Below are 85,173 nucleotides of genomic sequence, written 5' to 3'. Positions count from 1 at the left end.
CCTCGTCGGCTCGGCCCAGACCTTTCTCAACCTCTGAGCCGTTCCCGACCGACAAGATCTCACACCGACCCGCCCGGCCTCCGCCGTGGCGGGTCGCGTCGTGGGTTCGGGAAGCTCCCGCCGGGCGGCGCTCGCCACCCGGTCTCCCGGAGGCTATAGCCGTGTGGCGTGCGTCAGCGCGTCCCCGCTCGCGGAGGGGCGCCTCCGGCCGATCGCGAGGCTGCCCGTGTCCGCCCGTTCCTCTCATCGCCCGAGCTGATGCCGCCTCAACTTCTCCTTGCCATCGCGGCGATCCTTCCTTTTCTCGGCAGCGCGGCCGTGATCAGCCTGCCCGGACATGCGCGCAATGCCGCCGCGATCCTGGCCGGGTCGACCCTGGTGGCGTGCCTCGCCTGCATCGGGCTTCTCTACCCAATGGTGTCCGCGCCCGGCGGCAGCTTGGTCTGGGCGGTGGACTGGCTTCCGACGCTCGGCGTCCAGTTCGTCCTGCGGCTCGATGGCCTGGCCTGGCTGTTCGCAGTCCTCGTGCTCGGGATCGGCGCGCTCGTCGTCCTGTACGCGCGCTACTACATGGCCGCCGAAGATCCGGTCCCGCGCCTGTTCAGCTATCTCCTCGCTTTCGTCGGCGCGATGCTGGGGATCGTGCTCTCGGGCAACCTGATCCAGCTAGTCGTGTTCTGGGAACTGACGAGCATCGTGTCCTTCCTGCTGATCGGCTACTGGACCGACAATGCGTCCGCCCGCGACGGGGCCCGGATGGCCCTCACCATCACGGCGGCCGGCGGTCTCTGCCTGTTCGTCGGCATGGTGCTGATCGGGCAGATCGTCGGGAGCTACGACCTGGCGGTAGTCCTGGCCTCGGGTGACACGATCCGCTCCAGCCCGCTCTACCTCCCGGCCCTGGTGCTCGTGCTCGCGGGTGCCCTCACCAAGTCGGCGCAGTTCCCCTTCCATATCTGGCTGCCGCGCGCGATGGCGGCCCCGACGCCGATCAGCGCGTACCTGCATTCCGCCACCATGGTGAAGGCCGGCATCTTCCTGATGATCCGGTTCTGGCCCGTGCTGGCCGGCACCGAGACCTGGTACTGGATCGTCGGCACCGCCGGCATGGCGACGATGCTGGTGGGCGCCTGGAGCGCGATCTTCCAGCACGACCTCAAGGGCCTGCTTGCCTACTCCACGATCAGCCATCTCGGGCTGATCACCCTCCTGCTCGGTCTCGACTCGCCCCTCGCCGTCGTGGCGGCGATCTTCCACACCGTGAACCACGCGACCTTCAAGGCCTCGCTCTTCATGGCGGCCGGGATCATCGACCACGAGACGGGCACGCGGGACATGCGCCGCCTCAGCGGGCTGTGGCGGGCGATGCCCTACACGGCGACGCTGGCGATGGTGGCCGCCGCCGCGATGGCGGGCGTGCCCCTCCTCAACGGCTTCCTCTCGAAGGAGATGTTCCTGGCCGAGGCGGTCGACAATGCGGGCGAGCACGGGCTGAACCTCGCCCTGCCGATCCTGGCGACGCTCGCGAGCGCCTTCACCATGCTCTACTCGGTGCGCTTCATCCGCCAGACCTTCTTCGGGCCCGCCCCCCACGACCTGCCGCAGGTGCCCCATGAGCCGGTCCGCTGGATGCGCATCCCGATCGAACTGCTCGTCCTGGTCTGCATCGCCATCGGCCTCGTGCCGAATCTCACCATCGGGCCCGCCCTCGCGGGCGCGGTCCGGTCGGTCCTCGGGGCGCGGACGCCGGACTACGACCTCGCGATCTGGCACGGCTTCAACGCGCCGCTGGCCCTGAGCGTCGTGGCGCTGGTAGGGGGCGTCGCGCTCTACGGCGTGTTCGGGCGGCGGATCAACGCCAATCCCCGCGGCGGCCCCTGGCTGATGGACCGGCTCGACGGCGGCCGGCTGTTCGAACGGGCGATGACCGGGCTCGTGACCGGTGCCCGCCGGTTGGAGGGGCACCTGGGCAGCGAGCGCCTCCAGGTGCAGTTGCGCATCCTCTTCCTGACCGTGCTCCTGGCCGCCATGCTGGCCGGAGCCGTGCGGGGGCTCGACCTCTTCGCACCGGGACGCGCCACGACGTTCGACCCCGCCTTCGCCCTGATGTGGCTGGTCGGTGCGGCCTGCGCCGTGGGGGCGGCCGAACGGGCGAAGTATCATCGCCTCTCGGCCGCCATCTTCGTCGGCGGAGCCGGACTCGTCAGCAGCCTGACCTTCCTCTGGCTCTCGGCGCCCGACCTCGCGGTCACGCAGATCCTCGTGGAGATCGTCACCACGGTGATGCTACTGCTGGGCTTGCGCTGGCTGCCCAAGCGCGACGCCGCGATTCCGGCTCCGGCCTCCGAGGCGGCGCGGGCCCGGCGGCGGCGCATCGTCGACCTCTGCATCGCGGCCTTCGCGGGCCTCGGCCTCGCCGGCCTGGCCTACGCGGTGATGACGCGGCCGGCGGTCGACGGCATCGCGCGCTGGTTCGTCGAGGAGGCCTACCCGCAGGCGGGCGGGCGCAACGTGGTCAACGTCCTGCTGGTCGATTTCCGTGCGTTCGACACCCTGGGCGAGATCTGCGTGCTCGGCATCGTCGGGCTCACGGTGTTCGCGCTGCTGCGCCGCTTCCGCCCGGCCTCGGACAGTCTCGGACGTCCCAAGCAGCAGGTCAGCCACGATGCCTACGACGCGGCACGGGCCGGCCGCAGCCCCGGCGACACCGCCGCCGATGCCCTGCTGGTTCCCCGCGTGGTGATGACGTGGCTGTTCCCCTTCATCGTCCTGCTCGCCCTGCACCTGTTCCTGCGGGGACACGACCTGCCCGGCGGGGGCTTCGCGGGCGGCATCGCGCTGACCATCGCCTTCGTGCTGCAATACATGGCCCAGGGGGCCGAGTGGGTGGAGGAGCGCCTGCGCATCCGGCCGATCGCCTGGATCGGCGTCGGCCTGCTGGTCGCCGTCCTGGCGGGCGCGGGATCCTGGCTGTTCGGGCGCCCGTTCCTCACCGCCTCCTTCGCCTACTGGGAGCCGCCGCTGCTCGGAAAGGTGCCGGTCGCGAGCGCACTGGTGTTCGATCTCGGGATCATGGTCCTGGTGGTGGGCGCGAGCGCGCTGATGCTCGTCGCCCTGGCGCACCAGTCCGTGCGCCGGACGCGGGCGGCCGAAGCCGAGGCGGAGCGCGCCGCCGAGAGGGAGCCGGCCTGATGGAACTCGTCCTGTCGCTGGGCATCGGCGTCTTCGCCGCCTCGGGCATCTGGCTGATGCTGCGCCCGCGCACCTTCCAGGTCGCCCTCGGCATCTCGCTGCTGAGCTACGCCGTGAACCTCTTCATCTTCGCCATGGGGCGTCTGACGGTCGGGGCGCCGCCGGTGCTCGGGGCCGGCGCCGAGGTGGTCTCCGTCGACGATCCGGTCCCGCAGGCCCTGGTCCTCACCGCCCTGGTGATCGGCTTCGCGCTGACGGCGCTCTTCCTCGTCGTCCTGCTGGCCGCCCGCGGCATCACCGGCAGCGATCACGTGGATGGCCGCGAGCCTGGCCAGGGCGAACCGCAGCCCGGGAATCCGCACCCATGAGACGCTTCCTCAGCGTGACGCCCTTCCCCGGCCGGACGCGCTCCCCCAGCATGAGGCGTTCCTCCGCGATGACCCGTTGCCGATGACCCCATCCGTCCTGACTGCCACCGCCGAGACCACCTGGTCGGACCACCTCGTGGTGCTGCCGATCGTGCTGCCGATCGCCGTGGCCGGGGTGATGTTCCTGTTGGACGAGCGGCGGCGCCGGCTGAAATCGGGGCTCAGCCTCGTCACCGTGCTTCTCCTCCTCGGCATCGCCCTGGTGCTGGCCCTGCGCGCCGAGGCGGCGGCCCAGGTCTATCGCCTCGGAAATTGGGACGCGCCCTACGGCATCGTCCTGGTGGCCGACCGGCTCTCGGCGCTGATGCTGGTGCTGGCGAGCGTGCTCGGCCTGTGCGCCCTCGTCTTCTCCTTCGCCCGCTGGGGCCGGGCGGGACCCCGCTTCCACGGCCTGTTCCTACTGCTCCTGATGGGCGTGAACGGGGCCTTCCTCACCGGCGACCTGTTCAACCTGTTCGTCTTCTTCGAGGTGATGCTGGCCGCCTCCTACGGCCTCGTCCTGCACGGCTCGGGCGAGATGCGGATCCGGGCCGGCCTCGGCTACATCGCCGTGAACCTGGTCGCCTCGCTGTTCTTCCTCGTCGGCGTCAGCCTGATCTACGGAACCATGGGGACGCTCAACATGGCGGACCTCGCGCGGCGGCTCGCGGCACCGGCGGCCGCCGAACCGGCCCTGTTCGAGATCGGCTGCGCCGTGCTCGGCATCGCCTTCCTGATCAAGTGCAGTGCCTGGCCCCTCGGCTTCTGGCTGCCGACGACCTACGCGGCGGCGAGCGCGCCCGCGGCGGCGATCCTCGCCATTCTGAGCAAGGTCGGCATCTACGTGGTGATCCGCCTCAGTCAGCTCCTGTTCGGTTCGGGCCTGTCCGCCGGCTTCGGCCAGACCTGGATCCTCGCGGCCGGGCTCGCGACCATGGCCTACGGCACCATCGGGATCCTGGCCGCGCGCGAGCTCACCCGGGCGGCGGGCTACGCCGTGATGATCTCGTCCGGCACGATGCTGGCGGTCCTGGGCACCGGCAGCGCCGCAGCGCTCGCGGGCGCCCTGTACTACCTCGTGGGATCGACGCTGGCCGCCGGCGCCCTGTTCCTCCTCGCCGAGATCCTGCAGCGGGGCCGCGCTCCGGGGCAGACCCAGCAGGCGGTCTTCGCCGACGAGTACCGCGACCCCTTCGACGACGCCGACGCGATCGAGATCGGCCGGACGTTTCCGGCGGCGGTCGCGCTCCTGGGAAGCGGCTTTCTCCTCTGCACGCTGATGCTCGCCGGCATTCCGCCGCTGGCCGGGTTCGTCGGCAAGCTCGCGATGTTCACCGGATTGGCCACGGGCCCGATCCCGGCCTCGGCCTGGTGGCTGATCGCCGCCCTGACGCTCTCCAGCTTCGGCACCCTGGCGCCGCTGGTCCGTCTCGGCATCCAGAACCTCTGGGTTCCGAGCGACGACCCGCCCCCGGTGCTCCGCCCGCCCGAGTTCCTGGCTCTGGCCGGATTGCTCGCGGCCTGCCTGGCCCTCGCCCTCTGGGGCGGCCCGGCCCTCGCCTACGCGGACGCCACCGTCCAGTGGCTGGCGCAACCGCAGGATTACGTCCGGGCCGTCCTCGGCGCCGCCCATGGAGGGGCGGGCGCATGAGCCGGTTCCTGCCCTACCCGCTGCTGACGGTCGCCCTCGCCCTGACCTGGCTCCTGCTGAACGCCCCGATCACACCGGGAAGCGCCGCGCTGGCGCTCCTCGTCGGGGTGTCGGTTCCCGCCGTGATGCGGGCGCTGCAGCCCCGCGCCGTCCTCGTGCGCGCGCCGGGCACCCTCGCGCGCCTCGCCGTCGTCGTGCTCTACGACATGGTCCGGTCGAACGTCGACGTCGCCCGGATCATCCTGGGCCTGCGCCGCGGGGAGCGGCGCACCGGGTTCGTGACGATCCCCCTCGACCTGCGCGAGCCCTTCGGCATCACGGTCCTGTCGATCATCCTCACCGGCACCCCCGGCACGCTCTGGGTGCAGTACGATTCGCAGACCGGCTGCCTGCTCCTGCACGTGCTCGACTATACGGGCGGGGACGAATGGGTGCGGCGGGTGAAGGACCGCTACGAGCGCCCCCTGATGGAGGTCTTCGCATGAGCGCCACCGCCGTTCTCGACTGGGGGCTCGGCCTGGCCCAGGGCATGCTCGTGCTGGCGATGGCGCTCGCCGCGTGGCGGATGTTGCGCGGTCCGCGCGCGCAGGACCGCATCCTCGGCCTCGACACCCTCTACCTCAACGGCATGCTGGCGATCGTGGTCCACGGCATGCGCACCGGCAGCGGCCTCTACTTCGAGGCGGCGCTGATCCTCGGCATGATCGGCTTCACCGCCACCGTGGCGCTGGCCAAGTTCCTGATGCAGGGCGAGGTGATCCAATGAGCGGCGCGGAGCTGCCGCTCTGGGCCGCCTGGCTGGTGGTCGCGCTGGCGGTCGTCGGAGCCGCCTTCTCGCTGACCGGAGCCCTCGGCCTCATCCGCCTGCGGACCTTCTACGAGCGCGTCCACGCGCCGACCCTCGGGGCGACGCTGGGCATGGCCCTGATCCTCATCAGTTCCATGCTGCTCCTTTCGCTGCTCGAGGGCCGGCTCGTCCTGCGCGACGCCCTGATCGGCGTGTTCCTTACCGTGTCGACGCCCGTCACGCTCCTGCTCCTCGCGCGGGCCGCGGCACATCGCGACCGCCACGAGGGCACGCCCGAAGCGCCGCCGGAGATCTGACGCTCGCGCCGGCCAGCGCCCGGCCGGGACGAACCGAACCGGCCCGGACGGACTTGGCTCGACAGGCTCACGCGCCCCGCCGGAATGCGGGTCGCACCGCCCAGCGGATCGGTGTTCCCGAGGATGCGTCCCGGGTTCGGGCGTCAATCCTGCCGCCCAGGGGCGGGGCGCGTCGACGAGGATCGGCGGCCCCAGCTCAGAGCTCCGGCACGGCGTGAGGGTCGAGGACCGCCCCGTAGGTCAGGACGGCCCGTGCGAGGCGCGTCATGTTCTGCGCGGCCGCGTTGAGCCGGGGGACCATCGGATCGTCGGCCGGTAGCGCGGCGACCAGCAGGACGAGTGCGTCCTGAAGGCCCTGCAGCGAGCGCGTGATCGACGCGGAGGTGCCGGCGAGCCGATGGCGGCACCCGCCGGCCTCGAGACCCGCCAGGCCGGCGCGGTTCTCCGCCGGGCCGAAGCGGTTGGCGGACCGGTCGAACGGAAGGCCGGAGGTTTCGCGCATGGCCGCCTCACGCCGTCCGGATCTTGGCGAGGAAGCGGGAGACCTCGCCGTCGAGATGCTCGGACTGGCGCGAGAGGTCCGAGGCGGCGGTGAGGACCTGGGTCGCCGCGCTTCCGGTCTCCTCGGCCGCCCGGGCGACACCGGACATGTTGCTGGTGACCTCGCCGGTCCCGGTGGCGGCCTCGGTCACGTTGCGCACGATCTCCTGGGTCGCCGCCCCCTGCTGCTGCACGGCGGCCGCGATGGACCCCGCGACCGCGTCGATCTCCTTGATGCGCCGACGGATGCCATCGATGGCGCTCACGGCGCCTCCCGTCGCCCCCTGGATCCGCCCGATCTGCCCGGTGATCTCATCGGTCGCCCGGGCCGTCTGGTTGGCGAGTTCCTTGACCTCGGCCGCGACCACCGCGAAGCCGCGTCCGGCCTCGCCGGCCCGGGCCGCCTCGATGGTCGCGTTCAGGGCCAGGAGGTTGGTCTGGCTCGCGATGGCCGAGATCATGGCGACGACGTCGCCGATCCTGCGCACGGCCTCGCTGAGTTCCTGGACCAGGGTCGCCGTCTGTTCCGCCTCGGCGACCGCCTGGCCCGCCAGGTCCTCCGAGCCCGCGACCTGCCGGCTGATCTCGTCGACCGAGGCCCCGAGCTCCTCCGCGGCCGCCGCGACGGTGCCGACATTGGCGGCCGCCTGGCTCGCGGCGGCAGCTACGGCGGTCGATTGCTGTGCGGTCTCCGCCGCGATGCCCGACATGCCGGAGGCGGTCGCCTGCAGCTCGGTCGCCGCGGAGGCGACGGAGGCCAGGACGGCTCCCACCGTCTGCTCGAAGGCGTCGGCCAGTTGCACGCGCTCGGCCCGGTGGCGGGCCTCAGCCTCGACCCGCTCGCGCGCGGAGGCCTCCTCGAGGCGCCGGACCTGTTCCCGCTGCTCGACCTGGGCCGTCACGTCGATGGCGAACTTGGTGATCTGTATGGGTCGTCCGTCGGCGTCGAGCACCGGGTTGTAGCTGGCCTCGATCCAGACCTCGCGCCCCGCCTTGCCGATGCGGCGGAACTGCCCGGCCTGGGACTCGCCGCGGCGCAGGGCTTCCCAGAACCGGGCGTACTCGGCACTCGCGCGGTGGGCAGCGTCGACGAACAGGCCGTGATGCTGGCCGACGACCTCGGCCGCCGTATAGCCGACGGCGGCGAGGAAGTTGGCATTCGCCTCGAGGACGCGGCCGTCGAGGTCGAAGCTGATCACGGCCTGCGACCTGCGGATGGCGTCGACCTGCCCGCGAAGCGCGTTGGTCTCGACGGTCTGCGCCGTGATGTCGGTGGCGTACTTCACCACCCGCGCGACCTGGCCGGCGCCGTCGCGGATCGGATTGTACGAGCCCTTGATCCACACGGCCTTGCCGTCCTTGGCGACCCGCTTGAATTCGGCGACCTCCGCGTGGCCCGCCCGGAGGCCGTCCCAGAAGGCGACGTAGGCGCGGCTGTCCCGGTAGGCCGCCTCCACGAACAGGCTGTGATGGCGTCCCCGAACCTCGTCGAGGGTGTAGCCCATGACCGCGAGGAAGGCCGCGTTGGCCGACACGATGGTGCCATCCGGGGTGAACTCGATGACGGCCTGGGACGCCTCGATCGCGGCGAGGCGGCGCGCCTGGTCCTCCCGCTCCAGGCGGGGGGTGGCGTCGGTCCATTCCAGGACGTAGCCCGAGATCCTGTGGCCCTCCATCAGCGGCGTGACGGCGACGTCGAAGGGTCGGCCGCCCAGGCGGGCCAGGGCGTCGTGCCGATGGCGCAGCCCGAGGGCGACGATGGACTGGCCGGACAGGTCGCGGCAGAGGTCGTCGAGGCGGCGACCCTTATGGTCGGCTCCGCCCGGCCCGAGCAAGTCTTCCATAGCAGGATTCATCGTCGTGACGACCGACAATGCGTCGAGCCCAAGAACCGGCATACGCAAGCCGCCAAACACTGCGGCGCCGGACCTCGACTTACGTGACGCTCCCATGAAATCGAACATCGGATATTTCTCCCCTTATGCTGACTTGCTGTTCGAATCTTCGCGATGACCGCTCCAGAACATCACATCATTGTGAGACCGCACCACTTGACGATATCTGAATCAGATATTCAGCCCTGCACTGGAAAACTGTCTTTCCGCGGCTCGGACGCCCAAAAAAACCATTCTTTCGTCGTGATACCGACGATCGTGACAGATTTTCTGCCACACCCGTGTCTTCTTGGCTCTCGGATCAGGCCTGTGCGAAGGGCGTCTGCGAACCGCCGTTACCCCGGCAGAAGGGCCGTCCGACCCGCTCCGGCCCGGCCTGGCTGGGTCCGGCGGGACGACCGAAGGAGGTTCGGGACCGAAGCATCCCTCATCCGCACCAGGTCAGGTCGCTCAGGGCGCGCAGCGGCCGCGTTCCGGGTCGGTCGGCGCCCACCCATCATGGGCGGCCCACGGGGCGACCGCGGTGATCCGCCGCGAGCCTCAGACGATTGCCAGCGCGGTCCGCATCCGTGCCTGATCCGGCACCGGTGAGGACGTCGCCTCGATGCGATCGATCAGGGCCATCACCTCGGAAGCGGGCCGCGCGGGGCTGTAGAGGAAGCCCTGTGCGACGTCGCAGCGCTTGGCGCGGAGGACGTCGAGCTGCGCCTGGGTCTCCACGCCCTCCACCGTCACGTTCATCGAGAGGGCGCGCGCCATCCGGGCGATCGCCTCGACGACGGCGACCTTCTCGGGCCGCCCCTGAAGGTCGCGCACGAAGGAGCGGTCGACCTTCACCTTGTCGAAGGGAAAGGCGATGCGCGCCTGCGCCTCCCGGCTGGCCGTCACGTCCGATCCCACGCCGCGATATCCGACGAAGGTCCCGAGGGCATCGAAGACGGGCCGGCCGTTTAGGGTCAGCCAGCGCCTGCCGTCCCGCGTCCGGAGCCGCACAGTGTGATCGCGGAACGGACTCCGCGCCGCGATGGCGGTCAGGACGGCATCGATCCCGGTCGCGCCCCCGGCCTCGTCGGCGAAGTCCCTTAGGACAGCCTGGAGCGTGCGGTGGCGAAGGGCAACCGGATCGACGCCCAGCAGGCCGGCGATCGGCTCGAGGGAGGGCCTTAGGCGGCCGACGGTGTCGATCTCCCACAGCCAGTCGCTCGTCCCCTCGGCGAAGTCCTTGAGCAGGAGCTCGATCGTCTCGCTCTGTGCCTGCACCACGACGCGGTTCCGGATGCGCTGGTAGGCGTGCCCGCACAAGCGACGCGCGCTGACGAAGACGAAGGTCGCGTAGAGGGTCAGCAGCAGGGCAACGGAGTGGCCGACCGGTCCCTCGCACCCCGCCAGGCCGATGAAGATGCCGGCGACCACCGGGACCACCGCCAGAAGGGCGAGGGAGAAGACGGGGCCGGCGACGTAGGCGTGCGAGATCAGGGCGGCGCAGACGGCGCCGACGACGACCCGATAGGCATTGTCGAGGGTCGGGAGCAGGACGGCCGGCATCGTCGCCCAGGCGAGGCCGCGCCCGAACGCGAGCAGGTGCAGGACCCGGAAGGCCCCGCGGGTGGAGGGGCAGGACGCGCCCCCGCCGATGACACCCCGGTAACGGGGCGTGGCGACGATGGCGGCACCGCAGAGCGTCGTCACCGCCGCGGCCAGCACGGCGAGGTAGGTCTTCGCGGCGATGTCCCAGAAGATGGCGGCGAGCGAAAGCGCCACGGTCGCCTGGGTGAAAGCGGAATAGCGGCCGAGTTGCAGCGTCTCGCCGAGCATCGCCGCGCGGACCGCCGCACCCAGCCGTGCTTCGTCTTGGGAGGGGGAGGCCGGGGTATCGGCCTGCTCCGGAGCGGTCTCGACCCCTTCCGGGCCGGCATCGCCGATCGCACCGGTGGTGCGCCCATCGTCCAGGACCGCAAAGCGATCCCGGGATCCGTCCGGGGATCCGTCCCGTCGACCGGATAGGCCAGGGTGTGCGGAGACGGGCGGCATCAGGCGGCCATGCTGCGAGAGGCCGCGCGGCCTTGCCGGGTCGAGGCGTCGACCTCGCGGGTGGAGACCTTGATCAGACCCCCGTTCTGGCTGAACTCGGTGACGGCGACCGTCATCACCTGCATGCTGGCCGACATCTCCTGGGCCACCGCAGCCTGCTGCTGGACGGCGGTCGAGGAGGCCGCGATGTCGTTCGTCGGCCCGATGGTCTCCCCGATGCGGGCGATGGCGGTGGCGGCCCCCCGGGCGGCGGATTGGGTGCCGGTGATCTGGCTTTCGACGCTCGGGGTCGCCTTCGCCGTCTGGGCGGCCAGGCTCTTCACCTCAGCGGCGCCGATGGCGAAGTGCTGCCCCGGCTCCCGGACCGGCGCCGCCTCGATGGTGGCGTTCCGTGCCAGGAGGCTGGTCCGGCGGGCGATCTCGCCGACGGAGGCAGCGATGCCGTCGAGGTCGAACTCGATCGACTTTTGGGAAGCATCGAGCGCACTGAGCTTCGATTTCAGTTCATCGCCACCCCAGAACATCGCCATCCCCATGCAACGGACAGGCTGCCGTTACTGGTGCAAACTAGGCATGCGGACATAACGCAAACACAGGCAAATCCCCGAAACTCGGGGGTATCTCCAAATTTTCGCGTCGCATTTTCTGTCATCCGCGATGCAACATCCAAGGCTCGCACCCGGCTGAAACGAAATCTGTCATGCCTATCCTCGCATGTGGCCAACGAGCCGAAACTGATGACCGAGGCGTTGAAGCCGGTCTTCGGGTGGGAAGGCGGGCTCTTCACCGTGGAGGCGCGTTTCAATCGTTTGATTTCGCGCCTGTTTTCGTCCGCGCGGAGACGAAGACGCGCATGCCGTCGGATGAGCCGTGCGCCCCTCCCCGCAGCGCATCCCGGGGGGCATCACGGTACGAATGCGAAGCCAGGTGTCTTTTCACCCATTGGCAAGTCGCTTCGGAACTATAAGGACAGCAGGCAGATCGAATCGCTGGAGCCGAAGGGGAAGCCTGTGCCCACGAGAGTTCTCATGCGCCCCCAGACGGCATCCGATGGCAATGGAACCCTGCGGGCGTTCTCCTCCCGGCACTTCCTCAAGCTCATCGAAGACACCGGCAAGGTGGGCTTCTGGTCCGCGGACCTTCGCAGAGAAGAGGTCGACGCGTCGCCGGGACTCTACCGTATTCTCGGCCTGGACCCGGCCTCCCGCGTAACCTTCGGGTTCGGCCTGGACATGATCCACCCCGACGACAAGGCCGCCCACGCGGATCAGATCGCGGTGCTGCGGAATGGCCAGCCGATCAGCCGCGAGTTCCGGATCATCCGCCCGGACCGCACCCAGCGCTGGCTGTTGCACCATGCCGAGGTGATCCTGGGGCAGGACGGCAAGCCGAACCAGGGCATGGGCGTGGTGTTCGACGTGACGGCGCGTCACGATGCCATGAATGCGGTCATGCAGCGCCACGACCGCCTCAACGCCCTGATCGCCGCGACCGCCGCGGTCTTCTGGCTCAACAAGGCGAACGGCGAACCCAGCGAGATGCCGCAATGGATGGCCCTGACCGGTCAGAGCCACGCGGAAATGGAGGGCATGGGCTGGCTGAACGCCGTCCATCCCGATGATCGCGCCCGGACCCAGGCGGCCTGGATGACGGCGGTCGAGCACACGGCGCCCTACAACACCGACTACCGGGTGCTGTGCGCGGACGGCATCTACCGCTGGTTCAACGCCCGCGGCGCTCCGGTCCTGAACCGCGACGGCTCGGTGCGGGAGTGGGTCGGCGTCTGCCTCAACGTCCCGGGCCGGAATCGATACGGCGCCTCCGGCACCGAGGCGTCGCCGCCGCCCTCCCCGCAGGCGACGGCCACGGCTTCGGCCGAGGCCGGACTGACCTCGGGACAGGTGCGGGCCGCCCGCGGCCTGACCGGCCTGTCGAAGGAGGAACTGGCCAAGCTGGCCAACGTCTCCGTCTCGACCTTGAACCGCCTGGAGGATTCCAACTCCGCCATCCAGCCGCGACACGACACGATCCTGGCCGTGCGCCGGGCTCTCGAGGGGGTCGGCGTCGAGTTCATCTTCGAGGCGGGGAAGAAGCCGGGCGTTCGCGAGGCGTGAGCATCGCGGGGCGACGGGATCGGGCCGCCCCGGACGGATCGCTCAGTTGGCCGTCCGATGCGACGCGGCCGGCGCGAAGGTCCACCCGTTCAGGGAGCGGGGGATCGGCAAGCGCGCCAGGTCCAGCCCGCACGCGGCTTTGTAGGCGTGCTCCTCGGTCAGCATCCGGAGCCCCTGCTCCGCCGTCTCGCAGGTTCCGAGAACGTCGTGGTCCAGCAGAACCACATAACAATCCTTCTGCCCCAGGAGCGTTCGCTGGATGCGGAATGCTCCCTGAGGCGTATCACAGAGCCAACAACCACCCATGGCGCGCACCTCCGCCTGAGATCCGGGAGCGAGATCATGCGGCGCGCACCCGATCCCTGTCCAGAACCTTAATGCATACCTTTTGATCTGACATGCAAAATTCCGCTTCCGCTCCCGGCGAGGCCTGCCCGTCGCGACGCTGTGCCGGCGGAGACCCGAAAGGGGATGACGGAATCGGGTGAGCGGTCCTACACTCCGCGCTGCCGACGACGGCCCCGACCTGGTGAAGGAGACGCAGCGTGAGCGGACCAGAATCCGACGAAGACCGCGTCCGGAATACCACGGAGGTCGCGTCGAGGTCGCGCCGGTCCTTCCTCGCGCGGGGCACTGCCCTCGTCGGCGGCGGCCTCGTCGCCGCACGCGCGGCGGAACCGGCCGCGGCGGCGTCCCCGGCCGGCGGTCCGCCGGGCGTGCCGCCCTGGATGACGACCCCCGGCGCGGAGACCGGGGCGCAGCCCTACGGGACGCCGTCGCCGTTCGAGAAGACCGTCGTCAAGAACATTCCGAAGACCCTCAAGCAATACACCTCAGCATCGGTGCGCACGCCGCTGCAGGAGCTCGACGGGATCATCACGCCCAACGGGCTGTTCTACGAGCGCCACCATGGCGGCGTCCCCGCGATCGACCCGGCCCAGCACCGCCTGATGATCCACGGCCTGGTGGAGCGGCCCCTGGTCCTGACCATGGACGACGTCCGGCGCTTCCCGAGCGTGTCGCAGATCCACTTCATCGAGTGCTCGGGCAACCCCGACTTCAAGGCGATCCGGGCGGGCCGCACCGCCTCCGACCTGGTGGGGCTGGTGAGCTGCGCCGAATGGACGGGCGTGCGCCTCAGGACGGTGCTGGAGGAGGCCGGCCTCCAGCCGGGCGCCAAGTGGGTGATCGCCGAGGGCGCGGATGCGGCCGCGCTGACCCGCAGCCTCCCGATCGGGAAGTGTCTCGACGACGCGCTGCTCGTCTACAGCCAGAACGGCGAGCGCCTGCGCCCGCAGCAGGGCTACCCCCTGCGCGTGCTCCTGCCCGGCTACGAGGGCAACATGAGCGTGAAGTGGCTGCGCCGGCTCAACGTGACGGACGCGCCGGCCTATTCCCGCGAGGAGACGGCCAAGTACACCGACCTGATGCCGGACGGGACCGCGCGGCAGTTCACCTTCACCATGGAGGCGAAGTCGGTGATCACGCGGCCGTCGGGGACGCAGCGGATCGTGCCCGGCTTCAACGAGATCACCGGGATCGCCTGGAGCGGGCGGGGCACGATCGCCCGGGTCGAGGTCTCGGTGGACGACGGCCGGAGCTGGCAGGAAGCGCAGCTCCAGGCGCCCGTCCTCGACAAGGCGCTGACCCGGTTCCGCCTGGCCTGGACCTGGAACGGAGAGCCCGCCGTGATCCAGAGCCGGGCCATCGACGAGACCGGCTACGTGCAGCCGCTCCTCGCCGAACTGGCCGGGGCCCGGGGCCTGAACTCGTTCTACCACAACAACGCCGTCATCCCCTGGCGCATCGCGGAGAGCGGAGAGGTGTCGAATGGCTATCCCAAGGCGTGACGGCACCGCCCTCCGAATGGGCCCCAGGGCCGCGATCGGCTTGGCCGCGACCGCCCTGGCCGCCATCGCCATAGCGGCGACAGGGTTGGCCGCGATCGCTTCGGCCGGCCCGGCCTCGGCCGAGACCCGCTACGGGATCGGGCGCCCCGCCACCGCGGCGGAGGTCGCCGCCTGGAACATCGACATCGACCGGGACGGCCGGAAGCTTCCCGCCGGCCGAGGCAGCGTCGCCCAGGGCGGCGCGCTCTTCGCCGAGCGCTGCGCGTCCTGCCACGGCGCGAAGGGCGAGGGCGGCCTCGGCGACCGGCTCGTGGGCGGCCAGGGCACCCTCGCCTCGGCCCAGCCGGTGAAGACGGTGGGCAGCTTCTGGCCCTATGCCCCGACGCTGTTCGACTACGTTCGCCGGGCCATGCCGATGGACGCGCCGCAATCGCTCACGGACGACGAGGTCTACGCCGTCGTCGGCTACCTGCTGAACCTGAACGGCCTCCTGCCGGACGACGCCGTCCTGGAGGCGAGGAGCCTCGCCGCCGTGCGGATGCCCAACCGCGACGGCTTCGTGCCGGATCCGCGCCCCGACGTGCCCTGAGGCGCGGTGGACGAGGCCTCGGCTGCCAAGCTGGACTCAGCTGCCGGGTTTGGCGTGGACGTTGGCGAAGAACAGCTCCCGCCAGTCCCGGGCGCCGCGGCGGATCGTTTTCGTGCGGGCCATGAAGGTGACGACGGGCAGGATCGCCTGGGGCGTGGTCGTGAAGCTGACCTGGGGCGAGGCCAGGATCGACGCGATGAGGCCGACGTCGGAGCCGTCGCGGGCGAGGCGCACATAGGCCTGGGCGGCGGCCCGGGGGTCGCCCGCGATAGAGGCGACCGCCTCCTCCAGGGCCGCCGTGAACGCGGCGTGGAGGGTGGGATTGGCCTCCACGAAGGCGGCGGAGGCCCAGACCACGTTGAAGGTCGAGGGTCCGCCGAGCACGTCGAAGGAGTTGAGGATCGTCCGGATGCCGGGCCTGCGCAGCTCCAGCTCCTGGATCGGCGCGGCGGTGAAATGCGCGGTCACCTCCTGGCCGGCCAGGAGGGCGGCCATGCCGTCCGGGTGCGACAGGGTCACGGTCAGGCGGTCGAGGTCGTTGCGCCGCGCCTCCCCGAGCGCCTTCTCGGCCGCCATCTGCAGGAACATGGCCTGAACCGAGACCTTCACGGCCGGCAGGGCGATCTTGTCCCGGTCGGTGAAGTCGGCGAGCGAGCGGATGCGCTCCGCATTGGTGTTCATGAGGAGCGGCATGGCGTTCATCGCCGCCACGCCCTTCACCGCCATGGCGGTGCCCTCGGTCTTGGACCAGAGCAGGACGAGGGGCGGCACGCCGCCGGCCACGAACTGGATCGAGCCGGACAGGAGCGCGTCGTTCATCGCGGCTCCGCCCGCCAGGGTGACGTAGCGGACGCCGAGCCCCGACAGGCCCCGGGCCGCGGCGTGGGTCTGGAGCAGCCCCTGCTCCTCCATGAGCATCAGCGGCAGGTGTCCCAGGCTCGGCTGGCGCGCGATGGTGACCGCCTGCACCTCGGCCCGGGCCGGGCGCAGGCCCCCGAGGAGGGGCAGTCCCGCGCCGAGCAGTCCCCGGGCCAGTACGTCGCGTCGGCGCATGTGAACCTCCCTGGACCGGACTCGCGATGGGGGATGCGGTCGGCCCGCCTTACGGAACGGAAATTTTCGGCCTGCGGATCACCGGGGCGGGCACGCTCTCGATCAGCACGTTGAGGCAGGCCGGCAGGCCGCTGGCCTGCGCCTCCTCCAGGGCCCCGGGCAGGTCCTCGGCCCGGGTGACGAGGGCCCCGTGGCCGCCCAGAGCCGTCACGACGCGGTCGTAGCGGGAACTCAGGAGGTCGCAGTGGCGCGCCCGCGCCGCGCCGTACTGGCGCAGCTGGATCTGGTACTCGGCGTTCCAGCGGGCATCGTTGCCCACCACGGCGATGAAGGGCAGGCCGTAGCGCACGGCGGTGTCGAACTCGGCCATGTGGAAGCCGAAGGTGCCGTCCCCCAGGACCGCCACCACGGGCCCCGCCGGGTCGTGGAGGCGGGCCGCCAGGGCGAAGGGCAGCGACGCGCCGATGGTGCCCGAGACCCCGTTGATGAGGCGCCGGGGGGCCTGCACCAGGGCCTGGGGCCATTGCCCGATCTCGCCCCCGTCGCAGATCAGGGTGCCGCCGGGATGCAGGTCGAGGAAGGCGGCAACGCCGCGGCACAGCTCCACCGGATGGAGGCGGCCCTCGGGGCCGCGCCGGTCTTTCCAGTCCGGGGGCCGGTACGCCACAGCCGCCCGCACGGTGGCCGGCCAGTCCGTCCCCGCGCGCGGGCGCCCCCCGGCGCAGGAGCCGGCCAGGGCCGCGAGGGTCGGCAGCGCATCGGCCGTGCCCGAGACGGCGAGGCGGGCCGGATCGACCCGCGCGACGAGGGCGGGGTCGGGGTCGACGACGACGAAGCGGCAGGCCGGCGCCACCGCGGGCGCCTCGCCGAACTTCAGGGTGAAGTCGAGGGGCTTGCCCACGAGCACGAGGCAGTCGGCCTGGGCCAGCACCTCGGCGAAGGCGCCCAGACTCGGATCGTTGAGGCCGCGCGGGCTCTCCATCCCGAGGACGGGCACGCCCGAGGCCGCCTCCAGCGCCGCCATCCGGGCGCGCCCCTCGGCGCCGCAGGCGACCGGGCCGCACAGGATCAGGGGGCGCTGCGCCCGGCCGAGCTCCGCCGCCACCGCCGCGACGAGGTCGGCGCCGGGCGCGCCGACCCGGATCGCGGTCTCGGCGGGTGCCGGGGGAGCGACCGAGGAAGCGGCCGGGGCCTGCGCTTCCAGGAGGTCGACCGGCAGGCTGAGATGCACGGGCCCTGGCCGGCCCGCGCGGGCGATCCGCAGGGCCCGGGCGACGTCGTCGGCCAGGGTGTCGACGGCAGCCGCCGTCCACGAGGCCTTGGTCATCGGCCGGGCGATGTCGGCCTGGGCGAGTTCCTGGAAGGCGCCGCGCCCGAGCTCCGACAGGCCGGCATGGCCCGAGAGCAGGAGGACGGGGCTCTCCGCCGCCAGCGCCGTGAACAGGGCGGCGGCGCCGTTGGTCTGCCCCTGGCCGCCGGTGACCAGGGCGACCCCGACCTCCCCGGTCAGGCGGCCCCAGGCATCGGCCATGTGCACGCAGGCGGCCTCCTGGCGGACATGCACCACCGCGATGTCCGTGCCCAGCAGGGCATCGAAGATCGGCATGATGTGGTTGCCCGACAGGGTGAAGATGCGGCGGACGCCGAGGCGCTCCAGCGTCTCGACGACGATGTCGGCTCCGCGCGGCCGGCCCCGGGACTGGTCCATGGCGTCTCTCTCGGCGATCCGTCGGGTGGGGGCGCGGCCTCAGGCCGCCGCGTCGAGGAGGGAGGCGCCCGGGCGCACATGGGTGAAGGCGACGGGCTCCAGGGTGACGTCGAGCCCCTCCCCGGCCTGGCGCACCACGGTGTAGTGCGAGGTGGCGAGATCGGAGGCGTCGGGGAAGTCCTCGCGAAAGTGCGCCCCGCGGCTGTCGGTGCGGGCCAGGGCCGCGGCCCGGATCGCCTGACTGACGCGGACGAGGTTCTCGAGGTTGAGCCGGTCCATCCAGGTCAGGTTGTAGCGGCGGTCGCCGTCGGGGATGCCGGCCTCCGCCACCGCGGCCGCGAGGGCGTCGAGGCGCTCCCCGGCCCGGGCCAGCCCGGCCGCGTCGCGCAGGATGCCGACATCGTCCCACATGGTGGCGTAGAGGGCCTCCCGGATCGCCTCCAGGTCGCCGGCCGGGCGCCCGAGAGGGCCGTAGGCGCGGGCGAGCCCCGCCTCGATCGCGTGAGGATCGGGCTCGGCGAGGCGTCGCACGCCCCGGACGTCACGAGCCATGGCGGCGCCGGCCAGGCCCCCGAACACCGTCGAGTTGGCGACGCCGTTGCCGCCGAGGCGGTTGGCCCCGTGCACCCCGCCGGTATCCTCCCCGGCCGCGTAGAGGCGCGGCAGCTCGGTGCCGCAGCCGGGGCGGAAGGCGACCCCGCCCATCATGTAGTGGGCGGTGGGGATGACCTCGACCAGGCCCCCGGCGAGGTCGAAGCCGCAATCGGCGCAGCGCTCCACCATGCCCTTGAACTTGGCGGCCACGTCCGCGGGCCCGAGATGGCTCATCTGGAGGTAGACGCCGCCATGGGGGGTGGCGTAGCCGTCGCGGATGCGCCGCATGATCGAGCGGCTGACGACGTCGCGGGTCGCCCGCTCCGCCCGCGGGTCGTAGTGCTGCATGAAGCGCTCGCGGGAGGCGTCGAGCAGGTAGCCGCCCGCGCCCCGCAGCCCCTCCTCCAGCACCGTGCCGGTCATCCGCGTGCCCGCGCCCGCCAGCAGGCCGGTGGGATGGAACTGGACCATCTCCATGTCGCGTAAGGGCAGGCCGGCGCGGAGCGCCATGGCGAGGCCGTCGCAGGTCTTGTCGCCGGAGGGCGTGTGGAACTTGTACATGGTCGGGCCGCCGCCCGTGGCGAGCAGGGTCGCCCGGGCGCGGACCAGGACCGGGATTCCGGTCCGCATGTCGAGCATCAGCACGCCGGCGAGGCCGGAGCCGTCGGCGGCCGGGATCAGCTCGAGGGCGCGGTGATCCTCCAGGCGCCGGACGTCCCGGCGCCAGACCTGCTCGGACAGGCGGTTGATGATCTCGATGCCGGTGAGGTCGCCCTTGTGCACGGTGCGGTCGAAGGTCTGACCGGCGAAGGCCTTCTGGTGGACGCTGCCGTCGGGGTTGCGGTCGAAGAAGCAGCCGAGCTCGGTCTCCAGTTCGCGGATGCGGACCTGCGCCTCCGTGACCAGGGTCCAGGCCAGCTCCTGGTTGTTGAGCCACTTGCCGCCCTCGATCGTGTCCATGAAGTGGCGCTCGACCGAATCGCCCGGGGCGAGGGCGACGTTGTAGCCGCCCTGGACCATGCGGGTGCAGCCGCACTTGCCGAGCAGGCCCTTCACCGCGACGGTGACCTGGAGGTCGGGGGCGGCCTTCTTGGCGTGGAGGGCGGCGAACAGGCCGGCGCCCCCCGAGCCCAGGATGAGGATGTCGGTCTCGACGGTGGTCGGCACGGCGCGCATCAGGCGGCTCCCAGGCTCTCGATGACGGCATCCCGCCGGCTGGCGACGTCGCGCTGGACGTCGGCGAAGAGCGAGCCGCCGTGGGAATCCATGCCGACCAGGAGGGGGCCGAAGTCGCGGATCGCGAACTTCCACAGGCTCTCGGGGTGGAGGTCGTCGAGGTCGATGTCGTCGATCCGCTCGATCCAGGTCGTCTCCAGGGCGGCGGCGCCCCCGACGATGGCGAGGTAGGCGCCGCCGTGTTCGGCGAAGGCCGCGAGGGTCTGGGGGCCCATGCCGCCCTTGCCGACGATGAGGCGCACGCCCTCGCGCCGCATCAGGGCGTCGGTGAAGCGCTCCATCCGCATGGAGGTGGTGGTGCCGATGCAGAACGGCGCGTAGCCCACCGGCGCCTCGGGGGAGACCGGTACGCGGTGTACGTTGGGCGCGGTGTGGATCACCGCGTGGCCGGTGAGATCGAGATGGGTCCGGCGCCCCCGGTCGAACATGTGGATCAGGGTGGCATCCCGGATGCCGAACAGGATCTTTCGCAGGGTGACGGTGTCGCCGACCTTCAGGGCGCGGACCTGGGCCGCGTCGACCGGCATGTCGAGAACGTGGTGCATGGCGCAGGCCCTCCCGGAGGCGGCGATTTCAGTCGAAGGCGATGCCGCCCGGCGTGAAGGTCACCCTCGCCCGGCGGGCCGAGTGGCACTGGATGTTCACCGCCACCGGGTTCTGGGTGATGTGGGTGGCGGCGATTTCCACATGCACGGCGAAGCTGGTGGAGCGCCCGCCGAGCCCCTGGGGGCCGATGCCAAGCTCGTTGACGGCGCGCGACAGCTCCGCCTCGATCCGGGCGCCGTCGGGATCGGAACAGGCGGTCCGCAGCTTGCGGGTGGCCGCCACCTTGGCCAGATGCATGCACAGGTCCGAGGTGCCGCCGATGCCGACGCCCACGATGGTGGGCGGGCAGACGCGGCCGCCGAGCTCGATCACGCGGTCGATGACGAAGCGCTTGACCGCGTTGATGCCGTCCGAGGGCAGCAGCATCTGCAGGAACGAGCCGTTCTCCGAGCCCGAGCCCTTCGGGATCATCTCCACCGAGACGGTCTCGGGCCGATCGTCGAAATCCACGTGGATGATCGGCACGCGGATGCCGCAGGAGGTCTGCTCGTTCACGCGGGTGATCGGGTGGACCACGGAGGAGCGCAGGGAATGCTCGGTGGTCGCGCGTTCGCAGCCGCGCCGGATCGCGGCCTTGAGGTCGGCGCCCTCGACGCGCACGTCGCGCCCGATCACCACGTTGTAGATCGGGATGCCGGTGTCCTGGCAGAGGATGTTCTTGGTGCGCTCGGCCACCGCGATGTTCTCCACCATGGTGCCGAGGATCGCCCGGCCGGTGGCGCTGGTCTCCTCGCGGGCGAGATCCGCGAAGCCCGCCTTGATGTCCGGCGGCAGCAGCTTCAGGGCGCGGACGTAGAGGTCCTTGCACACCGCTTCGACTTCGGTGAGGTCGAGATCCATGCCGGTCTCCTTCGAAGGGTTGGCTCAGGCGCCGCCGAGCAGGAACAGGAGCCCCACCGCGAGCCCCGCCGCCACGCAGGCGGAGACGACGAGGGCCGTCCGCTCCCGGGTGACGAACCACTCGAGGGCCAGCACGCGCAGGCCCAGGACCATGTGCAGGGCCAGCGCGCTGACGAGGCCCCATTCGGCCGCGCGCACGAAGCCGTTGTGGGTCAGCCCGAGGAAGCTCTCGAGGCGGTCGGCCCCCTGCAGGGCGGTGCCGAGGGCGATGAAGTGCATCGGCAGGAACAGCGCCAGGGCGATCCCCGAGAGGCGGTGCAGCAGGGCGGCGGCGAAGCCCGCGCGCGGACGGGCGGCGCGGAGGCTCCTTGGCCGCGGGGCGGCGGTCTGCGTCCCGGCGCTCATGCGACGTAGACCGCGAGCGCCGCGCGCAGGCCGAGGACGACGAGGAGCGCCGCGACGGCGAGCATCGCCCCGTCGAGGGAGCGTCCGCGCCAGGGCGTCCACTCCCGCAGGATGCTGCGCAGGCCGATGGGCGCGTGGATCGCCGCCGCCACCACGAAGACGCCGTAGAACACGAGGAAGGCCAGGTTGCCCTGCGTCCGGCCCAGGATCTCCCCGGCGGTGAGCCCGCCGCGCACGGCGTACAGGATCGTGCCGAGATGGACCGCCACCGCCACCGCCAGGATCCCGGCGGTGCCGCGCTGCGCCACGTAGAGGAGCGGGCTCATGCCGACCTCCGGAAATGCCGGGCGCTGAGCCGCTTCAGGGCCGACCGGGCGGTGGCGCGCTTCAGCCCCGCGATGGCGAAGGTCGGCGCCAGGGCCTTGGGGCAGTGCTCGGTGCAGCTCATGTGGGTGTGGCAGGACTGGCAGCCGGCATCCCCGGATACGGCCTCCAGCCGCGCCGCCTGGCCCCGGTCGCGCACGTCGTTCACCAGGGTCCAGGCCCGGTTGAGGGCGGCCGGGCCGAGATAGTCCGGGTTCCACGTGACCACGTCGCAGGCGGCGTAGCAGACGCCGCAATTGATGCACTCGATGCCGGCATCCACCGCCCGGCGCGCGGGCGAATCCGGCGCCACCACGGCGAAGTCCGCGGGCGGCGCGTCGCCGGGCTCGAAGGCCCCGTGGGCGGCCGTCCACTTCTCGAAGAACGGCTCCATGTCGACGGCCAGGTCCTTGACCACCGGCAGGTTGCGCAGGGGCTCGAGGGTCAGGCCGTCGTCCTCCGCCACCGCCGCGACCCGCGTGCGGCAGGTCCAGCGCGGGCGCCCGTTCACCGTCATGGCGCAGGAGCCGCACATGCCAACCCGGCAGGCGAAGCGGTAGGCGAGCGTCGGGTCCTGCTCGCGCTGGATCTCGGTGACCACGTCGAGGATGGTCTGGGCCGGGCGCCGCGCCACGGTGAAGGCCTGGAAGCCGCCGTCCCGCCGGATGCGCACTCTCAGCGTCGCGCCGGGCACGGCCTCGACCGTGGGATCGGCCGGGGCGGGGACGGGAACGGACACGGTCATGCCTCAGCGCTCCGCCGTGGCGGCGGCGCCGGGAAAGAACAGCTCGCTCTGGTCGGCGGCCTTGGCGGCCACGAGGCCGGCGCGGTTCATGTAATCGAGATAGGCCAGCATGTTCAGGGGCGCGCTGGTCCACTGGGTCTGCGGCGCGCGGATGATCTCCACCGCCTCCGCCTCGGTGAGCCGGGCGTTCTCGGCCTTGATCCAGAGCGCGGCGACCCGGGCGGGCTCGGCCTTGATCAGCGCCAGGCTCTCCTCCAGGGCGGCCCGGAAGGCGGCCACGATCTTCGGGTTGGCGGTGACGAAGCGGCTGCTCGCCCAGACGAGGTTGAAGGTGTGCGGCCCGCCGAGGACGTCGTAGCTGTCCAGCACCTTGCGGGCCTTGGGGTCCTTCAGCTCCACCTCCTGGAACGGCGGGGCGCCGAAATGCGCCGTGATCTCGGAGCGGCCGCCGAGCATCGCCGTCTGGGCGTCGGGATGGCCCATCGAGACCGTGAGGGGGTCGAGCTTGCCCTGCTGGCCCGGCCCGAAGGCCTTCTCGGCGGCCATCTGCAGGGTGATCGCCTGGATCGAGCTCTTCACCGTGGGCAGGGCGATCTTGTCCTTCTCGGTGAAGTCCTTGATCGAGGAAACGGCCGGGTTCACGGTCACCAGCCAGAGCGGCATCGCGTTGAGGGCCGCCACGCCCTTGATCATCAGGTTGCCGCGGGTGCGGCCCCAGATCGTCAGCATCGGCCCGACGCCGCCGGCGGCGAAGTCGAGGTTCCCCGAGAGCAGGGCCTCGTTCATGCCCGAGCCGCCGGTGAAGCGCAGCCACTCCGTCTTGAGCTCCAGGCCCTGCTGACGGGCCTGCTTCTCGAGGAGGTGCTCCTCCTCCATCACCGTGAGGGGCAGGTAGGAGATGCCGAACTGCTTGGCGAGGCGCACCACGGAGGCCTCCGCCCGGGCGGACCCCGCGCCGGCCAGAAGGCTCGCCGAGAGCCCCACCGAGATCAGGGCCGCGGCGCCGCAGAGCCGGATGAGACGGCCGAGTGCCATGTGTTCCTCCTGCCTTGAGCCCGAATTCTCTGGTCCGGTGCCGAGGGCCACGATAGCCTCGTGCCGACCGCTGTCAACGGTCATATGTCATATACATGAGTTGCCGATGTCGAACCGCATGCGCGGCGCCCCCACCCCCCAGGCGCATCCCGAAGTCCCGTCGCCGGCCGCGCCCGAGACCGCGCCCGTGACCGGACCCACGAGCGCGCCCACGACCGCCCCCATGACCGGGCCTTTGGCGAGCCGTCCGCTCTACCTGCAGGCCCGCGACCTGCTGCTGCGCCGGATCGTGGACGGCACCTGGAAGCCGGGCGGCTACCTGCCGAGCGAGCCGCAGCTGGCCCTCGACCTCGGCGTCTCCATCGGGACGATCCGCAAGGCCATGGAGGACCTCGTCGGGCAGGGCCTGCTGGAGCGCCAGCACGGGCGCGGCACGCAGGTGGTGCCCCATTCGAGCGACCGGTCGCGCTTCCGCTTCCTGCGCTTCGTCCACGGCGACGGGCGGCCGTTCCGCCCGGTGGCCCGCGTCCTCGCCGCCGGGACCGCGCGGGCCGACGCGCAGGACCGGGCCGCCCTCGGGCTGGGGGCGGGCGCCAAGGTGCTGGTCCTGCTGCGGACCCGCAGCGAGGACGGCGTGCCGCTGATCTACGAGCGCATCGCGCTGCCGGCCGAGCCCTTCGCCGCGCTGAAGCCGGAGCCCGGCGCCGAGATGCTGGAGGAGATCTACGTGCTCTACCAGGCGCGCTGCGGCCAGACCGTGGCGCGGGCCCGGGACACGATCGCCACCGACCGGGCGAGCCCGGCCATGGCGGACGCCCTCGGCTGTGCGCCGGGGGCGCCCCTGCTGCTGGTGCGCCGGGTCGCCGTCGCCCTCACGGGCGACCCCATCGAGTATCGCCAGAGCTGGACGGCCATGCTCCACTACCGCTCCGACCTCGACTGACGGAGCGGAGGTCCTTCGGGCTGACCCGCCTCAGGCCTGCATGCCCCAGCGCTGCAGGGTGTGCCGCTCGATGGTCTGGAAGATCAGGTTCTCGACGCAGAGGCCGATGAGGATCACCGTCAAGAGCCCCGCGAAGACGTTGGGGATGTCGAGCATGTTCTTGTTCTCGAAGATGAACCAGCCCAGCCCCCCCGAGCCCGAGCTGACGCCGAAGACGAGCTCCGCCGCGATCAGGGTGCGCCAGGCGAAGGCCCAGCCGACCTTGAGGCCGGTGAGGATGCTGGGGAAGGCCGCCGGGATCAGGATCTTGGTGATCAGCCGGCTGCCGCGCAGGCCGTAGTTGCGCCCGACCATCTTCAGGGTCCGGCTGACCGAGAGGAAGCCCGAATGGGTGTTGAGGGCGATGGCCCAGGTCACCGAATGGACCAGCACGAAGATCAGGCTGCCGTTGCCCAGCCCGAACCAGATCAGCGCCAGGGGCAGAAGCGCGATGGCCGGCAGGGGATTGAACATCGACGTCATCGTCTCGAGGAAGTCGGTGCCGATGCGCGAGCTGATCGCGATGCCGGTGAGCAGGGTCGCCAGCAGGATCCCGAGGCCGTAGCCGATCAGCAGGACCTTGATCGAGCCCCAGGCCCGCAGCACCAGGGTGCCGTCCGCCACGCCCCGGGCGAAGGCCGTCACGGTGGCGGAGAAGGTCGGGAACAGGAGGTCGTTGTCGAGGTAGCGCCCGTAGGCCTCCCAGATCAGGGCCAGCACCGCCAGGATCACGAGCTTGCGCAGCCAGCCCTGGTTGTAGAGGCGCTCGACGGCCGAGAGCGGCTTCTCGACGACGGCGCCCCCATAGGCGCCGCCGGTCTCGCGGACGATCTCGGGACGGGCGGGCCGGAGGAGGACGGGTGACACGAGCGCCTTCGCGGTCCTAGACATTCTCCGCCTCCTTGATCTCTTCGGAAAACAGCATCCGATGGATGCGCTGCTCCAGGAGCAGGGTCTCCTGCGGCGAGCCGGCCGTGTTGAGCTCGGCCTTGACCTCGCCGGGATGCGGCGAGAGCAGCAGGATGCGCGAGCCGATCTTGATCGCCTCCGGAATCGAGTGCGTGACGAACAGCACCGTGAAGCGCGTCTCCTCCCACAGGGCCAGGAGTTCGTCCTGCATCCGCCGGCGGGTGAGCGCGTCCAGGGCCGCGAAGGGCTCGTCCATGAGCAGGATGTCGGGCTCCATCGCCATGCCGCGGGCGATGGCCACCCGCTGCTTCATGCCGCCCGACAGCATGTGCGGATAGCTGTCGGCGAAAGCCGAGAGGTTGACCTTGTCGATATAGTGCATGGCCCGTTCGTCGGCGGCCCGGCCCGACAGGCGCCCCGAGGCCTCGAGGGCGAAGGCGACGTTCTGGCGGACGGTCTTCCAGGGCAGCAGCTGGTCGAATTCCTGGAACACCATCATCCGGTCCGGGCCGGGCTCGGTGATGGCCTGGCCCTTCAGGCGGATCTGGCCCTCCGTCGGCGCCATGTAGCCGCCCACCGACTTCAGGAGGGTGGATTTCCCGCAGCCCGAGGGTCCGAGCAGGACGAACCGGTCGCTCGGGAAGACCTGGAAGCCGACCCGGTAGGTCGCCGTGACGAGGTGGTCGGGGGTCTTGTACTGCAGCGTGACGCCGTCGACCTCGAGCAGCGGCCCCGTGACGTTCGAGGGCAAGCCTGTCGCCAAGCTCATCGCATCCTCCCTTTGGCCACGCGCATGGCGGCACTGCTGGTTTTCAGGGGCGGTCTGGAGCCGCTTTGCCTTCGGACGACCGGTCGCCCGAGCCCCGATCCGTCGGCCCTGGCACAATCGTTCGTCCGACCCCTGGATACCAAGCACGATCCTTCCTGTAAATATAATAGCTATCTATTATAAGACAGGTTTTTATTCTTGTTTAGCGGGCCTGTTCGGCTTGGGCCGGGAGTGGCCCGGGGGCGGCCTCGGTCCCGGTCCGACCCATTGGGGCGCTCTTAGCGGGCGGCGCGTCACCGGCCCGATCCTCATGCCGGAACGCGGTCGCCCCGCAGCACAGCGCGCCCGGACAGGATCCGTCATCGGCGAAGGATTAAAAGGAGGCCGGCAACGTAATCAGGTCTCATGCGACGAGACCTTCGAATCGGTTGATGACGCCGTCACGGGCTCTTGTGGAGACTTGGATTTACGGCATAGGTTTTTATCAGAACCATCTCGGGCGACCCCGCTCCTTCAGGGCGGAGCGTCCAGCGTCAGGGGACGCGCCGACCGCCGCGGGCGTCCTCCCGGCCACGGCCCGGGGGACGAACGGACATCCGACGATCGCCGTGCCACCCGCCCGAGACACGAAGGCGGGGCTCGTAGGGGAGAAACGATGAGCGACGCATCCGACGGTGCGCGGCGGGCGGGGTCCGTGGTCCGCGCGCCGCAGAGCTTCGTGGCCGGCCTCGTGCTGGTCCTGCTCGGGATGTTCGGCGTCTGGGCCGCGAGCGACCTGCCGCGGGGCACCCTCGGCGCCATGGGACCGGGCATGCTGCCGCACTGGGTGGCGATCGGCGTCGCCCTCTGCGGCGGCGTGCTCGCCGCGACGGGCCTGGTCCGCGCGGGGGCGGGCCTCCAGACCTTCGGCCTGCGCGGCCCCCTCGTCGTCGTGCTGGCCATCCTCGCCTTCGCGGTCACGATCCGGCCCTTCGCCCTCGGCCCCGTCGCCGGCCCGGGCCTCGGCCTCATCGTCGCGGGCCCGCTGGCGGTGATCGTCGGGGGCTACGCCACACCGGAGGCGCGCTTCCGCGAACTCCTGATCCTGGCCCTGCTCCTCACCGCCGGCTGCATGCTGCTGTTCGGGGACCTCCTGAACCTGCCCATCCCCATCTTCCCCACCGCCGTCATCGAGGCGGCGAGCGGCCGGATTCCGTCGCGGGTGCTGCTGCGGCTCGCGGCCGGCGCCCTCGCCCTGGCGGGCCTCGGCCTGCTCGCCCTGGAACGCCGCGCCACCCGCCGGACCCGGACCGACGTCGCCCCGCACGCCATGACGACCTGATCGGGAGCGCGCACGTGACGGATCTCCTCGCCAATCTCGGCCTCGGCTTCGCCGTCGCCCTGAGCCTGCAGAACGTGACGCTCTGCTTCCTGGGCTGCCTCGTCGGCACCCTGATCGGCGTGCTGCCCGGCGTCGGGCCGATCGCCACCATCGCCATGCTCCTGCCGATCACCTTCGGGCTCGATCCCGTGGGCGCCCTCATCATGCTCGCGGGGATCTATTACGGGGCGCAGTACGGCGGCTCCACCACCGCCATCCTGGTGAACATCCCCGGCGAGGCGACCTCGGTCGTCACCACCCTCGACGGCCACCAGATGGCGCGCCAGGGCCGGGCCGGGGTCGCGCTCGGCATCGCCGCCATCGGCTCCTTCTTCGCCGGCACCGTCGCCACCCTGCTGATCGCGGCCCTCGGCGCGCCGCTGACCCGCCTCGCGCTGATCTTCGGACCGGCGGAGTACTTCGCCCTGATGGTGATGGGGCTCGCCTTCGCGGTCGTCCTCGCGCACGGCTCGGTGCTCAAGGCCGTGGCGATGATCCTCGTGGGCGTCCTGCTCGCCGCGGTGGGCACGGACCTCGAGACCGGCCAGGAGCGGATGACCTTCGGCCTCGCGTTCCTCACCGACGGCGTCGACTTCTCCGTCCTGGCGATGGGCCTGTTCGGGGTGGCCGAGATCCTGCGCAACCTCGATCAGACCGAGACCCGCGAGATCGCCCGGGCCCGGATCGGCCGCCTCCTGCCCAGCCTCGCGGATCTGCGCCAGGCGGCGCCCGCGACGCTCCGCGGGACCGCGATCGGGGCGATCCTGGGCATCCTGCCCGGCAACGGCGCCGTGCTCGGCCCCTTCGCCGCCTACACGGTGGAGAAGCGCCTCGCGCGCGATCCGAGCCGCTTCGGCCGCGGGGCCATCGAGGGGGTCGCCGGCCCGGAGAGCGCCAACAATGCCGGCGCGCAGACGGCCTTCATCCCGCTCCTCACCCTCGGCATCCCGCCGAACGCCGTGATGGCGCTGATGGTCGGCGCCATGACGATCCACGGCATCGTTCCGGGCCCCGGCGTGATGACCAAGAACCCCAACCTGTTCTGGGGCATGATCGCGTCGATGTGGATCGGCAACCTGATGCTGCTCGTCATCAACCTGCCGCTCGTGGGCCTCTGGGTGCGCCTGCTGCAGGTGCCCTACCGGCTGATGTTCCCCGCGATCCTCATGTTCTGCGCGATCGGCATCTACTCCATCAACGCGCTGCCCACCGACGTCATGCTGATCGCGGCCTTCGGGGTGTTCGGATACGGGCTGATCAAGTTCGGCTTCGAGCCCGCGCCGCTGCTGCTCGGCTTCGTTCTGGGCAAGCTGATGGAGGAATACCTGCGCCGCGCCCTGACCCTGTCGCGAGGCGACGTCCTGGTGTTCCTGGAGCGCCCGGTCTGCGCGGTGCTGTTCCTCGTCGCCGTCACCATCCTGGCGGCGGCGCTGCTGCCGTCGCTGCGGCGCGGCCGCGACGCGGTGTTCACGGAAGCCTGACGGCGGGGGCGCCCGGGCGCCCTCCGGGGACGGACACGACAACCCACAACGAGAAGGATGCGGACCATGAGAACGGCACTCGCCATCGGCCTCCTGTCGGCGCTCGCCGCCTTCGGCGCCGCGGCCGACACCTACCCCCAGCGCCCGATCACCCTGGTGGTGCCCTTCGCGGCCGGCGGACCCACCGACGTGGTGGCGCGGATCGTCGCCGAGCCGATGTCGCGGGCGCTCGGCCAGCAGGTCGTCATCGAGAACGTCACCGGCGCCGGCGGCACCACCGGCATCACGCGCGCGTCCCAGGCCGCGCCCGACGGCTACACCATCATGATGGGCCACATGGGCACGCACGGCGCCGCCCCGGCCCTGTTCAAGGGCCTGAAATACGATCCGGCCAAGAGCTTCGATCCGATCGGCCTCGCCGCCGGCACGCCGATCGTCATCGTCGCCAAGAAGGGCTTCCCGGCCCAGGACCTCAAGGGGTTCGTCGAGGTCCTGAAGGCGCGCGGACCGGCGATCAACCAGGCCCATGCGGGCGTCGGCTCCGTCTCGCATTCCACCGGCGTGCTGTTCGATGCGCTGACCGGCGCCAAGCCGACGCTCGTCGTCTATCGCGGCACGGGGCCTGCGCTGAACGACCTGATGGCCGACCAGGTCGACTTCATGACGGACCAGATCGTCAACGTGGCGCCGCAGATCGCCGGCGGCACGATCAAGGCCTACGCCATCGCGACGCCCGAGCGCTCCCCGAGCCTGCCCGACGTGCCGACCACGAAGGAGGCCGGCCTGCCCGGCTACGAGGTCAGCGCCTGGAACGCGGTGTTCGCGCCCAAGGGCCTGCCGCCGGAGGTCCGGGCCCGGCTCGTGGCCGCCCTCGACGCGGCGCTCAAGGATTCGGGCACGACCAAGCGCATCCTGGAATTGGGTGGTACAGTGCCCAAGGAGGCCGAAGCCGGTCCGGCCGCCCTGCAGGCCCTCGTCGAGCGCGAGGTCGCACGGTGGACGCCCGTGCTCCGCTCCGCCGTCGAAGCCAATCCCTAGGTCCTGTCCGGGGACGGCCCGTCCCGCGAGGGCGGGCCGTCCCTTCCCCATCCCGACCCGTTGCCGGGTACTCCATCGCTTCGCTGTGTCGGAGCAGCAGAGGCGTCTTCCGCGTGGATTCCTACCTCACCTCCTCCTTCCTGCTGTCGCTCCTCCAGATCGTCTGGATCGACATCATCCTGTCGGGCGACAACGCGGTGGTCATCGCCATGGCCTGCCGGGGCCTGCCCGAGCGGCAGCGGCGGATCGGCGTCTTCGCGGGCGCCCTCGCGGCGGCCCTGCTGCGGATCCTCTTCGCCGTCATCGTCTCGCAACTGCTGGCGGTGCCGCTCCTGAAGGTCGCCGGCGGCCTCATCCTGCTGCACATCGCCGTCAAGCTCGTCTGCGGCGAGGAGGAGGACGAGAGCGCCATCAAGGAGCATTCCAGCCTGCCCAAGGCGATCTGGACCATCGTGGTGGCGGATGCCGTCATGAGCTTCGACAACGTCGTGGCGGTGGCGGGGGCCGCTAAGGGACACGACGAACTCTTCATCATCGGCCTCGCCCTGTCGGTGCCGCTCCTCGTGGTCGGCGCCAGCCTGATCACCCGGCTGATCGACCGGTTCCCGATCCTGATCTGGTTCGGCGGCGGGCTGCTGGGCTGGGTGGCCGGCGAGATGATCGCCACGGACCGGCTAATTCACCAGCAGATGGTCGAGGTGCTGCCCGCGACCCTGCAGGGCGCCGTCCCGCACGCGATGGGTGCCCTCGGCGCCGCCCTCGTCGTCGGCCTGGGCTTCGCGCTCAAGCGCCGGTCCGACCGGGCGATCGCGCAGCAGCAGGCCGCCGCCGTGGGCCGGGCCGAGGTGGACGTCCTCGGCGGCTGATCCGCGGCGCCCGCCGCAGCGCCGGACCCGGACATGGAAAAGCCCCGCCTCGATGAGGCGGGGCCGATGGGTTCGGACGTCCGAAGAGGGTGAGGGGCCGTCAGGCGGCCAGCTTCACCGCCGAAGCCGGGGCGTTGTCGTTCACGATGGCGAGCTCGCCCGCCGAGATGACGGGGGCCGCGTCCTGCGGGGTCAGCCGGTCGGCCATGAAGGCCACGAGCGCCACGTTGGCGGCACCGGCGAAAGCGACGAGAAGCAGAACGGTCATGTGGGGCGGTCCCGAGTGATTGTTGCGTTGCAACGCATATGACCCGTCCCGCCGCTCTTTGGTATGCCAGATACGATATGCCAGATATACCAGTCTTGCATGGATGACCGCCTCGGCGCGACTGACGCCGCGCACCCCTGCATTATGCTGCGCGACGTCGATGCCACGATAAGGTACTATTCTTCAACAGAACGGGCCGGCCTGTGCTGGTTCCGGGCCGCGCGCCCGCAACGCCGGGTGACCCCGCACCGCCCTGTCGTTCGCGGCCGCAAGGAGGCCATCCGGGCGCGTCTCACCGACGCTCCACGGACCCTGCCCCGCGGGAGATGGCGCTGCGCGTCGGCCCGCCCCACGGATTCGCGACGCCTCAGAACACCGCGTGGTCGCCGCGCTCGGCGACCGCTTCGCTGCGGATCAGCTGGGCGTAATAGTCGAACAGCGTCTCCGACCCCGTCGAGGGGGTCATGGCGGCCTCGTATCGGCCGGTCGCGGGGTCGCGCACGAGCATCGACTCGGTGGCGTAGTAGCGGCCGATCCGCGCGAGCTCGGCCTTGGCCACCAGCCCCGGCACCCACCGCCCAAGGGTCGCCAGGACGGCGACGATCCCGTCGAGCAGAACGACCGGGACGTGCCGGAAACGCGGCTCGCGCCCGAGCAGCGCGAAGAGGCGCTCGCCCTGCGCCAGGGGCGTGATGGCCTCGCCCGGTCCGCCGATCGGCAGCACGCGATTGCGCCGCGCCGGGTCATCGAGGCATGCGGCGAGGTAGCGGCCGAGGTCCCCGTCGCTGATCGGCTTGCAGGCCGTCAGGGTTCCGTCGCCGAAGACCAGGAACGGCTTGCCGCGCTTCAGGCGCTCCACCTGCCCCGAGAGGGATTTGAAGAAGGCCGTCGGCCGAACGATCGTGTAGTCGAGCCCCGAGGCGGTCAGGACCGCTTCGAAGGCCAGCTTGGCCTGCTGGAAGGCGAGGATCGGCTTCTGGACGCAGATCGCCGAGAGCAGGACCACATGGGTCACGCCGGCCGCCCGGCTCGCCTGCAGGGCGCGCACCGACACGCCGTAATCGATCGCCCAGGCGTCGTCGGGCAGTCCGGTCCGCGAGGCGAGGCACGAGACCAGGACGTCGAACGGTTCGCCGCGGATCCCGTCGCGCGCCAGCGAAGCGGGATCCGTGAAGTCCACGATCCGTTCGGTGACGCCCGGGGGCGCTCCGGGCGGGTCCCCCGCACCGGCCGGGGGCGCGGGGCCGGCCGGGCGCCGGACGAGGCAGACGACCGCGTGCCCGCGGGCCGCGAGTGCCCGCGCGGTGGCCCGCCCGATCGTGCCGGTCGCCCCCAGGAGGAGCACGCGGCGCGGTCCCGCGCCGTCCGGTCGATCCAGGCTCATGATCGTTCCCTCCCGACGCGCGGACCTCCTCGGACGACGGTGCGGCCGGCGCCGTCCCGTCGGAGGGAGCCTGGGGGCTGCTTGGCCCCGTGCGCGATCGGGGGCTCGTTCCTCGTCTCCGCCAAGATCCGCACGAATCCGTGCGGGCTGGCAAGAGTACGGGTCGGCAGGAGTACGGGCCGGCAGGAGTACGGGCCCGGCGGGAGCACGAACCGGCAAGACCTGCGGCCGCCGGAGGTGCGGGCGCAGACAAGATCCTCCGGACGGATCGCCGGCACGAGCGGACGCGGGCAGCCCGGGACCAACCGATCCAGGGGACCGACGACCACGGGGGCGACGTTGCAACCCGGTGCGGCCGGCCACGCCCGGCCCCGGCATCGGGCGCTTGACTTATATCCATCTCGCGCTTTAGTTAGATGCAAGTTGGATATAAGGCTGCGCCGTGACCGAGGACGACTTTCTCCGCGCCTACGACCCCGCCGCCTTCGCGCGGCCGGCGCTCACCGTCGATCTCGTCCTGATGGGGCTGCGCGCGGGCCGTCCGGCCGTGCTCTTGGTGCAGCGGACCCAGCATCCCCATGCCGGCCGCTGGGCGCTGCCCGGCAGCTTCGTGCGCCTCGACGAAACCCTGGACGGCGCGGCCGAGCGCGTGCTGCGCGACAAGGCGGGCTTCGCCCCGGCGGAGGTGGCGGAGACCCACCGGGAGCAGCTCTACACCTTCGGCGCCCTCGACCGGGACCCGCGCATGCGCATCGTCACCGTGGCCTACCTCGCGCTGATGCCGGAGGCCGCCTTCGCGGCGGCGCTTGCGCGCGCGGCGGCGGTGGCGGCGGGGCCGTCGGCCGCGCTCCTCGACGTGCCCTGGTCCGGCGAGGCGGGGGGGCCGGTCGCGGCCTTCGCGCCGGGCGACCCCGACCGGAGGACGCCGCTGCGCCTCGCCTTCGACCACGCCGCGATCCTCGCCCTTGCGGTGCAGCGGCTGCGGGGAAAGCTCGACTATTCAGACGTCGCCTTCGCGCTGCTGCCCGAGGCCTTCACCCTGCGCCAGCTGCAGGACGTGCACGAGGCGATCCTGGGCACGTCCCTCAACAAGCCCGCCTTCCGCCGCCGGATGCTCGACCGCGGCTGGCTCGCCCCCACGGGCGCGCGCGAGGCCGGCACGTCGTTCCGTCCCGCCGAGCTCTACCGTTTCCAGAAGCCGCTCTGAATCCCAGCGCGCCCCCAACAGGAGGGTCCCATGGCTACGATCCGCAACCTCGGTCCGCTCGCCCAGCTCAGGAGCGAGGCGAGCAGCCACGTCATCCGCTACCGCAACGGTCGCATCCGGCAGAGCGGACGGGGCCTCGTCTTCTGGTTCCGGCCGGAAACCGCGAGCATCAGCGAGGTGCCGATGGACGACCGGGAGATGACCCTGTTCGTGCGCGGCCGCAGCCGGGACTTCCAGACCGTGGTGGTGCAGGGGACGATCGGCTGGCGCGTCGTCGACCCGGAGCTGCTGGCCAGCCGCGTCGACTTCTCGCTCGGGCTTCGCACCGGCCGGCCGCAGGGCGAACCGATCGAGCGGATCGAGGCGCGTCTCGGCGGCATCGCCGGCCAGGCCGTCCTGGAGGTGATCGGCGCCAGCCCGGTGGGCGCGCTCCTCGATGCCGGGCCCGAGCCCCTGCGCCTGAGCCTCGACGCGGCGCTGGGGGCGGCCCCGGCCCTGGCGGAGATCGGCCTCGCGGTGGTCTCGGTGCGACTCACCAACCTCGCGCCGTCGAGCGAGTTGGAGCGCGCCCTGCAGACGCCCACCTTCGAGGCCCTGCAGCAGAAGGCGGATGCGGCGACCTTCGCCCGGCGCGCCCTGGCGGTGGAGAAGGAGCGGGCCATCGCGGAGAACGAGCTGGAGACGCGGACGGAGCTGGCCCGCCAGGAGGCGCTGCTCATCGCGCGGGAGGCGGAGAACGCCCGCGACCGCGCGGTGGGCCTCGCCGCGGCGAGCGGGCTGGAGGCGGCGGCGGAGGCCGAGCGCATCCGCCTCGTGGAGGGCGCCCAGGCCGAGGCCGAGCAGCGCCGCGCCGCCATCTACCGCGACCTTCCGCCGGCCGTGCTCCTGGGTCTCGCCGCCCGCGAGCTCGCGGGCAAGCTCGAGACCATCGAGCACGTCAACGTCACGCCGGACCTGCTGGCGAGTGCCCTCGGCGCGTTCCGCGGGGCGGCCCCGCCGGTCGCTCCCCCCGGCCCGCTGCGCTGAAGGACGGGCCATGGCGGTCATCACCCCGCGCGCCGTGTTCGTCGTCCGCGAGACCGATTACGAGGCCCTGCTCGCCCGGCACGCCACCCGCGGCCAGGCCCGGTTCTTCCTGGAGAGCCGCGGCCAGAGCCTCGCGGAGGTCGAGGACCGGCACGCCCGCTTCCACGCCGTGCTCGGCCAGGCGCGGGCCGCGGTGCCGGGGGACTGGCGGCAGGCGCTGGCCCGGCGCGTCGACCTCGACCGCTTCCTGTTCGCCCCCGAGGACGTCGTCGTCACGGTGGGCCCGGACGGCCTCGTCGCCAACGTGGCGAAGTACCTGCGCGCGCAGCCGGTGATCGGCGTCAATCCGGCCCCCGACCTCTACGACGGCGCCCTGGCGCGGGTCGCGGTGGCGGGCCTGCGCGCCCTGCTGCCGGCCAGCGCCGCGGGAGCGGCTCCGGTGGAGCGACGCACCATGGTGCAGGCCGCCCTCGACGGCGGCCAGCGGCTCGTGGCCCTGAACGAGATCTTCGTCGGCCACCGCAGCCATCAATCCGCACGCTACCGCATCGCGGTCGACGGCACCGCCGAGGACCAGTCGTCGAGCGGCCTCATCGTCGCCTCGGGCACCGGCCTGACCGGCTGGGCCCGCTCGATCGGCGAGGCGACGCATCTCGCCGTCGGGATCGGCGCGGAAGAAGCGGCGGTGGGCTACTGGGTGCGCGAGCCGTTTCCGAGCGTGGCCACCGGCACGACCCTTCGGGCGGGCCGGCTCGCCGGGGCCGCCCTCGCGGTCACGTCACGGATGAACGAGGGCGGCGTGGTCTTCGCCGACGGGATCGAGCAGGACTTCATCGCCTTCGACTGGGGCCGCCGGGTGGACCTCGGGCCCGCGGACCGGACCCTGACCCTGGTGATCGGCTAAAGCTGCGGCCCGGACGAAGCCGACGCGGAAGCCGCAGGGGCCGGCCCGGTTCCGGCACCGTCGCGCGGACGCGCGGTGCCCCCCCGTCAGCGGCGGTCGCGTCCCTGCGCGCCATCGTCGTCCCTCTGCGGCCACGCCCCGTCCCACGCCGTCCGGACCGGACCGGTGGCGGTGTCGGGCTTCGACGCACCGATGAAGACGACCACCGGGCCATGCTCGGCCCGCCGGGGGTCGTAGAAATCGAGCAGGGCGGGATAGCGGTGCTGGAGGATATCCGGAGCCAGGCCCTCCCGGCGCAGCAGGTGGTCGATGACGACCTGGTCCCCGTGCACGGCGTTCGGCACGGGCCCGCAGGAGCCGGGCGCCATCCAGCGCTCCGGCTCGGCCGCGAAGGCGGCGTAGAGGGCATCCAGTTCGCCGCCCTGCCAGCGCAGCAGGGCGCTGGAGAGGCGGCCCTTGTGGAAGTAATCCTCCATGGCGGCGAGGCCCGGCTCGGCCAGGGCGTCCGCCGGCCCGGTCAGGACGGTGTCGAGGTCGCAGAGCAGCGTCGGTCCGCGCGTGAGCCCCGGGCGGAAGGCCTCCATCTTCGACCACCAGGCCGGCCAGCCGTGCCGGAGCGGCACGCGCTCGACGCCCGCCACCGCGAGGGGAAGGTCCGTGAGGCAGAGCATCCGGTCGAAGGCCGGAGCGTGGCGGCGCACGCCCCGGGCGAGGCGCTCGACCCAGGCCGCGTCGTAGCGCCCGCCGCTCTTCAGGACGGTGATGAGAGTCGTCATTGGCGGAGCCTGATTCCGGTCGAAAGGGTCACGGGCGGCACGGATGGAGGCGGAGCTGCCCGGCCGCCTCGGCCTGCCGGAACCAGGCCCGCTCCGCCGCCCAGGGATGCCCGGGCCAGCCGTCGAAGCCGAAGCCGTGCGCCTCGACCGGGCCGCGCCCGAGGGGACGGCCCAGGAGGAAGGCCAGCGTCACGAGGAAGCCGGTGCTCGGGTTCGGCCGCCCGCTCGGGCCGGATTCATGCGTGCCGGGTTCGTCCGTGCCGGTGTCGGCCATGACGGCGGCGAGACGGAGCCGCGCCGCCCGGTGCAGATCCTCGGGCAGGATGTGGACGGCTTTGCCCAGGGGGGCCAGCCGATCCACCGCCTCGCGGGTCCAGCAGATCGGTTCGGGCCGGTTCTGCTCCGCCGGCAGCATCGGGAACGGCAGGATGAAGGCCTGCGCGCACCGGACCACCGGGCGGTCGAGGAAGCGGGGGTCGGCGAGCCATTCGCGCATCTGCCCGCCCCGATTGACCAGGGCGAGATGGGTGACCCGCGCGCCGGCGCGGCCGCCGAAGCCCGGCGCGTTGTTGAAGCGCACGACGCAGGGCGCCGCGTCGATCGCGGCGGCGGCATCGAGCCCCGGGGCGTTGCCGACGAGGGCGAGGGGTCCCGATGCGGAGGGGAACAGGTCGAGCATACGCGGGGAGTCGACCTCGATGTCCAACTGCGGCAGGGGTTCGCGGAGCAGCGGAGGTATGGCGCCGGCCCGGCGCGGCAAGGTCCGTTCGAATCCTTGCGATGCCGGGGGGATTTCTGCGGCGAGGGACAACGAGGGCCGGGACCGATGATGCGCCGATGCTTCGTCTGCGCGGCCGACATGCTCGGGCCGAGCCGCCGTCACCTCGCCTATCCGAACGGGCGGGTCAGGGCCTTCCCGATCGCCTGCGGCGCCTGCGGCCTCCTGCTGGAGGCGGGGGCCGATCCGGCGGTCTGCCGGGCGCACCTGGCCGAACAGCTCGCCGGCCCGGTCTTCGACCCCGACCCGGACGCGCCCTACGGCCTCGACCTCTACACCCTGCGTAGCGCCGCCACCGGCCACAACCTCGGCGTCCGGCCCTGCGACGCCGCCGGGCATACGGCCCTGCGCCGACCCCACGACCGGCACGCCGCGCGCGGGGAACTCTACGCGCTCGACGGGGCGGCGGGGCGGCCCGTCTCCCTCGGCCTGTTCTGCCGCCCCGCCGCGCTGGAGGCGGTCCTGGCGGGGCTCGCGGTCCATGCGGACTGGACCGACGACGTCGTGATCCTCCTCGATGCCGAGATACGACCGGCCGATGCGGTGCCGGCCGCCGGCTTTCCGCGCGGGACCCTGCGGGTGGGGGCCCGGCCCCTGGGGCAGGATCGCGAGCGGGATCTGGGACAGGACTTCGCCGCCCAGCGCAACGCCCTCCAGGACCTCGCCCGCCATCCCTGGATGCTGCAGCTCGACGCCGACGAGACCCTGGCCGTGGACGCCGGCCGGCGGCTGCCGGCCCTGGCGGCCCTGGCGGAAGCGGGGGACGTCGTCTCGATCGGATTGGCGCGCCGGAACCACGTCGACGGCATCCGCTCGGACGTCTACCCGGACGTCCAGTACCGCCTGAACCGCCGGTCCGTGCGCTATGCCGGCCGCGTGCACGAGCGGCCGGTGCTCGACGGCGGCTGGCCGCGCAGCCTCATCGCCCTGCACGGGGCGATCGAGCACCATCTCGACCGGGCCCACGTCCTGGCGCGCTCCCGGCACTACGAGCGCCTCGCGCCCGGGCACGGGCGACCCGAGGAAGAGGCCGCTTTGCTGCGCCCCTACCGTGACTGAGGCGCGGACGCGCGCCGCTTCGGACAGGTCCGGGCCGCCGCGATGGCCCGGGCGTAGAGGGCGAGCGTCTCGCGCCCCAGGACCGCCCGGGTGAAGCGGCCGGACGCCGCCAGCGCCCGGCTCCGGTAGGCTTCGCGCAGCGCCGGATCGGCCAGCAGCGGGCGCAGGGCCTCCGCCAGGGCCGCACCGGTGGCCTCCCGCGCCAGGGGCCCCGCATCCGGCGCCCCCACGAAGGCGCGGGCGCTGGCATCCTCGGCGCAGGCCACCACCGGCCGGCCATAGGCGAGGGCCTCCTGGTAGACGAGCCCGAAGCTCTCGTAGCGCGAGGGGGCGAGCACCGCGTGGGACGACCCGTAGGCCTGCGCCAGGGCCTCGGCCGGCACCCGGCCGCGGGCGTGGATGCGGGCGCGCGCCGCCTCGGGCAGGTCCCCCGGCAGGTCCTCCGGGGGCACGCCGATCAGGTCCAGGCGGAAGGCGGGACCGGCGCCCCGCTCCGCCGCGTCGGCCAGGATCGCGACCGCGCCGAGGAGCGCGTCGAAGCCCTTGCGCGCCTCCGCCCGGCCCACGAAGAGCAGGCGCACCGGCCCGGCCGCGTCCGGGTAGGCGGCGCCGCGGGCCGCCGCCGTGATCTCCGGCGGAAGGCTGAGGCCGATCACCGCCTCCGGCTGCCGGCCGGACAGGCCGTAGGCCCGGGCGATCACCGCCCCGTGCGCGGCGGTGTTGGCGATGAGCCCGGCGCTGCCCCGGGCCTGGGCGCGCTCCAGGGCGTCGGCGGCCCACCCGTCGAGGCGGTCGCGCAGGGTTTCGGGGGCGTCCCGGGTGAAGGCCGCGGGCGTCGAGCTGCGCGTGACCAGCGGGAGATCCCGGCGCCCGGCCAGCAGGGCGCCGGGGGCGTACCAGTTCGTGGCTTCCGCGACGTCGAAGGGCTGGCGGGCATGGGCCGCCAGGACGGCGCGCCGGAAGGCGAGCGGCGCGGCGAGGTGCCCCGCCGCCCCCCAGCGGCGCAGGCGCGCGAGCCCGCCGCCGGGCGGCAGGGCGAAGCCCGCCACCGTGACGCCGCCGCGGCGCTCGCGCCCCGTCCGGTCGAGGCTGAAGACCGTGACGTCGGCGCCGCCCTCGGCGAGGCTCTCGGCGATCTCGCGGGCCGCCGTCGAGAGGCCGCTCGGGGCCGGCGGGTAGTCCCAGGCGAGGAGGGCGACGCGCATCAGGCGGCCAGCAGGCGGTGGTAGAGGGCGAGGTAGTCGGCCGCCATGCGCGCGGCGGTGAAGCGCGCCTCGAAGCGCCGGCGGATCAGGGCCCGGTCGAGCTGATCGATCCGTGCCAGGGCCGCCACCGCGTCGGCCTCGGAGGCGACGATGAAGCCGGTCACGCCCTCCTCGACGATCTCCGGCACGGAGCCGCGGTTCCAGGCCACCACGGGCGTACCGCAGGCCATCGCCTCGATCATCACCAGGCCGAAGGGCTCCGGCCAGTCGATGGGGAAGAGGAGCGCCCGCGCGCTCCCCAGGAGCTCGGCCTTGCGGGCATCGTCCACGGGGCCGAGATAGACGGCGTCCGCCCCCAGGAGCGGGCGCACCCGGTGCTCGAAATAATCGGGATTGCCGACATCGATCGTGCCGCCGAGGCGGATCGGCAGGCCGGCGGCGCGCGCGACCCGGATCGCGGTGTCCGGCCGCTTCTGGTCGGTCATCCGGCCCACGAAGGCGACGTGCGGGCCGGGCTGCGGGCTCAGGGCGTAGCGGTCCCGCGCGAGGCCGTGATGCACGATCCCGGCCCGGTTCGCCGGCGGGATGCCGGCCGCCTGCGCCGCCGAGATCGCCGCCACCGGCAGGTCGGGGAAGCCCGCGAAGAACAGCGCCCGGTCGAGTTCGTCCACCCGCCAGTGCACCGTCGTGAGGCTGTGGCGCCGGCGCGCGCCGAGGAGCGCCGCATGGGCGAACTCCCCGTGGCCATGCACGATGTCGAACTGGTCCAGCCGGCAGCGCAGCGCTTCCAGCTGCAGGGCGTCCAGGGCTGCCGGGACCCCCGGCGCGACCCGCCCGTGGCGCCGCTCCAGGGCCGCGAGGCTCGGCTGGTCGCCGATGCGCGGCAAGTCTGTCGCACTGTCCGAAGGCGCGAAGAGCGTTACCTCCACACCTAGGTTAACCAGTGCCGTGCTGAGGTCATGTATGACCCTCTCCGTACCGCCGTGGTGCTCAGGGGGAACGGGGAATATGTTGGGGGCGATTTGGGCGACACGAATCACGGTATGTACCTCCCCGGTAACGTTTCTTTGCCTGAATTCTGTTTGTCGGAAGACGCTTGAGCTGCAAGCGGCCTGATGTTTGTCTTGCATGTCGCCCTGCAAGGCTGCCTGCGCGGCGGCGGGGTCGTGTTCGGGCTCACCGCCGATACGGGTGGCCACATCCGCTACCTGCTCGATCTGGTGGCTGCCTCGTCCCAGGATGCCGGGATCGCGCGGATCGTGATCGCGACGCGCCTATTTCACGGCGCGCTCGGCCCGGATTACGCCGTGCCCGAAGAGCGCATCTCCGACAAGGTCACGCTCGTGCGGCTCCCGAGCGCGTCACCGGATTACCGCGTGAAGGAGGCGATGCACGCGGAGGTCGACAGCTTCGCGCGCAACCTCATGGATTGGATCGCGGCGCAGCCTCAGCCGCCCGACCTCATCCACGCCCACTACGCCGATGCCGCTTCGGTGGCGACGCTCATCGAGGATGCCCTCGGCATTCCCTTCGTGTTCACGGCCCATTCCCTCGGGCGGGTCAAGGCCGCGATGCTCGGCCACGGCGCCGAAGCCTGCCCTGATCTCGCCCGCCGCATCGCCGCCGAGGAGGGCGCACTCGCGCGCGCGCGTCTCGTCGTCGCCTCCTCCCGCGACGAGGCGGAGGTGCAGTATGCCGGGTATGCGGCCTACGATCCGGGACGCATCCGCGTCCTGCCGCCGGGCAGCGACCTGGCCCGGTTCGCGGCGGCCGAACCCCTGCCGCGCGTGGACGCCACCATCGACCGCTTCCTGCACGAGCCGGGCAAGCCGGCGCTGCTGGCCCTCGCCCGCCCGGTGGCGCGCAAGAACCTCGGCGCCCTGGTGCGGGCCTACGGCGAGAGCCCCGCCCTGCAGGCGCGGGCCAACCTCGTCCTGATGGCCGGGACCCGCGAGGACATCGACGCCCTCGACGGCGACATGGCCGGCACCATGCGGGAGATCCTGGTGCTGATCGACCGCTACGACCTCTACGGGCGGGTGGCCTACCCCAAGACCCACGGGCCGGAGGACGTTCCGGCCCTCTACGCCTATGCCCGCACGCGGGGCGGCCTCTTCGTCAATCCCGCCCTCAACGAGCCCTTCGGCCTGACCCTCCTGGAGGCCTCGGCCGCGGGCCTGCCGCTGGTGGCCACCGACAGCGGCGGCCCCAACGACATCGTCGAGACCTGCGGCAACGGGCTCCTCGTCGATCCGCGCACCCCCGACGCCATCGCGGCGGCGTGCCTGCGCATCCTGGACGATCCCACCCTTTATGCCCGCTGCGTGGCGGGGGGCGCCCGCGCGGCCGCCGCCTATGACTGGGACCGGCACGCCGCGCGCTACCACGACCTGCTGCGGGCGCTGTGCGTCCCGACCCCGCCGCTGGCGGATGCGCGGCAACTCCTCGTTTGCGACATCGACAACACGCTGGTGGGCTGCGAGGCGGCCCTCGGCATCTTCCGGCGCTGGCGCAGCCGGCAGGCGGGTCTCGCCTTCGGAGTCGCCACCGGCCGCTCGTTCCACAGCGCCATGGCGATCCTGGAGCAGCAGGCCAGCCCGCGCCCGCAGGTGATGATCACCTCGGTGGGATCGGAAATCTACCACCTCGACCCCAACGGCGTGACCTACACGGCCGATGCCGCCTGGCGCGCCACCGTGTCGGCGGGCTGGGACCGGGCGGGCGTGCACGCGGCGCTCTCCGACCTCGACGGCCTGGTGCCCCAGGGGCCCCTGGAGCAGCGCGAGCACAAGCTCAGCTATTTCGGGGATGCGGCGACCGCCCAGAGGGTCCGCGCGGCCCTCGCGCGGGCGGGATTCGCCGCGAACGTGATCCACAGCCACGGCCTCTACCTCGACGTCCTGCCGGAGGCGGCCTCGAAGGGCACGGCGGTGGGCCATGTCCGGGCCCTCTACGGCCTGCCGGAGCGGGCCGTGTTCGTGGCCGGCGATTCGGGCAACGACGTCGAGATGCTGCGCGCCCAGGCGCAGGCGATCATCGTGGCCAACTACTCCGACGATCTTGCCAGCAACGCCGCCCTGCAGCACTCCTACGTGGCCCGGGCCTCGCACGCCCGCGGCATCATCGAGGGCGTCGGCCATTTCCGCCGGATGCTGGCCGATGCCGGCTGATCCGTCCGCCGGGTCCTCCGCCGGACCCTCCGCAGATCCTGGCGCCAGCGTCCTCACCCTGGTGCGCGGCCGGGCCGACCGCCTGCGCAACCTCATGGCCGGGCTGGCGCGTCAGTCCGTGCGCCCGCGCGAACTGGTGATCGCCTGGATGCAGCCGGACCGCGCGCCCGACCTGCCGGATCCGGGCTGTCCCGTGCGCCACCGCCACGTGGCGGGGGAACCGATGCCCCTCGCCGCCGCCCGCAACCGCGCGGCCGAGGCCGCCACGGGCGATCTCCTGATCTTCCTCGACGTGGACTGCATCCCCTCCCCCACCGTCGTGGAGGCCTACCGGCATGCGGCCCGGGAAACCGACGGCCTGTTCCTCGGCGAGGTCCTGTACCTGCCCACGGGGCTGAGCCCGGAGGCGGCCGCCGACGAAGCGGCCCTCGCCCGGCTCGGCCGGGCCCATCCGGCCCGCCCCGCGATCCCGCCGGACGCCTTGCGCCGGGAGGCCGATCCCGGCCAGCTCTGGGGGCTGTCCTTCGCGCTCCCGGCCCGGTCCTGGCGCGCCGTCGGCGGCATGGACGAGGCCTATCGCGGCTATGGCGGCGAGGAGACGGACCTCGCCGCGCGCCTGGCCGCCTCCGGGCTGCCGACCTACTGGGTCGGGGGCGCCCGGGCCTATCACCAGCATCATCCCGTCCACGTGCCGCCGCTGCAGCACTTCGACGCCATCCTGGCCAACGCCGCCCGCTTCCGGACCACGCACGGGCGCTGGTGCATGACCTACTGGCTCGGCCAGTTCCGGGACGCCGGGCTGATCGACTGGGCCGACGACGCCCCCGCGATCCGGGTCCTGCGCCGGCCGGGGGTTCCCGAGATCGCCGCCGCCCTGAAGCCCGACGCCCTATTCTCCTGACGGATCGCGAACCCGACAGCCATGACGAAACCCATTGCGTTCTTCGTCCATCACCAGGGACGGGGCCACGCCAACCGCACGATGGCGGTGGCCGCCGCGTTCGCCCGGGACCGGCCCGTCTCCGTGCTCACCGCGGGCCCGCAGCTCTTCGACGGGTTCTCCCGCGACATCGAGATCGTGCCGCTGCCCGACATGATCGGCGCCGAGGTGCCGACGCCGCGCCTCTACGCGGAGCCGACACCCCAGGTCATGCACTGCGTGCCGCTGGGCCTCACCCCGATGCGCCGGACCATGCGGCGCATCCTCGACCATCTCGACGAGCGCGACGTCGGCCTGTTCGTGGTCGACGTCTCGGCGGAGATCGCGCTGCTGGCGCGCATCGCCAGCGTGCCGGCGGTGCAGATCCGGATGCATGGCGACCGCGCCGACATCGGCCATGTGGGCGCCTACGAGGCCTGCGTCGGCATGCTGGCCCCCTTCGACGCCCGCCTGGAGCAGGACGACTACCCGGCCGCCCTGCGGGCCAAGACCTTCTACAGCGGCGGCCTCTGCACCAGCGTCGACCGGGTGCCGGATCGGGCCGAGGCCCGTGAGCGGCTCGGCCTCGACCCGGACCGCGAGATCGTCGTCGCGGTGACCGGGGGCGGGGGCAGCGGCACGCCCTACGCGCCCCTGACGGTGGCCGCCCGGGCCGCTCCCGAGGCCCTGTGGCTGACCCTGGGGCCGACCCATCGCGAGGGCCACGAGACCGATTTTTCCAACCTGCGCGAACTCGGCTGGGTGTCCTCGGTGACCGACTACCTCGCCGCCGCCGACATCGTGGTGGCCTCCGCCGGCGACAACACCGTCCACGAGGTCGCCCGCGTGGGCGGACGCCTGATCGTGATGCCCGAATGGCGCTATTTCGGCGAGCAGACCCGCAAGGCCGAGGCCCTGGTCCGCCTCGGCGCCGCCGTCCAGGCCCCCGTCTGGCCCGGCGATCTCCAGGGCTGGCGCGACCTCCTCGCCCGGGCCCGCGCCCTCGACACCGCCCCCCTGCGCAGCCTCTACGCGCCGGACGCCGCCGCCCGCGCCGCGGGCTGGCTCGAGGGCCTGACCGACGAACTCTGGCACGGCGCGGCGGAGCCCGTCCCCCTCACGCCCGCCGCCCGCACGGTCGCCGCCGCCGGCTGACCGCCCGCTTCCCCCACGCTCGAACCTCCCGGAGCCAGACCGCCCCATGTCCACCGTTTCCGTCGTGACCCTGGCCAAGGGACGGCCGGCGCACCTGCGCAACGTGCTCCTCGGCCTGGAGCGCCAGACGCAGGTCCCCGCCGAGTTCATCGTGGCGGTGATGCAGGACGCGCCCTACGACCTGCCCGAGGTCGCCTTCCCGGTCCGCCAGATCCGGGTGCCGGGCACCGACTTGCCGCTGGCGGCGGCGCGGAACCGCGGGGTGGCGGCGGCCGGCGGCGACGCCGTCGTCTTCCTCGACGTCGACTGCATCCCGGCCCCCGACCTCGTGGCCGACTACGCGCGCGGCCTCGACGCACTCGACGGCCTGCTGATGGGCGAGGTCCTCCACCTGCCCGAGCGCGCCACCGCGGGGGACTGGACCTGCGAGGACTTCGCGAAGGTCGCCGAGCGCCATTCCGACCGCCGCGGTCCCCCGGCCTCCGGTCTCGAGATCTGCCCGGATTACCGCTGCTTCTGGTCCCTGAACTTCGCCATCCGGCGCGCCACCTTCCTGGCCACGGGCGGCTTCGACGAGCGCTACACCGGCTATGGCGGCGAGGACACGGATTTCGGCAAGGTCCTCGACCAGGCCGGCATCCCCATCGCCTGGATGAAGGGCGGGCTGGCCTATCACCAGTACCACCCCCATCACATGCCGCCGGTCCACCACCTCGACAGCGTGGTGCGCAACGCCCAGCTGTTCGAGGCCAAGTGGGGCTACCGCACGATGGGCCACTGGCTCTACGCCTTCAAGGTGATGGGGCTGATCGACGACACCCCCGACCGGCCGATCCGCATCCTGCGTCGCCCGGAGGCCGGCGACTTCGCGCTCACCGGCCAGCAGAGCCACCAGCCCTACAGCAATTCGGCCTCCGTCATCCGCCACCTCGAGGCCCAGGCGGCCGCCGCGGCGGCGACGGCGTGAGGATCGCGCTCCTCGCCCATCTGCGCCATCCGGTGGCGCGGCCCTTCGCGGGCGGCATGGAAGCCCAGTGCTGGGCGCTGGCCGACGGGTTGACGGCGCGGGGACACGAGGTCGTCCTCTTCGCCGCCGGGGACAGCGACCCGCGCTTCCCCGTCGATCCGGTGATCCCGGTCCACCACGAGCGCAGCTTCCCGGGCCTGGAACATCGGGGCGATGCCGGGCTCAAGGCCCACGTGGATGGCGGATACGCCGCCGCCTGCGACCGGATCGCGGCCGGGGGCTTCGATGTGCTGCACAACAATTCCCTGAGCCGCCTGCCCCTGGAGCGCCGGCGTCTCGCGGAGGTGCCCACCGTCACGTCGCTGCACGTGCCGCCCTACGACGCCCTGCGCTGGTTCGTGGCGGACAGCCTGGTGCCCGGGCACCGGATCACCGTGACCTCGGAGGCCCAGCGCGGAACCTGGTGGCCCGAGGGCGCGCCGCCGGAAGTGTCCGTGCTCCACAACGGCGTCGATCCCGCGGCCTGGCCCTTTCGGGACCGGGGCGACGGCGGCGCCGTCTGGTCCGGGCGCATCGCGCCCATCAAGGGCACGCATTGCGCCGTCGCGGCAGCCCGGCAGGCCGGGCTTCCCCTCACCCTCTTCGGCCCGATCGAGGACCGGGCCTACTGGGAGGCGCAGATCGCCCCGCAGCTCGGCGGGGCGATCCGCTACGGCGGCCATCTCTCCGGCGAGGCCCTGGCGGACGAGATCGGCCGCGCCTCCGTCTTCCTGTTCACGCCCTGCTGGGACGAGCCCTTCGGCCTCGTGGCCATCGAGGCGATGGCCTGCGGCGTGCCGGTGGCGGGCCTTGCCAGGGGGGCGGCCACGGAGGTGGTCGGCGAGGCCGGACATCTCGCGCCGCCGGACGACGGGCCGGCCCTCGCCCGGGCGATCGGCGAGGCCCTCGCGATTCCGCGCACGGTCCCGCACGCGCGGGTCCTGCGCCTGTTCACCCGCGATCGCTGGCTGACGCGCTGCGAGGAGCTCTACGCGCATGCGCACCGCGCCGCCCATGACTGACGTCACCAGACGCATCCGATCCCCGGGCGGGCGCGACCCGCAGCGCGAGCCGACACCATGAGCCGTCCCCCGACGACCCGCCGCGCCCTCCTCGAGGCCCTCTGGCACGGCCGCGATCCCTTCGCGAACCCGCCGGCCACCCTGCGTCCCCTGGACCTCCAGGGCTGGCGCAGCGTCCACCCCTATCTCGACGACGCCGTCAGGGCGTTCCGCCCCGAGGTGGTCGTGGAGATCGGCGCCTGGAAGGGCGCCAGCACCCTGCACCTGGCCAGATCCCTGGCGGCGCACGGCGTCGACGGGACCGTCATCGCGGTCGATACCTGGCTCGGGGCCGTCGACCATTGGGCCGACGCGGACCTGTTCGCCGAACTCGCCACCGAGCACGGCTACCCGAGCCTGTACCGCACCTTCCTGGCCAACGTGCTGCGCGAGGGGCTCGCGGACCGGGTCCTGCCCCTTCCGCTGGACTCGGTGAACGCCGCCGAACTGTTGCGCCTGCGCGGCGTGACCGCGGATGTCATTCATCTCGACGCGGGTCACGAGGAGGCCTCTGTGGCGGCGGATCTCCGGGCCTGGTGGCCGGTCCTGCGCCCGGGCGGCCTCCTCATCGCCGACGATTACGACAGCCTGGGAGGCCGCTTCCCCGGTGTGACCCGCGCGGTCGACGCGTTCTGCGCCGAGGCACGGGTGCAGGGTCCCTGGGCCCAAGGGGGGAAGTGCAAGTTTCTCAAGCCGATCTGAGGCCCCGCCGAGCGGCGTCCGGAAGCGCCGCTCGGCGGGACGCGCCGGTCGGAGACCCGGACAGATCGGCCGGATCGCGTTCGCCCCGATGGCCGCGATCCCCTGGCCGCGATCCCCTGGCCGCGATCTCTTCGCGGGGTCCACGCCCGGTCCGGCCCCGCGCGGCTTGACGGGCGGCGCGCCGGCCGACGCAGCCCAAGCCCGCGATGTCGCACGCTGCAACCGGAACGGGTTCGGCGACTTGTCCGGCCGGGCGCGACGACGCCTGCCAGGAGAGACGCCAGCCATGCCCGGAACCGAGATCCGCCTCGCCCTCGACGCGATCCCGATGGGAGGCATGACGGAGGGCGCGGCCGGGGACGAGAAGGTGCTGTTCGTGCGCGACGCCTCCGGCGTGCGGGCGTTCCAGGCCAAGTGCCCGCATCTCGGGGCGCCGCTCGCCAAGGGCGAGCTCTGCGGCGGACGCCTCTACTGCCCCTGGCACAAGGCCGCCTTCGCGCTGGCCGACGGGAGCCTGGAGGAGCCGCCGGCCCTCGAGTCCCTGACGCGCTACCCCGTCCGCATCGAGGGGTCCGACGCCGTCGCGACCCTGACGCCGGAGCCGGCGCCGATGCAGACGGCGCACACGCCCGTGGCGCGCGTGCTCATCGTGGGCGCGGGCGCGGCGGCCGTCGCCTGCGTGAAGACCCTGCGCCGCGAAGGCTATGACGGCCACATCACCCTGGTCGGCCGCGAGGCCCACCCGCCCTACGACCGGACCAAGCTCTCGAAGCAGTTCCTGGCCAAGCCGACCCCGCCGGAGAAGGTGCTGATCGAGCCCGACTTCGCGCAGGCCAACAGGGTCGAGCGTGTCACCGGGGACGTCACCGGGGTCGATCCCGCCCGGCGCGCCGTCACCCTGGCGGACGGCCGGACCTTGGAGGCCGACGCGATCCTGGTCGCCACCGGGAGCCGGGCGGTGATGCCGGACTTCCCCGGCAAGGACCTCGGCGGGGTCTTCACCCTGCGCAGCCTCGACGACGCGGTCCGGGTGAGCGAGGCGGCAGGCGAGGCCAAATCCGTCGTCGTCGTGGGCGCCGGGTTCATCGGCCTGGAGGCCGCCGCGTTTCTCACCAAGCGCGGGCTGTCCGTCACCGTGCTGGCGCGCGAGGACATCCCCTTCGCCAAGCGCTTCGGCGAGGCGGTGGGCGCGGCGCTGAAGCGGTACCATGCCGGCAACGGCGTCACCTTCGAGACCGGCTCCGTCGCCAGGATCACCGGCACCGACCGCGTCGAAGCGGTCGAGACGGAGGACGGACGATGCCTTCCGGCCGACATCGTCCTCGTCGGCGCGGGCGCCAGGCCGGAGACCGGCCTGATCGGGGGCGTCACCCCCGACGAGGATGGCGGCCTCGCGGTCGGCGGCGACCTCAAGCTCGCGGAGGGCGTCTGGATCGCGGGCGACATCGCCGCGTTCCCGGAGATGGCGAGCGGCGAGACCGCGCGGATCGAGCATTGGCGCCTCGCGCAGCAACACGGCACGCATGTGGCCCATGCCATCCTCGGCCGGGGTGGCGCGTTCGCGGGCGTGCCGTTCTTCTGGAGCAACCAGGGCGACAAGCGGCTCGATTACGGCGGCTATGCCAAGGGTTTCGACCGGATCGTCCTGCAGGGCGACCCCGCCGCCCTCGATTTCATTGCCTACTACGTCACGGGCGACCGGGTGACCGCCGCCTGCAGCATCGGCCGCAACAGGGCCTTCACCGCCTTCCTGCACCTTCTCGGCCTCGGGCGCCTGCCCTCGGCGGCCGAGATCGAGGCCGGGGCGGACCTGCCCGCCCTCGCGACATCGAGCCCCTAGGCGCGGGGCTCCGTCCGCGAGGACGGTGGGTCTGCGCCGTTCTCCAGGACCGCGAAGGGGCGTCAGGACCGCGAAGGGGCGTGTCGCACTTCATGGGGGAGATCGCAGACGGCGAACGGCGGGTCCGGCGCGCGACGGGGCGCCGACGAGACCGAAACTCTTGCCCAGCCGAAGCTCTGGCACAGCCGGAACTCTCGCACACCCGGAACTCTTGCGCAGCCGCACCTGGGCTCGTAGCCCGCGATGGTCCGCCTGGCCGTGCGGAAGGGCGGAAAGCCGCCGAAGCGGCGCTTGGTCGCCGCGATCCGGACCTGTTCGTTTTCGATCCCCGGCTGCAGGTGCGCGATCCCACAGGCGGTGGGGCACCGGCCAAGAGACCGGCGCGCCTGGTGGCGACGGTGGCGGGCGGATGGGGGCTGGCACCATCCGGGCCGATCCGGTCAGGCGCGAGCAGCGGCGGCTCGGCGCTCAGCTTCCGGACGACGCGCTGGGCCGCGCCGCGGTCACGGTGAGCCGTCGGCCGGGAGTCGACACGTCCGGCACTTCGTCCACGTGCCAAGGCTCGCGATGCAGCCAAACGAAAGCGCCCCGAGGATCTCTCCTCGAGGCGCGTGACGACGAAAGCGGCCAGATGATCGGGGCTGGGGACGCTCAGGCCGAACCGAAAAGTCCCNAAACGAAAGCGCCCCGAGGATCTCTCCTCGAGGCGCGTGACGACGAAAGCGGCCAGATGATCGGGGCTGGGGACGCTCAGGCCGAACCGAAAAGTCCCGTCGATCCTAGTAGGAGCCGAACTTGTAGTTCAGGCCGGCGCGGACGACGGCGAACTCGGTGTCGCGCACCTGGCGGCCGCCGCTGACGAGCACGACGCCCGGCGTCCCGAACTTGTAGTTCAGGCCGGCGCGGACGACGGCGAACTCGGTGTCGCGCACCTGGCGGCCGCCGCTGACGAGCACGACGCCCGGGCTGGTGGTGGTGATGACGGTGCCGACGTTGTTGACCGCGAAGGCGCCGTTGTTGCGGTTGCCCTGGTCGAGGTTCACGTACAGACCTTCGATCTTCAGCGTCACGGCCGAAGAGCGGAAGAAGTTCAGGAACGAGTCGGTGGGGAGCGCGTACTCGATACCGCCGCCGGCAGCCCAGCCGGTCTGGAAGTCGTCGCGGCTGGAGTTGGTCAGACCGAAGTCGCGACCGCCGCCCGAACCGTAGGCGAAGCCGCCGGTGCCGTACACGAGGGTGCGGTCGAAGGCGTAGCCGAGGCGACCGCGGACGGTGCCGAAGTAGTCGAGGCCCGAGACGCCGGCTGTCGAACCAGGCCTGGACGCCGCCGGTGCCGTACACGAGGGTGCGGTCGAAGGCGTAGCCGAGGCGACCGCGGACGGTGCCGAAGTAGTCGAGGCCCGAGACGCCGGCCGGGTTGAAGACCTGCTGGGCGGCCAGCGGGCCGGTGGCCGAGAAGCGGTTCCGCTCACGACCGAAGTCGACGTACTGGGCATCGGCCTCGATACCGACGACCACGCCCGAACCCGGGGTGAACTGGTAGTTGTAGCCGATCTGRCCACCGCCGACGAAGCCGTCGTTGCTGCGGCCGTTGCCGAAGGCGATGGCAGCGGTGGTGCCCGGCAGGACCAGGGTGCTGGCGCCGTTCACGCCGATGACGGTCGCCTGGTTGTTGCTGGARGCGTCGAAGCCGTAACCGGCGTTGAAACCGGCGTAGAAGCCGGTCCAGGTGAACACCGGCACCGGCACGAACACCGGGGGGGCCGCGCGGCGCGGAAGGTCGGCGGCGGCGAGCACGGTGGAGGCGAGAAGCAGTCTTTTCATTGGTTTACCTGGTCCTGGTTGGCGAGAGCCGGCGCGCTTGTAGTCCCTGGCCGACGCGAGGTCTGTCGCTTTCCTGCAACAAGGCCACCTATTAGGCCCCCAGATGTCAAAGAAGGGTAAAGGTTAGCGATCGGTCATCCTGACCTTTGCGTGGGGGTGCCATCACGCACATCCACGAGAAACAGGTGATCTTCGGTTTGTGCAAGCCGTGTTGAAATCAAGGCGCGGCTGAACACTTTGTTGAGATGTGCGGGGCCGGCAGAATTCTGCCGAGCGCTGGTCCGTCTCGGCGTTTTCTTGCCTGTCGGATCCCTGCCTGTCGGATCCCTGCCTGTCGGATCCCTGCCTGTCGGATCCCTGCCTATTGGATTCTCGCCTGTCAGATCCTCTCCTCTCGGGCGAGGGGGCGCCGCCGTGGGGGCGAGCCCTGCGCGGACACCGGTGCGCAAGCCTAGCCCGTCGCTCTCGTGCACGAAGATCCGGGAGGCGTTGTCCCGCCCGAACCGCCGAGCCGACGCGCGGCGTGGATGCCTTGCGCCGCAAGCGACATGGGCCTGCAGAACCGGCGCAGGGGCTTTTCCTGCGCCCTGCCCTGTAAGGAATCATCGCCGCATGGCGGAGAGGCCGTCAGTCGCCCGCCAACAGGGCCGTGAGCGCCGGCGACAGGCCGAGGCTCGCGAGGGGCGGAGCCTCGGCCTGTCGCCCGGCCCTTGCCCCGGCCGCGGCGGCCAGGACGGCGCGGGTCCCGGCCTCCACCGAGCAGAGCACCGGCGCCGGGACGGCGGGTTGGATCCGTGCGGCGAGGCCGGCCAGGGCCGCACCGCCGAGGATCACGGCCTCGGCGCCGTCCTCCCGGACGCAGGCGGTGCAGGCCGCCGCCAGGAGGCCGAGGGCCGCCTCCGGGTCGGCGGCGATCTCGCCCCCCGTGGGCGCGACGGTGCGCACGCCGGTGAGGCGCTCGCCGAGGCCCAGGCCGGCCACGAACTCCGTCAGCATCGGTCCCCACAGGACGCCGCCCGTGACGATGGCGAAGCGCCGCCCGCCCGCCTGCGCGGCCCGGCAGGCGGCCTCCGCCATCCCGACCACGGGCACCGGGGAGACCTCGCGCAGGGCGGCGAGGCCAGGATCACCGAAGCAGGCGAGGTAGACCGCATCGCAGCCGGCCCCGTGCGCGGCGAAGGCGTCGAGGGCGGCGTGCCCGGCGATCGCCGCCGCCGCGCGGCTGGCGATGTAGCGGGCCCCGAATCGCCCGGTGGCGGGCACCAGGGTGACGCCGGTCCCGGCGATCGCCCGGACATGGCCGGCCACGAGGTCGGTGACCGACGCGGTGGTGTTCGGGTTGATGAGGAGGATGCGCAAGGGGGTCCGGACCTCGTCCAGGGTGGGGATGGTGCAGACCTGAGCAAGGGCCCGAGCAAGAGCTCGGCCACGGGGGACGCCGGACCACGGGCCTGCGGATAAGCCGTCCTGCTTGGGCTCCCCTCGATTGACAAGGCCGTGCAAGGCCCTAAGTGTCCCCGCAACGCGTGTGCGCGGCGGGTCGAGTGTCGAAGCCGCCCCTGATGCCAGCCGTCGCCGTGTCGATGTCCTCCGCGCCGGTTGGTCCATTCCCGCGCGCAACGGTTCTCATAGAATATGTCTTTTGCCGACCTCGGATTGAGCGACAAAGTCCTCCAGGCCGTCACGGCGGCCGGTTATTCCGAGCCCACGCCGATCCAGGCCCAGGCCATCCCCCACGTGCTCGCGCGCCGCGACGTCCTCGGCATCGCCCAGACCGGCACCGGCAAGACGGCGGCCTTCACGCTGCCGATGCTGACCCTGCTGGAGAACGGCCGTGCCCGGGCGCGCATGCCGCGCACCCTGATCCTGGAGCCCACCCGCGAGCTCGCCGCCCAGGTGGTGGAGAATTTCGACCGCTACGGCATCAACCACAAGCTCAACGTCGCCCTCATCATCGGCGGCGTCTCCTTCGCGGAGCAGGACGCCAAGCTGATGCGCGGCACCGATGTGCTGATCGCGACGCCGGGCCGGCTCCTCGACCATTTCGAGCGCGGCAAGCTGCTGCTCACCGGCGTCGAGCTCCTCGTCATCGACGAGGCCGACCGCATGCTCGACATGGGGTTCATTCCCGACATCGAGCGCATCGTGAAGATGGTGCCCTTCACGCGCCAGACCCTGTTTTTCTCCGCCACCATGCCGCCGGAGATCGAGCGGCTGGCGGACATGTTCCTGCACACCCCGCAGCGGATCGAGGTGGCCCGGCCCGCCTCCACCGCCTCGACCATCGTGCAGAAGCTCGTGGCCACGAGTTCCGAGGGGCACGAGAAGCGCGACCTCCTGCGCCGCCTCATCCGGGGCGAGGCCGAGCTGAACAACGGCATCATCTTCTGCAACCGCAAGCGCGACGTGGCGCTGCTGCAGAAGTCGCTTGCCAGTCACGGCTTCAACGTGGCCGCCCTGCACGGCGACATGGACCAGCGCGCCCGCACCATCGCCCTCGACGCCTTCCGCTCGGGCGAGGTCCCGCTCCTGGTGGCGAGCGACGTGGCGGCCCGCGGCCTCGACATCCCGGCCGTGAGCCACGTCTTCAACTTCGACGTGCCGCATCACCCGGAAGACTACGTGCACCGGATCGGCCGAACCGGCCGCGCCGGTCGCGCCGGGCACGCCTTCACCCTGGTGAGCCGGTCCGACGAGCGCTCGCTCCACGCCATCGAGGCGCTGATCGGCCAGCCGATCCCCTGGGCCGAGGGCGACCTCGCCTCGGTGCCTGAATCCGCCCCCTCCGCGGAGGGCGAGGCGACCCGCACGCGCTACCGCGGCAAGACCGGCCGGCAGGTCCGCGGCGGCGAAGCTCGCCGATCCGAAGGGCGCAAGTCCGAGGCCCGGAATCCCGAGGGCCGGAATCCCGAGGGGCGCGCCGCATCGGCCGGCCGCTCGGAGCCGAGGGCCGAGAGCGCCCGATCCGATGCCAGGCCCGAGGCCGGCGATCGGCCCGAGGCGTCCGTCGAGGAGCGCGCCCCCAAGCGGGAGGGACGCCGGGACGGACGGGGCGGGCGGTCGTCCCGCCGGGGTTCGTCCGAGCGTGCGGCCCCGGAGGCGGAGGTCGCGCAGGACCTTGCCGCCCCCGCAGCCCCGGCCCCGCAGCGGGCGCCCCGTCCCGAGCGCACGGCCGAGCGGTCCGAGCGGTCCCGCGACGAGCGTCGTTCGCCGCGGCGGCGCGGCGACGAAGACGAGGGCGAGACACCCATCGGTCTCGGCTCGCATGTGCCGGCCTTTCTGCTGCGTCCGGCCGTGGTCAAATCTTCGAAGTAACGTGACACCGCCAGTCGTTCATCCTGTCGAACCTTAACCGCATCTCCACCATCGCGTCCGCATGATGCGATCCTGCGGAAACGCTCCGCTCCGGGATCGGGCCGGGTGGATGGGACGGTTGGACGAACGATGGGCGGCAGTCAGGGCGACCGCGAACGGAGCTTTGCGCTGGCCGAGCGTGCCAACGCGCTGATCCGCGATTACGGTCCGTCGGCGGAACCGCGCGCCTACGCCGTCTGGTACGCCTATGTCTCGGGCACGCAGCCGCAGATGAACGACGCGGTGAAGCGCCTCACGGCCGCATCGGGGCGCCTGAGCCACGCGGACATCGACGGCCTCTACGAGAGCTATCTCGATCCCTCCCGCCTCTCGACCGCCACCGAGCGGGCGAGCAGCAGCGTCCTGTCGGAGATCGCGGGCGTGATGGAGGTACTGGACCTCTCCCTTGGCTCCACGGCGCAGTACGACGCGTCGTTGCGGACCCTGGCGCGAGACCTTGACGGGACGGTCCCGACGGCGGCCGGGGTGCACAAGGTGGTGGCCGCCCTCGTGGCGACGACGCGGGAGGTCACGGCCAACAACCGCACCCTGGAGGCGCGGATGCGCGAGAGCCGGCGCGAGATCGAGACCCTGCGGGAGACCCTGGAGGCGACGCGCCTGGAGAGCCTCACCGATCCGCTCACCGGCCTGTCGAACCGCAAGCACTTCGAGGACAGCCTGTGCCGGCTGGTCCAGGGGGCCTCCCCGGCCGCCCCGGCCTGCCTGATCGTCATCGACGTCGATTCGTTCAAGCGCTTCAACGACGTCTACGGCCACATCACGGGCGACCAGGTGCTGCGCCTCGTGGCCATGGTGATGCGCGAGCCCGTGAAGGCCCGCGCGGTCCTCGCCCGCTTCGGCGGCGAGGAATTCGCCATGCTGCTGCCTGCCACGAACCGGGCGGCGGCCTATGCCCTCGCCGAGACGGTGCGGACCAGCGTGATGGCGCGCGAACTGGTGAAGCGGTCCACCGGGGAGTCGCTCGGCAAGATCACGATCTCCCTCGGCGTGGCGATGCACCGCCCGGGCGACACCGCGGTGTCGCTGCTCGAGCGGGCCGACCAGTGCATGTTCAGGGCCAAGCGCGACGGCCGCAACCGGACGGTCGACGACGCCGACATGGACCTGTCGCGCGTCGAGGACCTGTCGAGCGTCGCCTGATCCTGCGTCCGACCCGGCGCCTCAGGCGCCGGCGTGGACCGCCTCGGGGTTCACCGGGGTGATCGCCACGGACTCGCCGCAGCCGCAGGCCGAGGTCTGGTTCGGGTTGTTGAACACGAATTGGGACGAGAGCTTGCTGGTCTGGAAGTCCATCTGCGTCCCGAGCAGGAACAGCAGCGCCTTCGGATCGACGAAGACGGTGACGCCGCGATCCTCGACCTTGTCCTCGCCGGGCTTCTGCCCCTCGGCATATTCCATCGTGTAGGACATGCCGGCGCAGCCGCCGTTCTTCACGCCGACCCGGACGCCCGCGATGGGCTGGTCCGCATCGGCGATGATCGCCTTGATGCGGGCTGCCGCCGCGTCGGTCAGCGACAGGACCTTGAACTTCGATGCCATGATGTCTCTCCGACGGCCGGGTTCAAGGCCCGGGCGGGTGAGGGTGCTTGAACCCGGTTAAGATAAGGATTGCGGAGCCTGCGGTCCATGGCCGGCGGAAGCCGACCTGAACCGCGTTATCCTCGGCGACGGCCGATGGAGGCTTTCATGGCACGAAGGGCGCGGCGCGCGATGAGCGTCGAGGCGTTTGTCGCCTGCCAGCAGCGCCAGGATCGTCTCCACGAACTCGTCGAGGGCGTGCCGGTACCCCCTTGTGAAGATGATGACGGGGGCCAGCGCCCAGCAGGACCGGGGCACCGTCAACATCATCGCCGCCCATCATGGCCAGCTGCGCGCAACGGGATCGCGACCCTGCGCCGTCCGGACGTCACCGTGGAATACGGAGCCCTGATCCTGGACAGCCACGAGAGTCGGACGCCGCGCCTCGTCGAGAAAGTGTTGTCGCCCTCGACGAGCACCCTCGATCGCTTCCGGAAGCTGGAAGAATACAAGCGACATCCGACGATCGCCTACATCCAGCTCGGGGAAACACACTGGCCCAGCGCCACGCTCTATCGGCGCGATGGAGAAACCTGGGATACGCAGGCTTTCGAGACCATGGACGCGGAGGTCGATCTGCCCGCCATCGGTGCGACCCTGTCGTTGGTCGACATCTACGACGGCATGACCTTCGTCGGACTGCGCGAGGCCCCCATCGCCTGACGGTCCGCTACCACATGTCCAGCGCGACGCGGGCCTCGTCGGACATCCGGCTCTGATCCCACGGCGGATCGAACACCATCGTGACGCTGCAGGACTGGACCCCCGGCACGGCGGCCACGGCGGTCTCGACCCAGCCCGGCATCTCGCCGGCCACGGGGCAGCCCGGCGCGGTCAGGGTCATGTCGATGGCGACCTTTCGGTCGTCGGCGATGTCGACCTTGTAGATCAGTCCGAGCTCGTAGATGTCGGCCGGGATCTCCGGATCGTAGACGCTCTTCAGGGCGACCACGATGTCGTCGGTCAGGCGGTCGAGCTCCTCGGGCGGGATCGCCGAGTCGCTCGCGATGGTGGGGGTGTTGGCCCCCCCGGTGATGGCTGAATCGCTCATGGGTCTCTGTCCTGGTCTCGCGATGGCGCGGAGTGGCCGGGCCCCGCTCGAAAATCGTTCAGGCGAACATCATCTCGGCCTTGGCCAGCGCCTCGGCCAGGGCGTCCACCTCCTGCGTGGTGTTATACAGGCCGAAGGAGGCGCGGCAGCTCGAGGTGGCGCCGAAGCGGGTGAGCAGCGGCATCGCGCAATGCGTCCCCGCCCGGATCGCGACGCCGTAGCGGTCGATCACGGTGGCGATGTCGTGGGCGTGTGCGCCCTTCATCTCGAAGGCGATGACGCCGCCCTTGCCCTTCGCCGTGCCGATCATCCGCAGGGAATTCATGGCGCCCAGGCGCTCCTGCGCGTAGGCGAGCAGGGACGCCTCGTGGGCGGCGATCCGGTCGCGCCCGACGCCCATCATGAATTCCAGCGCGGCCCCGAGGCCGACCGCCTCGATGATGGCGGGCGTGCCCGCTTCGAAGCGGTGGGGCGGATCGTTGTAGGTGATGCTGTCCTGGCTCACCGTCCGGATCATCTCGCCGCCGCCCTGGTAGGGGGGAAGCCGCTCCAGCCATTCCTTCTTGCCGTAGAGGACGCCGATGCCGGTGGGACCGTAGACCTTGTGGCCGGTGAAGACGAAGAAGTCGCAATCCAGCGCCTTCACGTCGATCGGCGTGTGCACCGCGCTCTGGGCCCCGTCGAGGAGTACGGGAACGCCGTGCGCATGGGCGATGCGCACGATCTCGGCCGCCGGCGTCACCGTGCCGAGGACGTTCGACATGTGGGTGATCGCCACCATCCGGGTGCGTGGCGTGAAGAGTTTTTCGTACTCCTCGACGAGGAAGTTGCCCGCGTCGTCCACCGGGGCCCACTTGATCACCGCGCCACGCCGTTCGCGCAGGAAGTGCCAGGGCACGATGTTGGAGTGGTGCTCCATGATCGACAGGATGATCTCGTCGCCCTCCCCGATCTGGCCGAGCAGACCCATCGACGAGGCCACGAGGTTGTAGGCCTCGGTGGCGTTGCGGGTGAAGATAATCTCGTCGGTGGAGTCGGCGTTCAGGAACTGCCGGGTGGTCTCGCGCGCGCCCTCGAAGCCCTCCGTGGCAGCGTTCGCCATGAAGTGCAGCCCGCGATGGACGTTGGCGTACCCCGTCTCCATGCAGGCCACCATCGCGTCGATGACCGCGCGCGGCTTCTGCGCGGAGGCCGCATTGTCGAGATAGACCAGCGGCCGGCCATAGACCTTCTCGCCGAGTATCGGGAACTGGGCCCGGATCGCTTCGACGTCGTAGGGAATGTTCGGGACGGGTGCGTTCATGGGTGGACCTGTGTGGTGTCGGACGCGCGGCCCTCCCCCGTCGCGGGAGAGGGCCGTCGGCGGGGTGCGATCAGCCCCGCGCCGCGAGCCACGCCTCGATGGTGCCGATCAGAGCCTCGCGGGCGCCGTCGTGGCTGACCGACTCGATGGCTGCGCCCAGGAAGGCCTGGACCAGCAGGCTCTCGGCCTGGGCCTTCGGAAGCCCGCGCTGCATCAGGTAGAACAGCAGGTCCTCGTCGAGGGCGCCGCAGGTGGCCCCGTGGCCGCAGGCGACGTCGTCGGCGAAGATCTCCAGCTCGGGCTTGTTCATCATCTGCCCCTCGTCGGACAGGATGAGGCAGGCCGACATCATCTTGCCGTCGGTCTGCTGAGCCGCCTGCTGGACGATGATCTTGCCTTGGAACACGCCCGTGGCCGCATCATCCACCACGGTCTTGAACAGCTCGCGGCTCACGCCGCCGGTGGCGGCATGATCGGCCAGGAAGGTGGTGTCGGCGAGCTGCCGGCCATTGAGCATGGCCGCCCCGTTCACCACCGCGCGGCCGTCGGCCCCGGCGAAGTTCAGGTAGACCTGGTGACGCGAGAGTACGCCGCCGACGACCACGTTGACGGTCTCGACCGCCGACGCGGCGCCGAGCTTGACCGACAAGGTCGACAGGGCCACGGCCTCGCGGCCTTCCGCGTTCAGGCGGGCGTGCCGGAAGGTGGCGTTGTCGGCCACCGTCACGTCGAGGGCATCGTTGGGCTGGTAGGCGACGCCGTCCGGCCCCTCATGGCTCTCCAGGACCAGCGCCTCCGCGCCCTCCCCCAGCACCACGAGCGTGCGGGTGGCGGTCGAGAACGTCTCCGATCCGGTGGCGATGAAGCGCAGGTGCAGCGGGGTCTCGACCTTGGCGCCGGGCTCCACGGCGATCAGCACGCCATCGGCCAGGAAGGCCGTGTTGAGCTGATAGATCGGATTCTCGGACGCCTGGCGCACCGGCGCCAGCTTCTCGAGGAGGGCGTGCCCGTCGGTGAGCGCCTGGGTCAGCGGCGTGACCGTGATGCCGGCCGGGATGCGGCCGAGGTCGGACAGATCCGCGATCATGTGGCCGTTGACGAAGGTGAGGCGCACCGCCTCGATCCCGGCGAAGCCCTTCGCATCGGCGACGGCGCGCGCAGCGACCTCGGCCGCCGGCATCTCCGCCGGGTGCGCGGCATCGCGAAAGGCCGAGCGCAGGTCGGTGTACTTGAAGGCCTCGACCCGGCGGGTCGGCAGGCCCACCGCCTCGAAGTAGCGGAACGCCTCCTCGCGGGCGATCGAGACGCCCGTCGGGTACTTCATCCTGGTGGCTTCGAAGAGCTTGGACAGCCCGGTCTCGGCCGCGGTGCGGAGGGGGGTGATGTCGGCCATGGTCAGGCGGCCTCGCCCGTGCGGTACTCGGCGTAGCCGGAGGCTTCGAGGGCCTTGGCGAGGTCCTTGTCGCCCGACTTCACGATCTGGCCCTGCGACATGACGTGGACCACGTCCGGCACGATGTAGTCGAGCAGGCGCTGGTAGTGGGTGATGACGAGGAACGAGCGACCCTGGGCGCGCAGCGCGTTGACGCCCTCGGAGACGATGCGGAGCGCATCGATGTCCAGCCCGGAATCGGTCTCGTCGAGGACGCAGAACTTCGGCTCCAGGAGTGCCATCTGCAGGATCTCCATGCGCTTCTTCTCGCCGCCGGAGAACCCGACGTTGAGGGCGCGCTTGAGCATGTCCTTGTTGATCTCGAGCTTCTCGGCCGCCCCGTTCACCCGGCGGATGAAGTCGGGGGTCGAGAGCTCGCCCTCGCCCCGCGCCCGGCGCTGGGCGTTCAGGGTTGCCTTGAGGAAGGTCATGGTGCCGACGCCCGGGATCTCCAGCGGGTACTGGAAGGCCAGGAACACGCCCGAGGCGGCGCGCTCGTCGGGGCTCATCTCGAGGATGTTGACGCCGTCGAGCAGGATCTCGCCGTCGAGGACTTCATAATCTTCCTTGCCCGCGATGACGTAGGACAGGGTCGACTTGCCCGAGCCGTTCGGGCCCATGATGGCGGCGACCTCGCCGTCGTTCACGGTGAGGTTGAGGCCGTTGAGGATCTGCTTGTCCTCGATGGCGACCACGAGGTTCTTGATTTCGATCATTGCAGCATAGTCCGTTCTAGGTTGAATACCCGGCGCGGAACCGAAACGGTCCCTGGCGTCGGAAAGCTCTGATGTGCGGCTGCCGGCCCGGACGGCAGGGCGCCGGGCGTTCCGGTCCCCCCATGGGGAACCAGAGCGCCGGCGCCGCGTCGCGACGGCTCGCGGCGTCCCTTGTCCTCAGCCCACCGAGCCTTCGAGGCTGATCGAGATCAGCTTCTGGGCCTCGACGGCGAACTCCATCGGCAGCTGCTGCAGCACGTCGCGGACGAAGCCGTTGACGATGAGCGCGGTCGCCTCCTCGTTGGAGAGGCCGCGCTGCTGGCAGTAGAACATCTGGTCTTCCGAGATCTTCGAGGTGGTGGCCTCGTGCTCGAACTGCGCGGAGGAATTCTTCGACTCGATGTACGGCACGGTGTGCGCGCCGCACTGGTCGCCGATCAGGAGCGAGTCGCAGTTGGTGAAGTTGCGCGCGCCCGTCGCCTTGCGGTGCGCCGAGACGAGGCCCCGATAGGTGTTCTGCGAACGCCCGGCCGAGATGCCCTTCGAGATGATCCGGCTGGTGGTATTCTTGCCCAGATGGATCATCTTGGTGCCGGAATCGACCTGCTGCATGCCGTTCGACACCGCGATCGAGTAGAACTCGCCGCGGGAATTGTCGCCGCGCAGGATGCAGGACGGGTACTTCCAGGTGATCGCCGAGCCGGTCTCGACCTGCGTCCAGGAGATCTTCGAGTTGGCGCCGCGGCAATCGCCGCGCTTGGTGACGAAGTTGTAGATGCCGCCCTTGCCCTCGTTGTCGCCCGGGTACCAGTTCTGGACGGTCGAGTACTTGATCTCGGCATCATCGAGGGCGACGAGCTCGACCACGGCGGCGTGGAGCTGGTTGTCGTCGCGCTTCGGGGCGGTGCAGCCCTCCAGGTACGAGACGTACGAGCCCTTGTCGGCGATGATCAGCGTGCGCTCGAACTGGCCGGTGTCGCGCTCGTTGATGCGGAAATAGGTCGACAGCTCCATCGGGCAGCGCACGCCCGGCGGGATGTAGACGAACGAGCCGTCGGAGAAGACCGCCGAGTTCAGGGTCGCGAAGAAGTTGTCGGTCACGGGCACGACCGAGCCGAGATACTTGCGCACCAGGTCCGGGTACTCGCGGATCGCCTCCGAGATCGGCATGAAGATCACGCCGGCCTTGGACAACTCGGCCTTGAAGGTGGTGGCCACCGAGACCGAATCGAACACGGCGTCGACCGCGACCCGGCGCTCGGGGGCGATGCCCTCCAGCACCTCGACTTCGCGCAGCGGGATGCCCAGCTTCTCGTAGGTCTTCAGGATCTCCGGGTCGATCTCGTCGAGCGACATCGCCGCCGGGCGCTTGGGCGCCGCGTAGTAGTAGATGTCCTTGTAGTCCACCTTGTCATAGGACACCCGGGCCCAATCGGGCTCCTGCATGGTCTGCCAGCGCTTGTAGGCGTCGAGGCGCCAGTCCAGCATCCACGCGGGCTCGTCCTTCTTGGCCGAGATGAAGCGGATCACGTCCTCGGAGATGCCCTTGGCGGACTTCTCCATCTCGATCGTGGTCTCGAACCCGTACTTGTACTGGTCGAGGTCGATCGAGCGGACCCGGTCGATGGTTTCCTGCACTGCAGGCATTATGCGTCTCCTGACATGCCCGGCGTCAAGGGCCGGGTGTGGGTCGGATGGCTTGGGAAGGCGGCACTCACGCCGCGTGCCCCTGCCGTCGATATAGGGTCTCCACCAGGCGTTCGCAGGCGGCGCGACACCGCGCTGCGTCGCTTTCGGTGCTGTTCCACCCGAGGCTCACGCGCAGGGCCCCTGCGGCGAGCGCGGGGGTGACGCCCATGGCCGCGAGGACGGGCGAGCGGGCGACCTTTCCGGAGGCGCAGGCCGAGCCGGACGAGATCGCGACGCCGGCGAGATCCAGCGTCATCAGCGCCGTCGGGGCATCGAGCCCCGGAACGGCGAAGCACAGGGTGTTGGGCAGGCGCGGGGCGCCGGCGCCGAACACGACGAGGTCGGGTGCGCAGGCGCGCAGCCCCGCCTCGATGCCGTCGCGCAGATCCGCGAGGCGGTCCGCGGAGGCGGGATCGGCGAGGTCCGCGGCGACCCCCAGCCCGACGATGCCGGGCAGGTTCTCGGTGCCGCCGCGCAGGCGCGCCTCCTGGCCGCCCCCGCGCAGGAAGCCCGCACCGAGGGTCACGCCCTCGGCGAGCACCAGGGCGCCGATGCCCTTCGGGGCGCCGAACTTGTGGCCCGAGAGGCTAAGGGCGTCGAGGCCGAGGGCCGACATGTTCAGGGGGATCTTGCCGATCGCCTGGACCGCATCCGTATGCACCAGGGCGCGGCCATGCGCCCGGGCCAGGGCCACGATCGCCGCCAGCGGCTGGATCACGCCGGTCTCGTTGTTGGCGGCATGGATCGAGATAAGCACGTCCGCCGCGGCATGCCGGCGCAGCAGGGTCTCCAGCGCGCCGAGGTCGATCAGGCCCGCGCCGTCCACCGGCACGCGGTCGACCGCCTCCGCCGGAAAGCGGTGGCCGGCCGAGACGCAGGGGTGCTCGGTGGCGCCGAGGACGAGGCGCGTGGGTGCGGACTGTCCCGTCCGCGCCAGGGCGCCGGACAGGACCGCGTTGGCGGCCTCGGTGCCGCCGCTCGTGAACACCACGCGGCCCGGGCCGGCGCCGACCCGCCGGGCCACCGCCTCGCGGGCGGTCTCCAGGGCGGCCCGGGCCGCCCGGCCCTCCGCGTGGACCGACGAGGGGTTGCCCGGCAGGGTCAGCGCCCGCACCACGGCAGCCGCCACCTCCGGCCGAACCGGTGAGGTCGCGTTGTGGTCGAGGTAGGCGCGGGGCGAAGTCATCCGGGAAAAACCACTGGCGGCGTCAAGGTCGAAAACGACAAATCCTTGCTTTTGCCCCCCACGATCATGCTAAGGCGCGGACACGATCCGTGTTCCGGTCGCCCATCGTGCGGGGAACGCGCCGATCCGAAGCTGGCTCGACCTGCGCTTGTTTAGAACGATTCTAGTTCGCTAGAATTATTCTAAGAGTGCTTTTAGGTTCGTGGCCGGGCGAGTCAAGGCACGCCTCACGGCTTTGCCCAGGCGTCGGACGCGCGCGTGTTTCCCTCGCGTCGGCGATCCACCGTGCGATGCCCGCCCGGGCATCCGCTCAGGAGTGTTGGTTTCCATGCCCGAAGTCATCTTCACCGGTCCCGCCGGCCGTCTCGAGGGGCGCTACCAGGCGCCCAAGAAGAAGGGCGCCCCGATCGCGATCGTGCTGCACCCGCACCCGCAATTCGGGGGCACGATGAACAATCAAATCGTGTACAATCTTTTCTACACCTTCGCCAATCGCGGCTTCGCGGCGCTGCGCTTCAACTTCCGCGGCGTCGGCCGCAGCCAGGGCGCGTTCGATCACGGCACGGGCGAGCTTTCCGACGCGGCCTCCGCCCTCGACTGGGTGCAGTCGGTGAACCCGGAGGCCCGCGCCTGCTGGATTGCCGGCGTCTCGTTCGGCTCGTGGATCGGCATGCAGCTGCTGATGCGCCGCCCCGAGATCGAGGGCTTCATCTCGATCGCCGCGATGGCCAACCGCTACGACTTCACCTTCCTGGCCCCCTGCCCGTCCTCGGGCCTGTTCGTGCACGGTTCCGAGGACCGGGTCGCCCCGGCCCGCGAGGTCATGCCGGTGATCGAGAAGGTGAAGACCCAGAAGGGCGTCATCATCGAGCACCAGATGGTGGAGGGCGCCAACCACTTCTTCGATGGCAAGGTCGACGAGCTGACCCAGACCGTCGATACCTACCTCGACAAGCGCCTCGGCCCGAAGCCCGAGGCGGCGTGATCGCAGGGCTACTTGAAGTTTATTTTCGGATGAATACCATTCGTTGCGCAACTTGAGGAAGCGCTATGAATGATGATTTGGAACGCCGTGGTCCGGAAGATCCCAGCAAGATCAGCCTGACCGAGGCTTGGGAGGTGCGCTACTGGACGAAGCGGTTCGGTGTCACGGAAGACCAACTCCGAGCCTGTGTCGATCGCGTCGGAAACGGAACGGCGAAGGTCGCGCAGTGCCTTGGAAAGCGGTGGCCGTAACGGGCTCGCGGCGGATCCACAACGGTCGCCGGGCTCAATGACATGCGGCGGCGCTCCATGACGGAGCGCTGCCGTTTTTTGTCGTCACTGTTGTGTCTTACGTCTGTGCGTGCCCGACCGGCACGGCGGGCGCCCCTCCACCCCTCCGCCGACGATGTCCTTCCGCCCGGCGCCATCGGCCACCGGCCGGTTCGTACAGATCGCGCGTCAGGTCTTCGCGATCGCTCTGAAGTCGCCGGAAGTCGTCGGCGGAGATCACCACCACCTCGTCGCGCCCGCGCACCGTCATGTGCTGAGGGCCATCGCTGCGGATGCGGCGCACGAGTCCGCTGAAGCGCGCCGTGGCGTCCTGCAGCGGCCGGACCCCCTGCGGATGCGACAACCCGGGTGATTTCGACGATCTGGTCCATACGGACCAGATCAGCAGGTCGCCGCCGATCCTGGGCCGCCCCTCACGCCTTGGCGTGCACCACCGGCACGGCGGGCGCCCCCTCCCACTCCGAATGGGCCGGAATCGATTCGCCCTTCATCACGATGGTGAGCGGCCGCAGGCGGGCGTAGTCGCCGACCTTGGTGTCGTAGAGCACCGTCGAGAATGCGCCCACCGACACGCCCCGGCCGACCTCGACCCGGCCGACCTTCATGATGCGGTCCTCGTAGAGGTGCGTCTGCAGGGCGGAGGTGCGGTTGATGGTGGCGTAGTCGCCGATGGTGACGCAGTCGAACTCGGTGATGTCGGTGGTGAGCATGCACACGCCCTGGCCGACCTTCACGCCGAGGAGCCGCAGCATCCAGGGCAGGAACGGGGTGCCGACGAGGTGCTCCAGCAGCACCTTGCCGGCCAGGCCCCAGTAGAGCACTGCGACGGCCTCGGTGCGCATGGCCCACCACGACCACATCGGTTGCATGCCGGGCTTGTAGACGCCCATCAGCAGCCACTTCACCGCGATCACCGTGAAGGACTGGATGAAGGCGATGGCGACGGAGACGGCCACGAAGCTGACCGCGAGGCCGGTCCAGTCCTGGGCCAGGATCGCCGGGTAGAAGTAGAAATCGATCGCCGAGATCGCGAGGGTGATGAACAGCATCGGCGAGAACGAGGTCGAGAACGCCTCGAAGATGCCGCGCCGGAGCTTGGGCCCGATGCCGGGCTCGTAGGTCTGGGTGTTCGAGCCGAGATCGACCCGCTGGCGCGAGGGCAGCTTGATCGGCGGCGAGCCGAACCAGGTGTCGCCCGGGCTCATCAGGGCGTTCGCCGGCGGCTTCGACTTGATGCCGATGAGAACGTCCTCCGGGATCACCGCGCCCGGCGGCACCACGGCGTCGTTGCCGACGAAGACGCGCGGGCCGGTATGGACCTCGTGCATCGACATCCAGCCGCGCCGGATCTCCTCCTCGCCGAACACCACCTCGTCGGCGATGAAATTGCGCGCGCCGATATCGGCGAGGTCGTAGCGCCCGGCGAGGTTGGTGGAGATCTCGGCCCCCTGCCCCATCCGGGCGCCCATCAGGCGGTACCAGGCCCGCATGTAGACGGTGGCGAACAGGGAGGAGAGCGTCTCCAGCGTCACCTCCGCGGCGAGCGCCACGGCCCATTTGCGCAGGTAGAAGCCGCTGTAGATCGAGTGGGTGCCGGAGGAGACCCGGGGCAGCACGAGCCAGCGGATCGCCGCGATCAGCAGCACCGTGCCCGCCGTCATCAGCATGGCGGTGGGCCAGGTCAGCAGCGGCAGGTACCAGTGGTAGTCGATGTCGGTGATGTCCCCGAGGGAATCGCTGAGCTGGTCGAAGATGTAGAAGGCCGGGAAGATCGGCAGCAGGCCGATGGCGGGGATCGCCGCCAGCAGGAAGGTGTAGAGGGCTGCGAAGGCGAAGCGCCGCCCGGGCGAGGCCGTGGCGGGCGCGGGCAGCGCCTCCGGGTCGGCGTCGCCGACCTTGCGCCCGGGTGAGCCGTCCCAGATCTCGGCGCTCCCCACCCGCGTGCCGGTGGGGATGGTGGTGAGGTCGCCGATCTCGGCATGGTCGCCGATGACCGTGTCGGGCCCGATGACGCAGGAGGCGCCGATGGCCACGTCGGCGCCGATCGCCACGCGACCGATGATCAGCGCATCGCCCACCACCTCCGCGTTGGCGATGACGAGGCGGCCGCCCAGCGAGGCGCCGGGGCCGACGCTGAGCAGGTCCGGCGCCCCGATCTCCGCGTCGGAGATCAGCGCGTCCCGGCCGATGTCGGCGCCCAGCAGCCGCAGGTAGAACACGATGGCGGGCGAGCCCTGGAGCCACTTGACGTGGACGAGCGGCGTCAGGCGCTGCGCCAGCCACCAGCGGTAATAGTACACGCCCCAGAGCGGGTAGCGCCCCGGTTTGGTGCGCCCGAGGATCAGCCACTTGGCCGCCACCGCGATGGCGGCCGTGACGGCGTTGATGCCGATATAGACCAGGAGCAGCACGCCGAGTTCGCCGAAGAAGCCGAGCCCGCCGCCGGTGAGCAGCAGGTAGGTCACGAAGATGCCGAGCCACTGCGCCGTGGCCAGCGCGATGACGAAGGGCAGGGCCGCCGCCTGCGCGAGGCCGCACAGGAAGCGCCGCTTCAGGGAGGGCGCCGGGAAGCTGAGATCGCGGATCGCCATCTCGGTGCCAGCCCCGCCGGTGCGGGCGATGAGGGTGTCGGCCATGGCCCGCAGGGTGCGCTGGCCGTAGACGTCCTGCAGGGTGATGGCGGCCAGCGCCGGCACCTCGCGCACCGCGCCGACGAAGCGGGCGGCCAGCAGCGAGTGGCCGCCGAGATCGGCGAAGAAGTCGCCCTCGAAGGGGATCGCCTGGTTGCCGAAGATGCGGTTGGCGGCGGCGAGCAGCGCGGCTTCGGTCTCGTTGCGCGGCGGCTCCTGCTCGCCCGACGTGTCGGCCACCGTGAGGGTGGCGATGCGCAGGGCCTTGCGGTCGACCTTGCCCGAGGTCAGGCGGGGCAGCACCTCCACGGTCTCGAAATGCCCCGGCACCATGTAGGGCGGCATCTGCTCGGCGAGCGTGTGACGCAGGGCGACCCGGTCGATCTCGGTGCCGCGGTCTGGCACCAGGAAGGCGACGAGGCGGTCGACCCCGTCGTCCTGGCGCAGCACCACCGCCGCCTGGTTGATGCCGGGCAGGACCTGGATGCGCGACTCGATCTCGCCGAGCTCCACCCGGAAGCCGCGGATCTTCACTTGATCGTCGATGCGGCCGTGGAACAGGATGTTGCCGGCGGCATCCAGGGAGACCGCGTCGCCGGAGCGGTACAGGACCGGGTCGGTCCCATCCGAGGCGTAGGGGTTGGCGATGAATTTTTCCGCTGTCAGCTCGGGGCGCTTCAGGTAGCCCTTGGCGACGCCCGGACCGCCGATCAGGAGTTCGCCGGGCTGCCCCCGCGCGAGAAGCTCGAGCGCCTCGCCCGCGACATACACCGAATAATTCGGGATCGGGCCGCCGATGGTCACGGGCACGCCGGACTGCATCTCGGCGGCGGTGGCCACCACCGTGGCCTCGGTCGGACCGTAGGTGTTGAAGAGCTGGCGCGCGCCGCTCGCCCAGCGGGCGACCAGGGGCTCGGGCAGGGCCTCGCCGCCGAGCAGCACGAGGCGCACCGTGGGCAGGTCCCGGGAGATCATCGCCAGCAGCGTCGGCACCGTGTCGAGGACGGTGACGCCGGCCCGGGCGATGATGTCCGGCAGGCTCTCGACGTCGCCCATCATGGCCGGCGAAGCCACGAACAGCGTCGCGCCCACGAGGTAGGGCACCCAGATCTCCTCCATCGAGAGATCGAAGGCCACGGAGGCGCCCTGGAACACCACGTCGTCCGGCCGCATCCCGTAGAGGACGTTCCCCGAGCGCAGGAAATGGCAGATGTTGGCGTGGCTGATGACGATGCCCTTCGGCACGCCGGTCGAGCCCGAGGTGTAGATGAGGTAGGCCGGGTGTTCCGGCGTCAGGCCCGCCGCGCGCAGGTCGGGGAGCGCGGCGCGCTCCGGCGTCGCGGACGCGAGGCCCGCGACCGTGAGGCTCGGCGTCCCGGCGGGGGCCTGCGGCTCCAGGGCGGGCGAGACCAGGAGTGCCTTGGCCTGGGCATCCTCCAGGCAGACCGCGACGCGGTCGGCCGGAGCCTCGGCGTCGAAGGGCAACCAGGCCGCGCCCGACAGGGTGATGCCGATCTGGGCGATGAGCAGGTCGGGGCCCCGCGCCATCCAGAGGCCCACCACGTCGCCCGGGCCGATGCCCCGGTGGGCGAGGCCGCGGGCGATCGCACCGGCCCGCGCCTCGACCTCCGCATAGGAGAAGGCCGGATGGGCGCCATCGGGACCGGTCCGGGCGCCGTCGACGAGGGCCGGGTGATCCGGGCGTGCCGCGGCGCTCGCGCGAAAGATCTCGCCCAGGGTCTCGTCGCGGATGAGGTCGGGGCGGACCGCGCCGCGCAGGACCGCCCGCGGACCGGCCGCGTCCGTCGACGGACGCGTGTCCTGAGGCCCGCGCGCTGCCGCCCGGGGCCGAGTCGTCTCGGCGAGACTGGTCATCCGCTGCTCCGCTGCCGGCGCCCGATCGGGAGCCGTCCTTTTGGCCGGGTAGGCGCCCGGATCGCGCCGAAATCACGGCGCGTCTAGCACGTTTGGGCGGTCGGCTTGAACCGGGGTTGAACGCGCAGGCCGCGGCCGGTCAGGCCCAGCGCCAGCCGGCCCGGTCGAGGATGAGGACGCTGCCCTGGCGGATTCCGATGCGGGGCGCGTCGCGGATGCCGAGATGGCCTCGGATCACCAGGATCGCCCGGGCGACGCCGCCATGGGCGACGATCACGGTGGGCCGCGTCAGTTCGACGATGGCGGGCGTGACCCGCTCCACCAGCATGGCATAGCTCTCGCCGGTGCCGCCGGGCGGACGATAGCCCCAGCGGTCGCGGTCGCGGGCCAGGGCACCGGCCGGATCCCAGCGCCGGATCTCGGCCCAGGTCGAGCCCTCCCAGGCGCCGAAGCTGATCTCGGCCAGGCGCGGATCCCGGCGATAGCCCTCCGGGTCGAGGGCGAGGGCCGCCCGCAGCGTTTCCATGGTCCGGCGGGTCCGGGTGAGCGGGCTGGCGACGAAGTCCATGGCGGCGAGGTCGGCACCGTCGGCCGCGGCGGCGAGACGGTCGGCCACGGCGCCGGCCTGACGCAGGCCTTCGGCGTTCAGGTCGATGTCCCGCTGGCCCTGCAGGCGTCCCTCCGCGTTCCAATCGGTCTGGCCGTGGCGGATGAAGTAGATCGGGTTCACGGCATCACGCCCGCCGCTCGGCGGAACGGCCGAGCCGGGCTATCGTTTTCGCACTCACATCCTGGCCCTGCACATCCTGGCCCTGCCCATCGGCAGTCGCCCCGGTCCGCCGTCACCCAAGCAAGCGAGTCTCATCATGTCGAAGCATCACGGCAAGCATCGGCGGGGCCAGAGTCCGGCAGAAACCGGAGCTGCCGCGTCGCAGCGTGACGTTTCGCACCGCAAGGACGCCGCGCGCGGCAAGGCGGAGCAGACGGGTGACGCCCGCCGGTCCGGGCACCGGCCGCCCTCCTCAGCGCACTGGGCCCGCGAGGCCAAGAGCCGGGCGAGCGCGGCCGGCGAAACCATCGATCCCCGCCTCGCCCCCGCCGCCCCCGGCATCGTCACCGTCCGGCCCGGGACCCGCTGTGACCTCGACGCGATCGACGCGAATGCCGATGGCGGCCTCGACAAGGAGGAGGCCAAGGCGGCGCTCGTGGCCGAGCGCGCCCGCATCGCCGCCCTGCAGGAGCGGCTCTACGCCGAGCACAAGCGCAGCCTCCTCGTGGTGTTCCAGGCCATCGACACGGGCGGCAAGGACGGCACCATCCGGGCGGTGTTCGAGGGCGTGAACCCCCAGGGCTGCCGGGTGTGGTCGTTCAAGGTGCCGAGCGCCGAGGAGGGCGATCATGATTTCCTCTGGCGCTACCACGCCAAGGCGCCGGCGCGCGGCATGATCAACGTGTTCAACCGGAGCCATTACGAGGACGTCCTCGTGGTGCGGGTGAAGGACCTCGTGCCGGAGCCGGTCTGGCGGGCCCGCTACGACCAGATCAACGATTTCGAGCGGATGCTCGCCGCCGCCGGCACCACCGTGCTCAAGTTCTTCCTCCACATCTCGAAGGACGAGCAGAAGGAGCGCCTGGAGGCCCGCCTCGCGAACCCGGACAAGCACTGGAAGTTCGATCCGGCCGACCTCGTGGAGCGCCGGTCCTGGGACGCCTACCAGGCGGCCTTCGCGGACGCGCTGACCGCGTGCTCCACGCCGCAAGCGCCCTGGCACGTGGTTCCGGCCAACCGGAAATGGTACCGCAACCTCCTCATCGCCCGCACCATCGCCGACACCCTGGAGGCGATGGACCCACGGTTTCCTGCGGCGCGAGGTGACATTGCGGGGATGACCGTGCCGGATTGATCGGGCATCCGTCGCGCAGGCGTTGTATTCGTTGGAGGCTTTGCTTCCTTGGGAGCGGGCGATTTTCGGAGGTCTCATGCTGACGGTCAGCGGCGTATCGGCGTCCGGGTACCGATCGCTGAAATCGATCCGCTTTCCGATGGATGGCCTATCTGTCTTCATCGGCGCCAATGGCGTCGGGAAGACAAACCTCTACCGTGCCCTGGAACTACTCCAATCGGCCGCGGCCGGGACCCTTACGCGGGATCTGGCCGATGAGGGCGGGATGGAATCGGCGCTTTGGGCCGGGAAACGCAGAATCGGAGACCGAGCAGGCATCACCCTGTCGGTGGACTTGGACGATCCCGACGGCGGATCTATCCCACTGACCTATGAGGTCGGGGTCGGACTGGTTCAGCAATACGTCGAGCAGGGGCAGCGGGTCAGTCTGGGAGCCGCCTTTCCGCTCGAAGCGCAGGTGAAGCGCGAAACCCTGCTGCAAAGCACAGGTCGGCGGCCGGTGACCCTGCTCGATCGAACGGGACCGAAGGGGTTCGCGCGCGGGCTCGACGGGCGCAGGCACGATCTCGCAGCGGGACTCTTCGCCACCGAGACGGCGCTGTCGGCCCTCACGGATGGCGCAGCGTTTCCCGAACTCGATGTGGTCCGTCGAACCCTTCTGGCTTGGCGCTTCCACCACGACTTTCGTACGGACAAGGACTCGGCGCTGAGGCGGCCCTGCCTGGCGGTGACCACGCCGACTCTGTCGTCGGATGCGTCTGATCTGGCAGCCGTGTTCGCAACTTTGGCGTATATCCGCCAGGATACCGTCGATCTCGACGACACAGTGGCCGACGCCTTCCCGGGCGCGCGCCTGTTCATTCCCGAACCCGATCGCCACGCGCGATTCGGACTCGTCTTTCCGGACTACCCCAAGCGCGTTTTCGAGCCCGCCGAACTCTCAGACGGGACCCTTCGCTACCTTGCCCTGGCCGGGGCGCTACTGGCTTATCGCCTTCCACCCTTCATCGCCCTGAACGAGCCGGAGACCAGCCTTCACCCGGATTTGATCGAGCCTCTGGCCCGCATGATCGTCAGGGCCTCGTCCCGGACGCAGGTCTGGTTGGTGACGCATTCCGAGCGTCTGGCCGATGCCCTTGCGCACGCGGAACGATCACGATGCCACCGGGTCGTGAAACGCGACGGCGCGACCTGGATCGACGGTCTCAAGCTGTTCGGCGAATTCGAAGACGAGGATTGAGGCAGGGCGACCCGCGTCTGGAACCCGTCCTCAGTCCTTGTCGAGGCTGAGGTCCGGGGCTTCCGGGTTCTTCATGCCGACGACGTGGTAGCCGGCATCCACGTGGAGGATCTCGCCGGTCATCCCCTTGCTCATGTCCGAGACGAGGTAGGTGGCGGTCTCGCCGACCTCCTCGATGGTCACGGTGCGCCGCAGGGGAGCGTTGTACTCGTTCCACTTCAGGATGTAGCGGAAGTCGCCGATGCCGGAGGCGGCCAGCGTCTTGATCGGGCCCGCCGAGATCGCGTTGACCCGGATCTTGGAGGGGCCGAGATCGGCGGCGAGGTAGCGTACGGAGGCCTCGAGGGCGGCCTTGGCGACGCCCATGACGTTGTAGTGCGGCATCCACTTCTCGGCGCCGTAATAGGTCAGCGTGAGGAGCGAGCCGCCGTTCGGCATCAGCTTCTCGGCGCGCTGGGCCACTGCCGTGAACGAGTAGCACGAGATCAGGAGCGACTTCGTGAAGTTCGCCTCCGAGGTCTCGACGTAGCGGCCCGTCAGCTCGTCCTTGTCCGAGAAGGCGATGCAGTGGACGACGAAGTCGATCCCCTCGGGAAACACCTCGGCGGTGGCGGCGAAGACCTCGTCGATCGAGGCCGGATCGGTGACGTCGCAATGCCCGACCACATGGGCGTCGAGTTCCCGCGCCAGGGGCTCGACGCGCTTCTTGAGGGCGTCACCCTGGTAGGTGAAGGCGAGCTTGGCGCCGTGGGCGGCCGCGCTCTTGGCGATGCCCCAGGCGATCGAGCGGTTGTTGGCGACACCGAGCACCAGGCCGCGCTTGCCGGCGAGAAGGCCGCCGACGTGATCGTGAACCGGGTGCGTGTCCGCCATGTGTCACCTGAGCGAGAGCCGTGGCGCGTGCCGACGGGCCCGTCGGGCGACGGTTCGGCGTGTTCGCGCCGGGCATCCTTAGCGGAGGCGCGCCTGGGACGGAAGTCCGGGGCCTGACAGCGCCGGGAGGCCGTCGCGGAACGGCCCGGAGGCTCGGGCCCCTGGTCGACGAACCGCGCGAGGCGACGCTCCCTCAGTCGGCCTTGGCCGCGCGCCGGGCCCGGGCGAACTCGGTGAGCGCCGCATCCTCGCCGCTGGGCAGCATCACGGCCGTGACCGCCAGGAGGTCGCCCCGGGTCCCGTCCTTCTTCGGCAGGCCCTTGCCCCGGAGGCGGAAGGTCCGGCCCGAGCCGGTCATCGGCGGGATCTTCATCTCGACGGCGCCGGTGAGCGTCGGCACCCGGATCGGGCCGCCCAGGATCGCGTCCTCCAGGGGCACCTCCACGCTGCCGCGCAGGTCCGCACCGTCCACGGTGAAGCGGGGATGGGGCAGGATGCGGATCGTCAGCAGCGCATCTCCCGGCGCGCCCCGCAGGCCGCCCGGATTGCCGAGGCCGCGCAGGCGGATGGTCTGGCCGTCGACCACGCCTTTCGGCACCACCACGTCCACGTCGCGCCCGCCCGGCAGGGAGAGGCGCAGCTTCTCTTCGCTGGCCACCTGCTCCAGGCTGACGCTGAGCTCGGCCGCCACGTCCTCGCCCTTCACGGGGCCGCGCTGCGGTCCGCCGGGGCCGGCGCCGGCGGACCGGAAGGCGTCGCCGAAGAGGTGAGAGAAGATGTCCTCGCCGATGCCGCCCCCGCCGCCCCCGCCGCCGGGGGCGCGGCCCCGCGCGGCGCTCTCGAAGTCGAAGCCGCTTCCGCCGCCGCCGCGCCCGCCAAAGCCCTCGAAGCCCGTGGCGCGCGGCTTGCCGTCCCCGTCGATCTCGCCGCGGTCGAACTGCGCGCGCTTGCCCGCATCACCCAGGATCTCGTACGCGCTGTTGGCCTCCGCGAAGCGGTCCTTGGCCTTGGCGTCGTCCTGGTTGCGGTCGGGATGGTAGGCCTTCGCCAGCTTGCGGTAGGCCTTCTTGATGTCGGCTTCGCTGGCGCCCTTGGAGACACCCAGCACGTCGTAGGGATTTCGCATCGGTCTTCAGGATTCTCGGTGCCGCCTGGGGCCGGGCGTGGGCCCGGCGCCTTCGGATTCGTCTGTCATGTGGACGGCCTGTTGCTTCTCTGCAACGGTCTCGCGCGAGAATTCGCTGCGATTGGCGCGGCGTCAACGCTTCTGTTCGCACTGTGATCCGAATGGACCCGCCATGGCGCGCCGAGACCGCCCTCAGGACGACGCCTTCGCCGCCCGCACCTTGGTCAGGGTCCAATCGCCGCCGGAGGGCTTGCAGCCGGTCCCGCGCACGAAGCGGCTGCCCGCCGGCGAGATGACGGAGGCCAGGAAGTCGCGGCAGACGAGGTCGTTGGCGACGTAGGGCAGACCGGTGGGATTCACCGAGCCGCGCAGGGTCGTTTCCGGGTTGTCCCACTTCACCGGACGGCCGTTGCCCTGCGGATCGAGGGCGACGGCGAGCGCCGCGTTGGCGCGGCGCCAATCCTCGGCGCCGAGGTCGTTGCCGAAGCCCAGCGGGTGCTTGTCGATGCTACCCGTGATCGTCGGCTCGTCCGGCAGCGCCGCGCTCGTTTTGTCGCCGCGCTTGGCCGCCACGGCCACGGCGCCGGCCGCCGTCTCCTCCGCCTGGAAGGTGATGATCGGCAGGCCGCAACCGCTCAAGCCAAGCAGCACGCTGAGGCCGATGGCCCGCGTGGTCCGTTGCGGCACGGTCCGCGACCGGCGGCGGACACGAATTTCCGGGACGGCTTGGGCTTTACAGTCGCGCCGACGCATTACACCTGATCTCAAACGACGTGTTGGGCCGAAACGTTCGTGTCCCACGTCGGTGCCCCCGACCCGGATCTCACCACAGGATTACGCCTTGGAACGGTTAAGGATCGATGATCCCGCTTCCCGCAGCGCGGCCGAAAACGCCTCGGGGCCCGAAGGCGACTTCACCCGCGCCACCGATCCCTGGGCCCTGTTCGCGGCCTGGATGGCCGAGGCCGAAGCCTCGGAGCCCAATGATCCCAACGCCATGGCGCTGGCCACGGCCGGTGCCGACGGCCTGCCGGACGTGCGCGTGGTCCTGCTGAAGGGCGTCGATGCGCGCGGATTCGTGTTCTACACCAACGTCGATTCCGCCAAGGGCGACGAGCTGCGCGAGAACCCGCAGGCCGCCCTGGTGCTGCATTGGAAGAGCCTGGGCCGTCAGGTCCGCGCCCGCGGCCCCGTGACCCGGGTCACGGCCGAGGAGGCGGATGCCTACTTCGCCAGCCGCGCCCGCAACAGCCGCCTCGGGGCCCATGCGAGCCGCCAGTCGCGCCCCCTGGCCGACCGGGCGACCCTCGAGCGCGCGGTCGAGGCCCTGGCCGAGCGCTACGGCGAGGGCCCGGTGCCGCGTCCGGAGAACTGGACGGGCTTTCGCATCGCGCCGGTCTCGATCGAGTTCTGGCAGAACGGCCCCTTCCGCCTGCACGATCGCGTTCGCTTCACCCGCGACGGCGAGGCTTCCGATGGCGGGGCCTGGCGCGGGGCGCGTCTCTATCCCTGAGGCGGATCGACGGCTCCTAGCTGGTTTCCTGGACCGGATCGCCGGCCCTGGCCTGATTCCTGGACCGGATCGACGGCCCTCGGCCGGATTCCTGTACGAGATCGACGGCCCTCGGCCGGATTCCTGTACGAGATCGACGGCCCTCGGCCGGATTCCTGTACGAGATCGACGACCCTCGGCCGGATTCCTGTACGAGATCGACGGCCCTCGGCCGTCGGCGCGCCGGCCCCTTGGTGCGTCGCGGGATGACCCTGGATTTTAGCCCCCGCGCCCCTTAGACCTGGGGGTGGCGTGGGGGTTTCTCGGCGGCACGGCGGTTCCGCCGGCCGGACGCCTCCCGATCCTGAAGGAACGGTCTTGGCCTCATCCAACGAACGCCGGCGCATCATGCTGCTCACGGGGGCGAGCCGTGGGATCGGCCACGCCACCGTCAAACGGTTCTCGGCCGCCGGCTGGCGGGTGATCACCTGCTCGCGCCATCCCTTCCCGGAGAACTGTCCCTGGGAGATGGGCCCGGAGGATCACCTCCAGGTCGATCTGTCCGACCCCCAGGATACGGTGCGGGGCATCGAGGAGGTGGCCGGGCGCCTGGCCGCCGAGGGCGGCCTCCTGCACGCGCTGGTCAACAATGCCGGCATCTCGCCGAAGGGCCCGCTGGGCGAGCGCCTGGGTGCCATCGCCACCGAGTTCGGAGACTGGCAGCGGGTGTTTCAGGTCAACCTCTTCGCCCCCCTCCTCCTGGCCCGCGGCCTCTGCGAGGAGCTGACCCGGGCCAAGGGCTCCATCGTCAACGTCACGTCGATCGCGGGCTCCCGCGTGCATCCCTTCGCGGGCGCTGCCTACGGTACCTCCAAGGCGGCCCTGGCCGGCCTGACCCGTGAGATGGCGAGCGACTTCGGCCCCCTCGGCGTCCGCGTGAACGCCATCTCGCCCGGAGAGATCGACACCGCGATCCTGTCGCCGGGCACCGACAAGATCGTCGCCGGCATCCCGCAGCGCCGCCTCGGCACGCCCGACGAGGTCGCCAAGGCGATCTACTTCCTGTGCACCGAGGCCTCCTCCTACGTGAACGGTGCCGAACTGCACATCAACGGCGGCCAGCATGTCTGAACGGGGGGCGCGCCGCGCGCTTCTCGTCGGGCTCCTGATCGCCGCATCCCCCGCCGGCGCGGAGCCGTCGGTGGCGATCCTCGACCTGCCGTTCCGAGCCCGTGCCCTGCGGGGGCCCGGCAGCGAGGTCGCGATCGCGGTGGCGACCTCCGGCCTGCTGCCCCTCGCCCGCTCCCGCAGCGCCAATCCGGCGGTCGTCGAGCCCGAGGCGCCGATCGCCGTGGTCTGGGGCGATGCCGGCGGCGCGGCCCTCAGCCTCGTCGACGGGCAGGTGACCACCACCCTGCTCGGCGCCGAGGCGGTGGAGGGGCTGGCGGCCACCGAGACCCCGCGCGGCGCCCTGCCCGGCTCCCGGCGCGCGGTCTCCGGCGCCTTGAGCGCCCATCTGGCGGATCCCCGGCCGGCCCTGACCGGCGGCCCCGAGCAGGCCGGCACCCTCGTGATCCGCGAGCGTCAGCCCGTGGCGATGGGCGGCGACCCGAAGCCCGTGCCGGTCGTGACCACCCCTCTCTCGGCCGCACCCGACGCGGCCTTCGCCCTGCGCCGGCCGCGGATCGCCCGGCTGGACGGCAAGCCCATCGTCCTCGCGGTCACGGTCGCGCCCGCCGGCGGGGCCGCCCTCGCCCTGTTCGCCAAGGCCGAGCCCGGTGCCGCGGCGACGCCCGGAGTCGCCTGGACCCTGCTGGCCCGCAGTCCGGAGCAGGCCACCGGCCCGGGAGGCCAGCCCCTGAAGCCGGCTGCCATCGCGGATTTCTCCGGCACCGGCCGGCCCCAGATCGCGACCGTGGCGGCCCCCGACGGCGCCGGCCAGCTGCAGCTCTGGGCCCTGGAGGCCGGCGCCCTGCGCCTGGCCCGGGAGGCGCCGGGCTACACCAACGTCTCCCCGGGCGAGGGCGAGGTCGACCTCGCGGCCCTGGTCGAGCCGGAGCGCGAGGGCGCGCCCGAGCTGGCCCTGCCGATCGCGGACCGGAGCGCCGTGGCGATCCTCTCCCTGAAGGAGGGCGTCCGCGAGCGGTCGCGTGCCCCCCTGCCCGGCCTCGCCGCCTTCGGGCTGGCCAGCCTCGGCCGTGGCCCCGCCACCCGCCTCCTCGTCGGCCTCTCCGACGGGCGCATCGCCGTGGTGACGCCGTGAGCGGGACCGATCCGGAGGCGGCCGCGTCGCGCCTGTTCCCGACGCGGCCCTTCGTCGGCACCTCGATCGCAGTCCTGCGCGACGACCGTGTGCTCCTCGCCGCCCGGGCCAACGAGCCGATGCGCGGCGTCTGGACCCTTCCCGGCGGCCTCGTCGAGGCGGGCGAGCCCCTGGCCGAGGCGGCCCTGCGCGAATTGCAGGAGGAGGTCGGGCTGTCGGCCGAGGTCGTGGGCGTGCTCAGCCCCACCGAGATCATCCTGCGCGACCCCGAGGGCCGCGTGCGCCACCACTACGTCGTCCATCCCCACGCGGCCCTCTGGACCGGCGGCGAGCCGGCGGCCGGCCCGGAAGCCCTGGGCGTGCGCTGGGCCACCCTCGCCGAACTCGAGACCCTGGCGACGACCCCCGGCCTCGCCGCGACCGTTCGCGAGGCCTTCGTCCGGGCCGCCCCACGCGCGGAGCCCGCGGCGTGACGGTTCGTGGTGCGGGGATCGTGATCCTGTGCGGCCTCGCCGTGCTGATGGCCGGGCCGGAGGCCGGGTTCGCCCAGCAATCCCGCGGCGGCTCGTCCCGGCCTGCGCCGAAGCCGTCCGAGAAGGAGAAGGAGCCGCCGCCCGCGCCCGAACCGCCGCCCGCGCCCTACGACCGGGACCTGCTCCGTCTCTCGGAGGTCATCGGCTCCCTCGCCTTCCTGCGCGACCTCTGCACCGCGCCCGATGCCGCCGAGTGGCCGGCCCGGATGAAGGCCTTGATGGAGGCCGAGGGCGTGACCCCGAGCCGGCGCGACCGGCTCGCCGGCGCCTACAATCGCGGCTATCGCGGCTACAGCCTGACCTACCGGGTCTGCACCCCCGCGGCCAACGAGGCGGCCGCCCGCTACGTGGCCGAGGGCGAGCGCCTGTCGCACGCCCTGGCGAGCCGGTTCGGCGGGTAGTGATGCCGGTTGGCCACAGGGTGCGGGCCGCGGGCGGAAACGAAGAATTTGAGTGCCCGCGTTAACCGCTTCGCAATTCCTGGCTTTGCGAACTCCTCCGATCGCCCTATCCTCGTGGTTACTCGCCGGGTCGTTCACCGGCGCAAACGATGATGTGGCCCATGCACATGGATACGGTCTCCGCGCCCTTCGAGGCGGATCTCGACGACAAGCGCGTCGCCTTGAGCTACGTCTCGGAAGCGTTCGCCGAGGGCTGTCTCGACGGGCTCGACGGCGACTGCATGGCCCAGGCCGCCCTGTTCGCGGCCTTCCAGGAACTCGTCACGACCTATGGCGAGGAGGCCACGGCCCGCTACGCCGAGGGCTTCCCGGACCGCATCCGCGGCGGCGCCTTCACCACCAGTCCGCAGCATTAACGAAGCCGGGCGCCGCGGCGCTTCACCGGCGCGGACGACCGAAGGGCAGGCGCCGGGCGCCTGCCCTTTTTGCTGCGCCGGACTCAGGCCCGAGGCAGGGCCTCTTCGAACAGCACCGCCTCGCCGCGGGACGGCGCGGTCAGGGCCCCCTCCCACATCACGCCGTTGCCGCGCACCAGGGTGCCCACCGGCCAGCCCGTCACGGTGACGCCGTCATAGGGCGTCCAGCCGCATTTCGAGGCGATCCACTCGTTGCGAATGGTCTCGCGGCGCTTGAGGTCCACCACCGTCACGTCGGCGTCGTAGCCGACCGCGAGCCGCCCTTTCCGGGCGATGCCGAACAGGCGCTTGGGGCCGGCGCTGGTGAGGTCGACGAAGCGGGCGAGCGACAGCCGGCCGGCGGCGACGTGGTCGAGCATGATCGGCACCAGGGTCTGCACGCCGGTCATGCCCGAGGGCGAATCCGGGTAGGGCTTGGCCTTCTCCTCGAGGAGGTGCGGCGCGTGGTCTGAGCCGAGGATGTCGGCGACGCCCTGGGACAGGCCGTGCCAGAGGCCGTCGCGGTGGTCGGCCCCGCGCACCGGGGGGTTCATCTGCACCAGGGTGCCGAGGCGGGCATAGGCCTCGTCGCCGTCGAGGGTGAGGTGGTGGGGCGTGACCTCGCAGGTCGCCACGTCCTTGGCGTCAGCCAGGTACGCCATCTCCTCCTTCGTCGAGATGTGCAGGATGTGGATGCGGGCACCCGTGGCCCGGGCGATGCGCACGAGGCGCCGGGTCGCCGTCAGGGCGGCCTCCGGCGAGCGCCAGACCGGGTGTGAGGACGGATCGCCCGGCACGCGCCGGTCCTTCTGCGCCCGCAGCATCGGCTCGTCCTCGGCGTGGAAGGCCGCGCGCCGGCGGGTCCGCTTCAGGATCTCGGTGACGCCCGCATCATCCTCGACCAGCAGCGAGCCCGTGGAGGAGCCGACGAACACCTTGATGCCGGCGGCGCCCGGCAGGCGCTCGAGTTCGGGAACCCGATGCGCGTTCTCGTGGGTGCCGCCGACCCAGAACGCGAAGTCGCAATGCATCCGATGGTGCGCTCGGGCGACTTTGTCGGCCAGGGCCTCGGCGCTGGTGGTGAGCGGGTTGGTGTTCGGCATCTCGAACACCGTGGTCACGCCGCCCATGACGGCGGCGCGCGAGCCCGATTCGAGGTCTTCCTTGTGGTCGAGCCCCGGCTCGCGGAAATGCACCTGGCTGTCGATGACGCCGGGCAGCAGGTGCAGGCCGGTGCAGTCGCGCCGCTCGGCGGCTTGCGCCGCCGCGAGGTCGCCGATCGCCGCAATGCGTCCGGCGCGGATGCCGAGGTCGGCGCGTTGCGCGCCGTCCTGGTTCACCACGGTGCCGCCGGTGAGGAGGAGGTCGAAGGGCTGGTCCATTCCGAATCTCCTGGGGCCGTCCGCGTTCCGGACGCACATTGAGACGGGGTCGCGGGCGGCTTATGTCAGGCCCGGACGGGGCGCAATGCCGCCGCCGCTTGTGTCAAGGAGCCGCCATGCCGATCGCCCTGCTGCCGGACCGCACCGTCGTCACCGTCTCGGGCGAGGACGCGACGAGCTTCCTGCAGGGCGTGGTGACCTGCAACGTCGAGACTCTCGAGCCCGGCGAGGCCCGCCTCGGTGCGCTCCTGACGCCGCAGGGCAAGATCCTGTTCGACTTCCTCGTCGGCCGCACGCCGGAGGGCTTCCAGCTCGACGCCGCCGCCGAGCGCGCGCCCGACCTCGCCAAGCGCCTCGGGCTCTACCGCCTGCGCGCCCGGGTGACGATCGCTCTCGAGCCCACCTTCGGTGTGGCCGCCGCCTGGGACGGGGCCGAGACCGCTGCCGCGGTGACCCGCCGGCGCGACGGCCGCCTCGGGGCGCTGGGCGAGCGCCTGATCTTCGCGCTCGGCGCCTTCTCGGCGGATGCGACCGAGGCCGATTACCACGCCCACCGCATCGCCCTCGGCATCCCGGAGGGCGGGCGCGACTTTCCCTGGTCCGACGCCTTCCCGCACGAGGCTCTGATGGACCAGCTCGGCGGCGTCGACTTCCGCAAGGGCTGCTATGTCGGCCAGGAGGTGGTCTCGCGCATGCAACATCGCGGCACGGCCCGGACCCGGATCGTCCCCCTGGTCGCGGTCTCGGACGAGGTGCTGCAGACCGGGGCCGAGATCACCGCCGGGCAGCGTGCGCTCGGCACCGTCGGCAGCGTCGCGGGCGGCCGGGCCCTCGGCACCGTGCGCCTCGACCGCCTCGCCGACGCCCTGGCGGCCGGTGAGCCCCTGCGGGCGGGTACGGTTCCGGTCGGGGTCGAGAAACCGTCCTTCGCGACTTTCGCTTTTCCCGAAACCGCGCTGGCCGGCTGACGCAGCCCCAACATCGACGCCGCCGCCCTGCCCGGCTAAACCCTCGGCGATGCTCACCGACGCCTCCGGCCTGATCCACCATCCCGACGGCTGCGCCCGCTGCTGGTGGGCCGGCCTCGACCCCGTCTACGTCGCCTATCACGACACCGAATGGGGCGTGCCGGAGCGGGACGGCCGTGCCCTCTACGAGAAGCTGATCCTCGACGGCTTCCAGGCCGGCCTGTCCTGGATCACCATCCTGCGCCGGCGCGAGGGATTCCGCCGCGCCTTCGCGGGCTTCGACCCTGAGGCGATCGCGCGATTCACGGACACGGACGTCGCCCGTCTCATGCAGGATACCGGCATCATCCGGAACCGGGCCAAGATCGTCGGCACGATCGCGGGTGCCCGGGCCTACCTCGCCATCGAGGCGCGCGGGCAGGGCTTCTCGGCCTTTCTCTGGGACTTCGTCGACGGCGCGCCGATCCAGGGGACGGCGCGGGATCGGGCGGGCATCGCCACCGAGACCGACATCTCGCGAAAGCTGTCCAAGGCCCTGAAGGCGGAGGGGTTCGCGTTCTGCGGGCCGACCATCGTCCACGCCTTCATGCAGGCGGTCGGCCTCGCCAACGATCACCTCCTCGGCTGCCACCGGCACGGGCCCTGCGCCGCCCTCGGGCCTCGGCCCGCCGGGGGCTCGGCATGAGCGGCGATCCCGGCCGCGCCTGGCAGCGGATGCTGTCGGGCCGGCGCCTCGACCTCCTCGACCCGGCCCCCCGCGACATCGAGATCGCCGACATCGCCCATGGGCTCGCCCGCGTCGCCCGCTGGAACGGGCAGACGGCCGGGCCGCACGTCTTCTCCGTGGCCCAGCACGCCCTGCTGGTGGAGGCCATCGGCCGCGGAGAGGCGCCGGGCCTCGGCGTCGGCCACGGCCTCGAACTGCTGCTGCACGATGCCCCCGAATACGTCATCGGCGACATCATCTCGCCCTTCAAGGCGGCGATCGGCGATTCCTACAAGGCGGTGGAGCGCCGGCTCCTCACCGCCATCCGCCAGCGCTTCGGGCTTCCCGAACCGGGCGCGGCCCTGTCCGCCCTGGTCAAGCGGGCCGACGGCATCGCCGCCTATCACGAGGCGACGCGTCTGGCCGGATTTTCCGGGGCGGAGGCCGATGCGATCTTCGGCGCCTGCGGTCCCCTCGGTCCCGAGGCCGAGGCGCTGCTGGTCCCCTGGCCCACCGCGGTGGCGCAGGCACGCTTTCTCGCCCGTTTCCATGGTCTCGCGCGCCCGGAGTCCGCCTGATGCCGCATCTTCAGGTCTGTCCTCTGTCCCGGCTGCCCGAGACCCTCGACGGGTCCGGTGCGACCCACCTGATGACCCTGATGAAGGTCGGCACCGCGATCGCCCGTCCGGTGGGGATCCCGGAGGGACGCCACTGCGTCGTGGAGGTCAGCGACATCGTCGCGCCGATGGACGGACACGTCACGCCGGGGGAGCCCCACATTGCGCAGATCCTCGACTTCGCGCGAACCTGGGACCGGGCCCAGCCCCTGCTGATCCACTGCTATGCGGGCATCAGCCGCTCGACGGCGGCGGCCTACATCGTCGCCTGCGCCCTGGCCCCGGACCGCGACGAGGCCAAGATCGCCCAGGCGCTCCGGGCCGCCGCCCCGTCGGCGACGCCCAACGCCCTGTTCGTGGCCCTCGCCGATCGCATGCTGGACCGCGATGGCCGGATGGTCGCGGCGATCGCGGAGATCGGTCGCGGCGCGGAGGCCTTCGAGGGTGAGCCGTTTCGGCTGGACTTCAGCTCCGACCTCCAAGTCGTCGCGTAAGCACTTCGAAGAGAAAGCGATCCGGCTTCGGGCGTCCCGCCTGTCGTCGCGCAGAAACCGGGGGGCGAGGTGTGGCGCAAACGCCGCCCCGGACAACGAAACGACGATCCACCGGCCGGATCGGGTTGTCGGCTTCCGGGCCCGCGGCTTAGACCGTCAGAATCATGGGGTAGTTTAGAATGAGTGTCACGCGACCCGACGTTGCGTCGACGTCCGGTACGGACGAGCCGGGCCTCGACCTGCCCTTCGAGAAGGCGTTGGAGCAACTCGAGGACATCGTGCGCCGCCTGGAGAAGGGGGATGTCCCCCTCGACGAATCGGTGGCGATCTACGAGCGCGGCGAGGCGCTGAAGCGCCACTGCGAAGGGCTGCTGCAGAAGGCCGAGGCACGCATCCAGAAGATCACCCTGGGTACCGACGGCAAGGCGGCGGGCGTCGCGCCCCTCGACGTCGAGTAGGGAGCGGTTCCGCTTCCGATCGAAATTCTTCATTGGCGCCAAGTGATTGCGCGCATGTTTTCCCTCCGGGCGTGAGGTTGGTTCGGTGTCACGGCAAGAAACCTCGCAAGAGAAGTCCTCGCAAGACAAGATCGCGCCGGAGCGGGCGCAAGCGACCGCGGTGACCGCGTCGGAGGCGACGGCGATCCTGGACGGTCTGGCGGAGCCTTCGGCGCTGCGTCTGTTGCCGGAGAGCCAGCTTCAGGCGGTGGCGGACGCGGTGCGCACCGAGATGATCGACGCGGTCTCGGTCACGGGCGGGCATCTGGGCTCCGGGCTCGGCGTGGTCGAGCTGACGGTGGCGCTGCACCACGTGTTCGACACCCCCGACGACCGCATCGTCTGGGACGTCGGCCACCAGGCCTAYCCGCACAAGATCCTCACCGGCCGGCGCGACCGCATCCGGACGCTGCGCCAGCCCGGCGGCCTGTCGGGCTTCACCAAGCGCTCGGAGAGCGTCTACGA

The 85,173-nt window shown here is 71.4% G+C and carries 80 protein-coding genes and 4 pseudogenes; 44 read left to right on the top strand and 40 right to left on the bottom strand.

Features of this window, described 5'->3' with window-relative positions:
• Positions 1 to 258 precede the first annotated feature (258 nt).
• The 6 genes from ASF41_RS08545 (at position 259) to mnhG (ending at position 6,354) form a co-directional block, all read left to right on the top strand.
• The gene (locus ASF41_RS08545; protein ID WP_056492395.1) at positions 259 to 3,192 is read left to right on the top strand and encodes a monovalent cation/H+ antiporter subunit A; all 2,934 of its coding nucleotides are present in this window, start codon (positions 259 to 261) and stop codon (positions 3,190 to 3,192) included.
• The gene (locus ASF41_RS08540; protein WP_056379827.1) at positions 3,192 to 3,560 is read left to right on the top strand and encodes a Na+/H+ antiporter subunit C; all 369 of its coding nucleotides are present in this window, start codon (positions 3,192 to 3,194) and stop codon (positions 3,558 to 3,560) included. Before ASF41_RS08545 ends, ASF41_RS08540 begins: the two co-directional genes overlap by 1 nt.
• Before the next feature lie 82 nt (positions 3,561 to 3,642).
• Positions 3,643 to 5,250, top strand: a complete 1,608-nt coding sequence (locus ASF41_RS08535; RefSeq protein ID WP_056492392.1) for a monovalent cation/H+ antiporter subunit D — start codon at positions 3,643 to 3,645, stop codon at positions 5,248 to 5,250.
• Entirely contained in the window at positions 5,247 to 5,735 is a 489-nt protein-coding gene (locus ASF41_RS08530) for a Na+/H+ antiporter subunit E (RefSeq protein ID WP_056216337.1), read from the top strand. The genes ASF41_RS08535 and ASF41_RS08530 overlap by 4 nt, the downstream gene beginning before the upstream one ends.
• Positions 5,732 to 6,016 carry a K+/H+ antiporter subunit F gene (locus ASF41_RS08525; RefSeq protein WP_056216335.1) on the top strand — a complete coding sequence of 95 codons (285 nt, stop codon included), beginning with the start codon at positions 5,732 to 5,734 and terminating at the stop codon, positions 6,014 to 6,016. The genes ASF41_RS08530 and ASF41_RS08525 overlap by 4 nt, the downstream gene beginning before the upstream one ends.
• Positions 6,013 to 6,354 (top strand): monovalent cation/H(+) antiporter subunit G, encoded by a 342-nt coding sequence (gene mnhG / locus ASF41_RS08520; RefSeq protein ID WP_056355404.1) that lies wholly within the window; start codon positions 6,013 to 6,015, stop codon positions 6,352 to 6,354. The genes ASF41_RS08525 and mnhG overlap by 4 nt, the downstream gene beginning before the upstream one ends.
• A gap of 196 nt (positions 6,355 to 6,550) precedes the next feature.
• Here mnhG and ASF41_RS08515 read toward each other — a convergent pair whose 3' ends face one another.
• From ASF41_RS08515 to ASF41_RS08500, 4 genes are all read right to left on the bottom strand, one after another.
• Positions 6,551 to 6,856, bottom strand: a complete 306-nt coding sequence (locus ASF41_RS08515; protein WP_056492390.1) for a hypothetical protein — start codon at positions 6,854 to 6,856, stop codon at positions 6,551 to 6,553.
• Positions 6,857 to 6,863: 7 nt separating this feature from the next.
• Positions 6,864 to 8,738, bottom strand: coding sequence for a PAS domain S-box protein (locus tag ASF41_RS08510; RefSeq protein WP_244479596.1), 1,875 nt, complete (start codon positions 8,736 to 8,738; stop codon positions 6,864 to 6,866).
• A gap of 591 nt (positions 8,739 to 9,329) precedes the next feature.
• Positions 9,330 to 10,604, bottom strand: coding sequence for an EAL domain-containing protein (locus tag ASF41_RS08505; RefSeq protein ID WP_056492387.1), 1,275 nt, complete (start codon positions 10,602 to 10,604; stop codon positions 9,330 to 9,332).
• Positions 10,605 to 10,819: 215 nt separating this feature from the next.
• Complete coding sequence (locus ASF41_RS08500) at positions 10,820 to 11,350, bottom strand: methyl-accepting chemotaxis protein (RefSeq protein ID WP_244479595.1); 531 nt, start codon at positions 11,348 to 11,350, stop codon at positions 10,820 to 10,822.
• Positions 11,351 to 11,848: 498 nt separating this feature from the next.
• Here ASF41_RS08500 and ASF41_RS08495 point away from each other — a divergent pair, with 498 nt between their 5' ends.
• Positions 11,849 to 12,934, top strand: a complete 1,086-nt coding sequence (locus ASF41_RS08495; protein WP_056355414.1) for a PAS domain-containing protein — start codon at positions 11,849 to 11,851, stop codon at positions 12,932 to 12,934.
• A gap of 42 nt (positions 12,935 to 12,976) precedes the next feature.
• Here ASF41_RS08495 and ASF41_RS08490 read toward each other — a convergent pair whose 3' ends face one another.
• Entirely contained in the window at positions 12,977 to 13,159 is a 183-nt protein-coding gene (locus ASF41_RS08490; protein ID WP_056216322.1) for a hypothetical protein, read from the bottom strand.
• A gap of 320 nt (positions 13,160 to 13,479) precedes the next feature.
• On the opposite strand from ASF41_RS08490, the gene soxC reads away from it, so the two are divergent.
• Both soxC and ASF41_RS08480 read left to right on the top strand, forming a co-directional pair.
• Complete coding sequence (soxC, locus tag ASF41_RS08485; protein ID WP_056492381.1) at positions 13,480 to 14,784, top strand: sulfite dehydrogenase; 1,305 nt, start codon at positions 13,480 to 13,482, stop codon at positions 14,782 to 14,784.
• Between the two features lie 16 nt (positions 14,785 to 14,800).
• Complete coding sequence (locus tag ASF41_RS08480) at positions 14,801 to 15,373, top strand: c-type cytochrome (RefSeq protein ID WP_082504183.1); 573 nt, start codon at positions 14,801 to 14,803, stop codon at positions 15,371 to 15,373.
• Positions 15,374 to 15,409: 36 nt separating this feature from the next.
• Here the strand turns inward: ASF41_RS08480 and ASF41_RS08475 are convergent, their stop codons facing one another.
• From ASF41_RS08475 to ASF41_RS08435, 9 genes are read right to left on the bottom strand one after another with little or no spacing between them, the layout of a single operon-like run.
• Positions 15,410 to 16,426, bottom strand: a complete 1,017-nt coding sequence (locus tag ASF41_RS08475; protein ID WP_056492379.1) for an ABC transporter substrate-binding protein — start codon at positions 16,424 to 16,426, stop codon at positions 15,410 to 15,412.
• 49 nt (positions 16,427 to 16,475) lie between these two features.
• A complete protein-coding gene (locus ASF41_RS08470) occupies positions 16,476 to 18,134 on the bottom strand; it encodes a thiamine pyrophosphate-binding protein (RefSeq protein WP_056492376.1) in 1,659 nt (552 codons plus the stop codon).
• 39 nt (positions 18,135 to 18,173) lie between these two features.
• Complete coding sequence (locus ASF41_RS08465) at positions 18,174 to 19,904, bottom strand: L-aspartate oxidase (RefSeq protein WP_056492373.1); 1,731 nt, start codon at positions 19,902 to 19,904, stop codon at positions 18,174 to 18,176.
• The gene (locus ASF41_RS08460; protein WP_056355431.1) at positions 19,904 to 20,509 is read right to left on the bottom strand and encodes a fumarate hydratase C-terminal domain-containing protein; all 606 of its coding nucleotides are present in this window, start codon (positions 20,507 to 20,509) and stop codon (positions 19,904 to 19,906) included. Before ASF41_RS08460 ends, ASF41_RS08465 begins: the two co-directional genes overlap by 1 nt.
• Before the next feature lie 28 nt (positions 20,510 to 20,537).
• Complete coding sequence (locus tag ASF41_RS08455; RefSeq protein ID WP_056492371.1) at positions 20,538 to 21,410, bottom strand: fumarate hydratase; 873 nt, start codon at positions 21,408 to 21,410, stop codon at positions 20,538 to 20,540.
• 24 nt (positions 21,411 to 21,434) lie between these two features.
• Positions 21,435 to 21,815, bottom strand: a complete 381-nt coding sequence (sdhC, locus tag ASF41_RS08450; RefSeq protein WP_056216305.1) for a succinate dehydrogenase, cytochrome b556 subunit — start codon at positions 21,813 to 21,815, stop codon at positions 21,435 to 21,437.
• On the bottom strand, positions 21,812 to 22,141 hold the full coding sequence (locus ASF41_RS08445) for a succinate dehydrogenase (protein WP_056216303.1): 330 nt from the start codon (positions 22,139 to 22,141) through the stop codon (positions 21,812 to 21,814). The genes sdhC and ASF41_RS08445 overlap by 4 nt, the downstream gene beginning before the upstream one ends.
• On the bottom strand, positions 22,138 to 22,923 hold the full coding sequence (locus ASF41_RS08440; RefSeq protein ID WP_156653240.1) for a succinate dehydrogenase/fumarate reductase iron-sulfur subunit: 786 nt from the start codon (positions 22,921 to 22,923) through the stop codon (positions 22,138 to 22,140). The genes ASF41_RS08445 and ASF41_RS08440 overlap by 4 nt, the downstream gene beginning before the upstream one ends.
• A 3-nt stretch (positions 22,924 to 22,926) precedes the next feature.
• Positions 22,927 to 23,958, bottom strand: coding sequence for an ABC transporter substrate-binding protein (locus ASF41_RS08435; RefSeq protein ID WP_056492362.1), 1,032 nt, complete (start codon positions 23,956 to 23,958; stop codon positions 22,927 to 22,929).
• A gap of 106 nt (positions 23,959 to 24,064) precedes the next feature.
• Between ASF41_RS08435 and ASF41_RS08430 the strand changes: the two genes are divergently transcribed.
• Positions 24,065 to 24,901: a GntR family transcriptional regulator gene (locus tag ASF41_RS08430; RefSeq protein ID WP_056492360.1), complete on the top strand. Its 837-nt coding sequence runs from the start codon at positions 24,065 to 24,067 to the stop codon at positions 24,899 to 24,901.
• Between the two features lie 30 nt (positions 24,902 to 24,931).
• On the opposite strand, the gene ASF41_RS08425 is transcribed toward ASF41_RS08430, so the two are convergent.
• On the bottom strand, positions 24,932 to 25,831 hold the full coding sequence (locus ASF41_RS08425) for an ABC transporter permease (protein WP_056216296.1): 900 nt from the start codon (positions 25,829 to 25,831) through the stop codon (positions 24,932 to 24,934).
• The gene (locus tag ASF41_RS08420; protein WP_056216294.1) at positions 25,824 to 26,618 is read right to left on the bottom strand and encodes an ABC transporter ATP-binding protein; all 795 of its coding nucleotides are present in this window, start codon (positions 26,616 to 26,618) and stop codon (positions 25,824 to 25,826) included. The genes ASF41_RS08425 and ASF41_RS08420 overlap by 8 nt, the downstream gene beginning before the upstream one ends.
• A 655-nt stretch (positions 26,619 to 27,273) precedes the next feature.
• Between ASF41_RS08420 and ASF41_RS08415 the strand changes: the two genes are divergently transcribed.
• From ASF41_RS08415 to ASF41_RS08400, 4 genes are all read left to right on the top strand, one after another.
• On the top strand, positions 27,274 to 27,939 hold the full coding sequence (locus ASF41_RS08415; RefSeq protein ID WP_056492359.1) for a tripartite tricarboxylate transporter TctB family protein: 666 nt from the start codon (positions 27,274 to 27,276) through the stop codon (positions 27,937 to 27,939).
• A gap of 14 nt (positions 27,940 to 27,953) precedes the next feature.
• Positions 27,954 to 29,459, top strand: coding sequence for a tripartite tricarboxylate transporter permease (locus tag ASF41_RS08410; RefSeq protein ID WP_056277031.1), 1,506 nt, complete (start codon positions 27,954 to 27,956; stop codon positions 29,457 to 29,459).
• A 66-nt stretch (positions 29,460 to 29,525) separates the two neighbouring features.
• Positions 29,526 to 30,497, top strand: coding sequence for a tripartite tricarboxylate transporter substrate-binding protein (locus tag ASF41_RS08405; RefSeq protein WP_082504188.1), 972 nt, complete (start codon positions 29,526 to 29,528; stop codon positions 30,495 to 30,497).
• A gap of 113 nt (positions 30,498 to 30,610) precedes the next feature.
• Positions 30,611 to 31,363, top strand: coding sequence for a TerC family protein (locus ASF41_RS08400; protein ID WP_056492355.1), 753 nt, complete (start codon positions 30,611 to 30,613; stop codon positions 31,361 to 31,363).
• Positions 31,364 to 31,463: 100 nt separating this feature from the next.
• Here the strand turns inward: ASF41_RS08400 and ASF41_RS25590 are convergent, their stop codons facing one another.
• Both ASF41_RS25590 and ASF41_RS08395 read right to left on the bottom strand, forming a co-directional pair.
• The gene (locus ASF41_RS25590; protein WP_200941261.1) at positions 31,464 to 31,631 is read right to left on the bottom strand and encodes a hypothetical protein; all 168 of its coding nucleotides are present in this window, start codon (positions 31,629 to 31,631) and stop codon (positions 31,464 to 31,466) included.
• A 367-nt stretch (positions 31,632 to 31,998) separates the two neighbouring features.
• The gene (locus tag ASF41_RS08395) at positions 31,999 to 33,015 is read right to left on the bottom strand and encodes an NAD(P)H-binding protein (RefSeq protein WP_056492354.1); all 1,017 of its coding nucleotides are present in this window, start codon (positions 33,013 to 33,015) and stop codon (positions 31,999 to 32,001) included.
• A 442-nt stretch (positions 33,016 to 33,457) separates the two neighbouring features.
• On the opposite strand from ASF41_RS08395, the gene ASF41_RS08390 reads away from it, so the two are divergent.
• Genes ASF41_RS08390 through ASF41_RS08380 form a run of 3 tightly spaced genes read left to right on the top strand, consistent with a single transcriptional unit; the run spans position 33,458 to position 36,152 of the window.
• Complete coding sequence (locus ASF41_RS08390) at positions 33,458 to 34,222, top strand: NrtR DNA-binding winged helix domain-containing protein (protein ID WP_056492352.1); 765 nt, start codon at positions 33,458 to 33,460, stop codon at positions 34,220 to 34,222.
• A gap of 30 nt (positions 34,223 to 34,252) precedes the next feature.
• Positions 34,253 to 35,248 carry an SPFH domain-containing protein gene (locus ASF41_RS08385; protein WP_056277039.1) on the top strand — a complete coding sequence of 332 codons (996 nt, stop codon included), beginning with the start codon at positions 34,253 to 34,255 and terminating at the stop codon, positions 35,246 to 35,248.
• A 10-nt stretch (positions 35,249 to 35,258) separates the two neighbouring features.
• Positions 35,259 to 36,152 (top strand): NAD(+)/NADH kinase, encoded by an 894-nt coding sequence (locus tag ASF41_RS08380; protein ID WP_056492349.1) that lies wholly within the window; start codon positions 35,259 to 35,261, stop codon positions 36,150 to 36,152.
• 86 nt (positions 36,153 to 36,238) lie between these two features.
• Here the strand turns inward: ASF41_RS08380 and ASF41_RS08375 are convergent, their stop codons facing one another.
• Complete coding sequence (locus ASF41_RS08375) at positions 36,239 to 36,928, bottom strand: hypothetical protein (RefSeq protein WP_056492345.1); 690 nt, start codon at positions 36,926 to 36,928, stop codon at positions 36,239 to 36,241.
• A 28-nt stretch (positions 36,929 to 36,956) separates the two neighbouring features.
• Complete coding sequence (locus tag ASF41_RS08370) at positions 36,957 to 37,607, bottom strand: hypothetical protein (protein WP_156653239.1); 651 nt, start codon at positions 37,605 to 37,607, stop codon at positions 36,957 to 36,959.
• A 150-nt stretch (positions 37,608 to 37,757) separates the two neighbouring features.
• Here ASF41_RS08370 and ASF41_RS08365 point away from each other — a divergent pair, with 150 nt between their 5' ends.
• Positions 37,758 to 38,765 carry a hypothetical protein gene (locus ASF41_RS08365; RefSeq protein ID WP_056492396.1) on the top strand — a complete coding sequence of 336 codons (1,008 nt, stop codon included), beginning with the start codon at positions 37,758 to 37,760 and terminating at the stop codon, positions 38,763 to 38,765.
• On the opposite strand, the gene ASF41_RS08360 is transcribed toward ASF41_RS08365, so the two are convergent.
• Both ASF41_RS08360 and ASF41_RS08355 read right to left on the bottom strand, forming a co-directional pair.
• Positions 38,753 to 39,970: a glycosyltransferase family 4 protein gene (locus tag ASF41_RS08360; protein WP_056492342.1), complete on the bottom strand. Its 1,218-nt coding sequence runs from the start codon at positions 39,968 to 39,970 to the stop codon at positions 38,753 to 38,755. The genes ASF41_RS08365 and ASF41_RS08360 overlap by 13 nt on opposite strands.
• Complete coding sequence (locus ASF41_RS08355; protein ID WP_056492339.1) at positions 39,970 to 41,010, bottom strand: glycosyltransferase family 4 protein; 1,041 nt, start codon at positions 41,008 to 41,010, stop codon at positions 39,970 to 39,972. Before ASF41_RS08355 ends, ASF41_RS08360 begins: the two co-directional genes overlap by 1 nt.
• Positions 41,011 to 41,085: 75 nt before the next feature.
• Between ASF41_RS08355 and ASF41_RS08350 the strand changes: the two genes are divergently transcribed.
• From ASF41_RS08350 to ASF41_RS08320, 7 genes are all read left to right on the top strand, one after another.
• Positions 41,086 to 43,140, top strand: a complete 2,055-nt coding sequence (locus ASF41_RS08350; RefSeq protein ID WP_056492337.1) for an HAD-IIB family hydrolase — start codon at positions 41,086 to 41,088, stop codon at positions 43,138 to 43,140.
• Positions 43,130 to 44,041 carry a glycosyltransferase family 2 protein gene (locus tag ASF41_RS08345; RefSeq protein WP_056492335.1) on the top strand — a complete coding sequence of 304 codons (912 nt, stop codon included), beginning with the start codon at positions 43,130 to 43,132 and terminating at the stop codon, positions 44,039 to 44,041. The genes ASF41_RS08350 and ASF41_RS08345 overlap by 11 nt, the downstream gene beginning before the upstream one ends.
• A gap of 21 nt (positions 44,042 to 44,062) precedes the next feature.
• Entirely contained in the window at positions 44,063 to 45,214 is a 1,152-nt protein-coding gene (locus tag ASF41_RS08340) for a glycosyltransferase (protein WP_056492333.1), read from the top strand.
• A gap of 46 nt (positions 45,215 to 45,260) precedes the next feature.
• Positions 45,261 to 46,181, top strand: coding sequence for a glycosyltransferase family 2 protein (locus ASF41_RS08335; protein ID WP_056492329.1), 921 nt, complete (start codon positions 45,261 to 45,263; stop codon positions 46,179 to 46,181).
• Positions 46,178 to 47,242: a glycosyltransferase gene (locus ASF41_RS08330; RefSeq protein WP_056492327.1), complete on the top strand. Its 1,065-nt coding sequence runs from the start codon at positions 46,178 to 46,180 to the stop codon at positions 47,240 to 47,242. Before ASF41_RS08335 ends, ASF41_RS08330 begins: the two co-directional genes overlap by 4 nt.
• Positions 47,243 to 47,299: 57 nt before the next feature.
• Complete coding sequence (locus ASF41_RS08325) at positions 47,300 to 47,983, top strand: class I SAM-dependent methyltransferase (protein WP_056277067.1); 684 nt, start codon at positions 47,300 to 47,302, stop codon at positions 47,981 to 47,983.
• A 286-nt stretch (positions 47,984 to 48,269) separates the two neighbouring features.
• A complete protein-coding gene (locus ASF41_RS08320; RefSeq protein ID WP_056492323.1) occupies positions 48,270 to 49,823 on the top strand; it encodes an FAD-dependent oxidoreductase in 1,554 nt (517 codons plus the stop codon).
• A 779-nt stretch (positions 49,824 to 50,602) separates the two neighbouring features.
• On the opposite strand, the pseudogene ASF41_RS08315 reads toward ASF41_RS08320, so the two are convergent.
• The 3 genes and pseudogenes from ASF41_RS08315 to ASF41_RS08305 all read right to left on the bottom strand — a co-directional run.
• Positions 50,603 to 51,127: pseudogene (locus ASF41_RS08315) on the bottom strand (outer membrane protein); the annotation flags it as partial.
• A 31-nt stretch (positions 51,128 to 51,158) separates the two neighbouring features.
• Positions 51,159 to 51,647: pseudogene (locus ASF41_RS26010) on the bottom strand (outer membrane protein); the annotation flags it as partial.
• 627 nt (positions 51,648 to 52,274) lie between these two features.
• Entirely contained in the window at positions 52,275 to 53,006 is a 732-nt protein-coding gene (locus tag ASF41_RS08305) for an aspartate/glutamate racemase family protein (protein ID WP_056492318.1), read from the bottom strand.
• A gap of 276 nt (positions 53,007 to 53,282) precedes the next feature.
• Here ASF41_RS08305 and ASF41_RS08300 point away from each other — a divergent pair, with 276 nt between their 5' ends.
• Together ASF41_RS08300 and ASF41_RS08295 are read left to right on the top strand one after the other, a co-directional pair.
• Complete coding sequence (locus ASF41_RS08300) at positions 53,283 to 54,962, top strand: DEAD/DEAH box helicase (RefSeq protein ID WP_056492313.1); 1,680 nt, start codon at positions 53,283 to 53,285, stop codon at positions 54,960 to 54,962.
• Between the two features lie 129 nt (positions 54,963 to 55,091).
• Positions 55,092 to 56,162 (top strand): diguanylate cyclase, encoded by a 1,071-nt coding sequence (locus tag ASF41_RS08295; protein WP_056348247.1) that lies wholly within the window; start codon positions 55,092 to 55,094, stop codon positions 56,160 to 56,162.
• A gap of 21 nt (positions 56,163 to 56,183) precedes the next feature.
• Here ASF41_RS08295 and ASF41_RS08290 read toward each other — a convergent pair whose 3' ends face one another.
• Complete coding sequence (locus ASF41_RS08290) at positions 56,184 to 56,561, bottom strand: iron-sulfur cluster assembly accessory protein (RefSeq protein WP_056217716.1); 378 nt, start codon at positions 56,559 to 56,561, stop codon at positions 56,184 to 56,186.
• A gap of 135 nt (positions 56,562 to 56,696) precedes the next feature.
• Between ASF41_RS08290 and ASF41_RS08285 the strand changes: the two genes are divergently transcribed.
• Positions 56,697 to 57,263 (top strand): Uma2 family endonuclease, encoded by a 567-nt coding sequence (locus ASF41_RS08285; RefSeq protein ID WP_244479594.1) that lies wholly within the window; start codon positions 56,697 to 56,699, stop codon positions 57,261 to 57,263.
• A 7-nt stretch (positions 57,264 to 57,270) separates the two neighbouring features.
• Here the strand turns inward: ASF41_RS08285 and ASF41_RS08280 are convergent, their stop codons facing one another.
• The 6 genes from ASF41_RS08280 to ASF41_RS08255 all read right to left on the bottom strand — a co-directional run bounded on the left by ASF41_RS08280 (position 57,271) and on the right by ASF41_RS08255 (position 63,977).
• Positions 57,271 to 57,651, bottom strand: coding sequence for an SUF system Fe-S cluster assembly protein (locus tag ASF41_RS08280; protein ID WP_056217719.1), 381 nt, complete (start codon positions 57,649 to 57,651; stop codon positions 57,271 to 57,273).
• Positions 57,652 to 57,709: 58 nt separating this feature from the next.
• Entirely contained in the window at positions 57,710 to 58,954 is a 1,245-nt protein-coding gene (locus ASF41_RS08275; RefSeq protein WP_056217723.1) for a cysteine desulfurase, read from the bottom strand.
• Between the two features lie 70 nt (positions 58,955 to 59,024).
• Positions 59,025 to 60,347 carry a Fe-S cluster assembly protein SufD gene (gene sufD / locus ASF41_RS08270; protein ID WP_056276898.1) on the bottom strand — a complete coding sequence of 441 codons (1,323 nt, stop codon included), beginning with the start codon at positions 60,345 to 60,347 and terminating at the stop codon, positions 59,025 to 59,027.
• A 2-nt stretch (positions 60,348 to 60,349) separates the two neighbouring features.
• Complete coding sequence (gene sufC, locus ASF41_RS08265; protein WP_056217730.1) at positions 60,350 to 61,102, bottom strand: Fe-S cluster assembly ATPase SufC; 753 nt, start codon at positions 61,100 to 61,102, stop codon at positions 60,350 to 60,352.
• Positions 61,103 to 61,279: 177 nt separating this feature from the next.
• On the bottom strand, positions 61,280 to 62,749 hold the full coding sequence (sufB, locus tag ASF41_RS08260; RefSeq protein WP_056217733.1) for a Fe-S cluster assembly protein SufB: 1,470 nt from the start codon (positions 62,747 to 62,749) through the stop codon (positions 61,280 to 61,282).
• A gap of 67 nt (positions 62,750 to 62,816) precedes the next feature.
• Positions 62,817 to 63,977: a cysteine desulfurase family protein gene (locus ASF41_RS08255; RefSeq protein WP_056492311.1), complete on the bottom strand. Its 1,161-nt coding sequence runs from the start codon at positions 63,975 to 63,977 to the stop codon at positions 62,817 to 62,819.
• A 328-nt stretch (positions 63,978 to 64,305) separates the two neighbouring features.
• Here ASF41_RS08255 and ASF41_RS08250 point away from each other — a divergent pair, with 328 nt between their 5' ends.
• Positions 64,306 to 64,962, top strand: coding sequence for an alpha/beta hydrolase (locus ASF41_RS08250; protein ID WP_056186925.1), 657 nt, complete (start codon positions 64,306 to 64,308; stop codon positions 64,960 to 64,962).
• A 65-nt stretch (positions 64,963 to 65,027) separates the two neighbouring features.
• Positions 65,028 to 65,213, top strand: a complete 186-nt coding sequence (locus ASF41_RS23615; protein ID WP_056348263.1) for a DUF3606 domain-containing protein — start codon at positions 65,028 to 65,030, stop codon at positions 65,211 to 65,213.
• A 97-nt stretch (positions 65,214 to 65,310) separates the two neighbouring features.
• Here ASF41_RS23615 and ASF41_RS26600 read toward each other — a convergent pair whose 3' ends face one another.
• From ASF41_RS26600 to ASF41_RS08235, 4 genes and pseudogenes are all read right to left on the bottom strand, one after another.
• Positions 65,311 to 65,595 (bottom strand): type II toxin-antitoxin system Phd/YefM family antitoxin, encoded by a 285-nt coding sequence (locus ASF41_RS26600; RefSeq protein WP_082504181.1) that lies wholly within the window; start codon positions 65,593 to 65,595, stop codon positions 65,311 to 65,313.
• A gap of 70 nt (positions 65,596 to 65,665) precedes the next feature.
• Positions 65,666 to 67,768, bottom strand: a pseudogene (locus ASF41_RS26595) (Pls/PosA family non-ribosomal peptide synthetase); the annotation flags it as partial.
• A 117-nt stretch (positions 67,769 to 67,885) separates the two neighbouring features.
• Positions 67,886 to 69,757: pseudogene (locus ASF41_RS26590) on the bottom strand (amino acid adenylation domain-containing protein); the annotation flags it as partial.
• Between the two features lie 139 nt (positions 69,758 to 69,896).
• A complete protein-coding gene (locus ASF41_RS08235; RefSeq protein WP_056217742.1) occupies positions 69,897 to 70,487 on the bottom strand; it encodes a histidine phosphatase family protein in 591 nt (196 codons plus the stop codon).
• Positions 70,488 to 70,623: 136 nt separating this feature from the next.
• Between ASF41_RS08235 and ASF41_RS08230 the strand changes: the two genes are divergently transcribed.
• Positions 70,624 to 71,661 carry a polyphosphate kinase 2 family protein gene (locus ASF41_RS08230; protein WP_056492308.1) on the top strand — a complete coding sequence of 346 codons (1,038 nt, stop codon included), beginning with the start codon at positions 70,624 to 70,626 and terminating at the stop codon, positions 71,659 to 71,661.
• A gap of 76 nt (positions 71,662 to 71,737) precedes the next feature.
• On the top strand, positions 71,738 to 72,901 hold the full coding sequence (locus ASF41_RS08225; RefSeq protein ID WP_056492305.1) for an AAA family ATPase: 1,164 nt from the start codon (positions 71,738 to 71,740) through the stop codon (positions 72,899 to 72,901).
• 30 nt (positions 72,902 to 72,931) lie between these two features.
• Here the strand turns inward: ASF41_RS08225 and fabI are convergent, their stop codons facing one another.
• The 3 genes from fabI to ASF41_RS08210 all read right to left on the bottom strand — a co-directional run bounded on the left by fabI (position 72,932) and on the right by ASF41_RS08210 (position 75,653).
• Positions 72,932 to 73,774, bottom strand: coding sequence for an enoyl-ACP reductase FabI (gene fabI / locus ASF41_RS08220; protein ID WP_056492301.1), 843 nt, complete (start codon positions 73,772 to 73,774; stop codon positions 72,932 to 72,934).
• Positions 73,775 to 73,967: 193 nt separating this feature from the next.
• On the bottom strand, positions 73,968 to 74,900 hold the full coding sequence (locus tag ASF41_RS08215; protein ID WP_056492296.1) for a DnaJ C-terminal domain-containing protein: 933 nt from the start codon (positions 74,898 to 74,900) through the stop codon (positions 73,968 to 73,970).
• 192 nt (positions 74,901 to 75,092) lie between these two features.
• Positions 75,093 to 75,653 (bottom strand): RT0821/Lpp0805 family surface protein, encoded by a 561-nt coding sequence (locus ASF41_RS08210; RefSeq protein WP_056217756.1) that lies wholly within the window; start codon positions 75,651 to 75,653, stop codon positions 75,093 to 75,095.
• A 103-nt stretch (positions 75,654 to 75,756) separates the two neighbouring features.
• Here ASF41_RS08210 and pdxH point away from each other — a divergent pair, with 103 nt between their 5' ends.
• The 6 genes from pdxH to ASF41_RS08180 all read left to right on the top strand — a co-directional run bounded on the left by pdxH (position 75,757) and on the right by ASF41_RS08180 (position 80,005).
• Positions 75,757 to 76,413: a pyridoxamine 5'-phosphate oxidase gene (gene pdxH / locus ASF41_RS08205; RefSeq protein WP_274534739.1), complete on the top strand. Its 657-nt coding sequence runs from the start codon at positions 75,757 to 75,759 to the stop codon at positions 76,411 to 76,413.
• A 387-nt stretch (positions 76,414 to 76,800) separates the two neighbouring features.
• Complete coding sequence (locus tag ASF41_RS08200) at positions 76,801 to 77,523, top strand: SDR family NAD(P)-dependent oxidoreductase (RefSeq protein WP_056276923.1); 723 nt, start codon at positions 76,801 to 76,803, stop codon at positions 77,521 to 77,523.
• Positions 77,516 to 78,655 (top strand): hypothetical protein, encoded by a 1,140-nt coding sequence (locus ASF41_RS08195; protein WP_056492292.1) that lies wholly within the window; start codon positions 77,516 to 77,518, stop codon positions 78,653 to 78,655. Before ASF41_RS08200 ends, ASF41_RS08195 begins: the two co-directional genes overlap by 8 nt.
• A complete protein-coding gene (locus tag ASF41_RS08190) occupies positions 78,652 to 79,128 on the top strand; it encodes an NUDIX hydrolase (protein ID WP_056217762.1) in 477 nt (158 codons plus the stop codon). Before ASF41_RS08195 ends, ASF41_RS08190 begins: the two co-directional genes overlap by 4 nt.
• 47 nt (positions 79,129 to 79,175) lie before the next feature.
• Entirely contained in the window at positions 79,176 to 79,589 is a 414-nt protein-coding gene (locus ASF41_RS08185) for a TIGR02301 family protein (RefSeq protein WP_056348310.1), read from the top strand.
• A gap of 161 nt (positions 79,590 to 79,750) precedes the next feature.
• Positions 79,751 to 80,005 (top strand): hypothetical protein, encoded by a 255-nt coding sequence (locus ASF41_RS08180; RefSeq protein WP_055954093.1) that lies wholly within the window; start codon positions 79,751 to 79,753, stop codon positions 80,003 to 80,005.
• 83 nt (positions 80,006 to 80,088) lie between these two features.
• Here the strand turns inward: ASF41_RS08180 and ASF41_RS08175 are convergent, their stop codons facing one another.
• Positions 80,089 to 81,426 carry a dihydroorotase gene (locus ASF41_RS08175; protein WP_056492285.1) on the bottom strand — a complete coding sequence of 446 codons (1,338 nt, stop codon included), beginning with the start codon at positions 81,424 to 81,426 and terminating at the stop codon, positions 80,089 to 80,091.
• Between the two features lie 116 nt (positions 81,427 to 81,542).
• Between ASF41_RS08175 and ASF41_RS08170 the strand changes: the two genes are divergently transcribed.
• The 6 genes from ASF41_RS08170 to ASF41_RS08145 all read left to right on the top strand — a co-directional run.
• Complete coding sequence (locus ASF41_RS08170; protein WP_056492282.1) at positions 81,543 to 82,394, top strand: folate-binding protein YgfZ; 852 nt, start codon at positions 81,543 to 81,545, stop codon at positions 82,392 to 82,394.
• A gap of 49 nt (positions 82,395 to 82,443) precedes the next feature.
• Entirely contained in the window at positions 82,444 to 83,079 is a 636-nt protein-coding gene (locus ASF41_RS08165; protein WP_056492278.1) for a DNA-3-methyladenine glycosylase I, read from the top strand.
• A complete protein-coding gene (locus ASF41_RS08160; RefSeq protein ID WP_056217774.1) occupies positions 83,076 to 83,678 on the top strand; it encodes an HD family hydrolase in 603 nt (200 codons plus the stop codon). Before ASF41_RS08165 ends, ASF41_RS08160 begins: the two co-directional genes overlap by 4 nt.
• Positions 83,678 to 84,211 carry a tyrosine phosphatase family protein gene (locus ASF41_RS08155; protein WP_056492275.1) on the top strand — a complete coding sequence of 178 codons (534 nt, stop codon included), beginning with the start codon at positions 83,678 to 83,680 and terminating at the stop codon, positions 84,209 to 84,211. Before ASF41_RS08160 ends, ASF41_RS08155 begins: the two co-directional genes overlap by 1 nt.
• A 179-nt stretch (positions 84,212 to 84,390) precedes the next feature.
• Positions 84,391 to 84,669 (top strand): exodeoxyribonuclease VII small subunit, encoded by a 279-nt coding sequence (locus ASF41_RS08150; protein ID WP_056492272.1) that lies wholly within the window; start codon positions 84,391 to 84,393, stop codon positions 84,667 to 84,669.
• A 160-nt stretch (positions 84,670 to 84,829) separates the two neighbouring features.
• On the top strand, positions 84,830 to 85,173 hold a 344-nt coding region (locus ASF41_RS08145; RefSeq protein ID WP_280138137.1), incomplete at its 3' end, for a 1-deoxy-D-xylulose-5-phosphate synthase N-terminal domain-containing protein.

The organism is Methylobacterium sp. Leaf111, from assembly GCF_001423285.1.
GTDB lineage: Bacteria > Pseudomonadota > Alphaproteobacteria > Rhizobiales > Beijerinckiaceae > Methylobacterium.
The sequence above is the reverse complement of the archived record's forward strand: the minus strand, read 5'-3'. Positions and strand labels throughout refer to the sequence as shown.

Excerpts from the sequence above, each read along its gene's own strand:
- ASF41_RS08545 (WP_056492395.1), top strand. The coding sequence starts at position 259 with ATGCCGCCTCAACTTCTCCTTGCCATCGCGGCGATCCTTCCTTTTCTC.
- ASF41_RS08540 (WP_056379827.1), top strand. The coding sequence starts at position 3,192 with ATGGAACTCGTCCTGTCGCTGGGCATCGGCGTCTTCGCCGCCTCGGGC.
- ASF41_RS08535 (WP_056492392.1), top strand. The coding sequence starts at position 3,643 with ATGACCCCATCCGTCCTGACTGCCACCGCCGAGACCACCTGGTCGGAC.
- ASF41_RS08530 (WP_056216337.1), top strand. The coding sequence starts at position 5,247 with ATGAGCCGGTTCCTGCCCTACCCGCTGCTGACGGTCGCCCTCGCCCTG.
- ASF41_RS08525 (WP_056216335.1), top strand. The coding sequence starts at position 5,732 with ATGAGCGCCACCGCCGTTCTCGACTGGGGGCTCGGCCTGGCCCAGGGC.
- mnhG (WP_056355404.1), top strand. The coding sequence starts at position 6,013 with ATGAGCGGCGCGGAGCTGCCGCTCTGGGCCGCCTGGCTGGTGGTCGCG.
- ASF41_RS08515 (WP_056492390.1), bottom strand. The coding sequence starts at position 6,856 with ATGCGCGAAACCTCCGGCCTTCCGTTCGACCGGTCCGCCAACCGCTTC.
- ASF41_RS08510 (WP_244479596.1), bottom strand. The coding sequence starts at position 8,738 with ATGGAAGACTTGCTCGGGCCGGGCGGAGCCGACCATAAGGGTCGCCGC.
- ASF41_RS08505 (WP_056492387.1), bottom strand. The coding sequence starts at position 10,604 with ATGCTCGGCGAGACGCTGCAACTCGGCCGCTATTCCGCTTTCACCCAG.
- ASF41_RS08500 (WP_244479595.1), bottom strand. The coding sequence starts at position 11,350 with ATGGCGATGTTCTGGGGTGGCGATGAACTGAAATCGAAGCTCAGTGCG.
- ASF41_RS08495 (WP_056355414.1), top strand. The coding sequence starts at position 11,849 with ATGCGCCCCCAGACGGCATCCGATGGCAATGGAACCCTGCGGGCGTTC.
- ASF41_RS08480 (WP_082504183.1), top strand. The coding sequence starts at position 14,801 with ATGGGCCCCAGGGCCGCGATCGGCTTGGCCGCGACCGCCCTGGCCGCC.
- ASF41_RS08475 (WP_056492379.1), bottom strand. The coding sequence starts at position 16,426 with ATGCGCCGACGCGACGTACTGGCCCGGGGACTGCTCGGCGCGGGACTG.
- ASF41_RS08470 (WP_056492376.1), bottom strand. The coding sequence starts at position 18,134 with ATGGACCAGTCCCGGGGCCGGCCGCGCGGAGCCGACATCGTCGTCGAG.
- ASF41_RS08465 (WP_056492373.1), bottom strand. The coding sequence starts at position 19,904 with ATGCGCGCCGTGCCGACCACCGTCGAGACCGACATCCTCATCCTGGGC.
- ASF41_RS08460 (WP_056355431.1), bottom strand. The coding sequence starts at position 20,509 with ATGCACCACGTTCTCGACATGCCGGTCGACGCGGCCCAGGTCCGCGCC.
- ASF41_RS08455 (WP_056492371.1), bottom strand. The coding sequence starts at position 21,410 with ATGGATCTCGACCTCACCGAAGTCGAAGCGGTGTGCAAGGACCTCTAC.
- sdhC (WP_056216305.1), bottom strand. The coding sequence starts at position 21,815 with ATGAGCGCCGGGACGCAGACCGCCGCCCCGCGGCCAAGGAGCCTCCGC.
- ASF41_RS08445 (WP_056216303.1), bottom strand. The coding sequence starts at position 22,141 with ATGAGCCCGCTCCTCTACGTGGCGCAGCGCGGCACCGCCGGGATCCTG.
- ASF41_RS08440 (WP_156653240.1), bottom strand. The coding sequence starts at position 22,923 with ATGACCGTGTCCGTTCCCGTCCCCGCCCCGGCCGATCCCACGGTCGAG.
- ASF41_RS08435 (WP_056492362.1), bottom strand. The coding sequence starts at position 23,958 with ATGGCACTCGGCCGTCTCATCCGGCTCTGCGGCGCCGCGGCCCTGATC.
- ASF41_RS08430 (WP_056492360.1), top strand. The coding sequence starts at position 24,065 with ATGTCGAACCGCATGCGCGGCGCCCCCACCCCCCAGGCGCATCCCGAA.
- ASF41_RS08425 (WP_056216296.1), bottom strand. The coding sequence starts at position 25,831 with ATGTCTAGGACCGCGAAGGCGCTCGTGTCACCCGTCCTCCTCCGGCCC.
- ASF41_RS08420 (WP_056216294.1), bottom strand. The coding sequence starts at position 26,618 with ATGAGCTTGGCGACAGGCTTGCCCTCGAACGTCACGGGGCCGCTGCTC.
- ASF41_RS08415 (WP_056492359.1), top strand. The coding sequence starts at position 27,274 with ATGAGCGACGCATCCGACGGTGCGCGGCGGGCGGGGTCCGTGGTCCGC.
- ASF41_RS08405 (WP_082504188.1), top strand. The coding sequence starts at position 29,526 with ATGAGAACGGCACTCGCCATCGGCCTCCTGTCGGCGCTCGCCGCCTTC.
- ASF41_RS25590 (WP_200941261.1), bottom strand. The coding sequence starts at position 31,631 with ATGACCGTTCTGCTTCTCGTCGCTTTCGCCGGTGCCGCCAACGTGGCG.
- ASF41_RS08395 (WP_056492354.1), bottom strand. The coding sequence starts at position 33,015 with ATGAGCCTGGATCGACCGGACGGCGCGGGACCGCGCCGCGTGCTCCTC.
- ASF41_RS08385 (WP_056277039.1), top strand. The coding sequence starts at position 34,253 with ATGGCTACGATCCGCAACCTCGGTCCGCTCGCCCAGCTCAGGAGCGAG.
- ASF41_RS08380 (WP_056492349.1), top strand. The coding sequence starts at position 35,259 with ATGGCGGTCATCACCCCGCGCGCCGTGTTCGTCGTCCGCGAGACCGAT.
- ASF41_RS08375 (WP_056492345.1), bottom strand. The coding sequence starts at position 36,928 with ATGACGACTCTCATCACCGTCCTGAAGAGCGGCGGGCGCTACGACGCG.
- ASF41_RS08370 (WP_156653239.1), bottom strand. The coding sequence starts at position 37,607 with ATGCTCGACCTGTTCCCCTCCGCATCGGGACCCCTCGCCCTCGTCGGC.
- ASF41_RS08365 (WP_056492396.1), top strand. The coding sequence starts at position 37,758 with ATGCGCCGATGCTTCGTCTGCGCGGCCGACATGCTCGGGCCGAGCCGC.
- ASF41_RS08360 (WP_056492342.1), bottom strand. The coding sequence starts at position 39,970 with ATGCGCGTCGCCCTCCTCGCCTGGGACTACCCGCCGGCCCCGAGCGGC.
- ASF41_RS08350 (WP_056492337.1), top strand. The coding sequence starts at position 41,086 with ATGTTTGTCTTGCATGTCGCCCTGCAAGGCTGCCTGCGCGGCGGCGGG.
- ASF41_RS08345 (WP_056492335.1), top strand. The coding sequence starts at position 43,130 with ATGCCGGCTGATCCGTCCGCCGGGTCCTCCGCCGGACCCTCCGCAGAT.
- ASF41_RS08340 (WP_056492333.1), top strand. The coding sequence starts at position 44,063 with ATGACGAAACCCATTGCGTTCTTCGTCCATCACCAGGGACGGGGCCAC.
- ASF41_RS08335 (WP_056492329.1), top strand. The coding sequence starts at position 45,261 with ATGTCCACCGTTTCCGTCGTGACCCTGGCCAAGGGACGGCCGGCGCAC.
- ASF41_RS08325 (WP_056277067.1), top strand. The coding sequence starts at position 47,300 with ATGAGCCGTCCCCCGACGACCCGCCGCGCCCTCCTCGAGGCCCTCTGG.
- ASF41_RS08320 (WP_056492323.1), top strand. The coding sequence starts at position 48,270 with ATGCCCGGAACCGAGATCCGCCTCGCCCTCGACGCGATCCCGATGGGA.
- ASF41_RS08300 (WP_056492313.1), top strand. The coding sequence starts at position 53,283 with ATGTCTTTTGCCGACCTCGGATTGAGCGACAAAGTCCTCCAGGCCGTC.
- ASF41_RS08295 (WP_056348247.1), top strand. The coding sequence starts at position 55,092 with ATGGGCGGCAGTCAGGGCGACCGCGAACGGAGCTTTGCGCTGGCCGAG.
- ASF41_RS08290 (WP_056217716.1), bottom strand. The coding sequence starts at position 56,561 with ATGGCATCGAAGTTCAAGGTCCTGTCGCTGACCGACGCGGCGGCAGCC.
- ASF41_RS08285 (WP_244479594.1), top strand. The coding sequence starts at position 56,697 with ATGGAGGCTTTCATGGCACGAAGGGCGCGGCGCGCGATGAGCGTCGAG.
- ASF41_RS08280 (WP_056217719.1), bottom strand. The coding sequence starts at position 57,651 with ATGAGCGATTCAGCCATCACCGGGGGGGCCAACACCCCCACCATCGCG.
- ASF41_RS08275 (WP_056217723.1), bottom strand. The coding sequence starts at position 58,954 with ATGAACGCACCCGTCCCGAACATTCCCTACGACGTCGAAGCGATCCGG.
- sufD (WP_056276898.1), bottom strand. The coding sequence starts at position 60,347 with ATGGCCGACATCACCCCCCTCCGCACCGCGGCCGAGACCGGGCTGTCC.
- sufC (WP_056217730.1), bottom strand. The coding sequence starts at position 61,102 with ATGATCGAAATCAAGAACCTCGTGGTCGCCATCGAGGACAAGCAGATC.
- sufB (WP_056217733.1), bottom strand. The coding sequence starts at position 62,749 with ATGCCTGCAGTGCAGGAAACCATCGACCGGGTCCGCTCGATCGACCTC.
- ASF41_RS08255 (WP_056492311.1), bottom strand. The coding sequence starts at position 63,977 with ATGACTTCGCCCCGCGCCTACCTCGACCACAACGCGACCTCACCGGTT.
- ASF41_RS08250 (WP_056186925.1), top strand. The coding sequence starts at position 64,306 with ATGCCCGAAGTCATCTTCACCGGTCCCGCCGGCCGTCTCGAGGGGCGC.
- ASF41_RS23615 (WP_056348263.1), top strand. The coding sequence starts at position 65,028 with ATGAATGATGATTTGGAACGCCGTGGTCCGGAAGATCCCAGCAAGATC.
- ASF41_RS08230 (WP_056492308.1), top strand. The coding sequence starts at position 70,624 with ATGTCGAAGCATCACGGCAAGCATCGGCGGGGCCAGAGTCCGGCAGAA.
- ASF41_RS08225 (WP_056492305.1), top strand. The coding sequence starts at position 71,738 with ATGCTGACGGTCAGCGGCGTATCGGCGTCCGGGTACCGATCGCTGAAA.
- fabI (WP_056492301.1), bottom strand. The coding sequence starts at position 73,774 with ATGGCGGACACGCACCCGGTTCACGATCACGTCGGCGGCCTTCTCGCC.
- ASF41_RS08215 (WP_056492296.1), bottom strand. The coding sequence starts at position 74,900 with ATGCGAAATCCCTACGACGTGCTGGGTGTCTCCAAGGGCGCCAGCGAA.
- ASF41_RS08210 (WP_056217756.1), bottom strand. The coding sequence starts at position 75,653 with ATGCGTCGGCGCGACTGTAAAGCCCAAGCCGTCCCGGAAATTCGTGTC.
- ASF41_RS08200 (WP_056276923.1), top strand. The coding sequence starts at position 76,801 with ATGCTGCTCACGGGGGCGAGCCGTGGGATCGGCCACGCCACCGTCAAA.
- ASF41_RS08195 (WP_056492292.1), top strand. The coding sequence starts at position 77,516 with ATGTCTGAACGGGGGGCGCGCCGCGCGCTTCTCGTCGGGCTCCTGATC.
- ASF41_RS08185 (WP_056348310.1), top strand. The coding sequence starts at position 79,176 with ATGGCCGGGCCGGAGGCCGGGTTCGCCCAGCAATCCCGCGGCGGCTCG.
- ASF41_RS08180 (WP_055954093.1), top strand. The coding sequence starts at position 79,751 with ATGCACATGGATACGGTCTCCGCGCCCTTCGAGGCGGATCTCGACGAC.
- ASF41_RS08175 (WP_056492285.1), bottom strand. The coding sequence starts at position 81,426 with ATGGACCAGCCCTTCGACCTCCTCCTCACCGGCGGCACCGTGGTGAAC.
- ASF41_RS08170 (WP_056492282.1), top strand. The coding sequence starts at position 81,543 with ATGCCGATCGCCCTGCTGCCGGACCGCACCGTCGTCACCGTCTCGGGC.
- ASF41_RS08165 (WP_056492278.1), top strand. The coding sequence starts at position 82,444 with ATGCTCACCGACGCCTCCGGCCTGATCCACCATCCCGACGGCTGCGCC.
- ASF41_RS08160 (WP_056217774.1), top strand. The coding sequence starts at position 83,076 with ATGAGCGGCGATCCCGGCCGCGCCTGGCAGCGGATGCTGTCGGGCCGG.
- ASF41_RS08155 (WP_056492275.1), top strand. The coding sequence starts at position 83,678 with ATGCCGCATCTTCAGGTCTGTCCTCTGTCCCGGCTGCCCGAGACCCTC.
- ASF41_RS08150 (WP_056492272.1), top strand. The coding sequence starts at position 84,391 with ATGAGTGTCACGCGACCCGACGTTGCGTCGACGTCCGGTACGGACGAG.